89 protein-coding genes, 2 tRNA genes and 1 pseudogene (1 of these 92 only partly in view) are annotated in these 115,343 nt (G+C 33.8%); 73 read left to right on the plus strand and 19 right to left on the minus strand.

What is annotated here, in order from left to right:
* The first annotated feature begins 406 nt into the window (after nucleotides 1-406).
* From BSF42_RS03220 to BSF42_RS03265, 10 genes are all read left to right on the plus strand, one after another.
* Nucleotides 407-3,532 carry a TonB-dependent receptor gene (locus BSF42_RS03220; RefSeq protein ID WP_095951690.1) on the plus strand — a complete coding sequence of 1,042 codons (3,126 nt, stop codon included), beginning with the start codon at nucleotides 407-409 and terminating at the stop codon, nucleotides 3,530-3,532.
* A 15-nt stretch (nucleotides 3,533-3,547) separates the two neighbouring features.
* Complete coding sequence (locus BSF42_RS03225) at nucleotides 3,548-5,020, plus strand: RagB/SusD family nutrient uptake outer membrane protein (protein ID WP_095951691.1); 1,473 nt, start codon at nucleotides 3,548-3,550, stop codon at nucleotides 5,018-5,020.
* 188 nt (nucleotides 5,021-5,208) lie between these two features.
* Nucleotides 5,209-7,122 (plus strand): arylsulfatase, encoded by a 1,914-nt coding sequence (locus BSF42_RS03230; protein ID WP_095951692.1) that lies wholly within the window; start codon nucleotides 5,209-5,211, stop codon nucleotides 7,120-7,122.
* A gap of 319 nt (nucleotides 7,123-7,441) precedes the next feature.
* Entirely contained in the window at nucleotides 7,442-8,500 is a 1,059-nt protein-coding gene (locus BSF42_RS03235; RefSeq protein ID WP_095951693.1) for a sterol desaturase family protein, read from the plus strand.
* Between the two features lie 7 nt (nucleotides 8,501-8,507).
* Nucleotides 8,508-9,224 carry a thioredoxin domain-containing protein gene (locus BSF42_RS03240; protein WP_095951694.1) on the plus strand — a complete coding sequence of 239 codons (717 nt, stop codon included), beginning with the start codon at nucleotides 8,508-8,510 and terminating at the stop codon, nucleotides 9,222-9,224.
* 229 nt (nucleotides 9,225-9,453) lie between these two features.
* Nucleotides 9,454-11,076 (plus strand): sulfatase-like hydrolase/transferase, encoded by a 1,623-nt coding sequence (locus tag BSF42_RS03245; protein WP_095951695.1) that lies wholly within the window; start codon nucleotides 9,454-9,456, stop codon nucleotides 11,074-11,076.
* A gap of 433 nt (nucleotides 11,077-11,509) precedes the next feature.
* Nucleotides 11,510-12,835, plus strand: a complete 1,326-nt coding sequence (locus tag BSF42_RS03250) for a YeiH family protein (protein WP_253250970.1) — start codon at nucleotides 11,510-11,512, stop codon at nucleotides 12,833-12,835.
* 981 nt (nucleotides 12,836-13,816) lie between these two features.
* Nucleotides 13,817-16,864, plus strand: a complete 3,048-nt coding sequence (locus BSF42_RS03255) for a TonB-dependent receptor (protein WP_095951696.1) — start codon at nucleotides 13,817-13,819, stop codon at nucleotides 16,862-16,864.
* Between the two features lie 10 nt (nucleotides 16,865-16,874).
* Nucleotides 16,875-18,320 carry a RagB/SusD family nutrient uptake outer membrane protein gene (locus tag BSF42_RS03260; protein ID WP_095951697.1) on the plus strand — a complete coding sequence of 482 codons (1,446 nt, stop codon included), beginning with the start codon at nucleotides 16,875-16,877 and terminating at the stop codon, nucleotides 18,318-18,320.
* A gap of 210 nt (nucleotides 18,321-18,530) precedes the next feature.
* Nucleotides 18,531-20,183, plus strand: a complete 1,653-nt coding sequence (locus BSF42_RS03265; RefSeq protein WP_095952055.1) for an arylsulfatase — start codon at nucleotides 18,531-18,533, stop codon at nucleotides 20,181-20,183.
* Nucleotides 20,184-20,679: 496 nt separating this feature from the next.
* Here BSF42_RS03265 and rocD read toward each other — a convergent pair whose 3' ends face one another.
* Nucleotides 20,680-21,933, minus strand: coding sequence for an ornithine--oxo-acid transaminase (gene rocD, locus BSF42_RS03270; RefSeq protein ID WP_095951698.1), 1,254 nt, complete (start codon nucleotides 21,931-21,933; stop codon nucleotides 20,680-20,682).
* Nucleotides 21,934-22,155: 222 nt separating this feature from the next.
* Between rocD and BSF42_RS03275 the strand changes: the two genes are divergently transcribed.
* The 4 genes from BSF42_RS03275 (at nucleotide 22,156) to BSF42_RS03290 (ending at nucleotide 25,567) form a co-directional block, all read left to right on the plus strand.
* Nucleotides 22,156-22,608 carry an Lrp/AsnC family transcriptional regulator gene (locus BSF42_RS03275; protein ID WP_095951699.1) on the plus strand — a complete coding sequence of 151 codons (453 nt, stop codon included), beginning with the start codon at nucleotides 22,156-22,158 and terminating at the stop codon, nucleotides 22,606-22,608.
* Between the two features lie 110 nt (nucleotides 22,609-22,718).
* Nucleotides 22,719-23,492, plus strand: a complete 774-nt coding sequence (locus BSF42_RS03280; RefSeq protein ID WP_095951700.1) for a dienelactone hydrolase family protein — start codon at nucleotides 22,719-22,721, stop codon at nucleotides 23,490-23,492.
* A gap of 47 nt (nucleotides 23,493-23,539) precedes the next feature.
* Entirely contained in the window at nucleotides 23,540-24,541 is a 1,002-nt protein-coding gene (locus BSF42_RS03285) for a DUF3667 domain-containing protein (RefSeq protein ID WP_095951701.1), read from the plus strand.
* Between the two features lie 9 nt (nucleotides 24,542-24,550).
* Nucleotides 24,551-25,567, plus strand: coding sequence for a M28 family peptidase (locus BSF42_RS03290; protein WP_095951702.1), 1,017 nt, complete (start codon nucleotides 24,551-24,553; stop codon nucleotides 25,565-25,567).
* Nucleotides 25,568-25,931: 364 nt separating this feature from the next.
* On the opposite strand, the gene rho is transcribed toward BSF42_RS03290, so the two are convergent.
* The gene (gene rho / locus BSF42_RS03295; protein ID WP_095951703.1) at nucleotides 25,932-27,785 is read right to left on the minus strand and encodes a transcription termination factor Rho; all 1,854 of its coding nucleotides are present in this window, start codon (nucleotides 27,783-27,785) and stop codon (nucleotides 25,932-25,934) included.
* Between the two features lie 183 nt (nucleotides 27,786-27,968).
* Between rho and BSF42_RS03300 the strand changes: the two genes are divergently transcribed.
* The 3 genes from BSF42_RS03300 to BSF42_RS03310 all read left to right on the plus strand — a co-directional run bounded on the left by BSF42_RS03300 (nucleotide 27,969) and on the right by BSF42_RS03310 (nucleotide 30,097).
* Complete coding sequence (locus BSF42_RS03300) at nucleotides 27,969-28,379, plus strand: DUF4293 domain-containing protein (RefSeq protein WP_095951704.1); 411 nt, start codon at nucleotides 27,969-27,971, stop codon at nucleotides 28,377-28,379.
* 124 nt (nucleotides 28,380-28,503) lie between these two features.
* A complete protein-coding gene (locus tag BSF42_RS03305) occupies nucleotides 28,504-29,163 on the plus strand; it encodes a response regulator transcription factor (protein ID WP_095951705.1) in 660 nt (219 codons plus the stop codon).
* A 13-nt stretch (nucleotides 29,164-29,176) separates the two neighbouring features.
* Nucleotides 29,177-30,097, plus strand: a complete 921-nt coding sequence (locus BSF42_RS03310) for a sensor histidine kinase (protein WP_095951706.1) — start codon at nucleotides 29,177-29,179, stop codon at nucleotides 30,095-30,097.
* Nucleotides 30,098-30,099: 2 nt separating this feature from the next.
* Here BSF42_RS03310 and BSF42_RS03315 read toward each other — a convergent pair whose 3' ends face one another.
* Complete coding sequence (locus BSF42_RS03315) at nucleotides 30,100-30,594, minus strand: metallophosphoesterase (RefSeq protein ID WP_095951707.1); 495 nt, start codon at nucleotides 30,592-30,594, stop codon at nucleotides 30,100-30,102.
* Nucleotides 30,595-30,960: 366 nt separating this feature from the next.
* Between BSF42_RS03315 and truA the strand changes: the two genes are divergently transcribed.
* The 6 genes from truA (at nucleotide 30,961) to BSF42_RS03345 (ending at nucleotide 37,872) form a co-directional block, all read left to right on the plus strand.
* Nucleotides 30,961-31,695, plus strand: a complete 735-nt coding sequence (truA, locus tag BSF42_RS03320; RefSeq protein ID WP_095951708.1) for a tRNA pseudouridine(38-40) synthase TruA — start codon at nucleotides 30,961-30,963, stop codon at nucleotides 31,693-31,695.
* A gap of 91 nt (nucleotides 31,696-31,786) precedes the next feature.
* Nucleotides 31,787-33,541, plus strand: coding sequence for an ABC transporter ATP-binding protein (locus BSF42_RS03325; protein WP_095951709.1), 1,755 nt, complete (start codon nucleotides 31,787-31,789; stop codon nucleotides 33,539-33,541).
* Between the two features lie 235 nt (nucleotides 33,542-33,776).
* Nucleotides 33,777-34,010, plus strand: a complete 234-nt coding sequence (locus tag BSF42_RS03330; RefSeq protein ID WP_095951710.1) for a ubiquitin-like protein — start codon at nucleotides 33,777-33,779, stop codon at nucleotides 34,008-34,010.
* A gap of 488 nt (nucleotides 34,011-34,498) precedes the next feature.
* On the plus strand, nucleotides 34,499-35,083 hold the full coding sequence (locus tag BSF42_RS03335; RefSeq protein ID WP_095951711.1) for an NUMOD4 domain-containing protein: 585 nt from the start codon (nucleotides 34,499-34,501) through the stop codon (nucleotides 35,081-35,083).
* A gap of 629 nt (nucleotides 35,084-35,712) precedes the next feature.
* Nucleotides 35,713-37,101 (plus strand): dihydrolipoyl dehydrogenase, encoded by a 1,389-nt coding sequence (gene lpdA, locus BSF42_RS03340; RefSeq protein WP_095951712.1) that lies wholly within the window; start codon nucleotides 35,713-35,715, stop codon nucleotides 37,099-37,101.
* 180 nt (nucleotides 37,102-37,281) lie between these two features.
* Nucleotides 37,282-37,872, plus strand: coding sequence for a hypothetical protein (locus tag BSF42_RS03345; RefSeq protein ID WP_095951713.1), 591 nt, complete (start codon nucleotides 37,282-37,284; stop codon nucleotides 37,870-37,872).
* Nucleotides 37,873-38,064: 192 nt separating this feature from the next.
* Here BSF42_RS03345 and BSF42_RS03350 read toward each other — a convergent pair whose 3' ends face one another.
* The gene (locus BSF42_RS03350; RefSeq protein WP_095951714.1) at nucleotides 38,065-38,283 is read right to left on the minus strand and encodes a helix-turn-helix domain-containing protein; all 219 of its coding nucleotides are present in this window, start codon (nucleotides 38,281-38,283) and stop codon (nucleotides 38,065-38,067) included.
* A 94-nt stretch (nucleotides 38,284-38,377) separates the two neighbouring features.
* Between BSF42_RS03350 and BSF42_RS03355 the strand changes: the two genes are divergently transcribed.
* From BSF42_RS03355 to BSF42_RS03505, 30 genes are all read left to right on the plus strand, one after another.
* The gene (locus tag BSF42_RS03355; protein WP_095951715.1) at nucleotides 38,378-38,566 is read left to right on the plus strand and encodes a SymE family type I addiction module toxin; all 189 of its coding nucleotides are present in this window, start codon (nucleotides 38,378-38,380) and stop codon (nucleotides 38,564-38,566) included.
* Between the two features lie 68 nt (nucleotides 38,567-38,634).
* Nucleotides 38,635-39,384: a DUF2314 domain-containing protein gene (locus BSF42_RS03360; RefSeq protein ID WP_095951716.1), complete on the plus strand. Its 750-nt coding sequence runs from the start codon at nucleotides 38,635-38,637 to the stop codon at nucleotides 39,382-39,384.
* A 144-nt stretch (nucleotides 39,385-39,528) separates the two neighbouring features.
* Entirely contained in the window at nucleotides 39,529-40,020 is a 492-nt protein-coding gene (locus tag BSF42_RS03365; RefSeq protein ID WP_095951717.1) for a YgcG family protein, read from the plus strand.
* Nucleotides 40,021-40,126: 106 nt separating this feature from the next.
* Nucleotides 40,127-40,774 carry a suppressor of fused domain protein gene (locus tag BSF42_RS03370; protein WP_095951718.1) on the plus strand — a complete coding sequence of 216 codons (648 nt, stop codon included), beginning with the start codon at nucleotides 40,127-40,129 and terminating at the stop codon, nucleotides 40,772-40,774.
* An 18-nt stretch (nucleotides 40,775-40,792) separates the two neighbouring features.
* Nucleotides 40,793-41,131: a n-acetylglutamate synthase gene (locus tag BSF42_RS03375; RefSeq protein ID WP_095951719.1), complete on the plus strand. Its 339-nt coding sequence runs from the start codon at nucleotides 40,793-40,795 to the stop codon at nucleotides 41,129-41,131.
* A gap of 151 nt (nucleotides 41,132-41,282) precedes the next feature.
* The gene (locus BSF42_RS03380; RefSeq protein ID WP_095951720.1) at nucleotides 41,283-42,182 is read left to right on the plus strand and encodes an arginase family protein; all 900 of its coding nucleotides are present in this window, start codon (nucleotides 41,283-41,285) and stop codon (nucleotides 42,180-42,182) included.
* Nucleotides 42,183-42,230: 48 nt separating this feature from the next.
* Entirely contained in the window at nucleotides 42,231-44,570 is a 2,340-nt protein-coding gene (locus BSF42_RS03385) for a hypothetical protein (protein ID WP_095951721.1), read from the plus strand.
* A gap of 8 nt (nucleotides 44,571-44,578) precedes the next feature.
* Nucleotides 44,579-45,010 carry a GNAT family N-acetyltransferase gene (locus tag BSF42_RS03390; RefSeq protein ID WP_095951722.1) on the plus strand — a complete coding sequence of 144 codons (432 nt, stop codon included), beginning with the start codon at nucleotides 44,579-44,581 and terminating at the stop codon, nucleotides 45,008-45,010.
* Nucleotides 45,011-45,028: 18 nt separating this feature from the next.
* A complete protein-coding gene (locus tag BSF42_RS03395; protein ID WP_095951723.1) occupies nucleotides 45,029-45,430 on the plus strand; it encodes a DUF1801 domain-containing protein in 402 nt (133 codons plus the stop codon).
* A 74-nt stretch (nucleotides 45,431-45,504) separates the two neighbouring features.
* The gene (locus BSF42_RS03400; protein WP_095952056.1) at nucleotides 45,505-46,176 is read left to right on the plus strand and encodes a DUF2625 domain-containing protein; all 672 of its coding nucleotides are present in this window, start codon (nucleotides 45,505-45,507) and stop codon (nucleotides 46,174-46,176) included.
* A gap of 189 nt (nucleotides 46,177-46,365) precedes the next feature.
* The gene (locus BSF42_RS03405) at nucleotides 46,366-47,046 is read left to right on the plus strand and encodes a DUF4919 domain-containing protein (RefSeq protein ID WP_095951724.1); all 681 of its coding nucleotides are present in this window, start codon (nucleotides 46,366-46,368) and stop codon (nucleotides 47,044-47,046) included.
* 297 nt (nucleotides 47,047-47,343) lie between these two features.
* Nucleotides 47,344-47,886 carry a DUF2975 domain-containing protein gene (locus BSF42_RS03410; protein WP_095951725.1) on the plus strand — a complete coding sequence of 181 codons (543 nt, stop codon included), beginning with the start codon at nucleotides 47,344-47,346 and terminating at the stop codon, nucleotides 47,884-47,886.
* A gap of 10 nt (nucleotides 47,887-47,896) precedes the next feature.
* On the plus strand, nucleotides 47,897-48,103 hold the full coding sequence (locus BSF42_RS03415) for a helix-turn-helix transcriptional regulator (protein WP_095951726.1): 207 nt from the start codon (nucleotides 47,897-47,899) through the stop codon (nucleotides 48,101-48,103).
* 86 nt (nucleotides 48,104-48,189) lie between these two features.
* Nucleotides 48,190-48,786 carry an NAD(P)H-dependent oxidoreductase gene (locus BSF42_RS03420; RefSeq protein WP_095951727.1) on the plus strand — a complete coding sequence of 199 codons (597 nt, stop codon included), beginning with the start codon at nucleotides 48,190-48,192 and terminating at the stop codon, nucleotides 48,784-48,786.
* A 213-nt stretch (nucleotides 48,787-48,999) separates the two neighbouring features.
* Entirely contained in the window at nucleotides 49,000-49,389 is a 390-nt protein-coding gene (locus BSF42_RS03425; RefSeq protein ID WP_095951728.1) for a hypothetical protein, read from the plus strand.
* Nucleotides 49,390-49,753: 364 nt separating this feature from the next.
* Nucleotides 49,754-50,218 (plus strand): hypothetical protein, encoded by a 465-nt coding sequence (locus BSF42_RS03430; protein ID WP_095951729.1) that lies wholly within the window; start codon nucleotides 49,754-49,756, stop codon nucleotides 50,216-50,218.
* A 176-nt stretch (nucleotides 50,219-50,394) separates the two neighbouring features.
* A complete protein-coding gene (locus BSF42_RS03435; RefSeq protein ID WP_095951730.1) occupies nucleotides 50,395-50,880 on the plus strand; it encodes an SRPBCC domain-containing protein in 486 nt (161 codons plus the stop codon).
* 127 nt (nucleotides 50,881-51,007) lie between these two features.
* A complete protein-coding gene (locus BSF42_RS03440; protein ID WP_095951731.1) occupies nucleotides 51,008-51,904 on the plus strand; it encodes an SDR family oxidoreductase in 897 nt (298 codons plus the stop codon).
* Nucleotides 51,905-51,916: 12 nt separating this feature from the next.
* Nucleotides 51,917-52,831 carry an AraC family transcriptional regulator gene (locus BSF42_RS03445; protein WP_095951732.1) on the plus strand — a complete coding sequence of 305 codons (915 nt, stop codon included), beginning with the start codon at nucleotides 51,917-51,919 and terminating at the stop codon, nucleotides 52,829-52,831.
* A gap of 160 nt (nucleotides 52,832-52,991) precedes the next feature.
* A complete protein-coding gene (locus BSF42_RS03450; RefSeq protein ID WP_095951733.1) occupies nucleotides 52,992-53,360 on the plus strand; it encodes a nuclear transport factor 2 family protein in 369 nt (122 codons plus the stop codon).
* 50 nt (nucleotides 53,361-53,410) lie between these two features.
* On the plus strand, nucleotides 53,411-53,833 hold the full coding sequence (locus BSF42_RS03455; protein ID WP_095952057.1) for a DUF1801 domain-containing protein: 423 nt from the start codon (nucleotides 53,411-53,413) through the stop codon (nucleotides 53,831-53,833).
* A gap of 1 nt (nucleotide 53,834) precedes the next feature.
* Nucleotides 53,835-54,938 carry an MBL fold metallo-hydrolase gene (locus tag BSF42_RS03460; RefSeq protein ID WP_095951734.1) on the plus strand — a complete coding sequence of 368 codons (1,104 nt, stop codon included), beginning with the start codon at nucleotides 53,835-53,837 and terminating at the stop codon, nucleotides 54,936-54,938.
* Between the two features lie 243 nt (nucleotides 54,939-55,181).
* Nucleotides 55,182-56,306: a lactonase family protein gene (locus tag BSF42_RS03465; RefSeq protein ID WP_095951735.1), complete on the plus strand. Its 1,125-nt coding sequence runs from the start codon at nucleotides 55,182-55,184 to the stop codon at nucleotides 56,304-56,306.
* A gap of 146 nt (nucleotides 56,307-56,452) precedes the next feature.
* Nucleotides 56,453-56,977, plus strand: coding sequence for a GNAT family N-acetyltransferase (locus tag BSF42_RS03470; RefSeq protein WP_095951736.1), 525 nt, complete (start codon nucleotides 56,453-56,455; stop codon nucleotides 56,975-56,977).
* 108 nt (nucleotides 56,978-57,085) lie between these two features.
* A complete protein-coding gene (locus BSF42_RS03475; RefSeq protein ID WP_095951737.1) occupies nucleotides 57,086-57,667 on the plus strand; it encodes a TIGR00730 family Rossman fold protein in 582 nt (193 codons plus the stop codon).
* A gap of 86 nt (nucleotides 57,668-57,753) precedes the next feature.
* The gene (locus tag BSF42_RS03480) at nucleotides 57,754-58,941 is read left to right on the plus strand and encodes a tRNA modification GTPase (RefSeq protein ID WP_095951738.1); all 1,188 of its coding nucleotides are present in this window, start codon (nucleotides 57,754-57,756) and stop codon (nucleotides 58,939-58,941) included.
* A gap of 678 nt (nucleotides 58,942-59,619) precedes the next feature.
* Entirely contained in the window at nucleotides 59,620-60,087 is a 468-nt protein-coding gene (locus BSF42_RS03490) for an SRPBCC family protein (protein ID WP_095951740.1), read from the plus strand.
* An 80-nt stretch (nucleotides 60,088-60,167) separates the two neighbouring features.
* Nucleotides 60,168-60,536, plus strand: a complete 369-nt coding sequence (locus BSF42_RS03495) for an iron chaperone (protein ID WP_095951741.1) — start codon at nucleotides 60,168-60,170, stop codon at nucleotides 60,534-60,536.
* A 31-nt stretch (nucleotides 60,537-60,567) separates the two neighbouring features.
* Nucleotides 60,568-61,467 (plus strand): TlpA disulfide reductase family protein, encoded by a 900-nt coding sequence (locus BSF42_RS03500; RefSeq protein ID WP_095951742.1) that lies wholly within the window; start codon nucleotides 60,568-60,570, stop codon nucleotides 61,465-61,467.
* Between the two features lie 9 nt (nucleotides 61,468-61,476).
* The gene (locus tag BSF42_RS03505; RefSeq protein ID WP_095951743.1) at nucleotides 61,477-62,160 is read left to right on the plus strand and encodes a 2'-5' RNA ligase family protein; all 684 of its coding nucleotides are present in this window, start codon (nucleotides 61,477-61,479) and stop codon (nucleotides 62,158-62,160) included.
* 116 nt (nucleotides 62,161-62,276) lie between these two features.
* Here the strand turns inward: BSF42_RS03505 and BSF42_RS03510 are convergent, their stop codons facing one another.
* From BSF42_RS03510 to BSF42_RS03520, 3 genes are all read right to left on the minus strand, one after another.
* Nucleotides 62,277-62,639, minus strand: a complete 363-nt coding sequence (locus BSF42_RS03510; protein ID WP_095951744.1) for a glyoxalase — start codon at nucleotides 62,637-62,639, stop codon at nucleotides 62,277-62,279.
* 137 nt (nucleotides 62,640-62,776) lie between these two features.
* Complete coding sequence (locus BSF42_RS03515; protein WP_095951745.1) at nucleotides 62,777-63,094, minus strand: DUF4348 domain-containing protein; 318 nt, start codon at nucleotides 63,092-63,094, stop codon at nucleotides 62,777-62,779.
* 14 nt (nucleotides 63,095-63,108) lie between these two features.
* The gene (locus tag BSF42_RS03520) at nucleotides 63,109-65,256 is read right to left on the minus strand and encodes a cation:proton antiporter (protein WP_095951746.1); all 2,148 of its coding nucleotides are present in this window, start codon (nucleotides 65,254-65,256) and stop codon (nucleotides 63,109-63,111) included.
* Nucleotides 65,257-65,555: 299 nt separating this feature from the next.
* Here BSF42_RS03520 and BSF42_RS03525 point away from each other — a divergent pair, with 299 nt between their 5' ends.
* From BSF42_RS03525 to BSF42_RS03560, 8 genes are all read left to right on the plus strand, one after another.
* Nucleotides 65,556-66,983 (plus strand): L-serine ammonia-lyase, encoded by a 1,428-nt coding sequence (locus BSF42_RS03525; protein WP_095951747.1) that lies wholly within the window; start codon nucleotides 65,556-65,558, stop codon nucleotides 66,981-66,983.
* Nucleotides 66,984-67,147: 164 nt separating this feature from the next.
* Nucleotides 67,148-68,341, plus strand: a complete 1,194-nt coding sequence (locus tag BSF42_RS03530) for an SH3 domain-containing protein (protein WP_095951748.1) — start codon at nucleotides 67,148-67,150, stop codon at nucleotides 68,339-68,341.
* Between the two features lie 52 nt (nucleotides 68,342-68,393).
* Complete coding sequence (gene panB, locus BSF42_RS03535) at nucleotides 68,394-69,212, plus strand: 3-methyl-2-oxobutanoate hydroxymethyltransferase (RefSeq protein ID WP_095951749.1); 819 nt, start codon at nucleotides 68,394-68,396, stop codon at nucleotides 69,210-69,212.
* Between the two features lie 174 nt (nucleotides 69,213-69,386).
* A complete protein-coding gene (locus BSF42_RS03540; protein WP_095951750.1) occupies nucleotides 69,387-70,076 on the plus strand; it encodes an RluA family pseudouridine synthase in 690 nt (229 codons plus the stop codon).
* Nucleotides 70,077-70,152: 76 nt separating this feature from the next.
* Nucleotides 70,153-71,481 carry an aldehyde dehydrogenase gene (locus tag BSF42_RS03545; protein WP_095951751.1) on the plus strand — a complete coding sequence of 443 codons (1,329 nt, stop codon included), beginning with the start codon at nucleotides 70,153-70,155 and terminating at the stop codon, nucleotides 71,479-71,481.
* A gap of 120 nt (nucleotides 71,482-71,601) precedes the next feature.
* Complete coding sequence (locus BSF42_RS03550; RefSeq protein WP_095951752.1) at nucleotides 71,602-72,396, plus strand: hypothetical protein; 795 nt, start codon at nucleotides 71,602-71,604, stop codon at nucleotides 72,394-72,396.
* An 88-nt stretch (nucleotides 72,397-72,484) separates the two neighbouring features.
* Nucleotides 72,485-76,537, plus strand: a complete 4,053-nt coding sequence (locus tag BSF42_RS03555) for a PAS domain S-box protein (RefSeq protein ID WP_095951753.1) — start codon at nucleotides 72,485-72,487, stop codon at nucleotides 76,535-76,537.
* Nucleotides 76,538-76,718: 181 nt separating this feature from the next.
* Nucleotides 76,719-77,570, plus strand: a complete 852-nt coding sequence (locus BSF42_RS03560; protein WP_095951754.1) for a neutral zinc metallopeptidase — start codon at nucleotides 76,719-76,721, stop codon at nucleotides 77,568-77,570.
* A gap of 450 nt (nucleotides 77,571-78,020) precedes the next feature.
* Here the strand turns inward: BSF42_RS03560 and BSF42_RS03565 are convergent.
* From BSF42_RS03565 to BSF42_RS03580, 4 genes are all read right to left on the minus strand, one after another.
* Nucleotides 78,021-78,094, minus strand: a tRNA-His gene (locus tag BSF42_RS03565).
* A 66-nt stretch (nucleotides 78,095-78,160) separates the two neighbouring features.
* Nucleotides 78,161-78,877 carry a bacillithiol biosynthesis deacetylase BshB1 gene (gene bshB1, locus BSF42_RS03570; protein ID WP_095951755.1) on the minus strand — a complete coding sequence of 239 codons (717 nt, stop codon included), beginning with the start codon at nucleotides 78,875-78,877 and terminating at the stop codon, nucleotides 78,161-78,163.
* Between the two features lie 84 nt (nucleotides 78,878-78,961).
* On the minus strand, nucleotides 78,962-80,029 hold the full coding sequence (locus BSF42_RS03575) for a chorismate-binding protein (protein WP_095951756.1): 1,068 nt from the start codon (nucleotides 80,027-80,029) through the stop codon (nucleotides 78,962-78,964).
* Between the two features lie 3 nt (nucleotides 80,030-80,032).
* Entirely contained in the window at nucleotides 80,033-80,464 is a 432-nt protein-coding gene (locus BSF42_RS03580; protein ID WP_095951757.1) for a PaaI family thioesterase, read from the minus strand.
* Between the two features lie 305 nt (nucleotides 80,465-80,769).
* Between BSF42_RS03580 and BSF42_RS03585 the strand changes: the two genes are divergently transcribed.
* Both BSF42_RS03585 and purL read left to right on the plus strand, forming a co-directional pair.
* Entirely contained in the window at nucleotides 80,770-82,278 is a 1,509-nt protein-coding gene (locus BSF42_RS03585; protein WP_095951758.1) for a hypothetical protein, read from the plus strand.
* 583 nt (nucleotides 82,279-82,861) lie between these two features.
* On the plus strand, nucleotides 82,862-86,515 hold the full coding sequence (gene purL / locus BSF42_RS03590) for a phosphoribosylformylglycinamidine synthase (protein WP_095951759.1): 3,654 nt from the start codon (nucleotides 82,862-82,864) through the stop codon (nucleotides 86,513-86,515).
* Between the two features lie 213 nt (nucleotides 86,516-86,728).
* Here purL and BSF42_RS03595 read toward each other — a convergent pair whose 3' ends face one another.
* The gene (locus BSF42_RS03595; protein ID WP_141248427.1) at nucleotides 86,729-87,010 is read right to left on the minus strand and encodes a hypothetical protein; all 282 of its coding nucleotides are present in this window, start codon (nucleotides 87,008-87,010) and stop codon (nucleotides 86,729-86,731) included.
* A gap of 240 nt (nucleotides 87,011-87,250) precedes the next feature.
* Here BSF42_RS03595 and BSF42_RS03600 point away from each other — a divergent pair, with 240 nt between their 5' ends.
* Nucleotides 87,251-87,685: a hypothetical protein gene (locus BSF42_RS03600; RefSeq protein WP_095951761.1), complete on the plus strand. Its 435-nt coding sequence runs from the start codon at nucleotides 87,251-87,253 to the stop codon at nucleotides 87,683-87,685.
* Between the two features lie 178 nt (nucleotides 87,686-87,863).
* On the plus strand, nucleotides 87,864-89,642 hold the full coding sequence (locus tag BSF42_RS03605) for a long-chain fatty acid--CoA ligase (RefSeq protein ID WP_095951762.1): 1,779 nt from the start codon (nucleotides 87,864-87,866) through the stop codon (nucleotides 89,640-89,642).
* A 52-nt stretch (nucleotides 89,643-89,694) separates the two neighbouring features.
* On the opposite strand, the gene BSF42_RS03610 is transcribed toward BSF42_RS03605, so the two are convergent.
* Both BSF42_RS03610 and BSF42_RS03615 read right to left on the minus strand, forming a co-directional pair.
* Entirely contained in the window at nucleotides 89,695-90,240 is a 546-nt protein-coding gene (locus tag BSF42_RS03610) for a 3'-5' exonuclease (RefSeq protein WP_095951763.1), read from the minus strand.
* Nucleotides 90,241-91,696: 1,456 nt separating this feature from the next.
* Nucleotides 91,697-92,200 (minus strand): hypothetical protein, encoded by a 504-nt coding sequence (locus tag BSF42_RS03615; RefSeq protein WP_095951764.1) that lies wholly within the window; start codon nucleotides 92,198-92,200, stop codon nucleotides 91,697-91,699.
* 1,305 nt (nucleotides 92,201-93,505) lie between these two features.
* Here BSF42_RS03615 and BSF42_RS03620 point away from each other — a divergent pair.
* Both BSF42_RS03620 and BSF42_RS03625 read left to right on the plus strand, forming a co-directional pair.
* Nucleotides 93,506-96,598, plus strand: a complete 3,093-nt coding sequence (locus tag BSF42_RS03620; RefSeq protein WP_095951765.1) for a DUF6493 family protein — start codon at nucleotides 93,506-93,508, stop codon at nucleotides 96,596-96,598.
* Nucleotides 96,599-96,603: 5 nt separating this feature from the next.
* On the plus strand, nucleotides 96,604-97,932 hold the full coding sequence (locus BSF42_RS03625) for an SWIM zinc finger family protein (protein WP_095951766.1): 1,329 nt from the start codon (nucleotides 96,604-96,606) through the stop codon (nucleotides 97,930-97,932).
* A gap of 80 nt (nucleotides 97,933-98,012) precedes the next feature.
* On the opposite strand, the gene BSF42_RS03630 is transcribed toward BSF42_RS03625, so the two are convergent.
* Complete coding sequence (locus BSF42_RS03630) at nucleotides 98,013-98,285, minus strand: hypothetical protein (protein ID WP_095951767.1); 273 nt, start codon at nucleotides 98,283-98,285, stop codon at nucleotides 98,013-98,015.
* A gap of 413 nt (nucleotides 98,286-98,698) precedes the next feature.
* Here BSF42_RS03630 and BSF42_RS03635 point away from each other — a divergent pair, with 413 nt between their 5' ends.
* Nucleotides 98,699-102,514 (plus strand): hypothetical protein, encoded by a 3,816-nt coding sequence (locus tag BSF42_RS03635; RefSeq protein ID WP_095951768.1) that lies wholly within the window; start codon nucleotides 98,699-98,701, stop codon nucleotides 102,512-102,514.
* 65 nt (nucleotides 102,515-102,579) lie between these two features.
* Here BSF42_RS03635 and BSF42_RS03640 read toward each other — a convergent pair.
* From BSF42_RS03640 to BSF42_RS22375, 4 genes and pseudogenes are all read right to left on the minus strand, one after another.
* A pseudogene (locus tag BSF42_RS03640) lies at nucleotides 102,580-103,378 on the minus strand (TatD family hydrolase).
* 923 nt (nucleotides 103,379-104,301) lie between these two features.
* On the minus strand, nucleotides 104,302-105,723 hold the full coding sequence (locus BSF42_RS03645) for an RtcB family protein (protein ID WP_095951769.1): 1,422 nt from the start codon (nucleotides 105,721-105,723) through the stop codon (nucleotides 104,302-104,304).
* Nucleotides 105,724-106,230: 507 nt separating this feature from the next.
* Nucleotides 106,231-108,471 carry a hypothetical protein gene (locus tag BSF42_RS03655; protein ID WP_095951771.1) on the minus strand — a complete coding sequence of 747 codons (2,241 nt, stop codon included), beginning with the start codon at nucleotides 108,469-108,471 and terminating at the stop codon, nucleotides 106,231-106,233.
* 243 nt (nucleotides 108,472-108,714) lie between these two features.
* Nucleotides 108,715-108,832: transfer RNA gene (locus tag BSF42_RS22375), tRNA-OTHER, on the minus strand.
* Between the two features lie 543 nt (nucleotides 108,833-109,375).
* On the opposite strand from BSF42_RS22375, the gene BSF42_RS03665 reads away from it, so the two are divergent.
* From BSF42_RS03665 to BSF42_RS03685, 5 genes are all read left to right on the plus strand, one after another.
* On the plus strand, nucleotides 109,376-109,999 hold the full coding sequence (locus BSF42_RS03665) for a hypothetical protein (RefSeq protein ID WP_095951773.1): 624 nt from the start codon (nucleotides 109,376-109,378) through the stop codon (nucleotides 109,997-109,999).
* Nucleotides 110,000-110,162: 163 nt separating this feature from the next.
* Nucleotides 110,163-111,200 (plus strand): YafY family protein, encoded by a 1,038-nt coding sequence (locus BSF42_RS03670; RefSeq protein WP_095951774.1) that lies wholly within the window; start codon nucleotides 110,163-110,165, stop codon nucleotides 111,198-111,200.
* Nucleotides 111,201-111,421: 221 nt separating this feature from the next.
* A complete protein-coding gene (locus BSF42_RS03675) occupies nucleotides 111,422-111,907 on the plus strand; it encodes a MarR family winged helix-turn-helix transcriptional regulator (protein WP_095951775.1) in 486 nt (161 codons plus the stop codon).
* Nucleotides 111,908-111,959: 52 nt separating this feature from the next.
* Complete coding sequence (locus tag BSF42_RS03680; RefSeq protein WP_095951776.1) at nucleotides 111,960-114,350, plus strand: 3-hydroxyacyl-CoA dehydrogenase/enoyl-CoA hydratase family protein; 2,391 nt, start codon at nucleotides 111,960-111,962, stop codon at nucleotides 114,348-114,350.
* A gap of 177 nt (nucleotides 114,351-114,527) precedes the next feature.
* Nucleotides 114,528-115,343, plus strand: the 5' portion of a protein-coding gene (locus tag BSF42_RS03685) for an acetyl-CoA C-acyltransferase (protein ID WP_095951777.1). It continues 366 nt past the right edge of the window; 816 of the gene's 1,182 nt are visible here — the first part of the coding sequence; the start codon lies at nucleotides 114,528-114,530; the stop codon falls past the right edge of the window.

The following is a 115,343-nucleotide window of genomic DNA, read 5'->3' on the forward strand; positions in this document are numbered from 1 at the left end:
TCTTCCTAAAAAGTACACTTATAACACTTGCTGTTATATGTGTTTCTGTTGTTAAAATCTACTTTTATTTTATCTGCCGTTTGATCTTTACAAAAGAGCAGGTTTCTTAAAAAATACCTTCAAAACTATTTTACTGAATTTACCCAAAAATCTATCTGATACATTTTTTGTATGGGAAGGATTCTTGAAACCATACCTTTTATTCAATAAATTAAATAACTAACAACTAAAAAAACTAAAATGAAAACGATTCAAAACTATTGCTGTAAATAAAAAAAGCCATTTCTGCGGCAACAGAAATGGCAAGGCTTAAAGAACATTTATCACTAAATCAAGAACACTTTTAGAGTGCTGTAAAAACAGTGCTCAGGGCGTCTTGTTAATTACTTAAAACCAATACAAAGAAATGAAAAAAAAGTTAAATATATACATACCGCTGTTTCTCCTCTTAATAACGGCGGGAATAAAAGCCCAAAATACTATCCCTTTAATCCAGTCTAAACTTGACGGAACTGTTGTGGATGACATTACAAATCAACCAATTATAGGTGCTTCTATCAATATTAAGGGTACCACTCACGGAGTTGTTACGGATGCTGAAGGAAAATTTTATTTTCAGACAGGTCAGAAATTTCCATACACCTTAATAGTAAGTTACATTGGATATAAAAAGCTGGAAATTATAGTTGAAAAAAATCCAGTTATTATTCATTTAAAAGAAGAAAGACAAGAATTAGACGAATTGGTAGTTGTAGGTTACGGAACCCAAAAAAGAAAAGACATAACAGGTTCTGTAGCATCTGTTCCAAAAGCCAATTTATCTCAGGTAACTTCTTCTGCAGACAATCTTTTAAGAGGTGCCGTTGCTGGGGTTGTAGTTACACAAAGTTCTGGCCGTCCGGGTGCTTCTTCAAGCGTTCGTATTCGAGGCGGAAACTCAATCACTGCAGGTAATGAGCCACTTTATGTGGTAGACGGAATTTTAATTTACAATGATAACAGCAACAGTTCTACGGGAGTGGCATATGCTGGTGCAAGTGTAAATGTGCTGTCTACGATTAATCCTGCGGATATTGAATCTATGGAAGTGCTTAAAGATGCTTCTGCAACTGCAATTTACGGATCTCGCGGTGCTAATGGTGTTGTAATTATTACCACTAAAAAAGGAACAAAAGGCCAAGACAATATTTCGTATCAAGGTTATTTCGGATTTCAAAATATCTCCAAAAAACTTAGGCTGATGAATGCCAGCGAATGGGCAGGTTTAAGAAATGATGTTCAGGCAAGTATTGGTCAGAATCCTTCTTTTTCTGATGCCCAAATTGAAGCCTTAAAAACTTCTGGCAATTACGACTGGCAGTCTGCTGCATTTGTAACAGCTGCTCCAATTCAAAATCATCAGCTATCTTTTTCTGGAGGCGATGAAAGATCTCGATACGCAATTTCTGCAGGATATTTTGATCAAGATGGAATTGTATTGGGAAGCGATTTTAAACGTATTTCTCTTCGTGTTAATTATGAACGTAATTATTCTCAGAACTTTAAGTTTGGAGTAAATGCTAATTACACCAATTCAATTACAAACGGTGTTGGCGCAAGCAGCAGCGGCGGAAGAAATCCAAATCCATTAGTGGGTGTTTTATTGACAGCGCCGGTTGTTCCTATAAAAAATCCTGACGGAAGTTACAATGTAACGAATAACCCTTACGCTACTTCTGTAAACGGTTACGTTTCTAACCCGATTAATGATTTGGAAAACACCATTAATGAAACCAAATTAAACAGAATCCTGACTAGTTTATTTGGTGAATACAAAATCACTAAAAAATTAACCGCTAAGGTTGCCGTGAGCGGAGATGTATTAAATACTAAACAAAATTATTATGCGCCTTCAAATACATCAAATGGTGCAGGAACTAAAGGTTTGGCTTCGATTGGCGAAAGAGTTGTAAGTTCTGTTTTAAACGAAAACACATTAAATTATAATACTAATTTCGGCGAAAGCCATAAGTTTTCAGCATTAGGAGGTTACACACTTCAGTACACAAAAGGTGAAGTGGTAAATGCTGGAGCGCAGACTTTTGTAAATGATGCTAATACGTACAATGCACTGCAAGACGGAATAGCCGTAAAACCATACAGCGATGCTTATGAAAGTGTATTAAAATCATGGCTGGCAAGAGTAAATTACTCTTATAAAGGAAAATACAACTTCACTTTATCAGGACGTGCCGATGGTTCTTCACGATTTGGGTCGGAATCACTTTGGGGATATTTTCCATCTGCTGGATTCTCTTGGAATATTACTGACGAAGAATTTGCAAATAACATAAAAGGTGTAACCGAAGCCAAACTTAGAATTACTGCGGGAACAACAGGAAACCAAGAAATTGGAAATTACCTTTCTCTTGCTTCAATGGGTTCTGTAAATTATTCTTTTGGAGGTACCTTATACACAGGATTGGCTCCTACCCGACTGGCAAATCCAGATTTGAAATGGGAGAAAACAAATCAATATAATGTTGGATTGGATTTATCATTATTAGACCGAAAAATCAATTTTGTTTTTGATGTGTATTACAAAAAAACAAACGATTTGTTAATCAACGTTCCTGTTCCGTTGAGTTCAGGTTATGCAACGGTTCTTCAAAATATTGGTGGTGTTGAAAATAAAGGTATTGAAATTGGTCTGACAACGGAAAACATCAAAACAGAAAAATTTGCATGGAATACCAACATTGTATTTTCTGCTAATAAAAATAAAGTTGTCTCAATAGGAAATGGTGTAAACGAGTTTTTCCCTGTAGTTCCAAACGGTTCTTTATTACAGCAGCAACCCGTTATTGTAAAAGTGGGTCTGCCTTTGGGAAGTTTTTGGGGATATAAAACAAATGGAATTTTTCAAACTCAGGAAGAAGTTAATACTCAGCCAAAAATAAACAGTTTAGCCAATACCAGAGTGGGCGACCGAAAATATATAGATGCAAACGGAGATGGTGTAATAAATGCTCTTGACAAAGGAAATCTAGGAACTTCTCAGCCGAAATTTGTTGGAAGTTTCAGTAATACAATTTCATATAATGATTTCGATTTAAATTTCTCTTTCCAAGGATCTTACGGCGGAAAAATTTTCAATGCTTTAAATCAGCAGTTAGAAATTTCTACACTGGGAACAAACGCAGCTGCGACTTTAAATGACCGCTGGAGACCAACAAATCCAAGTAATGAAATTCCGAGAGCATCTAGTTCTCCTTTAGGAATTGTTTCTGAGCGTTATGTAGAAGATGCCTCTTTCTTACGATTGAAATTAATCACACTGGGATATACTTTACCAAAAAGTGTTTCTAAAAAACTGGGAACAAAAAGTGTAAAATTCTACATCTCTGCAGAAAACTTAATTACATGGACCAAATATACTGGATATGATCCAGAAGTAAGTTCATACGAACAAAACAACTTATATCCAGGAATTGACTTTGGTTCTTATCCAAACTCTAAAACATTCATCTCGGGCTTGAACGTAACTTTCTAAGTAAAAAAATATAAAATGAAAAAGATCATTATAACATTTCTATTAAGTGCCGGACTATTTGTATCGTGCACAGAATTGGAGGTAACACCAACCTCTTTTGTAACCGAAGATAATTACTTTATCACACAAGATGATGCCGTGGCAAGCGTAACTGCAGTTTATGCATCGCTAAACCTTGATCCAGGAGAACAGAGTTTATTTGGAAGAAACCTATACTTCTTAACAGATATGGGCTCAGATTATGCGGCTGCTGGAGTTTCTGCAACAAATCCGCAGGTTAGAGCGCTGAGCAGTTTGACACATGATGCAACTAGTGATCGTGTTCAAGTTGCTTGGAGACAAATTTATGCCGGAATAAATAGAGCGAATGTTTCCATTGATAATATTCCGAAAGTGTCTGGAAATGAAGTCATCAAAACAAGATTAATTAACGAAGCCAAATTCATAAGGGGTTTGCTGTACTTTCAGGCAGTTCGTCTTTGGGGCGGCGTTCCAATTGTTTTGCACGAAGCAACTTCTATTAATTTAGGAGATCTTAAAACAAACAGAGCAACTGTAGAAGAAGTTTACACTCAAATTATTACCGATTTGACTGCCGCTGAAGCTTTGCCTCCAACTTACTCTGCTGCAGATGCTGGCCGTGCAACTTCTGGAGCTGCAAAATCAATTTTGGCAAAAGTGTATTTGACTAGAAGAGACTGGCCGAATGCTATTCTAAAAACCAGAGAAGTAATTAACGGCGGATACGGATATGCTTTATTTGAAGAGTTTCAGGACATTTTTACTAAAACGAAAAAGAACGGAAAAGAACATATATTTTCTGTACAGTTTGAACCAAATCAAGCAGGAAATGGTTCTAGCGGAAGTACTTTTCAAGCAACAACTTTTACTGGATTTACGGCAACAGAGCCCGCAGATATTATCTCAGACGTAGCGTTGTTTTATGACATTTACGCCGTTGGAGATAAAAGAAGGGATGTGAGTTATGCCAAACAATTATTGAATCCAACAACGGGAGCACTTTATACATTTCCGAAACCAATTTTCAAAAAATACTTGGATTTAACCAATCTGGCAACACCTGCAAATGTCGCGATCAACTTTCCAGTTATTCGTTATGCCGATATTTTATTGTCTTTAGCGGAAGCGATAAACGAACAAGGCGGACCAACTGCTGAATCCTACGAATTAATCAACCAAATACGAAGAAGAGCTTTTGGGAAACCAATTACAACGCCCGATGCAGCGATAGATTTATCCGGATTAAACCAGACGACTTTTAGAGCTGCGATTCAGGAAGAACGTAAAAAAGAATTTGTTCAGGAAGGACAAAGATGGTTTGACTTGGTTCGTTGGGGAACATTGGTTACTGAAGTGAAAAAAGTAACGGCTAAAAACTCTGTTTCAGAAAGAAATAATCTGTATCCGATTCCTCAAAGCGAGCGAAACATCAATCCAGACGGTTTACCGCAGAACTCTGGATATTAATTTTTAACACATATAAACATAGATATTTTTTTAAATAAAAAGAATTTAAAGAGAAACCTATTTCTCACTCATAGAATTACTATGTGCGTTTAAACAAGTGAAACGCATTTTACAAATTCTAAACGTATGATTCTCTGTGTTTAAAAAATATGATTATGAAAAAAGCTTATAACTAAAAAAACTATAAAATGAGAAATTTAAAAAATAACCTGGTAATCAAAAGCTCGAAAAAAGGGCTTTTGTTTACCGCTTTTCTGGCAGTCCAGATCGGATTTGCGCAAGAAAAAACAGAATTTAAGGGAACTATTGGTAAAATTTTGGCCGATTCTAAAGAATATTGGCCAGAGCCGATAAAAGCTCCGAAAGGCGCGCCAAATATTGTTTGGATTTTATTGGATGATGTAGGATTTGGAGCTGCAAGTACTTTTGGCGGTTTAATCAGTACTCCTACTTTTGATAATTTAGCAAACAATGGTTTACGCTATACCAATTTTCACACTACTGCCATTTGTGCTCCAACACGTGCGGCATTATTAACGGGAAGAAATTCAGGAAGAGTACACGTCAGCGGATTTTCTCATACTATTTTATCAGCTGGTTTTCCGGGTTGGGACGGAAGAATTCCTTCGGATAAAGGAACAATTGCAGAGATTTTACGTGAAAATGGCTACAACACTTTTGCTGTGGGGAAATATGGCGTAACACCAGACGAAGAAGCATCAGATGCTGGGCCATTTGACAGATGGCCGACAGGAAAAGGTTTCGATCATTTTTACGGTTTCTTAGGTTCACAAACCGATCAGTACAATCCTGATTTAGTAGAAGATCAAGTTCATATTAAACCAGACGGACGTCATTTAAATGAATTAATTACTGACAAAGCGATCAGCTATATTCAAAAACAGCAAAAAGCGGCGCCTGGAAAACCGTTCTTTTTATACTACGCACCAGGAGCAGCGCATGCACCTCATCAGGTAGCCACAAAATGGAGTGATCCTTACAAAGGAAAGTTTGACAAAGGATGGGACGCTTATCGTGAAGAAGTTATTGCAAACCAAAAGAAATTGGGTGTTATTCCCGCAAATGCTGTACTGCCAGAACGCAATCCGCTGCTTACAGATTGGAAAAAACTAACTCCAGACCAAAAGAAAGTATATGCCCGCTTTATGGAAGTTTACGCTGGATTTTTAACTTATACCGATTATGAAGTGGGAAGGGTTGTAAATTATTTAAAAGAAAGCGGACAGCTGGACAACACCTTAATTTTTGTTGCCATTGGAGATAACGGAGCAAGTAAAGAAGGAACCACGGAAGGAACAATTAATCAAAACCTGTTTTCTCAAGGTGTTTCTGACGAAGAAAACCTGAAGAAAAACTTAGCCAATATTGACGAAATTGGTACACCAAAAGGCTTGAATACAAATTTCCCATTAGGTTGGGCTCAGGCAACTAATGTTCCTTTTAAAAACTGGAAACAAGATGCACAATCTGAAGGCGGCACGCATAATCCGCTGATTGTATTTTATCCAAACGGAATTAAAGATAAAGGAGGTATTAGAAACCAATACAGCCACGTTACAGATTTACTTCCAACGACTTTGGATATTGTCGGAATCAAAGCGCCGGAATATATCAAAGGAATTAAACAAGATATCATTCAGGGTTCTACATTCAAGGCTTCTATAGACAATCCGAAAGCAGCATCTTTACACACGGTTCAATATTATTATATCTTCGGAAACAGGGCTATTTACAAAGATGGATGGAAAGCTGGAGCAGCGCACCTTCCAGATTCATTTGCAGTAAAAAAAGCTTTTGGTAAAAACGAAAAACCTGCAGAAAGCAATTTTGATGCTGATGTTTGGGAATTATATAATCTAAACGAAGATTTTAACGAACGTAATAATTTAGCTAAAAAATATCCTGAAAAACTAGCCGAACTTCAAAAATTATTTGATGAACAGGCTAAAGAAAATAATGTTTATCCATTGATCGACTGGCAGGACGTTTACAACAGAAGAATCCATAACACTGGAGCTGATAAAGGAAAAACAGTTTCAGATCTAATTAAACAAGCCACTAAACCAGGAAGTACCAATTAACTAGATTATCACAACCTTGTAGGTTTAAAGTCAAATTGCAAAATCTTTAAGTGATTTTAAAGTTTGAAAGTCATACCTCCAAGGTTTTGGAAACTTTGCAGGATAAAAACAAATAACAAAATTCTACTAACTCCATAGAATTAGTAACTATTTTTATTTAATTTTACATTAAAGCATTTAAATTCAGAAAGATATGAAACGAGTAGATTATGAAATAATAGGAAAAAAAATTGTCGTTGGGACAATTCTATTTTTAGTTCCACTGGCAATTCTGGCTGGAGGATTAGCATTAATTAATCAATTTTTAAAATAAGAAATCATGGCAATAGTTCAGAAAGAAAAATTAACGAGAGATTTAATAATAAGCTTTTTTATTTATTCTCTGCCCGTAGTGGCAATTTACCTATATTTTAAATTAACAGGCGGTGCTGTTAGTGAATCACATATTACACTTCCAGCATTTTTAGAATTCGCGCAGCCTGTTTTTGCAAACATCAGATCCTGGGGGTTAATTGTTTTTATGCTTGTTTTGGGAGTTATAGAATTTGCAGCAGGTTTATACGATGACGAATGGACAGGCGAAGAACGTAAGATAGATATCGTAAGTTTCTTAGCCCCAAAAGTACTTTTACCACCAGTAATTGCTTTTTTCAGCTTAACCGCTTTACCTTATTTATTACCAAATGCGGCTAATTCTTTATCATGGGTTCCATTTTGGGGAGGATTTTTCCTGATCGCAATTGCTGACGATTTAACGCAGTATTGGTACCATAGATTACATCATCAAGTTCCGTTTTTATGGCGCTTTCACAGAACACACCACTCTGCTCCATACATGGGAATGGCGATGGCGTCTAGACAGAACTTTATTTATACGGTTTTCTTTTCTCAAATTTATTTGACAGCAACTTTAACGTATTTAGGTTTAGGATTACCAGCTCTATTTGTTTTGGTAATCAAAAGTTTCATCACTTTGGGTGCGCACTCTAGTATTGCTTGGGATAAACCATTTTACAAATACAAAGTTTTACATCCAATTGCATGGGTTTTAGAGCGTTTAATTTCTACTCCGGCTACACATCATGCGCATCACGCAGATACAAGCGGAGATGGTGTTGGACACTTTAAAGGAAACTTTGGAAATATGTTTTTTATCTGGGATGTAATCTTCGGAACAGGATTGATCACTCGTAAATTTCCAGAATCTTACGGAACAAAATCATACAAACAAGAAGAATGGTACGCCCAATTTTTATGGCCAATATTCAAATCTAAAAAAGAAGGAAGTGCTTTGGCAGAAGGTGTTTTGTCACTTCCATTAAAATCAAAACCAGTTACTGCAGAGGAAACTCCTTCACCAGTATTAGAACAAGCTTAGTATTTCTATGAAAAATCAAATCTTAAAAACCAGTATAACAGCAATTGCCTTTTTTTGGGCAGTTGCTGCTTTTTCGCAAAATGAAAATCACAGTTCATTGTCTTTAGATTCTTTTTATTCCAAAATAAAAAGTCAACAAAATCCACAAATTGTTGATGCTCGAACTCCAGACGAATTTGCTTTGAATCATATTGAAGGCGCTGTAAACTTTAATCTTCAATCTGAAAATTATGAGCAATATGCCTCAAAATTGGATAAATCTAAACCCGTTTTTATTTACTCAATCGGAGCCGGAAGAAGTGTGGCTTTAGAAAAAGAATTATTAAAAAATGGCTTTAAAGAAGCGTATAGTCTCGAAGGCGGAATTGCTAATTGGATCGGCGGCGGAAAACCTTTTTATTCCAATCTCAAAAGTAAATTGTCCTTAAAAGAATTCAATAAAATCATTGCCGATAATAAAACCGTTTTGGTAGATATTGGTTCCAAATACTGCGGGCCTTGTAAAAAAGTAAAACCTGTTTTAGAAACCATCAGGACAGAATACGGAGCTGCTTTAAAAGTGGTCGAAATCGAATTGGAAGACAGTCCACAAGTTATTGCCGATTTAAAAACAATCAAAGTTTTTCCGACTTTAATTTTATATCAAGATGGAAAAATTGTCTTTAAAAAACAAGGTATCAACGATTTGAAAAATGAAGTCGATGTTGCATTGGCTTCGAAGTAGCATTTAAATTTTTTGAACGTAAAGCTTTTAGTACTCAAATCGCACAGTTTGTCAGGCTGAGCGGAGTCGAAGCTCCGCAATCAAAATCGCCAATTTTTGCTGAGTTTATTGCGGAGATTTCTCTTCCGTCGAAATGACAAAAATACGTATTAAGCACAAAACCTAAGCTTTGTCAAAGTTTAAAACTTTGACAAAGTTTCCATAATCTAAAAATTAACTAACCAAAAATATGTCAACCAAGAAAAAAATAACGAAAATTATTATACCCATTTTATTAATTCTCCTCATTCTTGCTGCTTTCCTCTTCTGGCCTATTAATACGAATGGAACTTTAATTAAAGAAGATCAAAAACTTGCTGAAGGAAAAAAAGATTTTTTATCCTCAAAAGTTCCCACAGATTCCGTTTCAGGAAAAAAGACCAACATCATTATTCTTCTTGCCGATGATTTAGGAAAATATGACATTTCGCTCTACGGCGGAAAATCAACACCAACACCGCAAATAGATTCTTTGGCTGCTTCTGGAGTTACTTTTACTGATGGATATGCCTCTGCCTCTATTTGTTCGCCTTCTAGAGCTGGACTAATTACAGGAAGATATCAGGAACGTTTTGGACATGAATATCAGCCTGGAGATCGCTATCCAAAAAACAACTTAGAATATTATGCTTTTAAGTATTTGATCAATACCAACAATTGGAGATTAAATGATAAAATAGAATATCCAAATGAGGCTTCAATTGCAACACAGGGTTTACCAAAATCTGAAATCACTTTTGCTGATTTAGCTAAAAGAGAAGGTTACAACACAGGTATTATTGGAAAATGGCACTTAGGACATAATAAAGGATTTTTTCCTTTAGACCGTGGTTTCGATTATCATTACGGCTTTTATCAGGCTTTCTCTCTATTTGCTCCAGAAGACGATAATCCAGATATTATTAATCATCATCATAAAGATTTTACTGATAAGATGATTTGGGGAAAAGGGCGTGTCGGAATTGGACAAATCCGCAGAGACAGCACCATAATTGATGAAAAAGCATATCTAACAGAAAAATTTGCTGAAGAAGCCGAAACATTTATTGATAAAAATAAAAACAAGCCTTTCTTATTGTACATTCCTTTTAATGCGCCACATACGCCATTTCAGGTTCGCAAAAAGTATTACGATCGTTTTCCAAATATAAAAGACGAAAACAAACGCGTTTATTTCGCTATGATCAGTGCTTTAGATGATGCAATTGGGAGAATTCGGGCTAAAGTAAAAAAAGAAGGTCTAGAAGAAAATACTTTAATCATTTTTGCCAGCGACAATGGCGGCGCCGATTATACATTTGCAACCACAAATGCACCATTAAAAGGAGGTAAATTTTCTCATTTTGAAGGCGGTATAAATGTTCCTTTTGCACTTTCGTGGAAGGGAAAAATCAAGCCTAATACAGTTTACAAAAACCCTGTCAGTACTTTAGATATTTTTACCACAATTGCTTCTGCGATTGGTTCTGATCTTCCAAAAGACCGAATTTATGATGGTGTAGATTTGATTGCAACGGTAAACAGAAATAAAGAAGCCCATAAAGATTTATACTGGCGTTCCGGCGATGCAAAAGCAATTAGAAGCGGTGATTGGAAATTAGTAATAAGCGGTAAAACGCATGAAAAATGGCTCTACAATCTTGCCTCTGATAAATCTGAAACAACAGATCTCGCGCAAAAAAATCCAGCAAAAGTAAAAGAATTACAAACTGCTTTACAAAATTGGGAGAAAGGATTAATTAAACCGCTTTGGCCTAATTTAACATACTATGAATTCGATTTTGGCAAACAGAAATACTTTGTTGATTTATAATCGTGAATACAAAACCCGATAGGTTTTGGAAATCTTGCAACAAATCAATCATTATAAATTGCCTCCAGCTTTAGCTGGAGGTTAAAAATTTAACAAGCAAAAGGGCTTTAGCCAAACTTTTTATTCGGCTAAAGCCTTTTTTACAACTAGACCTGTTACCTCCAGCTAAAGCTGAAGGCAATTCAAAAATTATGATTTTATCGCTGCTTTTTTTCTATTATAAGCTCTCCAAAATCTCGTAGGTTTACTTTAAATAACGAATCAAATACCTACAAGGTTTTGGAAACCTTGCAGGAAATCAATAATTCAAAATGATGATTTTACTATTAATTTTTGTTATAAGATATCCAATAACCTTGTCAATCTGATTTTAAATAAATAATTAATAATACCTATAAGGTTTACTAAACCTTGTAGTAAAGAAAAATATAAAATGTCAACCTCAACAAAACAATTTACTTTACACGAAGATTGGACTGTCGTTATTCTAGGCTTTCTTATAATCGGAATTTCTCTTTTTATTTTTCTTCCTCAAATTCCCGTTTTCAAATGGACGAATGCTACTGATTTAACCAACAATGTTTTCGAAATAAAAAATCTTCAAATCATTGGTTTACAATTTATTTATTTCACTTTTATTGGAAGTATTGGAACTTTTTTAGTTGGAAAATCGGTTAAGAATTTCCTTTTCGGATTTCCTGTAATTTACTTTCTCACAATTCTTGCATTGATAATTGCAGGAAATACAGCAATAAAAGCACTAAATCTGGAAGCCGTTATTTTCAGTTTAGTAATCGGATTACTTATCGGGAATTTTTTCAAACTTCCAGAATGGTTTCGCAGCGCTTTATCAACAGAACTCTTTGTTAAAATCGGATTGGTTTTACTGGGAACAAGTGTAATTTTTTCGGATATTTTAAAGGCAGGATCTTTAGGATTAATTCAAGCTTTGGTTGTGGTTTTATCGGTTTGGTATTTTGCTTTCTGGCTCTGTAAAAAACTAAAAGTCGATGATGAATTGACCATGATGATTTCGAGTGCGGTTTCTATTTGCGGTGTTTCTGCTGCCATTGCAACTTCTGGTGCGATAAAAGGAGATTCTAAAAAATTATCTTATGTAATTTCGATGGTTTTGGTAACCGCTATTCCAATGATGATTTTTATGCCAATAATTGCGAGTCATTTTAATTTTCCAGAAGAAGTTACAGGAGCCTGGCTTGGCGGCAGCATCGATACTTCTGGAGCTGTTGTCGCATCTGGAACTTTGGTTGGCGAAACGGCTTTAAAAATAAGTACGATTGTCAAATTTTCTCAAAACGTTTTATTGGGTTTAGCGGCTTTTGCCATTTCCATTTATTGGACTTATACGCACAATGAATCTTCTGAAGTAAAGAATTCAAAACCAACGCTTGGTGTAATTTGGGAACGTTTTCCAAAGTTCGTCATAGGTTTTATTGCCGCTTCAATTGTTTTTTCGTTTTTGATTACTCCTGAAACTCGCGATGAAGTAAAAGAAAGTTTAAAAAATATTCAGGGACTTTGGTTTGCTTTAGCATTTACGAGTATTGGTTTGGAAACTAATTTTAAAGATTTACTGCATCACAATAGCAGGAAACCTTTAATAGCATTTTTAACGGCTCAAGTATTTAATATCATTATCACATTGATTATTGCTTTTTTTCTTTTAAACCTTAAATATTCCGCTAGGAATATCTCATCGGTAGAAAAAAATTGTATTGTTCCGTATTGTGTCCTGTAGGGACACCTGTTGTATAGAAATGGCACATTTTGCAATTAATCAAACGTTCCTACAGAACGTATAACCGCTATTTAAATTTAATTCTGCCGACGAAACATTCCTAAAGGAATGAATTTCAATTTTCAATTGCCTACAGCTTTAGCTGGAGGTTTATAATTTAAAAGAAAAAAGACTTTAGCCAAACTTATTATTCGGCTAAAGTCTAGATTATTTCTAAATCTTTTACCTCCAGCTAAAGCTGTAGGCAATTCATTCTTTTTTATTGCGAAAATAATCTACATCTAAACCCAACAGGTTTTATCCCGAGGCTTCGGGACTGTCGGGTTTGTATCTGTTATTCAACTATTAAACCTAAAAAAAGAAAGTAAAAACTGCCTAAACAATACATTTTTCATTTGCTTCTTCACTCTTAAAACACAATAACAAATAACTGATAATCAATATTTTAAATCTCTTTACTTTTTACTTAAATCATCTTTCTACTCATTCTTTTCAAAAAAATTAAATAAACTTTTGGTTTTAATTATAATAAAATTAACTTTGTCTATAGGATTAGTAGAGTTTTAATCATAAAGAACTAAATTTTGAAAACAACAGCTTACACATCGCATTACATTCTTCCTAAAAAATTCACCTATAACGCTTTTAGTTATATGTGTATCTGTTGTTAAAAATCCTTTTTTCAATTTTCGCTTTTAAGTCGAAAATAAAACCATAAACTATATTTCATATTGACAAATTAACGATTAATGCTTTATTGCATTAAGAGCACAAGTATGTCAAAATCAGAATAAATAAAAAAAAGCAACAACTAAAACAAGACTAAAATGAAAATAATGCACTGCCCTACTCTTTTATAGTAAAAACCATTTCTGCGGCAACGGAAATGGCAAGACTCAAAGAACATTTATCACTAAAAAAAGCCTTCGGAAATTGAAAAATCAATTTTTCGCATCGCTTATTATTTAAATCCAAAAAGTAATGAACAAGCAATTACAAGCCTTATTGTGGATTTTCGTACTCTTAATTTCAATCGGAATTAAAGCGCAAAATACACAACCTTTAATTAATTCTACCTTAAACGGTACCGTTATCGATCAGGTAACGAATCAGCCTCTTCCGGGAGTTTCAGTTCAAATCAAAGGAACTACTCACGGTGCAGTAACAGATTTAGACGGAAAATTCTATTTTCAAACAGGTCAAAAATTCCCTTATACTTTAATCGTAAGTTATTTAGGATATGTTACAACCGAACATATTGCAACAAAAGATTTCGTTCAAATCTCTTTAAAAGAAGATGTTAAGGAATTAAATGAAATCGTAATTATCGGATACGGAAGTACTTCTAAAAAAGACTATACGGGAGCTGCAGAAACTGTAGCTCAAATGTCATTAAAAGCAACTCAGAAAACATTAGAAAGTTCGCTTCAAGGTTCTGTAGCGGGTGTAAACGTAACGCAGACTTCGGGCGCACCAGGCGCAGGAATGAGCATACGTATTCGAGGCGGGAGTTCGATTCAAGGAGGAAATGAACCTTTGTATGTAATCGATGGTTTTCCTTTATACAATTCAGAGGTGACTTCGGGCGTTTTGAGCGGTACGCCGACAAATCCGCTTTCGACTATAAATCCAGCAGATATTGAATCGATTACAGTTTTAAAAGATGCTTCATCTACAGCAATTTATGGTTCAAGAGGAGCAAATGGTGTTGTAATTATTACAACCAAAAAAGGTTCCAACACTGCAGCAACTGTAAATTATGATTTTACAATTGGCCAGCAGGAAGTCCGCAAAAAAATTGATTTATTAGATGCTCAAGGTTTTTCAAGGTTAAGAAATGCGGCATTGTACGATTCGAATCCAACGGGAGGGACAAACCAATATCTGAGTGATGCGCAGATTGCTGCACTTGGCAAAGGAACTGACTGGCAGGATGCTGCGTTTCAAAAAGGATTAACGCAGAATCATCAGTTGAGTATTTCTGGCGGAAACAATCAGACTAAATATGCTGTTTTTGGAAATTATTACAATCAGGAAGGAATTATTAAAAATACTGGTTTTGAGCGTTTCAGCGGACGAGTTAATTTAAATTCAAAAATAAGCAGTAAAGCAAGATTTGGTTTAAACTTAACCATTGCAGAAACGAAAGCAAAAGTAGCTCCAACGGGTTTGGTAACCGCTTTATTGAGCATGCCACCAACAGCAACTATTTATGAACCAGACGGAAGTTATACTTTAAGAAATCCGTTTGAGAATATCTTCGCCAACCCAATTGCAACTTTAAACGAACGTAAAAACCAATCGATTACCGATCGTATTTTGGGAACTATTTACGGCGAATATGATATTTTGAAAAATTTAGTTTTCAAAGTTTCTTTTGGAACTGATATGATTTTCAACAAAGAAAAAAGTTATCTGCCATCCACTATTTACGAAGGTTTGATTACCAATGGAGAAGGAAAAATTGGAAATGCAGAATCAAGAAGCTGGTTAAACGAAAATACTTTAACGTACACTACTGTAATTGGCGAAAAACATCATTTGAATGCTTTGGCAGGTTACACACAGCAAAGTTCTACGAGAGAATACAATAATGGAGGATCACAGCAATATGTAAATGATATTACTTCTTATTACAGTTTACAAAGTGGTAATATTGCTTTAATGCCTTCTTCTGGCGAAAGTACTTGGGCTTTAAATTCGTATTTATCAAGAGTCAATTACAATTACGATTCGAAATATTTCTTAACTGGAAGTATTAGAGCTGATGGTTCTTCCCGATTTGGAAAAGATAATAAATGGGGTTATTTTCCTTCTGTAGCTGCCGCTTGGCAAATTAGCAATGAAGAGTTCTTCTCGCCAGTTAAAAATGTAATTAACAGCTTAAAAATTAGAAGCAGCTGGGGTGCAACCGGAAATCAGGAAATTGGAGAATACCAGTCTTTATCTACTTTAACAAGTGTAAAATATCTTTTTGGAGATCAAATTTATACTGGTTTTACGCCTACGCGAATTGCAAACGACAATTTAGGATGGGAGTTAACCAATCAGTTTGATGCAGGTGTTGACGTTGGATTTTTTGATGATAAATTGAATTTAACTGTCGATGTATACCGCAAAACAACCAAAAATTTATTGTTAGATGTACAGCTTCCTTACACAACAGGATTTACTTCTTCTTTACAAAATTTCGGATCTGTTCAAAATCAAGGTCTTGAACTTGGCTTAAATGCTTCTCTTGGAAATACGGCTTTTTCTTGGACATCAAACTTCAATATTGCCTTTAACCAAAACAAAATTATTGCATTAGGAAATGGTGCCGAATTCTACACTTTTGGAAATTATATTTTAAAAGTTGGCGAATCTCTTGGTACTTTCTACGGAGCAGTTACAGACGGAATTTTACAAACGGCAGATGTTGCCACAAAAGGAGTTTATACTGGAAATGCTGCACCAAAAGCAGGTGATCGTTTATACAAAGATATTAACGGCGACGGCGCATTTACAACCGCAGCGGACAGAACAAGCATTGGCGATGCGCAACCTGATTTCGTTTTCGGATTCTCTAATAATTTTACTTACAGAGGTTTTGAATTGGCCGTTTTAGTAAATGGTTCTGTTGGAAATAAAATCCTTAACGGAAACCTTCAGGCTTTGGAATTATACAACGGACAACAAAATGCTTCAACTTCTGCGTTGGATGCGTGGACACCAGAAAATCCGAGTAATACAACGCCGAGAGCAAAACTAGATCCTGCGCCTGTTTTCTCTAATCGTTTTGTAGAAGATGGTTCATTTTTGAGATTAAAAAATATCACTTTAAGCTACAATCTTCCTAAGAAATTATCCGAAAAACTAAACTTAACGTCAGTAAAATTCCGTGTAATTGGAGAAAACTTATTGACTTGGACAAAATACACAGGTTACGATCCCGAAGTTACTAACGGAACTACTATTTCTCCAGGAACAGATACTGGAATCTATCCCGCTTCTAAAACAATTTCAGGCGGATTAAGCGTAACATTCTAAAAGATTTATCATGAAAAAGACCATTATATTCAGTTTAGCCGCACTTTTTTTAATAAGTGCCTGCAATCCGTTGGACGAAGATCCGAAAGCCTTTATTTCGTCTAATAATTTTTATAAAACTACCGAAGATGCAGATGCTGCGGTTATCGCCATTCATAATGCGATCAACAGTTCTACGCATACATTATACAATCGATTGATTCAGATTGCAACCGAAATGGCAACTGACGACTACGAAGCGGGTCCAAGAGCTAGAAATGCTCATGTTAGAGCATTATCCAATTTAACGCATGACGCTTCAAACGATCGTATGATCGAGTTATGGAGACAAAGTTATGATGGGATCAACAGAGCCAATGTGGCGATTGATAACATCACTAAAAACCCGAATCTTACTACTCAGAAGGACAAAGATTTAATTAATGAAGCAAAATTTTTAAGAGCGCTTTTATACTTTAATTTAGTTCGATGGTTTGGAGATGTTCCGTTGGTTTTACACGAAACGACCGTTTTAAATCCAGATGCCATAAACGTAAGCAATACTCCAGAAGTTGAAGTTTACACTCAAATTGAAAATGATCTAATTGATGCAGAAGCACTTCCTGTTGTACAGCAAAATAAAGGTCGTGTAACGGCGGGCGCAGCAAAAAGTATTTTAGCGAAAGTATATTTAACCGAAAAGAAATGGCAGAAAGCAGCAGAAAAGAGTAAAGAAATCATTGATAGTAAGGTTTATGATTTATTTGAAAATTATGCTGATGTCTTTAATGTTGCCTCCAAAAACGGAAAAGAACATATTTTTTCAGCGCAGTTTAAAGGTTTAACTAACTGGAACGGAAACATGCTAGCTTCTACAGCTGCGCCAACATCGGTTCCTGGAATTGCTGGCGATCAGGCAGATGCATTACACAAAGAAGGCGGCCTTTTTGAAGCTTTCGCGGAAACTGATAAAAGAAAATACATCACTTTTGCAGTAGAATTTGTGAGTCCAACCGATGGAAAAACCTATAAAGTAACACCGCATTTTAATAAATATTTTGATCCTGCAACTCCTACTTCGCCTGGTCAGTCTTCTAAAAATACACCAATTATAAGATTTGCTGAAGTATTACTGATTTATGCTGAAGCTATAAATGAACAAGGCGGACCAACTCCAGAAGCTTATGCAGCAGTTGACCGCGTGAGAACGAGAGCTGGAATTGCATTATTAGCAGATACTGCTCCGGCTTTAAGTCAAGACGCTTTTAGAGAAGCCGTTTTTGAAGAAAGACGAAAAGAATTGGTTTACGAATATCAGCGTTGGTTTGATTTGGCAAGAAGAGGGCCTGATTATTTTGTAGCAAAACTAAAAGCCGCAGGAAAAACAAATGCACAGCCAAAACACGTTCACTTTCCTATTCCGCAGCGAGAATTGGATTTGAATCCGAATTTGAAACAAGTTCCGGCTTGGAGATAAATTTTTATTAAACGCATAGAGACATAGTTTTTAATGCTACATAAAAGGCGTTTCACTTGCTGGAATAAACATAGTTTTTGATTGATAAAAACTACGTGTTGAGAAATGTATTTCTCTTCTATAGTCTCTTCAAAAGAAAAAAATCTATGTTTCTCTGTGTTAGGAAAATTTAAAAAATTTAAAAATATACTAACAGTAAATTATTATAAAATGAATAAAAGAATAAACATTTTATTTTCTGTCTTATTGACGGGAATAATTGGTTCTTATGAAACCGAAGCCCAAACAGACTCTTCTAAACCCAACGTAATTTTGATTATGGTTGATGATATGGGCTATTCGGATTTAGGAAATTATGGATCTGAAATTAAAACGCCAAATCTAGATCGCTTAGCGAAAGAAGGAACACGTCTTCGCGAATTTTACAACAACTCGATTTGCGCGCCTACAAGAGCTTCTTTATTAACGGGTCAATATCAGCACAAAGCGGGAGTGGGTTATTTTGATGTGAATTTGGGTTTACCTGCCTATCAAGGATATTTAAACAAAGAATCTTTGACATTAGGTGAAGTTTTCCGTTCTGGAGGTTACAGCACCTTAATGTCTGGAAAATGGCACGTAGGTTCTGAAGATCAAGCACAATGGCCGAACCAAAGAGGTTTTGACAAGTTTTACGGAATTTTAAAAGGTGCAGCCAATTATTTTGACACAAAACCGCTTCCTTTTGGAAAAACGGCTTATCCTGTAAAAATGATCCGCAATAATGAGGAGCTTCATCCAAAAGATGATTCGTATTATTTTACAGATGAAATCGGAAATAATGCCGTTACTTTCTTAGACGAACAAAATAAAGAAAACAAACCTTTCTTTTTATATCTGGCATTTACTGCGCCACACTGGCCATTGCAGGCAAAACCAGTTGATATTGCAAAATACAGAGGTAAATTTGATGAAGGCTGGGATGCTTTAAGAGAAAAAAGAATTAAAAAATTAAGAGAAAACGGAATTATACTTCCTAACCAAACTATTGCGCCTCGCGATCCAGAAGTTCCAGAATGGGATAAATTAACGTATGATGAAAAGCAATTCTGGAAAGCTAAAATGGAAGTTTACGCTGCAATGGTAGACAACATGGATCAAAATGTGGGTAAAGTTTTAGACAAATTAAAAGCTTTGAAAAAAGACAAAAACACACTAATCATTTTTATTGCAGATAATGGTGCTCAAGGCGGTTTCAATACTTATAATCCGTTAAAAAGAGGTTTAGTTCGCAACGAAGGACCAATTGGAACTTCTGGATCTTTTGATTACCAAGAACAAAACTGGGCTTATTTATCGAATACACCGCTGCAGGATTATAAAAATAATATGCACGAAGGCGGTTTTAGTTCTCCATTTATTGCTTGGTATCCATCAAAAATTAAAGCTGGACGTATTGATAAAGGAACTGGACATATTATTGACCTTGCTCCTACTTTCTACGATTTGGCAGGAATTGAATATCCGAAAAACCTAAACGGTGTAAATTCTAATCCGCTTCCAGGGAAAAGTTTACTTCCAGTATTGTTTGAGAATGCTTCTGAAGTAAACAGAGGTGCGCCATTATTCTGGGAAAGAGCTGGAAACAGAGCCGTTAGAGAAGGAAAATGGAAATTGGTTTCAATCTATCCATCGTATCAATGGGAACTTTACAATCTGGAAGCAGACCGTGGTGAAACGACAAACGTTGCAGCGCAGAATCCAGGAATTGTAAATGATCTTTCTGCAAAATATTTTGACTGGGCAGATAAAACTGGAGTTGTAGAATACAGCAAATTCAAACAAAAAAATGAATTGATTCCCGGTGCTGCCGCAAAGAAATAATTACTTTTTTTGATATTTTTAGTAATTATAACAAAAAGCGATTGTTGTTATAGCATTCGCTTTTTAAATAAAAAAAAGGTGTACAAAAAAATAGGCTGTCTCAAATTAGGACAGCCTATTTTATTTGATTGCAATTAATATCTAAACTCCAGCGGAGCAAAATATTTATAGCTCAAAAATAATAACAATGTTTAAAGCTCCAGCGGAGCAAAATATTTATAGCTCAAAAATATTAACAATGTTTAAAGCTCCAGCGGAGCCAAATATTTATAGCTCAAAATATTCACAATGTTTAAAGCTCTATCGGAGCAAAATATCTATAGCTCAAAAAACATCTACAATTTGTAAAGCTCCAGCGGAGCGATATTCTTTTTATATTTCGCCTCTCTGAGGCTCCTTGATCGCAAATAAATTAGCTCTATAAATATGACGTTCCTATGGGACTGACATACTCGAAACGTATAACTCGAATTATTTTTTTATCCTAAAATAAAAATTAGTTTCTAAACTCGTTTAATGATTTCTCAATAATCTGAAGGCATTCATTAATTTGATCTTCTGTCATTACCAAAGGCGGTGCTAATCTAATTTTATTTCCGTGCGTTGGTTTTGCTAATAATCCGTTGTCTCTAAATTTTAGGCAGATTTCCCAAGCCAGATCAGAATCTTCATCGGTATTGATTACAATTGCATTCAAAAGTCCTTTTCCACGAACCAGTGTAACTAAATTATTTCTTTCAGCGATTTTATTCAATCCATCTCTTAAGATAATTCCAAGACGTTCTGCATTTTCAGCTAGTTTTTCATCTTTAACTACGTCCAGCGCTGCAATTGCAACTGCGGCCGCAACAGGATTTCCTCCAAAAGTAGATCCGTGTTGTCCTGGTTTAATGACATTCATAATTTCATCATTACACAAAACAGCCGAAACTGGATAAACTCCGCCCGAAATTGCTTTTCCTAAAATTAAAATATCAGGCTGTACATTTTCGTGATGAACCGCCAATAACTTTCCTGTACGCGCAATTCCAGTTTGAACCTCATCTGCAATAAAAAGTACATTGTGTTGTTCGCAAAGTGCTTTTGCTTTCGCTAAATATCCTTCAGAAGGAACATAAACTCCTGCTTCACCCTGAATAGGTTCTACCAAAAATCCAGCAATATTTTTAGATGAATTTAAAGCTTTTTCAAGGGCTTCAAGATTATTGTATTCAATTTTTATAAAACCATCTGTAAAAGGTCCGAAGTTTTTACGAGCTGTTTCGTCATTAGAGAAAGAGATAATAGTAGTTGTTCTTCCATGAAAATTATTCTCGCACACAATAACCTGCGCTTGATTTTCAGGAATTCCTTTTACTTCATACGCCCATTTTCTACACACTTTAAGAGCCGTTTCAACTGCTTCAGCACCTGTATTCATTGGAAGAACTTTATCAAAACCAAAATATTTGGTTACATATTCTTCGTAATTTCCTAATTTATCATTGTAAAAAGCACGAGAAGTCAAAGTCAGTTTTTGTGCTTGTTCTACCATTGCATTTACAATTTTAGGATGGCAATGACCTTGATTTACTGCAGAGTAAGCCGACAAAAAGTCATAATATTTTTTTCCATCAACATCCCAAACATATACTCCTTCTCCACGTTCTAAAACTACTGGAAGCGGATGGTAATTGTGAGCTCCATATTTATTCTCTTTTTCAATCAAAATTTCTGATTTTGACGAAAGCGCTTTTTCTGTACTTATCATAATCTGCTTTTTATTTCAACAAAAATATTAAAAATTAATTAATTATCATGTTTAAAATCATATTTTGACTTAAAAATAACAAAAAATAAGTCAAAAATTATACTTTAAGCCTCATAAAAAGCTATATTTATTTTAAACAGAATTATATTTTTAACCTTTTTATTAAAAAAAAGAGTTACTTTTATGAATACCAAAAAACAAATATTTAAACGATTTTATTGAATGGAAATATTAGACGAATTTGATATTAGTATTATTAAGGAATTAGAAAAAGATGGCCGAATGGCTTTTTCTGCAATCGCGGCTAATTTGAAAATATCAAATACTATGGTGCATCAGCGTATCAACCGCATGATCGAACAAGGCGTAATTGGCGGCATCAAACCCATTATTCAAGAAAAGAAAATTGGTTACGACTGGGCTTCATTTACCGGAATTACCCTAAACAAGGATTCTGATTCTGATAGAATTATCGAAGCGCTTAAAGAAATTCCAGAAATTACAGAATGCTATTATGTTACGGGTTCTTTTACCTTATATATAAAAATAATTGCAAAAAATCACGAACATATGCGCCGTATTCTTTACGAGAAAATAGACGGAATTCCAGGCATTGCCAAAACCGATTCGATTGTTGAATTGGGCTGTGCATTCAAAAGAAATATATCATTGTAAGAAGAACTTTTATTCTTTTTCAAAATAATAGTTATAAACCTCACAGGAATTTACTTGTGAGGTTTTTTTGTAACATAATATTTCTGATATTTGTTAAAAATTGTAGAATTATGAAAAATACAGTGCTAATTTTATTCAGTGCAATCTTATTTTCAAACGTTATGAACGCACAATTACAGCCCGTAAAATATACCGAAGGTACACAACAGCTGAATTGCTTATTTATAAAAGCAGCTAAAAAAAGCAGCCAAAATCCAGGAATACTACTCTTGCCTGCCTGGCTCGGAATTGACAATGCCTCTAAAGGAATTGCTGCGGAGTTATCTAAACTTGGTTATCATGTTTTTATCGCCGACATCTATGGCGAAGGAAATTATCCGAAAAACACAGGTGAAGCTGGGAAACAAGCTGGTTTTTACAAAATAAATTTTGAAGCGTATCAAAAACGTATCGATGCTGCTTTGAAAGAACTTGTAAAATCAGGAGCAAATGCCGATAATATCGTTGCTATTGGTTACTGCTTTGGAGGAACAGGCGTTTTGGAAGCTGCGAGAGGTCATTTAAATGTAAAAGGAGTTGCCTCTTTTCATGGTGGTTTAGGTAAAGATGCCAGCAGAAAAACAGAAAGTATATCCACAAAAGTTTTAATCTGTCATGGTGCAGATGATCCGTTTGTTCCAAAAGATGAAATTACAGCATTCCAACAAGAAATGCGTGATGCAAAAGCAGACTGGCAGATGATTTATTATGCAGATTCTGTTCACTCGTTTACAAATCCAGAAGCTGGAAGTGATAATTCTAAAGGTGCTGCATATAACCCTGTTGCAGCAAAAAGATCTTTTGACCATTTACAGCTGTTCTTAAATGAAGTTCTAAAAAAATAATACCTATTATAATACCCTAGCCAAAAACAAATCAATTAAATAAACCAATGTCACATAGCAAAATTAGAGAAGACAAAACCTGTTTAAACTGCAGGCACGTTGTTGAGCAAAAATTCTGTCCAAACTGCGGACAGGAAAACAGCGACAGCCGAAAAACTTTTCATCATTTATTTATTCATTTCTTTGAAGATTTAACGCATTACGAAAATGCATTCTGGAAAACGATTCGCAACCTGCTTTTTAAACCTTCAACTCTAACCAAAGAATATCTTTCGGGAAAACGATTGTCTTATCTGGCTCCAGTTCGTCTTTATATCTTTATTAGTTTTATTACTTTTCTTTTAATTGCATTATTTCCAAGTAACTTAACTGAGGACCTAACAAAAAATGACAAGGAAATCACGTCCAATTTTGAAAAAGCAGAAAAAAAAGAAAAGAAAAGCTGGAAGGAAAAATCATACTTAAAAGAACACACAATAGATAAATCATATTTTCATTTGAAAACAATGAAAGAAATTGATTCCATTCAGAAATATGGAAAAGAAAGCGAGAAATTAAATACAACATCGTACTGGTTCTATGAAAAAGCTGTTCATGTGACTGAAAAAAATACTAAAAGAGAGATAATTGAAAAATTTATCGAATCTTTCTTTCACAATCTTCCTAAAATTCTATTTATCATAATGCCGTTTTTTGCTTTTTTCTTGTGGCTATTACACAGTAAAAAAAGATGGTATTATTTTGACCACGGGATTTTTACGCTCCATTATTTTTCTTTCCTGTTATTGATATTCCTCATCATGTTTATAATTAACCGATTAATCGGTTTGTTTGGCGAAGACAGTCCATTATCATTTATATCAGGAATAACTAATTTTGTGGGAACAATATGGATGTGTTATTATTTTTATCCGGCACATCATCGTTTTTATGGAGAATCTAGAGGAGTGTCATTTATTAAAAGTTTTTTCCTTTTCATTGTAAATTCACTATTTATTATATTTTTGCTGACCTTTTACGTTCTTTACACATTTATTAATTTACACTAACTATAAAAAATGAAAAAGTTACTCATTTTATTATTGGTTGCATCTGCGTATTCTTGTAAAACTGCGCAGTCAACCGCTTCCAATGACAATTCCGATCCTACCAAATATGTAAAGGTTATTAAGGAAAAAGATCTAAAAAAAATGCTTTACGTTATAGCTTCTGATGAAATGGAAGGCCGTGACACGGGTTCGAAAGGACAAAAAAAAGCGGGTCAATATATGATTGAGCAATACAAAAAAAATGGAGTATCTTTTCCAAAAGGGGCTACTGACTATTACCAGCATATTCCAGCTTCTTATTTAAATTCAAAGCGTAACAAAAATTTACCTGATTCTGAAAACATCTGGGCATTTATTGAAGGTACTGAAAAACCAGATGAAGTCTTGGTTATTTCTGCTCATTACGATCACATCGGAATTAAAAATGGTGAGATTTACAATGGTGCCGACGATGACGGTTCTGGTACTGTTGCTGTTATAGAAATGGCAAAAGCATTTACTAAAGCTAAAAAACAAGGACATGGACCAAAGCGTTCTATTCTTTTTCTTCACGTAACTGGAGAAGAGCATGGTTTACATGGATCTCGTTTTTACTCTGAAAATCCTTTATTTCCAATTGCAAATACTATTACTGACATCAATATTGATATGATCGGACGTCGTGATGTAGAACATGCAAAATCAAACAACTACGTTTATGTAATTGGTGCTGACAGATTATCTTCGGATTTACATAATGCTGTTGTGGCTCAAAATGAAAAATACATCAAAATGGACTTGGATTATAAGTTTAATGATCCTAAAGATCCAAATCATTTTTATGAGCGTTCTGACCATTATAACTTTGCAAAACACGGAATTCCATCTGTTTTCTTATTTAACGGAGTTCACGAAGATTACCACGGAAAAGACGACACTGCAGAAAAAATCGAATATGATGCTTTAACTCAAAGAACAAAATTAGCTTTTGTAATCGCTTGGGATTTGGCTAATAGAGAAAATAGACCGGTAGTTGATAAGAAATAATTTTTTAAGATGCTAAGATTCTGAGGTTCTAAGATACTAAGTTTTTTAGATGCTGAAAATTATTTTAAAAAATCGAATATTAGATTCTTTTTACAAACATAGCCCGCGGTTTCAACCGCGGGAGACGAATCTGAGATAATGCACCGTAATAATTATTGCGTCCCCACGGTTAAAGACCGCGGACTATATTTGGAATTTGGAATACGAAGGTTGCGAGATCATAGGACATTTTAAAGCTTTTTGGTTTCGTAAGATAAAAAACAAAAAAAGGGATGAGTTTTAGAAACTCATCCCTTTTTTATATATTCTAGATTCCTAAAAGAAAACCTCCGAACCTTTGTAACTTTGACCCTTTGTCCCTTAACTAGTCATTCATCGAAATCAAAAACTCTTCGTTATTTCTCGTTTTCTTGAAACGGTCATTTACAAAATCCATAGATTCTACTGGGTTCATATCTGATAGATATTTACGCATGATCCACATTCTTTGCAGTGTTTTTTCGTCTAACAATAAATCATCACGACGTGTACTTGACGATGTAAGATCGATTGCTGGGAAAATACGTTTATTAGCTATCTTACGATCTAATTGTAATTCCATGTTACCCGTTCCTTTAAATTCTTCGAAGATCACTTCGTCCATTTTCGAACCTGTTTCTGTTAACGCAGTTGCGATGATACTTAATGAACCACCATTTTCTACATTTCTAGCAGCTCCAAAGAAACGTTTTGGTTTTTGCAATGCATTTGCATCAACACCACCGCTCAATACTTTTCCAGATGCTGGCTGTACAGTATTGTAAGCTCTTGCTAAACGAGTAATAGAATCTAATAAAATCACCACATCGTGACCGCATTCTACCAAACGTTTTGCTTTTTCAAGCACTATATTTGCGATTTTCACGTGTTCTTGTGGTTCTCTGTCAAAAGTAGAAGCAATAACTTCACCACGAACACTTCTCTGCATATCGGTAACCTCCTCAGGACGCTCGTCGATAAGAAGAACAATCAAATAAACTTCAGGATGGTTTGCAGCAATTGCATTTGCAATATCTTTAAGAAGCATTGTTTTACCCGTTTTAGGCTGTGCAACGATCATACCACGCTGTCCTTTACCAATTGGTGAAAACAAATCAATAATTCGGGTCGAAACAGAACTGCCTTTTTCAGCCAGTTTGAATTTTTCTGAAGGGAAAACTGGCGTTAAGTGTTCGAAAGAAACTCTATCGCGAACCACTTGCGGATCATGTCCATTAATTTTTAATACACGAACTAAAGGAAAAAACTTCTCTCCTTCTTTTGGAGGGCGAACCACCCCTTTTACTGTATCTCCGGTTTTAAGACCGAACAATCTAATTTGCGAAGTTGATAAATAAATATCATCTGGAGAAGCTAAATAATTATAATCAGAAGAACGTAAAAATCCGTAACCATCAGGCATCATTTCAAGAACACCTTCACTTTCAATAATTCCGTCAAACTCAAAGTCTGAATCTCTGAAATTATTGCTTTTTTTATTTTTATGATTAGGATTTTGGTTGCTGTGATTCCCATTTCCGTTTCCATTGCCATTCCCGTTTTGATTTGGATTCTGATTCGGGTTAGGATTTTGATTTGGGTTTTGGTTCGGATTCTGGTTTTTATTTTGATTCGGATTGATCTTTTTAACTGGAGCCGCTTGTGGAGCTTTCTCTGCCGCTTCCGTTTCAGCTGTCACTTCAGAAGTAACTGGTTCAGAAGGTTCTTCAGTTGAAGTTTCCGTTTCTGATACCACTTCTTTATCTTTCTTAAGAGCAACTTTTTTCTCGTATGCCGATTTACTGAATTTTACAATTTTAGGCTCTTTTTTTCCTGCTGGTGCTTTATCTTCTTGTACCGCCGGCGCAGCTTCTTCAATTGGCTGAGCTGTTGCAGCAGTATCGTTTTTTTGAACAGTTTCCTCTACTTTATCAAATTCTAAAACGGGAGTATTTTTGGTATTTGCTGCTTTAGTTTTCACTGGAGCAATTCTCGCTCGCTTTGGTTTTTCGTCTTTTGAATCAGAAACTGCTTCTGTTTGAGGAGTTACCGCAGGCGCAACAGTGCTTTCTTGATGTGCTAAAATCTGACTAATTAAAGTCTCTTTTTTGACACCATTAATCTTTATTGTTTTAGCTGACTTAGCTATTTCTTGAAGCTCGGCAAGCTTCATTTCTTTTAATGCAGAAATATCAAACATGAATGTTCTATGAATTTAATTATTTTAAAGGAAATACTGTAAAAAGAATAGGTAGATAATTAATTTGAATTGACCGCAGTATGAAGTGCTTACGGTATTATGATGCAATAATACGAATAAAATTTTATCATACAATAGTATTTTAAAAAAAGAAAATATATTTTTGTAAAACATTTTTAGATCATGATACAAAGAATTCAAACTGTATATTTATTTCTGGCTTTTGCTGCAACTGGCATTTTAATGCTTTTTGTTCCGCTATGGACAACAAGTGCAGGAAAACCGTTCTTTTTTATGCAGGATCAGGTTTACGCCGTTTTGTTAGGCTTAACAACAATGTTGAGTATTATTAGCATTATTTCATTCAAAAAAAGACAAAATCAGTTTGTGCTAAACCGACTGAACATAATATTAAATTTAATTTTATTAGGATTATTTGTATATCGATCACTAAATTTATCTGGAGAGACTGAAGTCTCTGAGAAAGGTATTGGGATGTTTCTACCAATTGTTGCTATCGTGTTATTAGTTTTAGCTAATAAGGCCATCAAGAAGGATGAGGATCTTGTAAAATCTGTTGACCGTTTGAGGTAAACCTATAAACTTAATTTATGTGCGAAGAAGAACCCGAATTTGATTCGGGTTTTTTTTCGCCTTAAAACGAGATAATTGTAAGATAATTTTCATAATTTTGCAATTAAATTAGTTTCTAAAAATAATGACTCCAAAAATAAAAATCCATCTTGCAGATGATCATCAGGTTTTAATTGATGGGCTGTCCAACTTGTTACAGACAGTTCCAAATTTTGAAGTCGCTGGAAGTTCGCTTGACGGCACTACCGTTTTTAATGATGTTGTTTTGCATGAAGCTGACATTTTAATTCTAGACATCAGCATGCCGAAAAAAGACGGCATTGAAACTTTAAAAGAATTTAACGAAAAACAATCAGCCTGCAAAGTCATTATTTTATCTAGTTATGACGATTTAAAAATCATTAAAGAAGTAATGAAATTGGGCGCAAAAGGTTATCTCACCAAAAATTGCGCAGGCGAAAACATTATTGAAGCTGTAAATGCCGTCTATCAGGGACAAGAATATTTTAGTGACGCCGTTAGAGAAAAAATCTTCAACACTTTTAAGGATAATCCAAAAATGAATCACAATGCGGTTATCGAAAATCCCATTTTAAGTCCGCGTGAACTCGAAATAATTATATTAATCGCTTTGGAATACAGCGGTAAAGAAATTAGCGAAAAACTTTTTATAAGTTCACATACTGTAGAAACGCATCGCAAGAATATCATGAAAAAGCTAAACATTAAAAGTTCAATTGGTTTGGTAAAATATGCTCTCAAAAACAATTTGATTAATCCATAAAAAACATCTTTTTATGTTTGGTCTTAACTTTTTTATATCGCTTCTTTTCTCTTTGGCTGCCAAAGGGACTTTCGTTTCACATCAATACCGTTTTGCAAACGCTCAAAATATAACTTCGACAGTTCAAACTGAAAGAAAATCAATTGCAAATCAAATTAATACAACTGATCAGTTAAGAAATAAAAAGATAGTAAGCTTAGCAATATTACTAGTCGTTATTATTTTCTTTCTATTTTATTTTCTGTATCAGAACAATAAACTAAAACAAAAAATAAAACGAAAAGACACCAAACAAAAAATCCTTCTTGACATCATTAATTCTAGTATTGACACACAGGAAATAGAAAGAAAAAAAATTGCTTCTTTTCTACACGATAATATTAATTCGCTTCTTTCATCTGCTGGACTGCATTTAAATACTTTTACAGCGCAGCATGAACTAAAATCTGATGAAATACAAAAAGCCAAAACCATATTATCAGAAGTACACGAACTTTTAAGAGATATGTCTCACGATCTTGTTCCTTCTCTTTTAGTTCGTTTTGGATTGATTTACGCGTTGGAAGATTTATGCGAAAAAAACTCTAATTCTGCCATTCAATTTGAATTTTCAAGTTCTATTTCGACCAGCAGAAGATATGTAGAAAAGTTTGAAATGAAAATCTATTTCATTGTCAGCGAACTCTTCAATAACATTATAAAACACAGTGAAGCTAAAAAAGCACGACTTTCTTTGGTTGAAAAAAACAATCAACTCCTCTTAACGATTCACGATGACGGAATTGGTTTTCGAACTCAAAAACTAAAAGAAGCAGAAGGTTTTGGCTTAAACCGAATTAGAGCTCGAATTAAGAAATACAAAGGAACTTTAACCATCGTATCACGAGAAAATGAAGGCACTAAAATTAAAATCCAGATTCCATTGCCGCATTAAAGTTATTTTGCTCCAATTTCAATAATTTCTAAATCTTTGATTTTATCATCATCAATTACAAATCGAAGCATTGTTCGCACTTTATGAAAACCGCTTTTCCCTGCCGCACCCGGATTCATATGTAGTAAATTGTTTTTCTTATCAAACATTACTTTTAAAATATGCGAATGTCCGCAGATAAAAAGTTTGGGCGGATTCGCAGCCATTTCTTCTTTAATATTCGGATTGTATTTTCCAGGATAACCGCCAATATGCGTAATCCAAACCGAAACATTTTCGCATGAAAAACGATTGTTCAACGGAAATTCCATTCTCGCTTTTGCATCATCAATATTACCATAAACTGCTCTAAGCGGTTTTAGTTTTTTTATGGTATCCGTAACATTCAAATCCCCAATATCTCCAGCATGCCAAACCTCATCGGCCTGATTAACATATTTTAAAATAGTATCATCAATATGACTGTGCGTATCAGAAAGAAGAAGGATTTTTGTCATTTTTTTGAAAAGTTCAAAGTTTGAGAGAGACAAAGGTACAAAGGTTTTTTCTTTAGAAACGCACGACAGCACGTCTTTAGTGCTGTTTTATATTAACTTTTTCCAATCTAGGGTTAGACGCACTGCAGTGCGTCTCTACAGATACACATCACGGAAAACCTTTGAGCCTTTGCCACTTTGAACCTTTGTAACTAAAAAGAAAAACTTAGAACCTTGAAATTTCCAATCTGGCGTTAGACGCACTGCTGTGCGTCTCTACAGATACACGTCACGGAAAATCTTTGAATGTCTCTCTGAACCTTTGAACCTTTGCCTCTCTGAACCTTTTTTCGTACCTTTGCGCCTCTGAACCTTTGAACCTCTACAGTGAGATATTTTATTCAATTTGCTTATAACGGAACACCTTATCATGGCTGGCAGATACAGCCCAATGCCTCTTCTGTTCAGGAAACTTTAAATAAAGCTTTTTCGGTTTTACTAAATGATACCATCAGCATTATGGGCGCTGGAAGAACAGATACTGGTGTTCATGCAACTGAAATGTTTGGTCATTTTGATACAGAAAAGAGTTTTGATGTTCCTGCTTTAGTTCATAAACTGAATTCTTATTTACCAAAAGATATTGTCATTTTTGATATTATTCCTGTCCATGATGATGCACATTGCCGATTCGATGCAAAAAAAAGAACGTACGAATATCACATTAATACCGTTAAAAATCCGTTTTTACAGGAATTGAGCTGGTATGTAAATCAGAAATTGGATGTCGATTTAATGAATGAAGCAGCGCAGTTATTATTGAAACATACCGATTTTCAATGTTTTTCAAAAGTAAATACAGATGTGAATACTTTTGACTGTACGATTTTTGAGGCATTTTGGAAACAAGAAAATTCAAAACTAATTTTTACCATTTCCGCAAATCGGTTTTTGAGAAATATGGTTCGGGCAATTGTGGGAACTTTAATTAATATTGGTTTACACAAAATTACGCTAGCAGATTTTGAAAATATTATTGCCAGCAAAAGCAGGGAAAAAGCTGGGTTTTCAGTTCCGGCGCATGGTTTATATTTAACCAATATTTATTACGATTATTTATAAGCTGTAGGCTTTAGGCTTTAAGCAGTAAGCTTTTAGCACTTTATTAAAAAGCCTACTGCCTAAAGCTTATAGCTTAAAGCACCAAAAAAAAATGAAAGCAAAAGCATTTGATACTGGATTATTCAAACGAATTTTAAAATATACTAAGCCTTATAAATGGCGTTATTACGGCGTAATCATATTTGCCGTTTCGCTGTCTATTTTTGCAGCACTGCGACCTTATTTACTTAAAGAAACGGTCGACGGATACATCAAAACTCACGATAAAATGGGATTACTATCTTATATCATCTTGATGGGCGTGGTTTTATTAATGGAAGTTTTCTCGCAGTTTTACTTTGTATATTGGGCAAACTGGCTCGGGCAGGATATTGTAAAAGATATCAGAACGAAACTTTTTAAGCACATTTTGAGTTTCAGAATGAAGTATTTTGATTTGGTTCCGGTTGGGCAATTAGTAACTCGAGCGGTTTCAGACATTGAATCAATTGCGCGTATTTTCAGCCAAGGTTTATTTATGATTATAAGTGACTTGATGAAAATGTTTGTCGTGCTTATTTTTATGTTTTACATGAACTGGAAACTGACTTGGATTGTGGTTCTTGCTATGCCTATTTTGGTTTTCATTACTAGAATTTTCCAACGCAAAATGCAGGTCGCTTTTGAAGAAGTAAGAACACAGATTGCCAATATGAACTCTTTTGTACAGGAGCGTGTAACGGGAATGAAAATCGTACAGCTTTTTAACCGTGAAAAAATCGAAGCTGATAATTTCAAGGAAATTAATAACAAACATCGAGTGGCGTGGATTAAAACCATTTTATACAACTCGATCTTCTTCCCTATTGCCGATATTATTTCGTCTATTACTTTAGGATTGGTTGTGGTTTACGGCGGTTTTAGAATTTTGAACGGAGATCATTTTACCACTTTTGGAGATTTGTTTTCGTATACAATGTTTATTGGAATGCTTTTTAATCCGTTAAGACAAATTGCAGATAAATTTAATGAGATGCAGCTGGGAATGATTGCTGCCAATCGTGTTTTTGATATTATTGATACGCAGGATCATATTCAGGATACTGGAAAAATAGAAGCACCTGTTTTTAACGGAAGTATCGAATTTGAAGCAGTTCGTTTTAGTTATATTCCAGAAGAGGAAGTGATAAAAGGTATTGATTTATCTGTTTCCGCGGGACAAACTGTTGCTATTGTAGGTTCTACAGGCGCAGGAAAATCAACTATTATTAATCTGCTGAATCGCTTTTACGAAATTAACAGCGGAACGATTTGTATTGACGGCGAAAATATCGAAAATTACACTTTGGCTTCACTTCGAAAACAAATTGCGGTGGTTTTACAAGATGTGTTTTTATTTGCCGATACGATTTACAATAACATTACGCTGCATAATCCAGAAATTACCCGCGATAGGGTAATTGATGCCGCAAAGAAAATTGGAGTACACGATTTTATTATGAATCTTCCAGATAATTATGACTTTGATGTAAAAGAGCGTGGTGTAATGTTATCCTCGGGACAAAGACAATTGATAGCATTTTTACGTTCCTACGTAAGTAATCCGAGTATTTTGATTTTGGATGAAGCAACTTCTTCTATTGATACATACTCTGAAGAATTGATTCAGCGCGCAACAGAAACGATTACAAAAGGAAGAACTTCTATTATAATCGCACATCGTTTGGCGACAATTGTAAATGCAGATAAGATCGTAGTAATGGACAAAGGACTAATTGTTGAACAAGGTACACATCAGGAATTATTACATAAAACTGACGGCTACTACAAAAACCTGTACGATTCGCAATTTTCAGTAGCTAATTAACTTGCAAAATCACCTACTTAATTAATCCTTAAAACCTTACAAATACTTAAATGGTAAAAATACAATCATTGATTGTTTTAGGGCAAAATGAATTTAACATAATTCATAAATATTAGCTGTATTCTTACAAACAAATAAGTATGTTTGAAAAATAAATAATCATTTTTAAAAATACCATGAAAAAAAATTACTAATTACCGTTTTATTTTTAGCCTTTTCGCTTAATGCGTTCTCTATGCAAATTTTTATAAAAACTTTGACTGGGAAAACAATAACGCTTGAAGTTGAATGTTCAGATACTATCGATAATATTAAATCTAAAATACAAGATAAAGAAGGAATTAATCCTAGTTGTATAAGGTTAATATTTGCAGGAAAACAACTTGAAGATGGAAGAACATTATGTGATTATAACATTCAAAAAGAAATTACAATGCATATGGTTCTTAGCAATCCTTGTATGAATTAATTGTTTCTTAAAAGAAGATGATAATATGTTTGAATACATTTTAAGACCGTATTTGGATACATGTATTACTTCGTTTCAAACATAATATAAGTTTAAAATAATGGGGTTTGGCTTTCAATTAAGCCAAACCCTTTTTTCAAATATAGTTAAGAACTAATCAGAAATTAATTCTAATTTTTACTCTTTTATTTTAAATTCGGCACGAAATCTATTAAGTAGAAAGGAAATCAAACAATTTAAAAACTGGTTCAACCTGCAATTAACAATTCGTTATCTTAAAATTTACACTTACTGTAAAATAAAAAACTGCACAATTCCTAATTTGTGATTCAAAATCCGATTAAAAACTATTATAATCGTTTTAAAACGTTAAATAAGCGTTATAGAAATCATAAAATTGACATTTCACAATCAATTGTATAGCAGTAATTTTTGGTTTATTATTTATCTTTGAGAATACAGAATACAGAAATCAAATGTAAAAGAATATGCCACAAAATAGATTTTATCCAGACGAACAGTTTAAAGAAATAGAAATAAACGCCTCATTACAATTAAGATACGCCATTTCAAACAGAGGCCGTTTAATTAGTTTTACCGACGAAATTGAAAACGGTCGAATCTTAAAAGGCGGATTAAGCGACGGATATCCAACTTTCCGTTTTAAGGTTAAAAAAGACGATAAAATTGTCAACAAATATTTGTTCTTATACAAGTTAGTTGCCCAATATTTTATCCCAAAAGATTCCGAAGAACAAACTTATGTACTTCATTTGGACTACAACAGAAGTAATGACGATATCCGCAATTTACGCTGGGCGACAAAACAAGAAATGATGGCGCACAGCCGTAAAAGCCCAAGAGTGATTCAGGCGAAAAAAAATCTAATCGAACACAATCTTAAAGCCGACGGAAGAAAATTAACAACAACGAAAGTAATGTTAATCAAAAAAATACTTGCCCGTCCAGAACAAAAAACACGTCTTAAAATGATCGCCAAACAATTCGGCGTAAGCGAAATGCAGATCAGAAGAATTGCCAGCGGTGAAAACTGGGGCCATGTGAAGATTTAATTATCAATTGATAATTAACAATTTGTCATGCTGAGCGAAGTCGAAGCCAACGTAAGGAATTCCGGTAAAATTTAAAATTATATTAGCCACAGATTAAAATGATTAACACTGATTTTTAAAATCTTTTTAATCCTTATTAATCTGTGGCATATTTTTTTATTTTCAAAACAACTTCACATTATGTACTAAAGACTAAGAACTAATTACTAAGAACTAAGAACTAAAGACTAAGAACTAAAGACTAAGAACTAAAGACTAAGAACTAAAGACTAAGAACTAAAAACTAAAAACTAAAAACTAAAAACTAAAAACTAATCACTAAGAACTAAGAACTAATCACTAAGAACTAATTACTAAGAACTAATCACTAAGGACTAAAGACAAATCACTAAGGACTAAAGACAAATCACTAAATCACAAAAATCAATTCAGAATTCACAATTTGCAATTCACAATTCCTTCAGTTTCTGTGAAAAGACCAAAATCTGCAGCGCTAAAAACAAATTTTCAGGTGTTGATTTAAAATAAATCCTTAAATTCGCAAGCACAAATAACAAAAGAAAAAATCGAGAAATGAGTTTCGGAAATATAAACTTCATTTTCGGTAGTTAATATTAAAAACCAAAAAAATGAAATACGACGTTATTGTTTTAGGAAGTGGTCCTGGCGGATATGTTACAGCAATTAGAGCTTCACAATTAGGCTTCAAAGTAGCTGTAGTTGAAAAAGAAAACCTTGGTGGTGTATGTTTAAACTGGGGATGTATCCCAACAAAAGCATTATTAAAATCGGCTCAGGTTTTTGACTATTTAAAACACGCTTCTGACTACGGATTAAAAGTTTCTGAATTCGATAAAGATTTCCCAGCAGTAATTCAACGCAGCCGCGGTGTTGCTGAAGGAATGAGCAAAGGAGTTCAATTCTTAATGAAAAAAAACAAAATTGACGTTATCGAAGGTTTTGGAAAACTAAAACCAGGAAAAAAACTTGACGTTACTGATAAAGACAATAAAGTTACAGAATACAGCGCTGACCACATTATCATCGCTACTGGTGCTCGTTCTCGTGAGTTACCAAATTTACCTCAAGATGGTGTAAAAGTAATTGGATACCGTCAAGCAATGACACTGCCTACACAACCAAAATCTATGATTATCGTTGGTTCTGGAGCAATTGGAGTTGAGTTCGCTCACTTTTACAATTCAATGGGAACAGATGTTACTATTGTAGAGTTTATGCCAAACGTAGTTCCTGTAGAAGACGAAGACATCTCAAAACAATTTGAGCGTTCTTTGAAAAAAGCTGGAATTAAAGTAATGACAAATTCATCTGTTGAGCGTATCGATACAACTGGTGCAGGTGTAAAAGCATTCGTTAAAACTGCAAAAGGAGAAGAAGTTCTTGAAGCTGACATCGTACTTTCGGCAGTTGGAATCAAAACAAATATCGAAAATATTGGTTTAGAAGAAGTTGGAATTGCTGTAGACAGAGATAAAATCTTAGTAAACGCTTACAACGCAACTAACATTCCAGGATACTACGCAATTGGAGACGTTACTCCAGGGCAGGCTTTAGCTCACGTAGCTTCTGCAGAAGGAATCAACTGTGTTGAAAAAATCAAAGGTTTACACGTTGACCCAATCGATTACGGAAACGTTCCTGGTTGTACTTATGCAACTCCAGAAATCGCTTCTGTAGGTTTAACAGAAAAACAAGCTAAAGAAAAAGGATACGAATTAAAAATTGGTAAATTCCCATTCTCAGCTTCTGGAAAAGCAAAAGCGGCTGGAACTCCAGACGGATTTGTAAAAGTAATTTTCGACGCTAAATACGGAGAATGGTTAGGATGCCACATGATTGGTGCTGGTGTTACAGATATGATTGCTGAGGCAGTTGTAGCTCGTAAACTTGAAACTACAGGTCACGAAATCCTTAAATCTATCCACCCTCACCCAACAATGAGCGAGGCTGTTATGGAAGCTGTAGCTGATGCTTACGGCGAAGTAATTCACTTGTAAAAATAAACCGTTTTACGGTTATATATAAACTTCAATTTAATCAATCCGATTTGCTTTCGCAAATCGGATTTTTTTATACCCATTTTTAATAAAAATTTAATTGTTTTATAAATTAGGAATTTTATATTTTAATACTATTTTCGTGCTAAAAATTAATCTAACCAATTACAAAAAACAAGTATGAAAAAATTAATCCTATTTATAATCTTAGGAGTAACTATTAATGCAACAGCTCAAGAAGCTAGTGTAGAAAAATCAATCTTTTCAGTGCAAACAGGATTTGCAGGACTTTGGCTAAACAACGAATTAAAACTTGCTAATGCAATTGCTTTACGAAGCGAAATTGGTATCGAACACGACTTTGCAGTTGGAGACCATTATGACGACGCTGGTTTTATTTTACAGCCTGTATTAACTGCAGAACCTAAATTTTATTTCAATTTGAAAAAAAGAAATGCCAGGGGAAGAAATATTTCAAATAACAGCGGTAATTACATTTCGCTAAAAACAAGTTATCATCCAGATTGGTTTGTAATTAATTTAGATGATAATATCACTAAAAATGCAGATTTATCCATAACGCCAACATGGGGAATGAAAAGAGCGATAGGAGATCATTTTACTTACGAAGCTGGTGCAGGAATTGGATATAGAATGGTATTTATTAAAGCAAATTCTAATTTTGGAAACGCACAAAGTGTCGATAATTTTGATTACACAAAAGAACAATTCTTACTTTATTTTCATTTAAGAATAGGTTATACCTTTTAAGAAATTAACTTGTAAATTTTATACAATCCGATTTGTTAATGCAAGTCGGATTTTTTTATGGCGTGTCCCTCCGGGTCAGGCTGTCCGCTATATCTTTTATGGCGTCCCGAAGCTTCGGGACCGCCATAAAAGGATGCCGCTCCCATCCTTCACGCAAATCGTTTTCAAAAGATCTTATACATTTATTTGAAGCTATGATATATCAACCAGTTTTGATAAAGAAATCTCCAAAGCATTTGCAACTTCCAGCAAAGTATAAAGTGTCGGATTAACTTTTCCGTTTTCAATTTTTTCAATAGATTGACGATCTTTATTACATGCTCGCGCCAAGTCAGACTGGCTCCATCCTTTCACTTCTCGCAATTCAATAATTCTTTGGCCTATTTTCTTTTTTAGAATATCCCGTCCCATAAATCAAATGTCATATAATTTGCTGACAATTTTGTCATACAAAAAGCTTACATATTGATTTTTATAATATCTTTGTCGTATAATTATATGACAAATGAAAGATTATAGAAAATTAAAAATTCATAGCAAATATCAAGAAAGAAATTATAAATACATTACAATTCCATCAATAAAACTGGAAGGAAAATGGCTTGAAAAACTTGGCTTTATGAAAGGCCAGACAATAATTGTCAAACAAAATAAAAACAGACTGACAATTACTCTGGAAAAAAATCAAAAATGATTGAATATCATTTTACTGAAAGTACTAAAAAGATTACTTTTATAATTCATTTATAAATATGCATTCTTATGGAAGAAACAAAAATATTCTACGCCGACGGAGAAAATCCAAAAATGATTGAAGCTTACAAAAAAGCACAAGATACCTTTAAATATTTCTGGAGAGAATTGTCCTGGGAATACCGCCGAATAGTCCCGGGACTTGATGTTGCGTGTGTAAAACTGGCTTTCACACAAGAAATTGATGATGAAACCGTAGTAGAACACATGTGGATCAACGATGTAAATTTTGACGGCGAAAACATATACGGCGTTCTCCTAAATGATCCCGATGAATTGACGAATGTAAATAACGGAGACGAAGTTCAAATTCCTGTTAATCAAATAAGCGATTGGTTATTCGCCATTGGCGGTAAAACATACGGAGCCTTTACCATTCAGGCAATGCGTTCTGAAATGAGTGAAGAAGAAAGAAATTCACACGATGAAGCTTGGGGATTAGACTTTGGCGATTTTAATGATATTTTAGTTGTTAACGAACAAAAAGAAAAACCAGAAAATATCATAGAACATCCGATGAGTATAAATATGAAAGAAAGTCTTATCGAATTCGTGAAAAATAATCCAGAAGAAATTACTGCGCAAGACGAATTAGGTTATACTTTTTTACATCGTGAAGCAATCGCTGGAAATCAAACTTCTGTAGAAGTTTTATTAGAATCGGGAGCAGATAAAAATAGTAAAACGCAGAGCGGAAAAACAGCACTCGATTTTGCGAAAGAACTAAATTGGGAGCATTTACTTCCTCTTCTTCAATAAGAATCTTTAAAATCCGATTTAGTACTAAATCGGATTTTTTTTTGTCTTACTATCAACAATAAATATTAATTTTTCATAACATTTTCAGCAGTAAATTTTAATAATAAAGAACTAGTTTTGCAGCGCCTCAACCTTATATCTGCCATGAAAAAATTAGTATTTATTTTTACCCTTGTTCTTTTGTTACCCAATTCTTTTTTTGCACAAACAAAAACAGAAACGTCGGCCATTTTTGCCAAATCTTATGATTACGTAAATGACTTTGAAAAAATTCTTACCCAAAATCAGATCAAGGATTTAAGTAGTTTTTTAAAATCAAGCGAACCCAAAACGAACAGTAAAATACTTATCGTAACAACCCCTTCCATAATTCCATATACAGATCTAACCACTTATTCTTTAGATCTAGACAAATATTTGCTTTCGCAGTTAAAAATCGACTCTTCAATTTTAATTGTAATCAGCAAACAATTGCGACAGATTCAAATTCATGGCGTTGATAAAATTCGTACCAAAATGAGCGATCAGGAAATGAAAGATATTGTTTCTGTCTATGTAATTCCTGAACTAAAAAAAGGCGATTATTATAAAGGATTGCAGCAAGGCGCACTCCAGCTGGCGAAAAAAATAGAATAAAAACAAAGTCCGATCTGCAAAAGAAGTCGGAGTTTTTTATGTCATAAATTCATTTTTTGCAATAAAAATAATACCTTGTATACTCTTTAACTACAAAACGATAGAGATGAATTTAGAGGAATACAAAAAACAATTTTCAGAAGATGATGCAGTAGGATGGTTAGAAATCGACAAAGAATTTGACAGTCTTTATCCCGGTCAGGAACCCAAACATTTTGCGCCTGCACTTAGTTACATGCTTGGCGGTGATAGTCCACTGGACGGCGTGAGTTATTACGAAAGTAAAAATCAGGAAGATCATTATCATTTTGTCACTTACGGTTTTTCTGAATTGTATTACGATGAAGAAAAAGTCGACGGAGAATTTAGTAAATGGGGTTTTGAACTTACTTTTAGATTAAAACCATTTGAAGCAGATAACGAAAATCCAAGCTGGGTTGTGGCCTTACTTCAAAATATTGCCAAGTATGTTTTCGACAGCGGGAATTGGTTTGAAGAATATCATTACATGCCTGCAAACGGTCCAATTCGTCTCAATACAGATACAGACATTACGGCATTGATTATTGTAAACGATCCTGAAGTTCCAAAAAAACAGACGCCGCACGGTGAAGTTTCATTTTTACAAATCGTAGGAATTACTTCTGCAGAATTTGAACACATAAAAGCAAATCCGGGAACAGTCGAAGAATTGGCAAATAAATTAAAAGAAAACAATCCTTTATTAATTACCGATTTAAATCGAAAAAATTAAGGTCGAACAGTATTAAAAATGATCAATTACAATAACAAAATTTTTAAGCCTGTCAGCAATAGTGAAAATGGAGAAACTTCTGGCGAAACCGTATTTCATTACAAACAGCAGGGAAACATCTTAACCTCTCAGTATTCAGGAGGAAAAATCGTTACAGGACATTTAATTGGCTTGGTTGATGATGAAGGCATTATCGAAATGCGCTATCATCAAGTAAATGAAAAAGGCGAATTAATGACTGGAACCTGCACTTCTAAACCTGAAATTTTAGAGAACGGAAAAATACGACTTCATGAAATCTGGCAGTGGACATCTGGCGATCATTCAAAAGGAAATTCCATAATTGAAGAACAATAAAAACCAGAATATTTTCTAAAAAAGTAATCTATAAATAGTTTTCAGAAAAAAATCCGATTTGCGAAAACAAGTCGGATTTTTTGTTTTGGTCTGTTAAAAAACATTCAAAAGGCAATTATTTTAATAACTTTATGACTAAATAGTAAAGGCTATGAAAGAAATCTGCATTGTTGAGTTTCCATCAAATTTAGGTTTAAAAGAACCAAAACCAGGCAAAGAACCAGGCGTAAATCGTTTACCAGACTGGTTGTGGAAAAACAATCTGCATAAGGCTTTAAAAACGAACAATAGTATACGACTTGATCCTCCGAAATATTCGAATGTAAAAGATCCCGAAACTAAAATTTTAAATGCAGATTCATTAGTTACATACGCGAGAGAACAGGCTTATTTGATAAACAATTTAATTAGTGCCAATAAATTTCCATTTATACTTGGCGGCGACTGCAGTATTCTTTTAGGATCGGCGATCGCTTTAAAACAAAAAGGAAATTATGGTTTATTTTATCTCGACGGCCATACTGATTTTATGGATATTTCCTTGTCTGAAACGGGCGGTGCCGGCGGTATGGCAGCCTCAATTGTTACTGGAAACGGTCATCAAAAACTAACCAATATTCTAAACCTTTCTCCATACGTAAAAGAAGAAAACCTTTGGTGCGTGGGCAATCGGGAATATGACGATGAATACGAAAATGAAATTCGAAATTCATCTGCTGTTTACATAAGCCTTGAGGAACTCCGAAAACAAGGCGTAAAAAACTGCATTCAATCATTTCTTTCAGATGTTGAAAATAAAAAACTCGATGGCTTCTGGCTTCATATCGATGTCGATGTTTTAAAAGACTCGATAATGCCATGTGTAGACAGCAGAACTCCAGACGGTTTAACTTATGATGAATTTAATGAACTCACCTCCTATTTATTTCAAAGTGAAAAATTAAGCGGACTCGAAATAACTATTTTAGATCCAGATTTAGATGAAAGCGGACAATATACAAGAGATTTTGTACATCATTTAAGCACCACTTTTAATTTGTTTAAGAAATAAATTGTAAGCCTTAAAACATTAATCGAATATACCAAAAGACATTTCCAAATGAAGTTGAAGTTGATCTCTTTTATTATTACAATCTGTGTCTACGGCGTTTCTTTTTCGCAGGAAAATGCAGTAAAAAATTTCCAGATAAATTCTTCACCAAAAGAATCATTTCTGGACAGTGTAATTGAACCGCTTAAAAAAAATCAGCTGTACTTTGAAAAAGTATTTCTGCATACCAATAAAACCTCTTATTTTATTGATGATATTCTTTGGTTTAAAGCGTATGTTGGTGATATTTCCAATAAGCCTTCGCTAAAAACAACACGTGTCAATGTGAATCTTTTGGATATCAAAGGCAAACTAATTCAGAGCCAAAACGTTTTTATTTACAAAGGAACCGGAAAAGGACAATTTGTACTAAACGATTCCTTAAAAACGGGAGTTTATTATCTTGAGGCAGCGACAAATTATATGCGAAACTTTGGAGACGATAATACCTTCATTCAAGAAATAAATATTCTCAATAACATTTCTGAAAAACAAACCGCATTAAAGAATAAATATGACGTCCAGCTTTTTCCTGAAGGAGGTTATTTATTAGAAAATGCATCCAATACAATTGGTCTTAAATCCTTATTAAATGGAAAAGGAATTGATTATTCAGGAAAAATTACAAATACAAAAAATCAGGAAGTTGCCAGTTTTAAAAGTGAGTTTTTAGGAATGACAAAGTGCAGTTTTGTCTATGAGCCAAATCAGATTTATACAGCATCTGTCAATATTAATGATACTCTAATAAAAATTCAACTGCCTCTGGCTCAAAAGACAGGCATTCTTTTAAATGTGGACAATAATCAGTCGGAAAATCTAAAATTAAGTATTCAAACAAATCCTGCTTCAGAAATAAAAACCAACCGGTATAAACTCTTATTTCATCAAAAAAACAATATTCTGGATTATGTCGAAATTCAAAACTTAGCATCTTTAAATCTGGAACTCGACAAAAAAAACTTTTACAACGGCATTAATACAGTTACGCTTTTTAAAGATAATCAGCCAATTGCAGAAAGAAAATTTTACATCGAAAAAGAAACAGAGCCAACAATTGCGTTAGAAAAAACAAGCGTTGAAAATGATTCCATCAATTATAAACTAAAAATTTCTCAGCTTGGCCAAAACATAAATGCAAATTTGAGTACGTCAATACTGCCTCTAAACACATCCAATTATACGGAAACTAATAGTATCAAAAGTGCTTTTCTCCTGTCTCCTTATGTAAAAGGATATATTGAAAATCCAGCTTATTATTTCAATACAAAAAATGAGCAGCGAAATCAGCATTTAGATTTACTGCTGCTGACGCAAGGCTGGACTCAATTTACCTTACACGAAATGATTGCCGATTTAAATCCCGTTTATAAATATGATTTTGAAGCAGGATTTAAACTAAAAGGAAATGTATCATCTCTTCCTGCCAATCATTTGGCACTGCTTACAACAGACAATGTAATTATTGATAAAATATTTTTAAATGGAAAAAAAGATTTCAACTTCAATAACCTGCTTATTTATAAAGGAGATGCCGTTAAAATTTCTTTTGTAAACAATAACAGCGAAGCCTTAAAACCAGAAAAAATTCAGTTTGATATACCTCAAAAAGTATTGCTGCGTAATTTAAACATTGAAAGCAGAACAAAACAAACGGCTGTTTTAAACGAAGATTTATGGAATGATATGTATACAGCCGGCTCTATAAAACTGGATGAAATAACCGTTAATGCCAAAAACAAAAGGTATACAGACCGAAAAAAACTCATAAAAAAATACAAACCTTTGGTATTTGATATTGGGAAATATTTTGATTTAGAAATTGCACCACATTTTAAAAATAAGGATTTAATGTATTTTTTAAGTTTTGATCAGGATGTCAAATTGGTAAACTGGAAAGGTCAGGAAACCTATCTGGAAACTGGAATTGATAAAGAAGCCGCTTTGTATATTGATGGAGAACGCATTACAGCTGGTCAATTGTCTGGCGTTTCCTTACAAATAAAAGACATCGAAAATATTATGCTGCAGCCTATTAGAGGAAACAAAATTTTTCAGGTTTTTACAACTCAAAACTATAAAAATAATATTGTTGAACTTTTTAATGAATACGTAATCACGGACGGATTTGATAAAGAAAAAAAATATTATTCGCCCATTTATGCTTTCGATGCAGACAAATACAGCAATTGGACAGAAATCGACTGGAAACCAGACTTACAAACCAATAACAATGGTGAGCTGTTTTTTAAAGTTAAAGCAAATCCTCAAGGTTACTTATTTTTAATTCAAGGCTTTTCAAAAGATGGTTCTTTGATTTCAGAAAGTATCAAAATAAATAAAACTTAAAATCGTTAATGAAAATAGCAGCAGTCCAAAATAAAGATTATCCTGTTTTAAAAGAATTATTCTTGAAAGAAAGAAAAAAAACTTTTTCCTGGCTTGACACGTCCGAATACCAATTAGACGATTTCGAAAAATATACACAGGGAGAATATATGCTGGCAGCATTCATAAATGATATTCCTGTTGCTTTTATTTCGATCTGGATGCCTACAAACTTTGTACATCATTTGTATGTGGACGAAAAATACCAAGGCAAAAAAATTGGAACAGAATTATTAAAAGCTGCTATTGCCGTAACGAAATCTGCCGTAACTTTAAAATGTCTGGAAAACAATACAAAAGCCATTGAATTTTATAAAAGAAAAGGATTTACAGAAAAAGAAAAAGGACAATCTGAACATGGCAGTTATATTTTGTTTCAGTCGTCTGAAAAAATAGTTTAACACATTAAACTTAAAAATATGAATACAGAAATTCAGGCATATAACGATTCTCAAAGCGATGAAGATCAAAAAATATGCACTATTTTAAGTGCCGAAATTAACCATTTCCTGCCCGAAGCCGAAAGTAAAATCTGGCATGCGCATCCGGTTTGGTTTTTAGATGGAAATCCGATTGTGGGCTACAGCAAATTAAAAGGCTCTGTTCGATTGCTTTTTTGGAGCGGACAATCTTTTGAGGAAGAAAAACTGCAAAACGAAGGTTCTTTTAAAGCTGCTGAAATGCGCTATACCAACTCAGACGAAATAAACAAAGACGATTTGAAACGCTGGCTGCAAAAAGGAAAAGAAATTCAGTGGGATTATAAAAATATTGTAAAACGCAAAGGAGTTCTTATTCGATTACTTACCAAACCCTATTAACAAAAAACCAAATGAAATTTTTTCAATTATCAGCCTTAATTTTTTTTACCACAATAACCTTTTCACAAACAAAAATGCGACCAGTAAACGAACTTATAGATCCAAAAGATTCTGGATGGAAATTAGTAAAAGAATGGATTAATACTGCCAAAAACAAAGTAGAAATCCTTCCTGCAGATTCGCAAAAAGCCAAAGATGCCTTATACAATACGCAAGTTACAACTAGTTCGCCAATGGGCGCGATTGTATATAAAACCGGCGGTATATTAATTGATAACGGCTGGATTAGAATTTTAGGCTCGGGAAGCACCAAACTCAACCGAAGCCTGCCAGATTGGAATAAAGGAAAATCTTTTAAAGAATTTGGCGAGGCACCTGCTTATCTGCTTATTGCAGACGATGCTTTGGGCGGTTTTTATTTATTAAATGGAGGCGCTTTAGGAACAGATCTTGGAAACGTTTATTATTTTGCACCAGACAGCTTAGATTATGAACCTCTGGAAATTACGTATTCTCAATTTTTAGAATTCTGTTTTAATAATGATTTGGACAAATTTTACGCGGGAAGCAGATGGGAAAGTTGGAAAAAAGAAGTTGCTGTATTATCAGGCGACCAGGTTTTTAACTTTTACCCGTTCTTATGGTCAGAGGAAGGAAGCGATATCAACAAAGTGCAAAGAAAACCTATTCCTATTGAAGAGCAATACAGCTTAAATTTAGATTTAAGAAAACAGCTTGGACATTAATTGATATATTAAGGCGTGCCCCAAGGGTCAGGCTGTCCGCTGTATCTTTTATGGCGGTCCCGAAGCCTCGGGACGCCATAAAAGGATGCCGCTCCCATCCTTCACGCATTCATTTTCACAAGAACGTTTTGCGTTAAAATAATTTGTATTTTAGTAAGATCAGAACTACAACCTAAAACCTTCTAAATCATGCTAAAACAAATTTTTCTTCTCCTGATGTTTTGTTTCGGAACTCAGATACATTCTCAGGAACTGGGTTTTACAACTCCAGATTATAAAGCAATTGAAAAAGAAATAAACGATAAGAATTCAAAATTCTTCTATCCAAAATTAATGGAAAGGCTGACGAAAAATGATACTTTATTATCGCATGACGAATACCGCCATCTGTATCTCGGTTATGTTTTTCAGCCTAAATACAATGCTTTTTGGAAATCACCAGATGAAGAAAAATTAAACGAATTATTCGGGAAAGAAAAACTCGAAAACTCGGATTATGACGAAATCATTAAATTAATAAATCACTCTTTAAGCGAATTTCCATTTGATTTAAAACAGCTTAATTATCTCGCTTATATTTATCATTTAAAAGGAGACGAAGCTTTATCTAAAATTACTTCTTTCCGATTTCACAGTATTATGAATGTAATCCTGTCTTCTGGCGACGGAAAAAAATGCGAAACTGGTTTTCATGTTTTACTGGTGGATCACGAATATGTTCTCTTAAATGTTTTCGAAATAGAATCGAAAGGACAATCATTGGTTGACAATTGTGATTATCTCAGTTTTGAAAAAGGCGCTTACCAAGTGGACGGCATTTATTTTAATATCGAGAAAATGCTGGAAAACGAAAGAAAAGCTGTCCGATAAATTTGTTTTAAGATTCCAATCTCATGAAAAACTAAATTTCTCTCTAGCCCTCCCGAAATGATCGGGAAAAACGGCATTCTTTTTTGGCTCTTCACTCCTATTATCTGTCAAAAAAGATATAGTACACAGCGGGACAAGTGTTCTTTTGAAAACCTAAACTTCTGCTTCTAAAAAAATAAATTGCAAAACTCCAATAGTTCTCACTTGTTGGAGTTTTTTTTTGATACAAATTATATTTTTATTGTTTATCAATAAATATTTATTATTTTAGCAGCATAACTTTTAATCTTAATTACAATGGAAATTAAAATTGGAACCCCGCAAATCTTAACAATCCTGAATGTTTTGTCTTGGATTATTTTTATTGGCTTATGTGTCGAAGCCGGTATTTATTTGTTTAACGGCACTTATACCATGACGATTAATTCGTACAATGCGCGTTTTCTTAATTTACTCGATCTGTATAATTTCAGTCCTGCTTATTATATTCAGGAAATGATTTTTATGAGTATTGTAGCGATTTTAAAAGCCATAATGTTTTACTTAATTGTAAAAATGCTGCACGAGAAAAAACTAAATATAGCGCAGCCTTTTACTTTAGAAATGGGACGTTTTATATTTTATATGGCTTATTTGTCTTTTGGAATTGGTTTGTTTTCGCTTTGGGCAGCAAAATTCAATAACTGGCTGTTTACAAATGGAGTGAAAATTCCAAATCTAGAAGCTTTAAATCTGGAAGGCGGCAGTGTCTGGATATTTATGTCGATAATACTTTTTGTTATTGGACAGATTTTTAAAAGAGGAATCGAAATTCAGTCTGAAATTGACTTAACTATTTAAACGAGAAATTATGCCTATAGTAGTAAATTTAGACGTGATGATGGCAAAAAGAAAAATGTCACTGAACGAACTTTCAGAAAAAGTAGATTTGACTTTATCTAATCTTTCGATTTTAAAAACCGGCAAAGCGAAAGCGATCCGATTCAGCACGCTCGAAGCAATTTGTAAAGTTTTAGATTGTCAGCCGGGAGATATTTTAGAATTCTCTGAAGAATAAAGCACTGTTCTTTTTTTAGATTTAATTTGTATTTTCGTACAAACAAGATCACATTTCAAAAAGTTTAAATATAAAGAATCTAAAAAATGAACATTTTAATTGTTTACGCGCATCCTAGCAAAAAATCGTATACGTTTCAGGTTTTAGAAAGATTAAAATCGGTTTTGGATCTTGAAAAATGGAATGTAGAAATCTCGGATTTGTATGCTTCTAATTTCTGCAGCGACATGTCTGAAGAAGAATACGAACGGGAAGGTTTTGCCAAAACCCAGCTTCCTATTTCGTCAGATGTTTTGGCTGAACAGGAAAAAATAGAAAAAGCCGACTGTATTATTTTTCTATATCCCGTTTGGTGGAGCGACTGCCCCGCAAAATTAAAAGGCTGGTTTGACCGCGTTTATTCTGTTGGATATGCGTACGGACAAAACGAAACTTCTAGAAAAATGAAAACTATTCCGTTGGGACTTGTAATCTGCACCGCAGGGCATCCGAACGCTTTTTTACACGAAATTGAAATTGCCCAAAGCATGGAGAAAATAATGCTGCAAGACCGACTTGGAAAACGCTTTGAAAATAAAGAAATGATTATTCTGGGCGGAACCTTAGATTTAGAAAATGTGATGACAAAACATTTTGAAGAGATTGGCCAAATTCCGAAAAAAATTAAATCAATAAAAAAGTGATTTCATTATTCTTTATGAAAGATCGCACTTCTTTTCTTTGATTAATAAATGGAATCAACGACGAATCTGGAGATCTTCAAAATTGTAATGCATATTAAATTGATTTTAGCAAAATGCATTTTAAAATACATTTTAAGTATTAGATAGTTGAAAACTACTCATAGTAAAATATAAATAAAATCCTATATTTACACAATTTAATACTTTTAGATTATGTTGAATTCACATCATCTCTTAACGCTGTTGCTTCTTTTTATATCTTGTAAAGAAATTAAAACCGAAGAATTACTTCACAACCAAAATTTGATTTATTTTTCCTCAACAAGAATCGCCGAACTAGGTGATGAAAAATGGCTCGCAGTTCAGTCTAAAATAGACGATAAAATAAAAATTGAATATATAGATGATATTATTTTTGCATCGCGATTTATAGATGTAAATGCCTGTGGAAATTATGCAGGAGACATCCAATTTCAAAAAGATTCAATTTACTTAATGTACAAATTATTACCAGGCGATTTATGCACTTCTAGAGCTATTGATAAGGTTACTTATATTATTAAAAACCCTGAAATGAAAGAATATAAACTAGCTGTTAAGTAAGAATAATTTAGTCTTGTTGTTCGCTGCTCTAAGCAGTGATAAAAAAAGCGAGTTAAAAGAACCCAGATTTTTATATTATAAACCCATAAGTAAAAAAACAGAAGTTGTAGAAATAAAATATATAAGATAGGCAGCTACTAACGCAACAAATTTTGTAACGGTGAAAAATTATAATGCTAAACACAATGATACAACTTTTGTTAACTCTTGATTTTATCTGGACGCTAAAAATTTTAAAATATGGAAATTTTCAGCTGAAAATAATAAAAAACTAAAGGATGGAAAAACAATTAAGCTTACTAAAAGATATTATAAAATTTCTTATTAGAACTTTAACCTTAATGCATAATCATCAATACCAATCATGAATTTTCAAAAAATAAAAGTTTACCATTTGTTCTGGATTGTTTCTATACTAATTATAATAATTGGAATTGTACAAAGCAATGATCCAAACGCTATTCTAGACATAAACATACATGATACCTATTATGTTATAGCAAATTTTGACAGCACGGTTTTTCTTTCTTTGTGTTATTTTTTAATGGGATTTGGCTATTGGCTTCTTCAAAAAGTATTCAAAAAACAACTCGTGCGATTCTTAACATTAATTCATTCTATTATTTTGATAGGAAGTTTTATTTTGTATTGGATTGTTTTCTTTTATAAACCACTATATTATAGAAATGATAATTTTCCGTTGATAGAAGATTTACAAAGTTTAAATGTAGTTTTAGTAACAGAGTTATTCTTGATTGTTTTGTTTGCCACGCCAATTTACATTATCAATTTACTTATTGGGATTTTTAGGAAAAGTAAAACTATATAAGCTTTAAAAATTCCAAAATCCAAATTCCAAAATCCAAAATCCAAAATCTAAAATCTAAAATCTAAAGTCTAAAAAAAAACCTGTCCGAAATACACCGTAAAATTGTCTTTTAAACACCTCAACTATTTGATTTATAGATTGTAAATTTACTTTTACTAATTTCTAAATCAACACAAATGAGCGCGCACGATTTTACCACAAAAATAATAGTACAGCATTCTCCTGAAGAAGTTTTTAAAGCCGTACAAAATGTCCGCGGCTGGTGGTCGGAAGATATTGAAGGAAAGACGGCCGAACTAAATGATGAATTTGAGTATCATTATGAAGATGTTCACCGATGTAAAATAAAATTGATTGAAGTAATTCCGAATCAAAAAATTGTCTGGTTTGTCGAGCAGAACTACTTCAAATTTACAGAAGACAAAACCGAATGGACCGGAACAAAACCGACATTTGAAATCACCGAAAAAAATGGAACAACGCAACTTATCTTTACCCACTTTGGTTTAGTTCCAGAATACGAATGTTTCGAAATCTGCCACGATGCCTGGACTACTTACATTCAAAAAAGTCTCAAAAGTTTAATAGAAACCGGCAAAGGAACTCCAAACGGAATTGGAAAACCTCAAACAGAAAACGAAAAAAAACTATCTAAAAGCTAACTTTAGAATCTCAGTCCCGAAGCTTCGGGATAGCACCTTTAAAAAAAAAGCCTACAACAACAGTAGATTTGGCTAAATCTTTTGTTCTGATACTGCGCAACTTTGCAATATCAAAAATTTAGAACAAATGAAAATTATACTTACAGGTTCTTTAGGGAACATCAGCAAGCCGTTAGCCACAGCGTTAGTGCAAAAAGGACATGCGGTTACCGTAATAACAAGCAGTGCGGCCAGACGAGCAGAAATTGAAAACTTAGGCGCAAAAGCAGCCATAGGTTCTGTCGAAGATTTAAGTTTTTTAACGGAAACTTTTACAGGAGCAGACGCCGTTTACTGCATGATTCCGCGAGCTAATTATTTTGATCCGAATCTTGATTTGGATGCGTTTACACGAAAAATTGGAAACAATTATGCCGAAGCTATTCAACAGTCTGGTGTAAAACGTGTTGTTTATTTGAGTAGTATTGGCGCACATTTGAAGCAAAATTCTGGAATTATCCAGCGATATAACGAAATCGAGTCTGTTTTAAATAAACTTTCGGACGTTTCTATTACGTTTATGCGCCCCACTTCATTTTATTACAATTTGCTGGCTTATATCCCAATGATCAAAAATCAAGGAGTTATTGCTGCAAATTACGGTGCCGATCAGTTGATTCCGTGGGTTTCTCCAAATGACATTGCAGCAGCTATTGCAGAAGAAATAACTACACCGCTCGAAGGGCAAAAAATCCGTTACGTTTGCAGCGAAGAATTAACTGGAGATGAAACGGCTAAAATTCTTGGCGATGCAATTGGAAAACCAAATTTAAAATGGCAGTTAATCAGCGATGAAGAAGTCCTAAGCGGATTAACTGCTATTGGTATGCAGCCAAAAATTGCGGCAGGTTTGGTCGAAATGTACGCTGGACTTTATAATGGTACATTAGGCGAAGATTATTATAAAAACCGCCCAGCTGTTTTAGGAAAAACAAAACTGGCAGATTATGCCAAAGAATTTGCCACAATTTATAATCAGAATTAAGTACCTTAGAGCATGGCAAATCAGCAACCACACCGAATAAAAAGTATCAGCGAATTTCATCAGTTTCGAGATTTGCCTAAGCCGGAACACCCATTGGTGAGCGTTTACAATTTTGAAGATTTAAAATATTTGAACGAAGAAGAACCCAAAAGTCTGATTCTGGATTTTTATTCTATCGCACTCAAACGAAATGCCAATGCCAAAATGCGCTACGGACAGCAGGAATACGATTTTAAAGAAGGTGTAATGCTGTTTATTTCGCCAGGTCAGGTTTTTTCTATCGAAGGAAATGCCGAATTGCAACATACAGGATGGTCATTATTGATCCATCCTGATTTTTTGTGGAATACACCGCTTGCACAAAAAATAAAGCAGTATGAGTATTTTGGATACGCAGTTCACGAAGCCCTGCATCTTTCTGATAAAGAGCAAAATATGATTATTGATATCATAAAAAACATTCAGCAGGAATATCAATCTAATATTGACAAATTCAGCCAAGAGGTTATAATTGCTCAAATCGAATTATTACTGACTTATTCCGAGCGTTTTTACAATCGTCAGTTTATTACCAGAAAAATAAGCAATCACGAGATTCTTGTGCGTTTGGAAAAACTGCTTGAAGATTATTTTACTAATGAATCTTTAACTCAAAAAGCACTTCTAACAGTTCATTATATTGCCGAAAAATTAAACGTTTCACCAAATTATTTAAGCGGTTTATTAAAACATCTTACTGGTCAGAGCACGCAGCAGCACATTCATAATAAATTGATTGAAAAAGCAAAAGAAAAACTTTCAACCACCAGCTTATCTATCAGCGAAATTGCTTTTGAATTAGGTTTTGAGCATCAACAGTCTTTCAGCAAATTATTTAAAACCAAGACAAATGTTTCTCCGTTAGAATTCAGACAATCTTTTAACTGAAAACATTAGTAAAAACAAGCTGTCATTTCCAAAAAATTCAATTTAAATACAATAGAAATCAAATAGTAAGAATTTTAATTTCCTGAATTTTTACATCACTTTCTGCAATAATTGTAAAGCTTAATTTCATACCTTAGTTTGCTTTTTAATCCATTAAATTATGACTAAGAAAGAAATTGCACAAAACTTCTTAAAACTTGCTGCCAGCGGACATTCGCATGAAGCTTTTAGGCTTTATGTGGGAGAAAACTTCAAACATCATAATGTCCATTTCAAAGGTGATGCCGCAACTTTAATGCTGGCAATGGAAGAATCGGCAAGAAAGAATCCCAATAAAATTTTCGAAATTCATCATATCCTTTCAGACCATGATTTGGTGGCTGTACATTCGCATCTCAAACAAAATTCTGATGATTTAGGTTTTGCAGTGGTTCATCTTTTTAAAATTGAGTCAGACAAAATCATCGAGCTTTGGGATTTAGGACAGCCTATTCCGAAAGAAACAATCAATGAAAATGGAATGTTCTGAATTAATCTTAATTGTTAATTGAGCCCGATATTGACTTCAAAAGCTTAAAAATGGCAAAAAATAAAACTACCGAAACCCAGCAAAATGTAACTGATTTTATTACTACAGTTGAAGACAGCGCAAAAAGAAATGATGCTTTTGAACTCGTAAAAATTATGCAGGAAACCACAGGTTTTGAACCGAAAATGTGGGGACCAAGTATTGTTGGTTTTGGGAGTTATCATTATAAATATGACAGCGGACACGAAGGCGATGCACCTTTAGCAGCTTTCTCCCCTAGAAAAGCGGCTACAACAGTTTATTTTTATTTACCAGAAGAAAATAGGGACGAACTTTTATCGCAATTAGGAAAACACAAATCTTCTAAAGCATGCATTTACATCAAAAAATTAACTGATATTGATCTTGAAATCTTAAAAAAAATAATTTCACGTTCAACTGAATACACTCTAAATTTATATCCTCCAAAATAAAATGATTCCATTCTTAATTCTAGTATTTCTAATTGCACTTCTTGTTTACAAATTTCTACAGCATCCAAAATTTGGAAAAGCACCTTCCGGCGAAAGATTGACTGCCATACAGCATTCACCTCAATACAAAAATAGAAAATTCGAAAACCAGAATTTTACGCCAGATCTTGCCGAAGGCGCTTCTTTTGTGGGAGTTCTATTTGAATTCTTTTTCAAAAAAGTGGCTCGAAAAATCCCAACTGATTTGATTCCATCTATCAAAACCAATTTAAAGGAACTTTCTACTAATGAAGATATTTTAGTTTGGTTTGGGCATTCGTCTTATTTTATTCAGCTTGAAGGAAAGCGTTTACTTATTGATCCTGTTTTCAGCGGTAACGCCTCTCCTATTCCCGGCACGACAAAATCGTTTAAAGGATCTGATATTTATACGGTTGATGATCTTCCAGAAATTGATTATTTATTGATTACACACGATCATTATGATCATTTGGATTATGAAACGATTCTAAAATTAAAACCTAAAACTAAAAAGATAATTACGGCACTTGGCGTTGGTTCGCATTTTGAATTCTGGGGTTTTCCTGCTGCAAGTATTATCGAAAAAGATTGGTACAGCAAAATCGAATTAGATGAAAATCTAACACTTCACACCGCGCCTTCTCGACATTTTTCGGGTAGAAGTTTTAAACGATGCAATACGCTTTGGACTTCTTTTATTCTAGAAACTAAAGATTTTAAAATGTATTTGGGCGGAGACAGCGGCTACGATTCCCATTTTGCTGAAATCGGTGCCAAATACGGGCCTTTTGATATTGCATTAATCGATAACGGTCAATACAACGAGAAATGGAAATACATTCATAACATGCCCGAAGATGTCATAAAAGCAATGAAAGATTTGAAAGCTAAAAGAGTATTCCCTGTACATTCTTCTAAATTTGCATTATCGCTTCATGCTTGGGATGAACCACTTATCAGAGTAACAGAATTAAATTCAAAATCTGAAACTCCGATCCCATTAATTACACCAATGATTGGTGAAACTGTGGAACTTAAAAATGAGAATCAAGAATTTAAACAATGGTGGAAAGGGGTTAGTTGATAATTGTTAATTGTTAATTGTTCGTCGTTGGTCGTTCATGGTTGATCGTTGATGGTTTGAATATCCACAATGTCACCCCTGACAACGTGAGCAAAACCTGAAACTTGAAACCTGAAACTTGAAACAAAAACTAACTTATAAATGCAGCTTTGCGAACTTTGCGTTTTATAAGCGAACTAATTTATAAAATCATAGCGCCCTTTGCGGTTAAATTCTTCCCTGAACATAAACCTGAAACAAAAAATGAAACAAAAAACATACTATTTCGTCATTACATTCCTTTTAACATGTAATTTGTTTTCGCAAAATACTTATGTGTTTCTAGGATCGTATAATCGAGATAAGGCAGCAGAATCTATTCAGGTTTATCAGCTGGATACTTTAAATGGAAAATTGACCAAATTCACTTCGGTTAAAAACATTATTAATCCTTCGTATTTAACGGTTTCTCCAAACGGGAAATATGTTTATGCTTGTACAGATACTAAAACTCCAAATGCGGGAAGCATCAGCAGTTTTGAGTTTAATCCAGAAAACAAAAGTCTGACTTTTTTAAACAGTCAGAGGAGCGGCGGCGAAAATCCGGTTTATGTTACGGTTCATCAAAGCGGCAAATGGATTGCAAATGCTAATTATACAGAAGGAAGTGTTTCTGTTTTTCCAATTTTAGAAAATGGAAAAATCGATTCTATTGCACAGAATTTTCAGTATCGGGACGGAAGTGTAAATAAAGAAAGACAAACTAGGTCTCATGTGCATTCGGCGGTTTTTTCTCCTCAATTTGATTATTTGTTTCTGCCCGATTTAGGAGCTGATAAAATACGGACTTATGCCTTTGATGAAAATCAGAAAAAACCTTTAATTGAGACTAAAAATCCTTTCTTAAAAACTGATCTTGAAGCTGGACCAAGGCATTTTACTTTTCATCCAAATCAAAAATTTGGATATTGTATTGAAGAAATGGCGGGACAAATAAGTGTTTACAAGTATGAAAACGGCGTTTTAAATAAAATCCAGCGTATTGCCACACATCCTGATAAAATAAAAGAGGGTTTTGAAAGTTCGGACATTCACATTTCTCCAGACGGAAAATTCCTTTATGCCACAAACAGAGGCAGAGAAAATAATATCGCTATTTTTTCCATTGACGAAAATGGTCTTTTGAAAAATATTGGTTATCAATCGACTTTAGGAAAACATCCAAGAATTTTTGCCATAGACGAAAGCGGGAAATTTTTGGTTGCCTCGAATGTACTCACTGGCAATGTAATTGTTTTTAAAAGAGATGCTAAAACAGGATTGCTAAAAAAAACAGGAAAAGAAATTAAAATGGAAAATGTTTCCTGCGTGCAGATTAAGAGGATTTAATATTTTTTCACGCAGATTAAGCAGATTGGTGCAGATTTTTATATTTTAAATCGAAATTAAATCTGCTCGAATCTTTCTGAATCTACGTAACAAACACTCAATTCTTTAATCTGAGTTATAAAAACTAACTATAAAACTTTTACAAAATGACAACGCCATATTTCAATTTACAACCCGACCTTCTTGAAGATGAAATCGTAAAGTTGATTCCGTTAGAAGAGAATCATTTTGAGGAATTGTTTAAAGTTGCTTCAGATCCTTTAATTTGGGAACAGCATCCTGCAAAAGACAGAAGTAATCGAGATGGTTTTAAAACCTTTTTTGATGCTGGAATAAGTTCTAAAGGTGCTTTTTTAATTTTAGACAAACAGACCAATGAAATTATAGGAACTACACGTTATTACGATTACAAACCAGAAAACTCGAGTATTGCAATTGGATATACTTTTTTGGCGAGAAAATTTTGGGGCGGACCTTATAATAAATCCTGTAAAAAGCTTTTGATTGATTATGCTTTTCAGTATGTAGATTCGGTAATGTTTCATGTTGGAGCAGAAAATTTCCGTTCGCAGAAAGCTGTTTTAAAACTGGGAGCTGAAAAAATAAATACCATGGTAGTTACGAATAATGGTGTAAATTTGCCGCACTTTGAATATGAGCTAAAAAAGTAAAGCTAAATTTGAGTTTGCAGTGGTCAGTTATAAGTGGTCAGTAAATAGCCATTGAGTGACAGTGCACAGGTAAACATTATTTTTTAATTTTAATTTCCCAACAAACAAATGAATAGAATTACAGTTTTCTGTGCCTCAAGTTTTGGTACTGAAAAAATTTACGAAGAACAAGCAATTGCATTAGGCAGAACTTTAGCCGAACAAAATATAGAATTAGTTTACGGAGGCGCAAATGTTGGATTAATGGGTGCTGTTGCAGATGGAACTTTAAACGCTGGTGGAAAAGTAATTGGCGTTCTTCCCAACTTTTTAAGATCAAAAGAAATTGCACATCAAGGTTTAACCGAATTAATTTTGGTTGAAAGTATGCACGAGCGCAAAACGAAAATGAATGATTTATGTGATGGCGTAATTGCTCTTCCTGGCGGTTTTGGAACTCTTGAAGAGCTTTTCGAAATGCTGACTTGGGCGCAATTGGGACTTCATAAAAAACCAATCGCCGTTTTAAACATCAATGGGTTTTACGATTCGCTTTTAGAATTGCTGCAAACCATGACAGAGAAAGGTGTTTTGAAAGAAGTAAATCAAAAAATGCTTTTGGTAAGTGATAACATCGAAGATTTATTAGACCAAATGAAAAATTATACGGCACCAACCGTTGGTAAATGGATTGATAAAAAAGAGGTTTAAAGGCATTTACAAATTAGTTCATTGTAGTAAAAATATTTCATATATATTTGCGAACAAACCAAAAACTAATTAACCTAAAATCCCGAATGAAGAAAAAATTACTCATTTATTTATTATTTATTTTAAGTTTCCAAGCCTATTCCCAAATTGTATTTCAAAAAGGGTACATTTTCGATAACAATGGCAATAAAATCAATTGTTTGATTAAAAATATTGACTGGAGTAACAATCCAACTGAAATTCAATATAAATTAAATGAATCAGATGAAATAAATACTACTAACATTAAAGAAATCAAGGGATTTGGAATTGAAAATGAATCGAAATATGAAAGGTTTAATGTAGATATTGACCGGTCATCAGATGAATTGAGAGAAATGAAATTTGAAAAGTATCCTATATTTAAAAAAGAAATGCTTTTTTTAAGAGTTATTGTAGAAGGAAAAGCAACTTTATACGAATATATTGAAGGTAATTTGACTCGCTATTTCTTTAAGATTGATGAAGCACCTTTAAATCAATTGGTTCACAAGATATACAAAATTGAAAACGACCAAACTGCAGCTAATAATGAATTTAGACAACAATTATGGGCAAATTTACAATGTTCTGAAATAAGTATTAATGAAGCTGAACAAGTGAAATACAAACTAGATGATCTCACAAAGTTTTTTATTAGATATAATAAGTGTAATGATTCCAATTTCATTAATTACAATAACAATCAGAAAAAAGATTTGTTTAATCTTACCATCAGACCTGGTATAACCAATTCAAATTTGACAATTTCAAATCAATCACCCTATAATTTTAGCAATAAGATTGGTTATCGATTAGGTCTTGAAGGTGAGTTTATTTTGCCTTTTAATAAAAATAAATGGGCTATAGTAATTGAACCAATCTACCATAGTTTCTCAACGTCAACTACTTTGAATAATATAGAAAGTAAAATCGAATATAAAACAGTTGAGATTCCTGTGGGGCTGCGATATTACATGTTTGTAAACGATAAATCTAAGTTTTTTACAAATGCACAGTATGTTCTTGTTCAGTCCGTTAATTCAACTCTTTATTATGATGGCAGCAAATACCAAACAAAAGAGAGACAGATATTACCCAGCAGTAGTTTATTTTTGGGCTTAGGCTACAATTTTAGAGGTAAATATAGTATGGAATTTAGAATGAATTTTAAAAAGAATATTCTTGACAACTATTTTTCTGAATCTTCCAAATATAAATCTTTTTCTTTGGTTTTTGGGTACACATTAATATAATAATGATTTAGATTTGGTTTAGAAGCCAAGCTTATTTTACCCTTCAAAAAAACAAATGGTCTTTAATGTTTGAACCCACTTATGTAGGAGTTTACAAAGCTGAGAAATCTAGATTAGATTCAAGAACAAATGAAATACTTAAAGGAAGCATCGAATATAACGCAATTGAACTGCCAATTGGATTGAGATATTATATGTTTTTAAATAATGAATCTAGCGTTTTTTTGTTAATGTACAAGCTGTTATGGATCAATCTTAAATTCAAAAGCTTATCTAGAATACTCTTCACAAAGAAATGAAACGCTTGAACCAAAGGCCAAAGGAAGTTTTACGTTAGGTGCGGGTTATAAATACAAACAAAAGTACAGTGTAGAATTTAGAGCCAATTTTGGAAAGAACATTCTTATAAGTTATAAAGATTGGAATTATGACTATAAATCGTTTGCTATAACTTTTGGTTATTCAATACTTTAGAAATCACATTTTAATGCTAAAAGAGCTTTACAGAGAGCGTAAAGCTCTTTTAGCATTAAAATATTTAGCGAGTTACACTTTTAATTAATTTTTGACAGTTTTCCTACAGCAATTTCATAATTTAGAGGTCAGAATAAAAAATTTGCAATTTCAGGTGTATAATAACGTTTTACACCTGAATCATACTATCTAACCTTCAAACAAATGAAAACAGAAAACAACAAATTTGCAAAAGCCGAAATGCTGATTCGAAAACCGGTTTCAGAAGTTTTTGAGGCTTTTATAAATCCGCAGATCACAAGTAAATTTTGGTTTAGTAAAGGTTCTGGAAATCTCGAAGAAAACCAATCGACAGAATGGACTTGGGAAATGTATGGTTTTTCGCTTATGGTTAAAACCTTGGTTTTACAAGAAAATAAAAAGATCGTAATTGAATGGGGAAATCCAGATGAAATCACTTTAGTAGAGTGGGTTTTTAGTCCGTTAAACGAACATGAAACTTTTGTAAGTATTACTAATTCAGGTTTTCACGGCGATACAGACAAAATAATCGATCAGGTTCGCAATTCTACAGAAGGTTTTACATTGGTTTTGGCTGGTGCAAAAGCGTATTTAGAACATAAACTACAGCTGAATTTAGTTTTGGATCGATTTCCAAAAGGTCTCGCATAATTTTTAGTTTCATTTTATTTTTGTTTCAAGTTTCAAGTTACTGCAGAGAACTTGAAACTTGAAACCTTAAACAAAACCGCATGGAAACAAAGAAACCCGAAAACATAGACGAATACATTGGCGGATTTCCGAATGACGTTCAGGAAATTTTGGAGAAAGTCAGAATGACGATTCAGAAAGCGGCGCCCGATGCTCAGGAAAAAATCAGCTATTCGATGCCGGCTTTTGAGCAAAACGGAATAGTTGTTTATTTTGCTGCTTTTAAAAATCATATCGGACTTTATGCGCTGCCTAGCGGGCATGAGGCTTTTACAGAGGCACTTTCTAAATATAAATCTGGCAAAGGTTCTGTTCAATTTCCATTGAAAGAGAAAATGCCTTATGATTTGATTACGAAAATTGTAAAATTTAGAGTCAAAGAAAATCTCGAAAAAGCGAAAAAGAAATAAATTCATTAATTGTATATTTTAGCCACTGCCTATGAAAATCCTAAACTTCTTTTTTATTGCACTTTTAGCCTTAACAAACACTTTCGCCTTTGCACAAAGTGATGAAGAAATCGAAAAAATGATTGTTGAACTGCACAAACCAACAAAAAAAATTCAGGATTCGATTGTAGAATTAATTACAGAAAACTCTTCAAAAATTAAAATTGAAAAAGATACCGCTGTCATACAAAGGTTAAAACTTCGTTATGACACATTAGTTAATGCTTACGACGAAAATGGAATTAATGAATTGCAGCTTGACTTTGTTTTTGCTAAAAAACATCCAAATTCATTAGTCGCCCTACAGTTGATTAAAAGACATATGGGGCGTTTTTTCGGCATGAATTTTTACGATACTTATGTTGCAGTTTTCCAAAATTTTTCTCCTGAAATTAGAAATTCTGAAAAAGGAAAAGAAATGGAAGAGAAATTAAAATACTTTAAACAAAGTAAAGTAGGAAGTATTGCACCCAACTTTAGTTTAAAAGATATCGATAACAAAACCATTTCGCTTGCCGATTTTAAAAATAAAAATTACATTTTAATAGACTTTTGGGCAAGCTGGTGCGGTCCTTGCAGAGAAGAACTTCCGTACATCAAAGAATTATATAAAAAATACCATGATCAGGGATTTGAAATTATAAGCGTTGCAAAAGATGACAAAACAGATCTTTGGAAAGAAGCCATTTCAAAAGAAAAAATACAAAGCTGGAAACATATTTTCGTACCAAAAGATAATGCAAATATTATTAATGATTATTTCGTTAACGGCATCCCACATAAAGTTTTGATTGACAAAAATGGTGTTATAATTGGAAAATGGAAAGGAAGCGGAGAAAACAATAAACATGATTTACAACAGCTTTTAAAATCTATTTTTGAAGCCGAATAAAACAACGAAATGAATCTAACCGAACAATATAATCAACTTTATAAATCATCAGCTGAAGCAATTTCGGAAGGAAAATATGCAATCGATTCGGAGCTTAAAAACGAATCTGATTCTCGTTTTGGGATCACGCTGCTTGTTCGTCCAAATGATGAAATAAAAGCCAATATAAAGCATATCATTGACGAATTAAAGAAAGCAGAACCTGAGCAGTATTATTATCCAGATTCTGATATTCATATTACGGTGATGGGGATTATTTCTTGTTCGGAGGAATTTAATTTAAATCAGATTTCACCAAACGAATATATTGAAGTGATCTGCCGAAGTTTGGTTGAAGTAAATAAAATCAAAATTCATTACAAAGGCGTAACTGCTTCTCCAGCTGCAATTATGATTCAGGGATTTCCAAGTGATGAGACTTTGAATAATTTGCGAAACAGACTTCGCGAAAATTTTAAAAAATCTGGATTACAGCAATCTATAGACAGTCGATATACTATTTCTACTGCACATTCTACCATAATGCGTTTTCAGGAAAAACTCCAAGATCCGAAGAAATTAATCCAAATCGCTGAAAAATTCCGCGATTATGATTTTGGAGAATTTGAAGTAAAAAGTATAGAATTAGTATATAATGATTGGTATCAGCGTAAAAGTACAACGCGGGTTTTGGGTGATTTTGGATTGAGGTAATTTTTTTTTCGCCACGAATTCCACAAATTGGCACTAATTATTTAATTCAACTAACAAGTAATACAAATTTGTGAAAATTTGTGGAATTTGTGTCAAAAAATCAAATCTTTATATTTTTATTTGAACTTCCCGAAATGCCATAAAACACCAGACGGATCATGCAGAAAACATTCACTTCCCCAATCTAAATAGTGAATTGGAGTTAATTTTACGCTTTCGTATTTTTCAGGAAGATTTAAAGCCTGAAGTTCCTTATAATAAAGCTCGACATCATCAACTTCTATAAAAATCATCGTGTTATCAATCCAGTCTTTAACGTAAGCATCTTGCAGGTAAAATGCAATTTCATTGGTTTTAAAAACAGACATTTTCGCATCTAAAACTGTTTCTTCAAATCCTAAATCGCGATAAAAACTTCTCGAAATTTCGAAATCTTTAGAACCTATAAATGGTCGGATTGATTTTATTTTGTGATTCATTTTTATAAATTTATATCATTATAAGAAATTAAAAACCATTTGTTGCCAATCAATTTAAATTGTCTTTCTACTTCAAAACCGCTGTCTGGTATCCAAAATCTTTCTGTAACCAAAGTATCTGTTTTTACTAAAGAATGCTAGTATTCTCCAATTTCTGATTTTTCAGCAACAGGAATCGCCTGAAACTGCCAATTCTTTCTGTTCCAATTGTATTGTTCAAAACCCGAAACATGTTTTCCTTCAATAGGAAAATCAACTCTTGAAACCTGAAAAATAGAATCTGAATGAAATTTTTTATTGAAATCCTCAAAGCTTTCAGCTGTTTCTATAACTTCTTTTTTTTCTGATTTCTTAACAGGCAAATTTGGAACAGATTCTTTTTCTATTTCATGCTTTTTACAACTTAAAAAAACGAGAGAAAGAAATAAAAAGGCAAAGGGTTTACTATATTTCATTAGAAACAAAATAATTAATTCTTCTTCAAAATACTTCCTAAACCACGACCAATCTGCTCAATTGCCTCGATACCTTTTGCTAAGGGCGATGCTGTAAAATCTTCGTAGGCATCCATCGCACTTTCTTTACGATCGTCCTGCGGATAAACCAATATTACATTGTTATCATTAAAATATTTTTCAAATTTATGAGGCAGTTTATCAAAAATTGACTGGTACGAAACAGAACCTTTTCTGGACAAATTGAAAACTACCAAATCTGTTGGTTTTATCTCGTCTGAAATAGCTTCAAAATCTTCCCAGTCCATTACGCTTTTAAAAGCAAGTTTTGCATTCAATTTTAAAACATTAGCAATCTGCTGAATAGCTTGATGCGTTTTATATTCGGCATAAACCACAATCGGAATACTTAATTCCTGAGACAAACGACAGATTTTCTGAAGCAGTACTTGAAAACCAATTCCCCTTTCTGAAAACGGAGGGCATACAAAAACCAATCTTTTTTCTTCAATAAAGTTCTTTTGGAAACGGCAGATGAATAAACTTTTATCCACATTATTAATAATAGAATCGACGTTTTCTCCAAAGATTTTATCGATAAACCCTGTTTTTCTCGGCCATCCGACAATCACAATATCCGACATAATTTCTTTCGAAGTTCTTGCAATTCCACTCGCAGGATTATGATCAATTCTGGCAATAGTATTAATTTTTACTTCTGAAGCAGAAGCTTGAACTACAAATTTGTCAACTGCTTTTCTGTATTTTAATATATTCTTTTCCGCTTGTCCGTTATTCGGAACAATTGTTAACAAAGTAACTGGATTAGACGATTTTTTATCTTTTATCAATAAGGCAAAATCCAATAAAGTGGCTGCTGCCGAAGTTTTTGCCAGCGGAATCAAAATATGTTCGTCTAAAATTAAATCTCGTCCTGTATCTTTAGGTGAAATTTCTTCTTCGCAGATGGCAATTTTTTTCGCCGCTTTTTCAGTAGCAAATGAAGCGACGATACATGTAATCAGAATTAAAATAATAGTTCCGTTTAAGATATTTTCGTCTAATATTTTTGCTTTAAATCCAACCAAAATTACGGCCAGAGTTGCTGCCGCGTGCGCACTGCTCAACCCAAAAATAAGTTGTCTTTCGGTTTTGGTATATTTAAAAACAACCTGAGTAAAAAATGCTGCAATCCATTTTCCGAAAATTGCCACAACACTTAAAGTTCCTGCCACAATTAAAGCTGTTGGTCCGCTTAAAATAACGCTCACATCAACCAGCATTCCTACTGAAATCAAGAAAAACGGAATAAATAGTGAATTCCCGATAAACTCAATTCGGTTCATCAAAGCAGACGAATGCGGAATTAAAGGATTCAATGCCAAACCAGCAACGAATGCGCCAATAATAGGCTCTACTCCTGCTACTTCGGCCAAAAAGGCAGCGAAGAAAACAACAGAAAGCACAAAAATATAATGGGCATGTTTTTCACTTTCTAATTTTTTGAAAAACCATTTGGCAATTCTTGGAATAACCAGAAACATAATCGCAGAAAAAATCGCCAATGAAACACCTAGTTTAATCCAAAAAGCTTGATTTAAATTCCCTTGACTGCTTCCCATAATCACGGCAAGAATAATCAAAACCGCAGTATCTGTCAAGATAGTCCCTCCGACTGTAATGGCAACAGCTTGATTTTTTGCAATTCCGAGTTTACTCACAATTGGATAGGCTACCAATGTATGTGTAGCAAACATACTAGCGGTTAGAAAACTGGCGTTAAAGTCGTATTGTAACAAATAAAAACAAACTGGAAATCCTATTGAAAGAGGTAGAATGAAGGTAAAAAAACCAAATAATAAACTCTTGTTTCGATTGGCTTTAAACTCATTCATATCCAATTCTAGACCTGCAATAAACATTATATACAGAAGCCCGATTGTCGAAAATAAGTCGACTGCTGAATTTTTTGCCAGAATATTTAGTCCATGCGGACCGATGATAACACCCGAAATAATCAGTCCGATAATTCCTGGGATATTGATTTTTTTTAGTAAAATCGGCGAAAGCAGGATTATAAAAAGGATCAAAGAAAAAATTAACACGGGATTGCTAAGCGGTAATTCGAATTCTTGTAATAGATGTTTGAAAAATTCTATCATATTGTAACTTTATCTTCTTGTGGTATTCCTATTTCTAAAAGACATTTTCAGAATTAAAACAAAATCCCTGAAGCATTAATAATTGGAAAGGATCGTGCTGTTTTTTACAGCTTGATTTACTACAAAAATACCTAAAAAACACGAACTTTCTACGAAAACTGCATATTAAGGATTTAAATTTATTTCGTTGCCGAATTATTAATATTTAATATTTATTTTAACAAATACGCAAGATTAACATTCAAAAATAAATCATCATTGCATTATTCAATTATCTTTGTCTTAACAAAAATTGAACAATGGAAGAATGTATCTCTGTTTTTGATATGCTTAAAATTGGCGTTGGCCCTTCAAGCTCACACACTTTGGGACCTTGGCGTGCTGCGGAACGCTTTCTGGAAGAGTTGAAAGACGAAGCGATTTTAGAAGATATTACAAGAGTAAAAGTCGATTTATACGGTTCTCTTTCTTTGACAGGAAAAGGGCACGCAACAGATTTAGCAGTGATGCTCGGATTGAGCGGTCAGGATCCCGAATATATTCCGGTTGAAGACATTGCTGGAATTATCAAAAAAATCGAAACGACAAATGAAATCAATTTGGGAAACCAAAAAAAGATTCCGTTTTATTTTCTTCAAGACATTGTTTTCAATAAAGATTTTCTTCCTTTCCATGCAAATGGATTAAAATTTACTGCTTATAAAGGAGATAATTCAGAATATGAATCTACTTTTTATTCTATCGGAGGCGGTTTTGTCGTAAAAGAAGAACGCACAAATGCCAAACTGAAAGAAGTTATAAAATGTGCTTTTCCTTATCCTGTTCAAAATGCAGCTGAGTTGTTGAATTATACTATTTCTGAAAATAAATTGATTTCTGAAATTGTATATGAAAATGAAATTTCGATGCGCCCTGAAGCCGAAGTGCATTCAGAATTAATGCGTATTTGGAATACGATGCTGGAATGCATGTATATTGGCTGTCATTCTGAAGGAATACTTCCCGGCGGACTTAACGTTCGCAGAAGAGCTTTTGATATGCACCAAAACCTTATCGGATTATCTAATTATACTGATCCGCAAAGCTGGCTGGAAGAAATTAGAAAAACCGAAGTTAAATTTCGCCAGATTCTAAAATGGGTAAGCTGTTTTGCACTTGCCGTGAATGAAGTAAATGCGTCTTTAGGCCGAGTTGTTACGGCACCTACAAACGGAAGTTCGGGTGTAATTCCAGCGGTTTTAATGTATTATCTGGTAATTGAAAATCATAATGCGGGCGAAAAAGAAATCAAGCAATTCTTGATGGTTGCGGGCGAAATTGGCAGTATTTTCAAAAAAGGATCTACGATTTCGGCAGCAATGGGCGGTTGTCAGGCAGAAATTGGTGTTTCGTCTTCAATGGCGGCAGCAGCGCTCTGCGAATTAATGGGCGGAAGTCCTGCGCAGGTTTTAATGGCAGCTGAAATTGCAATGGAACATCATCTTGGTTTAACCTGTGATCCTATTGGCGGCTTGGTTCAGATTCCTTGTATTGAAAGAAATACGATGGGAGCGATAAAAGCGATAAATGCTGCAGAACTTGCCTTGGAAACTGATTCGAAAAACGCTAAAGTTCCTTTGGATAAAGTAATTAATACGATGTGGGAAACGGCAAAAGATATGAATTCAAAATATAAAGAAACCTCAGAAGGTGGACTTGCAATTGCTGTAAATATGGCTGATTGTTAAAATGTTTTTTTTTTGCTAAAGATTAAAAGTATCAAAATTATTTTTCACTCAGATTTAGCAGATTAGGCAGATTTTATTTAAAATTTAGAATAAATAAATCTGCGTAAAAAAAAAAAATCTGTAAAAATCTTTTTAATCTGTTGCAAAATACCAAAATTCACTTCATGAAAAAACTTTACTTTTTACTCTTTTTCTGTTCAGTTTTACTGCATTCTCAAGAACGTTATTTTCTGATTTCTGATACAAGATTACATACCGCACCAAATTCTTCTGCCGATTTTTTAGGTTATTTTAAATATGGAGCTGAAGTTCGTTTACTGGGTGAAAATCAAAATGGCTGGCGAAAAGTACAAGCCGATAATTTTAATGAAGGATTTATTGAGGATAAATATATTACCACAAGGCTTAATGCCAAGGATGTAAAAACTAAGGATCCTCAAAACCCAATATTAGCAGGCGGCGATGCTTATTACGGCGGAAACCATCTTTTTATTATAGCTGCAGGTCTTAAAGCCAGAGCGCTGCCCGATAAAAATGCAAAAATTAGAGAAATCCTTTTTATGGGTGATGCCGTTCCTGTAAATTATTTACCAGTAAATCCAGAGGAATGGGTAAATATTAACGGCAATTTTAACGAGGAATATGTAAAATATACTTTGCGGAAATTTCTTGGTGTGAGACCCAATTTTGATACGCTTTTAAAAGATTTCGACAAACTTGACATTAATGCTATTTCTGAGCGCAAAACACTAAGCGAAAGAATTGTCGAAATGGCCTGGAACAGCGATTATTCTACATTAGTTCCTGCTTATCAAAGATATTCTGAAGTTGTAAAACAAATAAACGACCCAAAATTAATTGCTGAGACCGAATTGAATATGGCTTTAGCCAAAGGTTTATCCAATCATAAACTAATTGAACAGATTATTGCTTTTACACAAAAATCGTATTATTCCCTTAAAGGTTTTAAAACAAAATCAGTATACATATCACAAACCGATTTGGTAAAAACTTTTGGAAATCCGCCTAAAAAAAACCGCATTTCAGACGAATGCAGCCTTTACATAAGTGACTTATTTTATTACTATCCAGATTTGGAAGTTTCTGTAGATGAAAAGCAAAACAAAGCAGAAATTATTAAAGTTTTCATCAACGAAAACAACAAATTCATAATCAATCAAAATGCAGTTTTAGATTATCACCTTACTGAAAAAGCTTTCATTGAAAAATATGGAACTTACATTGAGGCTTCTCTAAAATCACCGCATAAATATTCCCTCATAATGGAAGACAGTCAGTTTAGATTAGAATTTAAAGACGGGAAACTATTTTCTGTCGAAATATTCTATTATTGCTGATTCCCAATTTACAATTATTCAATACTTTTACAATATCAAAAAAAACAACAAAATGTCAGTAGCAAAGAAAGATTATAAAAGAATCACAACAAAGTCATTAATTGAAATGAAAAGCAATGGAGAAAAGATCTCTATGCTTACCGCGTATGATTATACAATGGCGAAAATTGTTGACACTGCAGGTGTCGATGTAATTTTAGTTGGTGATTCGGCATCAAATGTTATGGCGGGTCACGAAACGACACTTCCAATTACGCTAGATCAAATGATCTATCACGCTTCGTCTGTAGTTCGTGCTGTCGAAAGAGCTTTGGTTGTAGTAGATTTACCTTTCGGAAGCTACCAATCGGATCCTAAAGAAGCGTTGCGCTCTTCTATCAGAATAATGAAAGAAAGCGGCGGACACGCAGTTAAATTAGAAGGCGGAAAAGAAATTAAAGAATCAATCAAAAAAATATTACACGCAGGAATTCCAGTAATGGGACATTTGGGTTTAACACCTCAATCGATCTATAAATTTGGAACTTACAGCGTGCGTGCAAAGGAAGAAGAGGAAGCTGAAAAGTTAATTGAAGATGCTCAAATGTTGGAAAAAATTGGATGTTTTGGAGTTGTACTTGAAAAAATTCCAGCAGATCTAGCTAAAAAAGTAGCCGACAGTATTTCGATCCCGGTAATTGGAATTGGAGCCGGCGGCGGTGTTGACGGGCAGGTTTTGGTTATTCATGACATGTTAGGAATGAATAATGAATTTAGTCCGCGTTTCTTGCGTCGTTACTTAAATCTTTACGAGCAAATGACACAAGCAATTGGTCAATATGCAACGGACGTGAAGTCTAGTGATTTTCCGAATTCTAGCGAACAATATTAATTTTTTTAAAGGTGCTAAGGTACTAAGGGTCTGAGGTGCTAAGTTTTTTTTTAGTAGCAAAGGTTCAAAGGTTTATGAATTGCCTCCAGCTAAAGCTGGAGGTATATTTTTAATCCACTACAAGGGCTTTAGCAAATTTCTCAAAATCAGTAATTCTATAATCTAAAATCTATTTTGAAAGTAGTTTCTAATAAAGATAATCTCCAAGTTTTACACGAAGATAACCACATCATAGTGGTTAACAAACGCGTAGGTGATATTGTGCAGGGAGATAAAACGGGAGACAAACCTTTGTCTGATGTTGTAAAAGAATACATCAAAAATAAATACAATAAACCTGGTGATGTTTTTCTGGGTGTAATTCATCGTTTGGATCGTCCTACAACTGGAATAGTTGTTTTTGCCAGAACAAGCAAGGCTCTAACACGAATGAATGAACTTTTCAGTAATCGTGAAACGAAAAAAACCTATTGGGCTGTTGTAAAAAATAAACCAAAAGAAGCTGCTGCTAAATTGGTTCATTATTTAAAAAGAAACGAAAAAAATAATACTTCAAAAGCACATTTAAAAGAAGTTCCAGACAGTAAACTAGCCAGTTTAGATTATACAATCATCAAAGAACTTCAAAATTATACAGCGCTGGAAATCAATTTACATACTGGGCGTCATCATCAAATTAGAGCGCAATTGTCTGCTATTGGTTCACCAATAAAAGGCGATTTAAAATACGGAGCAGACAGAAGCAATCCAGATGGGGGAATTCATCTTCATGCCAGAAAGCTGACTTTTGTACATCCAGTTTCTAAAGAAAACATTACAATCATTGCTCCAACGCCAGACGATGCGATTTGGAATGCTGTATGATTTTTATGATTTAATTCTTATTTTTTAAATTTATATCGATTAACTTGCATAGACTAAAAACAAGCTGATCGAAAAAATGGATTATAAAAGTGACATCGGGTATCGAAAAGAAACGCTGAAAAAGTTATTGTATAACATTCAGAAAAGCGAAGATTTAATCATCAAAGCGTTATACGATGACTTTAAAAAACCAGAGTTTGAGGCTGTTGTTACAGAAACCAATTATGTTATTTCGGATCTTAAAGCCGTGATTAAAAACATTAGCAAATGGGCAAAACCCAAACGTGTTTTTCCTTCGCTGCTCAACTTCCCTTCTACTGATCATATTTACAAAGAACCTTACGGTAATGTATTGATCATTGCTCCGTGGAACTATCCTTTTCAATTAGCCTTATGTCCATTAATCGCCGCTGTAGCTGCAGGAAACAGAGTTACTTTAAAACCTTCCGAACTTACGCCGCACACTTCTGCCGTAATTGCAAAAATTATAGAAAAAACATTTCACATCAATCACGTCGAAGTTTTTGAAGGCGGTGTTGAAGTTTGTAATAAATTATTAGCACAGCGCTGGGATTATATCTTTTTTACCGGAAGCGTTTCTGTTGGTAAAATCGTTGCAAAAGCTGCTGCCGAAAATCTAACTCCTGTAACACTAGAATTAGGCGGAAAAAATCCCTGTATTGTTGATGAAACTGCAGATTTAAAACTAGCCGCAAAAAGAATCGTCTGGGGGAAATTTATAAATGCAGGACAAACCTGTATTGCTCCAGATTATATCATGATTCAAAAAAACATGAAGGTCAATTTTATTACCTATTTAATTGAAGAAATCATTAAAGCGTACGGAAAAAAAATAGACAAATCTCCAGATTTTGCGCGTATTATCAATACCAAAAACTGGTATCGTTTGACCAATATGATCCAGAACGAAAATGTTTTGTTTGGCGGTGAAAGTGATGCTAATAAACTGTACATTGCTCCAACTTTATTAGAAGAACCAGATTTGGACAGTCCGGTTATGAAAGAAGAAATCTTTGGCCCAATACTGCCAATTCTTGTTTATGAAAACGAAAACGACATTGAAAAAGTAGTCAGCCGTTATGAGAAACCTCTTTCATTTTATATTTTTAGTGAAAATAATTCGTTTGTTAAAAAATTGATTAAAAAATACTCTTTTGGAGGAGGCTGCATTAACGATACAGTCGTTCACTTTTCTAATAAAAGACTTCCTTTTGGAGGTGTTGGCCACAGCGGAATCGGCGCTTACCACGGCCAGCTCAGCTTTGATACCTTTTCTCATCATAAAGCAATTGTCAAAAAAGGCAACTGGCTTGATTTACCTATGCGTTATGCGCCTTATAAAGACAAATTAGCCTCCCTAAAAAGAATTTTAGACTGGCTTTAAATTCGTTAAAAACTGTCCTGAATGTTTTGTAGATTTTTATACGGAATTGATTAAAAATATTATATTTACGTCAAGATATTATCAATACTTGAAGTCTATAAAACAATTTTACAATCAAAAATGAAATCTACACTTGCCCAAATTGAGGACATTAAAAAAAATGGCTATTCCCTTGATTTTTCTAACGTTTTCAATCACGCGTTTGAAAACTATAAAAAAATAGCGCTTTATTCTGGACTTATCATATTAGTCTTCTCTATAATCGCGCTTATGGTTTACATGGGTGTTCTGATTGCTTATTTTGGAGTAGAAAGTCTTACTAGAGATTTCATAACAGAATTTAGCAACCAGAAGTTTACAGGCTTAGAACTTGTAATACAAACTGTTTCTGTTTCTGCAATAGCAGGAATAATAGCGCCTTTTAGCGCAGGTTTTCTAAAAATGGCCGATTGTGCAGATAGAGATGTTGAATTTAATGTCTCGACAATTTTCACCTATTACAAAGGAAGATATCTTGCCCAGCTTTTCGTAGTGGCTTTTATTCCCTCACTTATAGGAACTGCGCTTTCTAATCTTGTAGATAGTTACGATATATTGTATGTTGGAAATGTAATTTCGTTCATGGTATCGTATTTTATGTATTTATCGATTCCGTTAATTATTTTCGGAAATTTGAATGCAGTAGACGCTATAAAATCAAGTATAATTATTGTTACTAAAAATCCGCTTAACATATTTGCATTTTTCATCATTGGTTTTATTGGCTCGCTGGTTGGTCTTGTTGGCTGCTGCGTGGGAATAATATTTACTGTAGTTTTTAACAGCTCGATGATTTATGCAACTTATTTTGCAATTTTTGGCATAGACGAAGACGAGGATTCAATTGATTCAATTGGACAATCGAATGTAGATTAAAATAGATAATTCTTAAAAATATAGAACCTAACCACTTCTTTTAAGAATTATCAAAAGGCTGTTTACTAAACCAACATACCCAAATTCTATGGTCGTATACTATAGTATTTTTAAATCGGTTATTGCAGGAATTTCCAGCATTGGGAATATCATGGAATCAATTATGACCGGATGGTATGTCTCTAATACGGATATTATTTTCTACAACAATCCTAAACTTATTGTATTAGGATTATCGCTCTTTGCCTTTCTTTCGCTGTTAGTTTACCAGTTTTTTAAAATTAAAGCTAAAATTGGTTATTTCATCGAAAAGAAAAAAGAACAAGAGACCATTAGTAAAGAATATCAGCTTTATATTTTATTTTTTGGTATCGCCGTTATTGTAATAGAAATCATTAATGAAATATTCAAAATCAGGCCTAAAAGCCTTTTATTGGTAAATGTTTCAATTGGTATTTCTGTACTTCTTATTTACGCAATAACCAATAAAATAAAATGGCTTCGAGATAAGATTCAGCAGATTTTTATTTGCTGCTTTTTCATTTATATGGCTTATGTGGCATTCAATATCGTTTCACTTTCTAATGATGTTGTTCCGATAATTGTTTTCTTAATCTCCTTTTTCTTTTCGTACGGCATTCTTAAACCAATAAAAATCTACTGGCTTTTTGTAGCGCTGACTTTTTTGTTTTTAATTACAACTGTAACTTTTCAGCTGATTCCTATAAAATCTTCCATTTTACTGATTAATTTCTGTATACTGATTTTCATTATCAATCAAGTAAAATATGCTGTTTTATTAAATAATCGTGATAATTTTAGGTTTGCAAGTGAAATTGTTCATAAAGGAAATTCACTTACAATTGCTTCCAATCAAAAAGGCGAAATTTTATTCTGCAGCGAAACTGTAACTTCTATTTTGGGTTATCAGCCAGAAGAAGTAATGGGATTAAAATTCTGGGAATTAACACAGGATTCTGAATTTCTGGAAAAACTGGATCCGCTCAAAAACCAAGAAAATAAACTTTACATTAGAAAATTAAAAAGCAGTAATGGAGAGTTTAAATACATTCAATGGAAAGACAAAAAATTCTCCGATGATTTAATTATCAGTATTGGTCAGGATGTTACAGAGCAGATTATTGTTCAGGATCAATATAAAAATCTTATCCAGACTGCAACCGATATTATATTTGAAATTGATGCCGAAGGATATTTTACTTTCATAAATGAATTTGGGTTTTCCATTTTGGGTTATTCAAAAAAAGAAATTATTCAGAAACATTATTCCAATTTCATTCACGAAAATTATATCAAAAGCGCTGTTGATTTTTATGAAAATTTAGTTCTTAACGAAAACAACTACCCCATAATTGAAATTCCGATTTTGAAGAAAAACGGAGAAGAAATATGGATTTCTCAAAAAATTATTGTCCGCAGAAATGACTTAGGATTAACAACTGGATTCTCTGGAATTGCAAGAGATATTACAGAGAAAAAGAGTATCGAAAATGAGAAAAAAAGGCGTCTTAAAAAAATTGAATCCTATAATAATTCGACCAAAAAATTATCAACCACAGATTTTAGTAAATACGATAAACTAAATACAGTTATTGATTTAATTATTAAAGAAGCAGCAGAAGTCAGCAATGCCAATCGCGTAAGTTTTTGGAAATACCACAAAGATCTTATCACCTGCAAAAATCTTTACAGTCTGGACAACCAAAACTTAAACGACAAAAACATTTTAAATAAAGAATCGTATCCTATTTATTTTGAAACTTTAAGCAATAAAGCAATTATCAACGCGCCGGATGTGTTCAATAAATTAGAAACATCTGAATTTGAAAAATTATATTTTACCAAGAATAATATCAAGTCAATGCTTGATGTTCCTATTTTTTTTACAGGACAATTGGCCGGCGTTGTGTGCTTTGAAAGTACCGAAAGAAAACGCGAATGGGACAATGAGGACATCAATTACGCCAGAACAATTTCTGATGTAATTTCGCTTGCTATTTCGTCACAAATGCGTTTGGAAGCCGAAAGGAAATTAGAATTTAAAAGTCAGCTTTTATCTGCGCTCTCGCTTTGTACAGAAAAATTCTTGTTGAGTAAAACAACGCATCAGATGTTTCAGGAAACGTATGATATTATTGGAAAAGCCGCCAAAGTAGATCATATGTATTACTACGAAAAAGATGCGATTTACAATACTGTCAGCCAAAAATACAAATGGTCTCGGGAAGGAATTGAACATCAAATTACGCCGCTGCGCCACATGACCGAAGAAAATTTAAAAGAGATTTACGAGGCTGCGCAGCAAAGAAAAATCCTAAATACATTTACCAGAAAACTTGAAGAGGGATTTTTCAAAACGCTTTTGATAAATAACGAAATCAAATCGATTCTAATCCTGCCGCTTTATATCAATGATCTGTTTACTGGTTTTATTGGTTTTGACGATTGTATGAAAGAAAAAAAATGGTCTGAAGATGAAATTAATATCTTTCAAGTATTGGCCAATAACATTTCTTCTGCATTAGAAAGAAACCGAAATGAAACTAAAATCTTGGAAAGTGAGGAAAAATTCAAACTAATTGCCAACAACATTCCCGGAACCGTTTATTTATCCAAATTTGATGCTTTTTCTACTAAAATATTCCTGAATGACGAAGTTTTAAATTTAACGGGATATTCAAAATCTGAATTTATAGAAAATAATTTATCATTCCTGTCTCTTATTCATCAGGATGATAAAGAAGAAGTTATAAACAACCAAATCGACAATCTACAAAAAGGAATGCCTTTGCATAACGTTTATAGAATTAAGCGAAAATCTGGCGAATATATTTGGGTTGAAGAGTTTGGAGATGTAATTAAAAGAGATGATGAAATCGAGTTTGTCGGCGGTATTTATTTTGACATTACAAACAAAAAAGAAATTGAAGATGCTATAAAAGCCAAACAATTAGCGGAAGCAGCAAATAAATCTAAGTCTGATTTCTTAGCCAATATGTCCCACGAAATTAGAACACCTCTTAACGGAATCATTGGTTTTACCCATTTATTGATGAAAACTGATCTTGAAGAAATTCAGGAAAAATACATGACAACGATTAATCAATCGGCGCATTCACTGCTTGAAATTATAAATGACATTCTGGATTTCTCCAAAATCGAAGCCGGAAAACTAGAGCTGTTTATAGATCTTTATGATATCAAAAAAGTATTAGGACAGGTTTTCGATTTAATTGTTTACGAATCCAATCAAAAAAATCTCGAACTTGAACTGAATATAGATCCTGATGTCCCTAAATACATTTGGACAGATATTGTGAGAATTAAACAAATCTTGATTAATCTTCTTTCAAATGCGGTGAAGTTTACTACTGAAGGTTCTATAAAATTAAACGTCTCTGTCTTAGAAAAAAAGAAAAATAATAATTGTCTGATTCGTTTTGCTGTAGTCGATACCGGAATTGGTATTCTTGAAAAGAACCAAAAGAAAATTTTTAAAGCTTTTTCACAAGAAGATAGCTCTACAACGAGAAAGTTTGGAGGAACAGGATTAGGTCTAACCATTTCAAACCAACTCCTTGCTTTAATGGAAAGCCGTTTACAGCTTGAAAGTAATATTAATGAAGGAAGCACTTTCTTCTTTGATTTAAACCTAAAAACGAGCAACCAAAGCATTAGCGATAAATATAACGCTGAACTTAAAAGTTTAAATATCGAATTGGATACCGATGACAACAAACCAAACGATAATGAAATTACGTTTTTGATTGTTGAAGACAACAAAGTAAACATGCTGCTTCTAAAAACAATTATTAAAAACCTTTATAACAATGCTTATATCTGTGAATGTGAAAATGGATATGAAGCGATTCAGCAATTTGAAAAAATAAATCCAACTATTGTTTTTATGGATATTCAAATGCCCATTATGAACGGTTATGAAACTACAAAAGCCATTCGGAACACCAAAAACGGAAGAGATATTCCGATAATTGCAGTCACGGCCGGAGCAGAAAAAGACGAAAGAAACAAATGTATTTCTGCCGGAATGGATGATTATATCTCTAAACCAATCATGAAAGGAACGGTTGAAGAAACATTAATTAAATGGCTTGGGTGATTTTTAGTTTTCACTTTCAGTCTCAGTCACCAGTCACAGTTTTCACTTCTAAACTTTTAAACTGGGACTAAAAACTAACTAAATATTTTTTAAAACATTCCTGATTCAATTGTGAAATTTATCATAAAAAATATATAAATTCGTACAACTAAATTTATAATAAGTTTAAAAAGAATTCAATATGAAATGGCTCGGTAGAAGACAAAGTGATAATGTAGAAGACAGAAGAGGTTTATCCGGCGGAAAAGTAATCGCCGGCGGCGGTGTTATTGGTATAATTATTTTATTACTTAACGTATTTGGCGGAGAAACTGGACAGCAAATAGCACCAATTCTAGAACAAATGCAAGGCGGACAATCTCAACAAACCGAAGCAGCGGCTCCTTTAAGCAAGGAAGATGAAGAAATGGGGAATTTTGTAAAAGTTATTTTAGCCGATAACGAAGACATTTGGAGCAAAATTTTCGCTGAACATGGCATGACATACGAAAAACCAAAATTGGTTCTTTTTAAAGGCTCTGTACAAACGGCATGTGGCGGCGCATCATCAGCATCTGGTCCGTTTTATTGTCCAGGAGATCGTAAAGTCTATATGGATCTCGCTTTTTTTGAAGAATTAAAAACAAAATTTGGTGCTAAAGGCGGTGATTTTGCCATTGCTTATGTTATTGCGCACGAAATAGGCCACCATATTCAAACCTTAATGGGAACGTCTGCAAAAATGCGTCAGGAACAAGAAGGAAAAAGTGAAGCGCAAGCCAATAAATTATCAGTAGCCTTAGAATTACAGGCTGATTTCTATGCAGGGGTTTGGGCACATTATAATCAGGAAAATTTAGATACTGGAGATATTGATGAAGCTTTAAGTGCTGCAAATGCAGTTGGAGACGATGCCATACAAAGTAAAATGCAAGGTCACGTAGTTCCCGATTCTTTTACACACGGAACTTCAGAACAAAGAATGTACTGGTTTAAAAAAGGCTTTAAAAGCGGCGATATTAAACAAGGAACTACATTTGAGGAAATTCGATAATACATAAACCAAATATATTAACCACCAGAAAAGCACAACCTAACGGTTGTGCTTTTTTTATAAATTCCAAATTAGAAAAATTCAAATTCCAAATACACGCTAACTTTGTCAAAGTTTGAAACTTTGACAAAGTTACCCGCAAAGTCTTCGCAATATTTTTCATCCTGGCGCAAGGAAGGATCACACTAGAAACTCCACAATCAAAATCATTATAAAATTATCAATTGCCGAATCAATAATTAAAGCCTATTATACCTCCCAAGGCTGAAACCACAGCCTACAATAAAATTGGAATTTGGAATTTGGGTTCGGATTTTGGAATTTGGAATTTGGGTTTTGGAATTTGGGTTTTGGAATTTGGGTTTTGGAATTTGGAATTTAAAAATTTGGAATTTCCCCAAAGGTATAAAAACAAAAAAAGCCTTGAATTTCTTCAAGGCTTTGAATCTGGGTGGCTGACCGGGTTCGAACCGGCGACCCGCGGCACCACAAACCGCTACTCTAACCAGCTGAGCTACAACCACCATTTTTGCTTAGCGAGTGCAAATATAGAACAAAGGTTGAGTTCTACAAAGAAAAAAACGAAAAATTTACAACAAATTTTCTAAGCTATTGACTGCCAAACACCTTTCAACTGTAAATCCTTCGGCAAAATCCTTCCCAACTAACCTTCCTAAGTCCTGCGCACGGTAATTTAAACTCTCAAAGAAGTTCTTACTTGTAATTGGTGTAGCAGGTTCTTTAGAATTCGGATCGTAAAATTGTGTCTTATATGCCGAAATCGCTTCTACCTTTTTATTCTCAAATCCTGTAATATCCACAACAAAGTCTGGAGTGATGTTTTTCCACTGAATATAATGATATACCACTTTCGGTCTCCAAGCTTCTTGGTTCTCTCCATCAATTGATGTTTCGATTTTCATTAAACCCGATAAAAAACAAGCATCAGAAACTAATTTACTGCCTTTTCCGTGATCGATATGACGATCATCAATGGCATTACACAAAACAATTTCAGGTTTATATTTTCGAATCATTTTAATGACCTCTAATTGATGTTTTTCATCATTCGTAAAAAAGCCATCACGCATAGCTAAATTTTCGCGCACCACAACTCCTAAAATCTTTGCCGCATCTTTTGCTTCCTGATCTCTAATTTCGGCAGTTCCCCGCGTTCCCAATTCGCCGCGCGTTAAATCAACAATACCCACTTTTTTACCAAGTGATACTTCTTTTAAAATAGTTCCCGCACAACCCAATTCTACATCGTCTGGATGCGCACCAAAGGCTAATATGTCTAGTTTCATTATCTATATTTAAGTCACAGTTTACAGTATCAGTATTCAGTATCAGTAAAACTGAAAACTGAGACTGCGACTGTAAACATATTTTTAAGTTATTTTCAATACTCTTTTCATCGTCATTGATTTATTGACGCTTTCCTCCCATTCTTTTTCTGGAATACTTTCTTTTGTAACACCGCATCCCATATATAGAATCGCTTTATTTTCCTGAATCTGCATGCTTCGTAAATTTACGAATAAATCAGAACTTGCATTAGTTCCAGAAAAACTCATGTTTAGCTCGCCCAGAAATCCAGTGTAAAAAGTTCTATCGTAATTTTCTTTTTCAATGATAAATGCTTTTGCTTTTTTCTTCGGCAGACCACACACTGCTGGTGTCGGATGCAAGGTATCAACAACTTCTTCTAAAGTAGAATTGTCATTTAGAACTCCCGAAATATCTGTTTTAATATGCCAGATCGATCCCGCTTTTAAACTATAGGGTTCAGAAACAACAACCGAAGCGGCAAATTCGCGAAGACGTTTTACAATAAAGTCAGTTACATACTGTTGTTCATCTTTTTCTTTTTGCTGCCAGACAATTTCAGTTTGCAAATTATCTTTCTGCGTTCCCGCCAAAGCCATGGTTTCAAAAACATTTCCATTTGCTTTCAGCAGTTTTTCTGGCGTTGCTCCCATCCAAAGTCCGATTTTTGGATGAAAAAAACAATAACAAAAAGTCGCAGGATATAACTGCACCAAATGCTGAAAAGTTTCAAGGAAATCAAATTCAGACAAAGGCACTTCTTCACTTCTTGATAAAACTACTTTTTTGAATTCTTCGTTTTTAATTGCCTGAATTCCCTGTGCAACTAAATATTCATACTGAAATTTAGCTTCAGGATCAAAACTTAAATCGTCAATTTCTATAGCTTCAAATGAAGTTGTTTCTTTTTCGGCAGTAATAAATTCCGATTCGTTTTCAGGAATTAAAATCAGTTGTTTTTCATCAAAAGAAGCAAAAATAAATCCTTTCTCGCTGTAATCAGAAACGTTGTATAAATTGTTATTTTGCTGTAAAATCCCAACAAGATCTGTAGTATTGGGTTTTGAATAAAGTACAAAAGGTAAATTTTGTTCTTTATGATTTTTAATTTTTAAGAAAAATGGATTCATAATTTATTCCCTTTTCTTTCTATCCAAAACCATATTCGTCAATTTACAAAGCGAAATCAAATTTCCAGCTTCATCTGTAATTTTAATTTCCCACAAATGAACCGTTCTGCCTTTGTGAATAATTCTGGCTGTACCAAAAACATAACCTTCTCGAATACTTTTAAGGTGATTTGCAGAAATTTCAATACCTCTTACCTCCTGCTCTTTCGGATCAATAAAAAAGAAAGAAGCAGCACTGCCAACACTTTCCGCCAACGCGACAGAAGCGCCGCCGTGTAAAAGTCCCATTGGCTGGTGAACACTTGGATTTACAGGCATTTTTGCAGTTAAAAAATCTTCTCCGGCATCTATATATTCTATTTTAAGCGTTTCCATCAACGTGTTTTTGGTAAACTCATTGCATCGCGCTAAAATCTGCTCTTTTGTATAATTCATTAAAATAAACTTTAAAATCGTAAAATTAAAGAAAGATAAGACATAAATCTAAAAATCGGTCCCGAAATTTCGGGACTAAAATTAAAAATCAATCTTAAACATGTAAGTTTTTTGTTATTTTTACAAAAAAACAATATGATGTAAATCTTTGGCCGAAGATTATTTTTTTTGCCACAGATTTCACAGATTTAAAGGGTTTTAAAACATAGCCACCAATTACATTAATTTCCGCGAATTTAATTTGAGAAAATTCGAGAAATTCGTGGCGAAAAAAAACCTTTAATCTGCAGCAAAAAAACATAGAAATGCGTCAATACTTTATACTTTTTATCTTCGGAATAATTCTAGCTTTTAGTTCGTGTAGAACTGACTTTGATACCGTTGCCAGTTCTGGAGATTTAAAGTTTTCAAGAGACACCGTATATTTGGATACTGTTTTTAAAAACATTGGTTCAAGCACTTATCAGTTAAAAGTTTACAACCAAAGTAAAAACGACATTTCAATTCCAACTGTACAGTTTAAAAAAGGTTTAAACTCAAAATACCGAATGACGGTTGACGGAATGTCTGGAACTAACGGAAAGATATTCAAAGATGTTACGCTTTTAGCAAAAGACAGTTTGTATATTTTTATAGAAACAACCGCAGATATTACAGACGCTGATCCGACAGATTTTTTATATACCGATGAAATCCAGTTCGACAGCGGCGCCAATCTTCAGGAAGTTGCTTTGGTAACACTGATTCAAGATGCTGTTTTTTTATATCCAAACCAAAATGCAGACGGAACAAAAGAAAAAATCAAAATTGACGGTAAAGATGTGGACGGATTTTATTTAAGTGAAAATGATGCCGTAAACGGAAACGAACTAATTTTCAATAATCAAAAACCGTACGTAATTTATGGATACGCCGGAGTTACCGAAGACAAAACTGTAACTTTTGAAGCGGGAGCGAGAGTTCACTTTCATGCCAATTCTGGTTTATATGTTGGCAGAAATGCTTCGCTTCAAATTAATGGAACAGCTTCAAAAACTGACAAACTAGAAAATGAAGTTGTTTTTGAAGGAGATCGCTTAGAATCCTTATATTCAAATATTCCTGGACAATGGAAATCGGTTATTTTTTCTAACGGAAGCTCCAATCATTCCATCAATCATCTAACTTTAAAAAATGCAGTTATTGGTTTAGATTTTCAGAATCCGACGAATACCGTTGAAATTAAAAATACGCAGCTTTACAATTGTGTCGAATATGCAATTTTAGCCGAAAACACTCATATTATTGCCGAGAACATCGTAATCAATTATGCAGGCATTGCAAGTTTATCCTGCGTTTACGGCGGTAATTATACTTTTACGCATTGTACTTTTAACAATAATTGGTCAAATCCTTCGCATTTTGCTGTTACTTTAAGCAATAGTTTAAGCGGTAAAACTCCAGAAACAAATGCGCTTACCAATGCCACTTTCAATAATTGCATTATTTACGGTTCTAATTTTAATGAATTCAATTTGAATAAAAGCACAAATGCCGCGTTCGTCTATCAGCTAAACAATTGCTTATTAAAATTTGGAAGTACCACAAATCCTGATTATCAATTTAAAACTGATACACAACATTATAATCAGATTATCTTAAACGAAAATCCGAATTTCTATAATACAGCTCAGAATAAATTCAATATCGATAAAACCTCTGCCGCTTTCGCGAAAGGGAATCAGGCATATATCGTTCCGTTGGATATTTTAGGAGTTACGAGAACTTCTCCTCCCGATTTGGGTGCTTATCAGAGTCAAGATTTTCCGAAGTAATTTGATTTGGCGCTAAGGCGCTTAGTTTTAAAAAAAATAATTCTTTGTTTATTTTGCTCGCAAAGTCGCGAAGTCGCAAAGTTTTTTTTCAAAGTATTCCCGTAGTTTGTCATTTCGACGGAGGAGAAATCTTCGCAAGAAACTCTACAAAGATTGGCGACTTTCTGTGCGGAGCTACTTGTGGAGATTTCTCCTTGGTCGAAATGACATAAATTGAGGCAAAAATTTCCTTTTTATAATAGAAAAAATGTGCTTTGCTTCCGATAATTATCGGGATTGCCAGATTAAATTTTATTCATTCTGCAAATTTATCGGATTAACTTTAGAAAAATTTGTAATTAAATTTTAAGAACTTTCTGTTTCTAATAAAACCTTTTTCGATTCAAATTTGCAAAACAACAACTGTTTACAGGCAAATACAGAAGATCAAAAAATGTTATTTTTTTGATGTCATAACCAGCAAAAAAATTGCATTTTTAGGGTAAAAAAAGCAAAAAATAAATAACTAAAAAGAGGCAGATTGTCTCTTTTTTTTTTGGTTTGAATTGACTAAATTTGCACCTCAATACAACAAACACACAAAATGATCCATTTCTTTGAAAACCAAAGCAAAACTGTTTTTGCCGTACAAACGGAAAACGAAATTTCAGCTCAAGACATTTCAAAATTAAATTGGCTTTTTGCCGACTCGCATAAGATCGAAAAATCCGCATTGACGGGTTTTTTTGTTGGTCCACGCGCAACTATGATTACACCTTGGAGTACAAACGCTGTAGAAATCACTCAAAACATGGGTGTTTCAGGTATTATCAGAATTGAAGAATTTCATCCAGCAACGGCTGAATTCAATGATTTTGATCCTATGCTTTTCCAAAAATTCAATGAATTAGATCAAGAAATCTTCACTATCAACATTCAGCCAGAGCCAATTCTGGAAATTGATGATATTGCAGCTTACAACAAAGTTGAAGGTTTAGCTTTAAGCGAAGAAGAAGTAGAATACTTAAATAATCTTGCTTCAAAACTAGGAAGAAAATTAACGGATTCTGAAATATTTGCTTTCTCACAAGCAAATTCAGAACACTGCCGTCACAAAATTTTCAACGGAACTTTTGTTATTGACGGTGAAGAAAAGGAAACTTCTCTTTTCAAATTAATCAAAAAAACATCTCAGGAAAATCCTAACGATATTGTGTCTGCTTACAAAGACAATGTTGCTTTTGTAAAAGGACCAAAAGTGCAGCAATTTGCACCAAAAACAGCTGACAAACCTGATTATTACGAAATAAAAGAATTTGATTCTGTTATTTCATTAAAAGCAGAAACACACAATTTCCCAACAACAGTGGAACCTTTCAACGGAGCTGCAACTGGTTCTGGAGGAGAAATTCGTGACCGTCTTGCAGGTGGTCAAGGTTCATTGCCATTGGCTGGAACTGCTGTTTATATGACATCTTATTCTCGTTTGAACAACGACAGAAAATGGGAAAATGCTGTTGAGGAAAGAAAATGGCTGTACCAAACACCAATGGATATTTTGATCAAAGCTTCAAACGGAGCTTCTGATTTTGGAAATAAATTTGGTCAGCCTTTAATTACAGGTTCTGTTTTAACTTTCGAACATCAAGAAAACGACCGTAAAATTGGTTACGATAAAGTGATCATGCAGGCGGGTGGAATTGGTTACGGAAAACTAGATCAATCTATCAAACAAAAACCACAAGAAGGCGACAAAATCGTAATTCTTGGAGGAGAAAATTATAGAATTGGAATGGGCGGTGCTGCGGTTTCGTCTGCAGATACTGGAGCTTTTGGTTCAGGAATTGAGTTAAATGCTATTCAGCGTTCAAATCCTGAAATGCAAAAACGTGCTGCTAATGCCATTCGTGGTTTGGTAGAAAGCGATCATAACCCAATTGTTTCAATTCACGATCACGGAGCTGGAGGACATTTAAACTGTCTTTCTGAATTGGTTGAAGAAACTGGAGGCTTAATCGATTTAGATAAATTACCTGTTGGAGACCCAACACTTTCTGCAAAAGAAATTATTGGTAACGAATCTCAGGAAAGAATGGGATTGGTTATTGGTCAAAAAGATATCGATACATTACAAAGAATTGCCGACAGAGAGCGTTCGCCAATGTATCAGGTTGGAGATGTAACGGGAGATCACCGTTTTACTTTCCAATCAAAATCAAATGGTTCAAAACCGATGGATTATGCTTTAGAAGATTTCTTCGGAAGTTCTCCAAAAACGGTTATGAATGACAAAACTATCGACAGAAAATATGCTGCCGTTTCTTATTCAGCTAATGATTTTGAAAGTTATTTAAAAGATGTTTTACGTCTAGAAGCTGTTGCCTCAAAAGACTGGTTGACAAACAAAGTAGACCGTTGTGTGGGTGGGAAAGTAGCAAAACAGCAAAACGCAGGTCCGTTACAATTGCCTTTGAATAATGTCGGCGTTATGGCTTTGGATTATTTAGGTAAAGAAGGAATTGCGACTTCTATTGGCCACGCTCCTATTGCTGCTTTGATTGATCCGGTTGCAGGAAGCAGAAATGCTATTGCCGAATCGTTATCAAACATCGTCTGGGCGCCAATTAAAGATGGTTTAGGCGGCATTTCATTGTCTGCAAACTGGATGTGGGCTTGTAAAAATGAAGGTGAAGATGCTCGTTTATATGCTGCAGTTGAAGGTTGTTCTGAATTTGCAATCGAATTGGGAATCAATATTCCGACAGGAAAAGATTCACTTTCGATGAAACAAAAATATCCAAACGATGAAGTAATCGCACCGGGAACGGTTATTATTTCGGCTGGAGGAAATTGTACAGATATTAGAAAAGTAGTTGAGCCTGTTTTACAGAAAAACGGAGAATCTATTTATTATATCAATTTGTCACAGGATGATTTCAAATTAGGAGGTTCTTCTTTTGCACAAATTAGAAATACTATCGGAAACGAAACTTCTACAATTAAAGATGCGAAGTTCTTTAAAAATGCTTTTAATACGATTCAGAAATTAATCGGCGAAAGCCAAATTTTAGCGGGTCACGATATCGGAAGCGGTGGATTAATCACTACTTTATTAGAATTGTGTTTTGCTGATGTGAATCTTGGAGCAAAAATTGATTTCAGCGCTTTCGCGGAAAAAGACTTATTGAAAATCCTTTTCGCAGAAAACATCGGAATCGTTTTCCAGGCTAAATCTGATGCAGCTGTTGAAGCTAAATTGAAACAAAATAATATCGAATTCTTCAAAATTGGTTCAGTTCAAAGCAAATCAAGTTTGGAATTTGGAATTTATAATTTGGATATTGCAGAATACAGAGACGTTTGGTTTGAAACTTCTTATTTATTAGATCAAAAACAATCTAAAAACGGAACTGCAAAAGCACGTTTCGAAAATTATAAAAATCAGGCTTTAAATTATACTTTCCCAGCTCATTTTACTGGTAAAGCTCCTGTAATCGATGCTTCAAAACCAAGACCAAAAGCAGCTATTATTCGTGAAAAAGGAAGTAATTCTGAGCGTGAAATGGCAAATGCAATGTATTTGGCAGGATTTGACGTTAAAGACGTACACATGACAGATTTAATTTCTGGACGTGAAACATTGGAAGACATTCAGTTTATTGGTGCTGTCGGCGGATTCTCTAACTCAGACGTTTTAGGTTCTGCTAAAGGTTGGGCTGGAGCATTTTTATACAATGAAAAAGCAAAAACAGCCTTGGATAATTTCTTCAAAAGAGAAGATACTTTATCTGTTGGAATTTGTAACGGATGCCAGTTGTTTATGGAATTGGAGGTAATTAATCCAGAGCATGAAGTGCACGGAAAAATGCTTCATAATGATAGTAACAAACACGAAAGTATTTTTACCTCTGTGAAGATTCAGGAAAACAATTCGGTTATGTTATCGACTTTGGCTGGAACTACTTTAGGAGTTTGGGTTTCTCACGGAGAAGGTAAATTCAATTTACCAATGGGAGAAGAAAACTATAACATTGTTTCTAAATATGCTTACGAAGGATATCCTGCAAATCCAAATGGTTCTCATTATGATGTAGCAATGCTTTGTGATAAAACAGGAAGACATTTGGTTACAATGCCTCATATTGAGCGTTCGACTTTCCAATGGAACTGGGCACATTATCCAAAAGATAGAGATGACGAGTTTACACCTTGGCACGAAGCTTTTATCAATGCCAGAAAATGGATTGAGAAAAACTAAAAATATATTTTTAACTAAAGCGCCCGAATTATCGGGCGCTTTTTTTTTGCCACGAATTACACGAATTTTCACTAATTAACTATTAATACAAAAACAATACTTGCTTAAAGGGTTTCATTTGTAATAATTTTTAAAAAAATTCGTAAAAATTCGTGTAATTCGTGGCAGGAAAAACATCCTGACGCTATCCCCAATAGTCAGGACATTATTATCTTAATCTTTAAAAGCTGATGCAACTCCGGTAACAATATTGGCGGTGCCAAAAGCAAATAATCCAGAAGCAATTGCCGTTTGTCCAGAGAAGAATTGACTCTCTCGAATTACTAGGCTAAAAATTGTTCCTCCAGCCAATCCGGCAATCAGGCCTAAGCCAATTGTCGAAATAATCCACCACGGTTCTGGTTCAGGAATTGGCGGTTTTTTCAAGAATTTTCGCCACCAGCCTGGGTACTTTGTACCGCACCAGCCCATGGCTAAGAAAAAAGCAGTTTCCATAATAATTTGTTTTATATGTTGCCTACTCATTTGCTTTTCGGCTTCCGCATTAAATTGAAGTAAAAATACAGAAGGCTGATTGGGAATTAACAAGGTAAATTACCGTTTTTAAAAGGGGAAAAACACGGTATTTATTAGTTTACTTAAATCTTTATTTTTCTGTTAAAATTAAACTATATTCGCTTTAAGAAAATCAGCCGCTAGATTTTTTTGAGCCCAAAAACATTAAACCTACATAGAATGAAAATTTTAAAATTACTTTTAATCTGCAGTATCTTTTTTGCTGCAGCACAATCACACGCCCAAGTTCACGTAGATCAAATTACACACAATTCTAAAGAGCGTTATATTACTACTACAATGAACTATCCAGTTGCAGGAACTTTTGCGCCAATTGGTCAAAAACAACCTATTACGGTATTAAATCCTGACGGAACAGGTTTTATTCAGGCAGAAGATTTAAGCAAACAAAAAATCAATTGGGGAATCGAATGTACAGAAGAAGGTGTTCCTGTTTTTAAGGAAGGCTTCAATAGTGCTTCGTACACATTTTGGTACCGTCCAAATGATGGAGAGGAATGGTATTACTCTCAATTTTCTATTCATTTTGCTAAGAAAAAAATGTTCTTAATGGGAGAAAGGGTTAAAGAATATGAAGATTACAACGTTCAATAATCTGCCAAAAAACGGCTTACTATTAAACATTTCTCTATTTTTCTTAAAATTTACTATAAAAAAGAAAACGTTTTCGTTGATTTTTAATAGTCTATATAAATTTTCCCATAAAATTCCATAAAATAAAAAATTATACCTAAATTTTATTTAATTTGCAGTAAAATTCAATATATTAAACATGGTTTCAATCACACGCCTTTTTGATTTTCCCTATTATCAACAAGAAACTTACAATCTCCAAGTTGCTTTGGCAACGAAAAAAAATGGAGTTTGGGAAAAAACATCCACCCAAGAATATATTGCAAAAGCAAATGCTGTTTCGAGAGCATTATTGCGCATGGGCGTTCAGAAAGATGATAAAATTGCTTTAATTACTTCAAATAATAGAAGCGAATGGAATATAATGGATATTGGTATTTTGCAGACAGGTGCGCAGAATGTTCCTATTTATCCAACCATTGCTGAGGAAGATTATGAATATATTTTAAATCACAGCGGCAGTATGTACTGTTTTGTTTCTGATGATGAAGTATATCAAAAAGTGCAGGCGATTAGAGCTAATGTACCAACTTTAAAAGAGGTTTATTCTTTTAATGAAATTCCAGGCTGTAAACACTGGTCGGATTTATTATTATCAGGAGAAGACGAAAGCAACCAAAATGAAGTTGAAGCCAGAAAAGAAAGCATCAAAACTGATGATTTGGCTACAATTATTTATACTTCTGGAACAACAGGAAAACCAAAAGGTGTAATGCTTTCTCATAAAAATATCGTTTCAAATGTTTTGGACAGTGCGCCAAGAATTCCGTTTGATCCAGGAAAAAGTACCGCTTTGAGCTTCTTGCCAATCTGCCATATTTTTGAGAGAATGATTTTGTACATCTATCAATATTATGGTGTTTCGGTTTATTTTGGAGAATCGATTGAAAAAATTAGCGATAACTTAAAAGAAGTTCGACCAACAGTTATTACTGCTGTTCCGAGACTTTTAGAAAAAGTATACGATAAAATTTATGCTAAAGGAGCTGAACTAACAGGCATCAAGAAAAAACTATTTTTCTGGGCTATTGATTTAGGTCTAAAATACGAACCGTACGGAGCAAATGGTTTCTGGTATGAATTTCAATTAAAAATCGCCCGCAAACTTATTTTTAGTAAATGGAAAGAAGGTTTGGGCGGCAATTTAGATTTAATGGTTTCTGGAAGTGCTGCTTTACAACCTCGTTTAACGAGAGTTTTTGCTGCTGCAGAAATTCCGGTAATGGAAGGTTACGGTTTATCTGAAACTTCTCCAGTAATTGCCGTAAACGATCAAAGAAACAAAGGATTTAAAATTGGAACCGTTGGAAAACCAATCCGTAACCTTGAAGTTAAAATTGCCGAAGACGGTGAAATTTTATTAAAAGGTCCGAACGTTATGCTTGGTTACTACAAAGATCCAGAAAAAACAGCCGAAGCTATTATAGACGGTTATTTCCATACTGGAGATATTGGAGAAATTGACAGCGAAGGTTTTCTAAAAATTACGGATCGTAAAAAAGAAATGTTCAAAACTTCTGGAGGTAAATATATTGCACCGCAAATGATCGAAAATGCCATGAAACAATCTCGTTTTATTGAGCAGATTATGGTTGTTGGTGAAGGTGAAAAAATGCCTGCTGCTTTTATTCAGCCAAACTTTGAGTTTGTAAAAGAATGGGCTAAAATCCATAAAATTACTTTAGGAAATTCAACAGCCGAAATAGCTTCTAATCCAGATGTTATTAAACGTATTGATACCGAAATTGAGGAAATCAACAAAAAATTTGGACACTGGGAACAAATCAAACGTTTTGAGCTTACGCCAGATGTTTGGTCTATCGACGGCGGACAATTGACTCCAACGCTGAAATTAAAACGTAAAATTATTAAAGAGATTTACAAGGATCTTTATGCTAAAATATATGGTCAGAATTAAATCAAAATAATATAACCAAAGAAAACGGCTGTCTCAATTAAGACAGCCGTTTTTAATTTTGGAGACACCAATGCAAAATTTTAGCGATGTTTTTCGCATCGTCAATTCCTCTATGATGTGTTCCTTCCAGCGGAATATTCAAAACATGTAAGGCACCGTTCATTCCGGTTGGTTTTTGCAAACCAAATTTTTCGGCGAAATGAGTTTTTACATTGATATGCTCATCTGCCATTGGATATGGTATCCCAAACGATTTACATTGCTTTTGAAGCATATTCAAGTCATACTGACCGTAACTTGCCCAAGTGTACAAATCGGGATTGTACTCGTCTATTAACACATTAATGGCTTCTTCAAAAGAAACGCCATTTTTATCCAGTAATTCCTGGGTAATAGTGGTTAACTCTGTACAAAACGGACTTACACTTGAACGCTGCGGTTTTATCAAGATGCCTTTATTCTTGGAAATTTCTCCCGTTCTGGCATCTAAAACCGCTAATCCGATTTCTATAATTTCATTTTCCTGACCCTTTGGGACCGCACTTTGCCAGCATGTGGCTTCTAAATCGATAATAATAATTTTATCTGTTGTTTTCATTTTTTTAATTTTTAATAATTGTGTTTAATTTTTAACCGCAAGGGACGCTAAGATTTACGCTAAGGAACGCTAAGATTAATTTTCTCGCAGATTTAGCAGATTGAGCAGATTGAGCAGATTTTAAAAATCCTTTTAATCTTTTATCCGATAACTTTCGGGAGTGGCTAAAAACTTTGCGCTTTTGCGTCTTGGCGTGATTTTCTTAGCAAAAAACTTTAATTTTTTTCTCTCGCAGATTTAGCAGATTGAGCAGATTTTTTAATAATCCATTAATCTTTTATCCCGATAACTATCGGGAGTGGCTAAAAACTTTGCGCTTTTGCGTCTTGGCGAGATTTTCTTAGCACTAAACTTTAATTTTTTTTCTCTCGCAGATTTAGCAGATTTAGCAGATTTTTTTACTAATCCATTAATCTTTTATCCCGATAACTATCGGGAGTGGCTAAAAACTTTGCGCTTTTGCATCTTGGCGAGATTTTCTTAGCACAAAACTTTAATTTTTTTTCTCTCGCAGATTTAGCAGATTTAGCAGATTTTTTTAATAATCCATTAATCTTTTATCCCGATAACTTTCGGGAGTGGCTAAAAACTTTGCGCTTTTGCGTCTTGGCGAGATTTTCTTAGCACTAAACTTTAATTTTTTTTCTCTCGCAGATTGAGCAGATTGAGCAGATTTTAAAAATCCTTTTAATCTTTTATCCGATAACTATCGGGAGTGACTAAAAACTTTACGCTTTTGCGTCTTGACGTGATTTTCTTAGCACTAAACTTTAATTTTTTTTCTCTCGCAGATTTAGCAGATTGAGCAGATTTTTTAATAATCCATTAATCTTTTATCCGATAACTTTCGGGAGTGGCTAAAAACTTTGCGCTTTTGCGTCTTGGCGAGATTTTCTTAGCACTAAACTTTAATTTTTTTTCTCTCGCAGATTTAGCAGATTGAGCAGATTTTAAAAATCCATTTAATCTTTTATCCGATAACTTTCGGGAGTGGCTAAAAACTTTGCGCTTTTGCGTCTTGACGAGATTTTCTTAACACAAAACTTTAATTTTTTTTTCTCTCGCAGATTTAGCAGATTGAGCAGATTTTAAAAATCCATTTAATCTTTTATCCGATAACTATCGGGAGTGGCTAAAAACTTTGCGCTTTTGCGTCTTGGCGTGATTTTCTTAGCAAAAAACTTTAATTTTTTTTCTCTCGCAGATTTAGCAGATTTTTTTACTAATCCATTAATCTTTTATCCCGATAACTATCGGGAGTGGCTAAAAACTTTGCGCTTTTGCGTCTTGGCGAGATTTTCTTAGCACTAAACTTTAATTTTTTTTCTCTCGCAGATTTAGCAGATTGAGCAGATTTTTTAATAATCCATTAATCTTTTATCCGATAACTTTCGGGAGTGGCTAAAAAACTTTGTGGCTTAGTCCCGATAGCTATCGGGATCGAGGCAAAAAAGACTTAAAAGAACATACTTTTAAAATCTAGAAAGAAACTTCTTTTCTTAGACTCTTTTCCAGACTTTTCCTTTTTTGAAGCACTTTTCTTTTCAAAGACTGCTTTAGCTTTCTCGATCCGTTTAGCTGGTTTTGTTTCTTCAGTTTTAGAATTTTCGTAAAACTTTTTGAAAGGACGAGGATGAAAATCAACCAAAATTGCCGCCATATTAATAGCATCAATGTTTGACGGATCTGTTTCTCCTTTAAAGAAAGTTTCGATAGGTCTAAACTTATCTTTTTTCTCCTTAAACTTATTCTTTTTGTTATGATCGAAATCTAAACCCAAAAGATTACTGAAGACATTCAAATCATCTTTCGTTGGGTTATTTTCGAAAATTAACCAGCACAAATCACGAAGTTTTCCTCGAGAAGGTTTGTACAAATAATCAAAGTATTTCCCTTCTTTTTCGGTCTCGTATTTTTTTCTAATTGCTTTTTTATATTTTTCTAATGTATTGTTTTGCATGGTATTTTATTTTTTTGCAATTCTTGGGAATCTCAGGAAATCGAAGGCTTTTCTGGGAAATCCAATATCACAAAAGTTTAAAAGCACCCTTGCTTTACCAGAGAAATATCTCTATATGATATATATAATTTTCCGAAAATCTACCTTTTCTTTCCATAGGTTAATAAGCTCCAAATCCATTTTTTTAATCGAGGCAAATGGCGGTTCACTAAACTCCACTTTATCTGTTTGACCACTGCGGTCTGACCTAAGTCCTATTTCTTGATTCATCCTTAAATTTTTATTATTAAACTTTTTTTTCTGCCGCTAAGGCGCTAAGACACTAAGTTTTCTTTTTATCTTTTGTTAAAAATCTTTGCGACTTTGTGCCTTTGCGGCTAAACAATTGGCACAAAAAAAGCACCCAATTAAAGGTGCTTCATAACAAATACGATATAACTATCCTATTGCCTATATTGATGCACCGACATGTAAAAGCATTCACGATCCGAAGTCGAGGCTGCTAATCCTAGGTTGTGTATGTATAATTTAAAACTCATTTTTATATTTTTTATATTGTTATTGCAATTGTTATTGTTATTGCAACTGTTGTTGTTGTTTACTGAAACATTTTGTTTCGATTTTGTTTGGCAAAGATATGATGGAAAAAATCATTTTTCCAAATATTTTTTAAGATTATTTTTCTGACTATCAAGTAGTTATAACCAAAATTAAAACAAAGAAATTCCTGTCCGCATACTGGTGCAGATCGCTGTTTGTATCAAATGACTGTTACTCATCAAATTACTTTTCAAGGCTGTATTTCGCTATTTTGTTTAATCATTAAACATTTGGTCAATTATTTTTTTAATTATTTTTAGTTATTGGTTTCTTTTCAATCATTTTCTTGTCCTGTTGAACGTTTTCTTTTGTCCTGTTGAGCGAAGTCGAAACACTCGCAAACTATTTCATCAAAAAAAAAGCGTCCCAAAATCAGGACGCTTTTATATTTTATGTTGAGTTAAACTCTAAAATTTACATTTCAATTTCATAAAAATACAGACAGCGTCCTGAAACCTCAGCTGGAAAATCTCCGGCTAAATATTCAAGGCTTAGTTTTGCTGAAAGTATCATTTGTATTTTTTCTATTTTTAATTACAGAGACAAATGTAGTATATTTTATATAAATTTAGAATACATGGCTAATTTATTACTAAAAAAAATTAATAATTTTTTTAACCAAAATATTCATCGGAATTTATATTATTAATTTTATTTTTGAAAATACATATATACAATCTTATAAAATAAGTTCATCAAAATAGCATGAAAAAATACCTTAAATACATAGATGGAAATTCAGATAAATTCTGGGAAATTGAAACAGCAGGATTAAATTATACTGTCACTTATGGAAAAAATGGAACTGCTGGAACATCTCAAACAAAAACCTTCGCTACTGAAGAAGAATGTTTAAAAATGGCTGAAAAAATACTAGCCGAAAAAATAAAAAAAGGATATTCTGAAAATGGAGAAGTCGATGTAACTGCTAAACCAAAATCGGAAAAAAGCAAAAATTCTGATGAAGTTATAGAAGAGTATGATGCTATTCTTAAATCAAAAAAGATTTCGCTGCTGCTTCCTTTTCTGAAAGAAAAATCAAAAGGGAATATCGAAGTTTTAAAAAAGCATATTAAAAAATGTAAACGTTACTGGATGACGTATACAGATTTATCTAAAGATCCTGGTTATAAAAAATCAGGAAAACACGATTATGGCTGGGGAACCCGCGGTGATAAATCGCAAAATGAAATTATTACTTTAAGCGCAATTGCCTTATTTGACAAAACCGATATTAATTCGTGGGACGAAGCCTTAGGTTTATTAAATGAATTAGAAGCTAAACACGAGGTTTTAGAAATATTATTGTGGGCAAAACCTAATTGGATAGAAACTTTTATTCTGGATAAAATTAAAAGACAAGACTGGGTAAATGTTAGTTATGCTGTATTGCGTCAACTTGAAAAACACGATTTATTACAATTTAATCCCGAATTATATGCTTTAAGTATTGCTTCAAATAATGAATGGCAGTCAAAGATTAAAACTCCAGACTTCATAAATTCGATACTAAATGATGAAATAAGTTATAAAAGAGATATTCCAGAATTGTTTAATTATGAAACCAATCTTCATAATAACTTTTTTAGATATAAAGACACCGATAAATACAATGATCACAATCTTTGGGAAGTTGTCTACAAATCATTATTGGATGATAAAAAAATGGAGCGCAGTTTTTTTATCGAAAATGCCATTTTAATTCAAACCAAAGAATGGAACAATAACCTTAAATCATTTTTCAGAAAAAGGTTAGAAGAATTTACTGTTACCGCTGATGAACTTGTCATTTATCAGGAAAATATATTTAGTTTTTTTCACAACGCTTATCCGCCAATTACAAGTTATGGTGTAGAGCTTGTTAAAAAAATATACGATCATCCAAAGTTTAAAACCAAATCATTTTTAGAATGGCTTGAACCAATGATGATGCGCAGCGACTGCAAGGCAGCGATAAAAAACGTTTTGCCTGTTTTAGAGAAATTAAGCAAATCAAATCCAAAATTAAATACAGCAGTTTCGTCAATTATTGCAGATGTATATGTGATATCTGATTTGGCTTTGCAGGAAAGAGTCACTAAAATAATTTCAAAAATTGGATCTGCAAAAGATAAAACTTTCAAGGAAAAACTGAATTCATACGTTACTTTAATGCAGGGAAACATCAAATCGCAATTGAGTCAATTTCTCGATGAAGATGCATTAGTGATTGATGATGCTGCTTTTGAAGAATATCTTTATAATCCTAAAAAAGAGTTAGTATTAACAGAAGAAGTCCAGCTGCCAAAAGACTGGAATGATATTGTTTTTCAGTTTGGAAATTTCATTGGTTCTGAAGAAGTTTTAGATACCGAAATATTGATGAATGTCTACATTTCGCAAAGAGATTTATTCCCTTCAGGTTCTGCAGCACAATTACAGCCTTATGAAAAACAGCTTCAAAAGCATTATTTTGAAAGCGTTCATAAAAATTTCATGAAGTCCTTTTTATTGCAGAAAATTCATAATATAAATGGTAAATATGATAGTAATTTCAAACATTATTCCAGAATTAATACGCTGACTTTAATTAAGTCTTTATTAGAAAAAGTACAGCAAAAAATAGAGCAAAATTCTACTTTGCCCCTTCTCTCTTTCCCGAGTCATAAACCGTATTGGGTTGCACCAAAAGTTTTATTGGAAAGAGTTATCGAATATCAAAAAACAAAGGAAGAAATCGATTCTGTAGATTTAGCTATTGCGATCGCACGTATGCCTAGGGAAAACATTGAAGAAGCTATTCCGTTATTGGATCAGATTGAAGGCGAAATCAAACCGCTTTTATCATTTTGTCTGGGCGTAAGTGAAAAGCTGGAATTAGACTCTGTTTCCTTGTTTTCAAAACTTCTGGCGACTATGGGCAAAACTACAAAAGAAACGGGTAATCTTTCTCTTTGGGCTGTTGCTGCCAGAACTTTTTATCCAAATGAAACTTTCCCTCAATTTGAAAATACGTATTTAAAAGATGTTCCGTTTGTAGCTGCTCCTTTTGTACCTCAAATAAAATTTAAAGAAAAATGGAATGAATGGACTAATTATCAAACTAAAGAAAAAGAGAGAACTCCTTCTTGGTATGAATTAAAATTAGATTTTCCGAACTATTCAAAAATTCCAAATTATTTACTTTATAGTCAGGATATTTACAGTCGTTCAAACAGTTGGGATTATGGTCTGAATCACTCTGGAAATACTTTTTACTGGCATAGTTTAACACCACAAAATTCCGATGCATTAGGGCTGATTTTGCTCCATAATTCTACAATTGCTGATGGTTCCAAACCAGAATTAAAAGGATTTTTGGATGTCATGAACAGACCCGAATTTAGATTCTCAGAAACAACAACCTTACTATTTGCTGCTTGTTTCTTTCAGGAAAAGAAAGATTTACGATTAATGGCTTCTGAAGTATTAATTAATATAGTCGAAAAACAAGCCTTAGATATAGACTTATTTTCTCAAAAAATTGCATTGCTTGCTTCTGAAAAATATGGTGTATTTTTACGATTAGTTGATGGCTTAACTGCCATGAAAGATGTTTCTCCAGTACACAATGCAGCTTTGCTTCGACTATTAAATGCATTTTTTGAGAATCTTCAACTAAAAGAAAAACTGCCAACAAATTTTAAAAAAATCGTAGAAAATTATATTGACGTTTTAACAAAAACAAACCAAAAAGCTTCTCCAAAAGCAATTGCTTTTTTTGAACAATGGAAAGATAATACAGCGCTTAAATCGTTGATTAAGCAAATTTTAAAATAAAGAAAATGACCGACTTAGAATATAATTATAAAGGAATTTCGACGTACAGTAAAACAAAAGGAATCAACAATCTGGTTTTGGCACATCAAACCGAAATTGAAGAAGTAAACAATATTACCTGCTTTTTCTGGGGAAGTTTGACAGATCCTTATGTTACGGCTAAATGCTGGAGTACAATTGCGAAAGTCGTGCGATCTAGTTTTGGACCAATTCCGCCAAGTCTTCGCGACCCAATTGTTTCGGCAGGATCTGAGCGTTTGCGTTTTGAAGGATTTTCGTCTTGCAATGGTGTTTACGTGCGCCTTGATATGAAACCAGAAGCTATTGATGGTGAATTTATTGCCAGCGGAACTACCAATGTCGATTTTAACGACCCAATGCTGAATGCTTTGAATGCCATTCAGAAAAACGAAAAAGTAACACTTGCCGTTGGTCAGCAGGATGTTCAGGTTATTACAAGCAAAGCAAAAGTTACAGAGAAAAAAGTTACACTGCCAATGCGCTGGATAAAAGGTTTGACCAGCGTACAGCTTTATCTGGCGGACATGGATATTAAATTTGAATTGAATAAAATTCAGACGATTCAGTTATTTCAAAGTTTGCCAAAAGGAAGCGTAAAAGGCGATTTCTTCATAACCAAAAGAGCCGGAAAATTTATGTTTTCGACTTTGGCTACAGCAGACAGCGTGAGAATTGGCGGCGTACAAAGGTTACGATTGTTAGAAGGAATTCTCGCCATTGTAGATAAAATTTTCATCTACGAATCGGCAGACAAACAAACTTGTGCCATAGTTGCTGAGTTTGGAAAAATGCAGCTTTTAATGGCTTTTTCTCCAGATTCGTATCGCGGCTTTTCGGGCGAAGGAAATGTATTGGAAACCATGACTGAAAATTTACCAATAGAATGGGTTTACGGCTTAGACAGTTTACTAAAATCAAATGAAACTTTTGACCCAACGATGCTTTCTATCGAAAATGACATTGATTTTGGAACAATGGATAACCTGACATCTAATTTATCTTCGATGGGGTTATTGGGTTACGATTTAAGCGAAAAATCACATTTTTACAGACGTCTTCCTTTTAAAACAGAACGTATTTTATCTTTAAATCCGAGGCTTAAAAATGCTAAAAAACTTATTGATAATGAAGATATTGAAATCATCGAAAAAAGAGCCAATTATATCGAAGCCAAAGTAAAAGGTTCTGGCGTTTTACACAAAGTTATTATCGACGATTCCTCGCAAAGATGTACCTGCGACTGGTTTACGGCATATCAAGGCAAAAGAGGAATCTGTAAGCATATTTTGGCCGTGAAGATGACGGTTTCTTAAAGAATTTACTTTTTATTTATAAATAAAATCGCCCTCAGAAAGGGCGATTTTTTAATTTAAAAACTACAGTTTTTTTGTTGTTATAATTTGATACCGAGACAAGCTTTCTGAATCTGCTTTTCTGAAAATGGCGATAAGGCTTCTGCCAGATTTCGGCTGGTTCTTAAACAGCTCAGTATTTTTTGCCTTAAATTGATATCGTCGCCAAACTCTGTATGCATTAAAAGCTCGAAGATTTCCTGCAAATAAATGGGCTGTTCTTTGTAATCTCCCTCAAACAATTCGTCTGAAAGGAAATTAATTACGGATGGCACTACATCACGATGTGTTGGTTTTTGATTTTCTTTTGACATACGGAAAATATTAAACGCACGAAACCCTCATCTTCGGTTGTGTCAAAACATTTCTAGGAATGCGATAAGGGCTATCACTAGCTCCTTCAACGTGAATGAGGGCTTCGCTTATTATTAACTTATATTAAGTTTTCAGGATATAATCCTAGATTTATTTTGACAACACAAATATAAGTTTTTATTTCAAAAAGAAAGAAATAACTTACATTAATTCTTTTTTAAATTACAATGCTTAATCAAGATTGGAAAACAAAGATAGAAATTATTACTGGTGATATAATTATTCTCTAACTTCAATCAAATTTTAAAATTTCTACTCTCAAATTATTGCACAAAATAAATTCCTTATAAGAATTTACTCATTCGCATGAAATTTTAATTTACATTTATAAAACCTAAAATAAACCTGACATATGAATGAAATTACTCTTGAAAATATTCAAAATTTAAAAGCAATTCAACTAACTCAGCTTTTATTAAAACTACTTCATTTAGAATATAAAAAATACGATTTTCCACATTGTTACATCAATGTCCCACAAAATATAACAACAGCAGATGGTGGTGAAGATGGTAGAATAAATACTACAGACTTTAGAGAATCTAGGTGGATTAAAAATAATTATTGCCTTTTTCAAAGTAAAGCTACAAAAATGGGAATTCCAGATTGTAAAAAAGAAATCTTAAAAGAAACAAAAGGCAAGAAAACTGAATATGAATTAAAATCTCAGCTGAATGAAGTTTTTGAGAATAATGGAACATATATTCTGTTTACAACTGATGCTTATGTTGAAAATAATCTAAATCAACGGGTAGCTGCTTTAAGAGAAGCAATAGAATTAGCAAAAGGAAAAGAATTTGCAGAGAAATGTAAAATAGAAATCTATGACGCAAATTTAATAAGGGACTGGACAAACGAATATATTTCCGCGATTTCATATGTACAACATTGTTTTGGAATTACAAAGCCAAATGGTTTATTAATTTGGGAAGAGTTAAAAAGCTATATAAATAATAGTAATAGCTTTAAATCTAACTCTGAGATTGATTCTATAATAGATCAAGTTAGAAATGACATTTTAGCAGAGAAAAAAAATATAAGAATAGAAGGAGTTTCAGGCATAGGCAAAACTAGGTTGATTTGTGAAGCTCTTTCTCCAGGTGAAAAAGACAGTTTAGGTAATTTTGACATTAATAGAAAGTCTATTTCTGACAGTGTTATATATTTTGATATAGGAATTGGAAATCATCAAAATGTAATTGATTTTGTTAGAAGTTCCGTCTCAAATTATCCTGCCATACTTGTGCTTGACAATTGCGAACCTATTTATCATGATTCATTCTTAAATGAAGTTCAACGTGGAAACAGTCTGATTAAATTAATAACCATTGACTATGAAAAATGTAATTCAAGATCTCATGAAAATTGCAAAATTATTGAATTAAAGAGTTCATATTTTAATTCTGTTGTAGAAGAAATTTTAAAAGAAAAATATGCTAATCAACTAAATGATGTAGAGATTAAATATCTTATAGAATTTTCTGACGGCAATCCTAAAATGGCTATTCAATTTGTGAAAGCAGCTTTGCAAAATCTTAATTTAAGTGATAGTTTTGACGATAAACTTCTAGAGAAATTAATTTTTGGAAGAAGTGCTGTAAATCATATTGAATTTCAAAATTTAAAACTGTTCTCTGTCTTTAAGTATTTTGAATTTCCTGATGATTCATATTTTAGCATTAATGAATCTCATTACAAACAACTCCTAGAACATTCAACTTTTTTTACTCAATTTCTAAAATCTGCACCTAATGATGTAAGACTAGTACTCAAAAAATATTTAGAAAAAGGAATTCTAGAACGAAGAGGAAATAAAATAGTAATTAGACCAAATCCCTTATCTCTTAAACTATCTCTAATCTTTTGGGATGAGCTTCCTCCGTATGAATATCAAAATTTCATTGAGAGTATACCACAAACATTGATATCACCTCTAACAGAACAATTACAATTGTTAGGAAATGTTGGAAATGCAAAACATTTAGTCGAAATAACATGGGGTGTTAATGGAAATTTTTCAACAGCGGAAATTTTAAATTCTAGAATAGGTTCACAACTTTTTCGCTCGGTTGCTACAGTGAATCCAAAAGAGATTATAAAAGTTTTTGTAAAGCATTATTTAGATAAACCTAAAAGTTATCTGGAAAGCATCAAAGAAGGCAGACAAAATTTAGTTTGGGCTCTTGAGAGATTATGTTATAGAGAAGAAACATTTACACAAGCTTCTCAGGTTTTAATGTGTTTTGCCGCTGCTGAAATTGAAACATATTACAGTAATAATTCCACTCATTATTTTACGCAACTCTTTCGAATACTTCTTGCAGGTACTGAAGTTAATTTTGAGCCGAGAATTAATGTATTAAAATGGGCTTTGAATAAAAATGATGATGATTTCAATTTATTAATTTTAAAAGCAAGTGAAAGAGCTTTTACCCCAAGTCATAATCTACATAAAATGTTAGGTGCAGAAAACCAAGGAGGATTAGTACCTTTAATTGACTATAGACCAAAATCACCAGATGAAATTAATAATTACAGAAAAGAGATTATAGAAATTTTAATGAAATTTGTTGAAACAGAAAATCCTCATCAATTAGCTGCACAACGGATAATTTATAATAATGTTCATGATTTGTTTGAGTTTAATTTTAATCTTTACTATTTAAAAAGAACACTAAATATAATAATAACAAAGATTGTGGATCGCAATGACATGATAAAAAGTTTATACAACCAAATTAGCATGTTACGCTTAAATGGAACTCAAAGAGATTTTATTTCAGAATTTATAGACTCATTAAAAACTAATTCTATAGAAGAAAGAATTTTATATAATGTATCAGAACCAAAATTTATAATTAAAACTTCAAGAGATGAAAATGAGTTCGATAATAAAGGTAAAATCATTGCAGAAAAGTTTGCACAGGATATAATAAATGAAGGAATCGACCTAAAACCATATTTTGTTAATTTATTAACTGGAAATCAATATCATGCATTTGATTTTGGGAAAAAATTATGTGATTTAAAAGGATATGATGAAAATTTTATTAATCAATTATTGGAAGAGGCACTACTTTTAGAAGGAAAATCCTTCAATATATCTTTCCTATATGGTTTTGTCTCAGCACTCAGCAATAAACAAATTTTAAAAATATTTAATGATCTAATTGACAAAAGATCAAGTTTTTCATTTTTTATATTTCGTTTACTAGAAATTGACTTTTCAAATGTCTTGAAATTAATAAATCTTTTAAAAGAAAGTGATATTAGCCCCGAAAACTTAAATATTATTAAGCACGAGATAATTCAATTAAATTATAAAGATTTAATAAATTATTTTAAGGTTATAAATCAGTTTGATAACGGACCTTTAATAATATTTGAAACTTTTCATCATTATCTATGGAACATTAAAAATGATGAAGAAATAATTCCTGCTGATTTACTTTCATATTTGAAAACCGTAATTGAAAAATCAAACCTGCTTTTAGTCATAAATAATAGTAATATTTTAAATCTTTATTCATGGGAAAAAATAGTAGATATACTGTTAGAAAAATTTAAAAATGAGTTAACGATAACTATTTCACATCAAATTGTTGAATATATTGCTTCTTCAATATTTAGTAGAGGAGATTATGAAATTGCAAAAATTGCAAATAAAACACTTTATTTAGATTTTGATAATTGTTGGTCAATATATTATGAATTAGTAAAAAATAAAAACTTAACTGGGTTTTGGGATGTTTTCAATATGAGTTTTATCAGTGGCACAGGTGCTCACCATCCTTTTTTCTCTGACGAAAAAAGAAATAAAAAACTTTTTGAATGGTTAAAGACTAATTCAGAAGCAGCTCCGTGGATTATAAGAGTAGCACCACTTTTTGCACATGATTCAACAAGTTGGTTTCCTTTTACAAAAACGTTAATTGATTTTTTTGGAGATGATGAGGACTTTATAAGTGAATTATCTTGTAATTTACATTCAATGTTTACATCTGGTTCACGTGTACCATATTTAGTGTCAAGAAAAAATTTAGTTGAAGAATTAAAAGTACATTTGATTCTGCGTGTTCGGAATTGGGCACAAGCAGAAATAGAAAATTATGAAAAAGAGATAAAGATTGAACAAATTAGTGACGAAGAAGGCTTTTTAGGATGGTAGTTAATATTCTAGATGTTAACAAAATAACACCTAACAGGTTTTAGAAACCTGTTAGGAAAACAAACCTAAATCCCAAAAAAGTTTTTAGAATTTCTCGTCGTTTCCTCCGTTACTTTAGCCAAAGTAATTCCTTTAAACTGTGCAATTGTTCCGGCAACATACGGCAGAAAAGCAGGTTCGCAACGGCGTTCGTGGTATTTCTTTAAGAGGCTGTTTGGGACATTTTTAGGAAGCATAAACGGCGCATCGGTTTCAATCATCATTCGGTCGAGCGGTACGTACTGAATGACTTCTTTTAAATGAGCGAAACGTTTGGCATCTGAAATCGCTCCCGTAAAACCCAGATAAAATCCGTTATCGAGATAGGTTTTGGCTTCTTGTAAACTTCCTGTAAAACAATGCACAACGGCTTTTGGCAATTGCGGTAAATAGTCATTGGTAATATTCATAAACGAATTAAAAGCGCTTCTTTCGTGCAAAAACAAAGGTTTCTGAACTTCAATAGCCAATTCTAATTGGGCTTTATAACATTCTTCCTGTTTGTTTCTGGGCGAAAAGTCACGATCAAAATCGAGTCCGCACTCGCCTACAGAAACGACTTGTTTTCTGTTTTAATAAATTCCGCAGTCGTGAAATGCTCTGCGCGTCAAAACTTTTCGCATCATGCGGGTGAATTCCTGCTGTAGCATATAATATTCCAGGATATTCTTTTGCTATTCGTGCAGATTCTTCACTGTTTCGTACGCTTGTTCCGGTTATTATCATTTGCGATACGTCGGCGTCGAGCGCGTTTTGTACGACATCGTCTATGTCGTTTTGGAATTGTTTATTGGTTAGGTTTATTCCTATATCTATATAATTCATTTTTTTTTGTTTTTTGCTTTTTGCCACGAAGGCACTAAGACACAAAGTTTTTTTTTATTCTTTGCGTTGGTTATTATTTTTTTTTTGCCACTAAGGCGCTAAGACGCTAAGTTTTTTGTTTTTAATCTCACAAAGTCGCAGTCCCGAGGCTTCGGGAGCAAAGTTTTTTTTTAGCCACAGATTAATATGATTAAAAAAAAATCAGCTGAATCTGCAATCCCGATAGCTATCGGGAGCGTGAAAAATTCTTTTTTGTTTTTTGCCACGAAGGCACTAAGACACAAAGTTTTTTTATTCTTTGCGTTGGTTATTATTTTTTGCCACTAAGGCGCTAGGACACTAAGTTTTTTTGTTTTTAATCTCGCAAAGTCGCGGTCCCGAGGCTTCAGGAGCTAAGTTTTTATTTCACGCTCCCGATAGCTATCGGGATTGCAGATTCTAGCAGATTTAAAATGATTTTTATAAATAATCTGCGAGCATCTGCTTAAATCTTTTTGAATCTGCGTGAAAAAATCTTTAACCGCAAAGTTTGTCATCCTGAGGAACGAAGGATCACATCCAATATTCCTCAAAGAGAATTGCCAATCTTTGTAGAGTTTCTAGTGTGATCCTTCGTTCCTCAGGATGACAAACTGGGTGTTACACGCACTGCAGTGCGCCTCTACACTGAAAACTGCCACTGCGACTAATCACTAAAAACAAGTCTCTACACTGAAAACTGCGACTGCGACTGATCACTAAAAATAAGTCTCTACATTGAAAACTGCGACTGCGACTGATCACTAAAAACAAGTCTCTACACTGAAAACTGCGACTGCCACTGATCACTAAAAGTAACTCTCTACACTGAAAACTGCCACTGCCACTGATCACTAAAAATAACTCTCTACACTGAAAACTGCGACTGCGACTGAACACTAAAATCAATCCTCTCGGCTCCCATCATCTGCCATTCTCACTAATTTCGGAGTGAATTTCGCTACAACATCAACCAAATCCTGTTGTGCTTCCATCACCTGATTGATATCTTTGTACGCCATTGGCGCTTCGTCCAATCCTGCTCCGATAAGTGTCACACCGTGATGCTGTAAAATCGATTTCATCTCGTTTTTAGTGATGCTTTTTATAGCTTTAGTTCTGCTCATTTGTCGTCCTGCTCCGTGTGAAGCCGAATTAATGGCGTTCTCCTCGCCTTTTCCTCTCACTAAAAATCCCGGTGCTGTCATACTTCCCGGAATGATTCCCATAACGCCTTTTCCGGCTGGAGTTGCGCCTTTTCTATGCACGATTACTTCTTCGCCGTTCCAGATTTCTTTCCACGCAAAATTATGGTGGTTTTCGACTTTGGCTAAAATTGTGGCACCCAGAGCGCGTTCCATTTTGTTATGGATAATTTCATGACAAGCCGAAGCGTAATCTCCCGCCAAATTCATTGCCATCCAGTATTCCTGACCCAATTGAGAATTCATATCTAAATACGCTAAGTTTTTTGCCGCTTCTGGAAGTTTACAAACGTCTTTTGCGATTTTGGTATAATGTCCCGCAATTGTAGCGCCCATTCCGCGTGAACCAGAATGTGTTAACAAAGCGAAATATTTCCCTTTTGGGATATTCAAAACGGCATCGTCTTTGGCAAATTCCATGATTCCGAATTCCACAAAGTGATTCCCGCCACCTGAAGATCCTAATTGCGACCAGGCTTTATCTTTCAAATTTTTCACAAACGGATTCATATTGAAAGTATCATTCTCCAAAACCGCATGATCTGATTTGTACTGACCGTGAAATCCGTGACCCGCTCCAAAAATAGAATTGGCGATTAATTCTTTTTTAAATTTAGCTTCATTTTCAAAGTAAAAATCTTCTGGAATATCGTAAACCGACAACGCCATTCTACACCCAATATCAACTCCAACGCCATACGGAATAATGGCATTTTTAGTGGCTAAAACTCCGCCAATCGGTAATCCGTAACCTTGGTGCGCGTCTGGCATCAATGCTCCGGCAACCGTAACGGGCAATTTCATGGCTACTTCCATTTGTTTTCTGGCTCCGTCTTCGATATGATCTAATCCGTAAGCCGAATACGCATTTGGATTTTCGTTTAACGCAATGAAATCTTCTGGTTTTTCATTTGATTTTTCGATTAAAGCCACAGCCAGTTTGCTGAAGATTTTATCATCTATATAATTCTCCGGAGTTTCTAAGACGTTTTTGAAATTTGCGATCATTTCGTCTCTAGTGAATCCGTTTCTTTTGCTGTTTATTTTTAAGGCAATCCCGATTATTTTTCCTTCTGGGAATCCTAATTCTAATATATCTGTACCGTTTATTTGTGTTTTCATTGTTTCTTTTTTAAAGGACAAAGGTTAAATGCTACTGCGCAGTTATTTTGCGTAGACACATTTAATTCTAAGTTTTTTTGCTCTACGAAGAGATAGTTCTCGCAAAGTCGCAGAGTCGCAAAGGTTTTTTTGCCACAGATTAAAGGATTAAAATGATTTTTTTTCTCATTTTTTGTCATCCTGAGGAACGAAGGATCACATCCAATATTCCTCAAAGAGAATCGCCAATCTTTGTCGAGTTTCTTGTGTGATCCTTCGTTCCTCAGGATGACAAACAGTACGTTTAATAATGCTTAAAAAAACTTTGCGACTTCGCGAGATTAAATTTACACACTTTGCGAAGACGCACTGCAGTGCGCCTCTACAAAAAACCTTTGTCCCTCTGAACCTCTGCCTCTTTGTACCTAATTAAACCTAATTTACCAAACTTTGCGGAGACGCACTGCAGTGCGCCTCTACAAAAACCTTTATACCTCTGAACCTCTGCCTCATTGTACCTAATTAAACCTAATCTACTAATAATTGTGTCACAACCGCAGGATTCATTGCCCATTGTGCTGTATAAACCTCATCGGCAATTTCGTTTTCGGTTATTGTTAAACCTTGGGCTTCCGCTTTAAGCTGTAACAAACTACCAATATTCAATTTGCTGTTTAGTTTTGATAACAACGCCTGAACGCCTTTAAAATCCAAACCACCTACAACCTGACCTCCGAAAGTCATTTCTAACCAAACGATTTCTCTTTTGGCTACATCCAACACTCCAAAAACCAAACCTTTGGCAACATTCTGCGTTACACGAACCTGATGATCTACACACGACGGATCGTACGCTACACCAGTTTTTTCCGAAATTTTCATCGGGTGTTTACTGTTCATCCAACCTACAATTAAATTTGGCGTAATACTTCCGTTGCTGTATGCATTACAGGTAAAAGTTACAAATTTTGCGTTGGCTTTCGCCAATTCGTCGATGTTGATGTTAATATATTCGGCAGTTCCAATTTTATTCGGAATACTTCTTATATCACCACTATGCTGACAACCAGTTGTAGTCAATCGGCTGAAAGAACAAATATCTGAACTGTTTTCATAGGCAATATGACAGCTCAAATCCATATCTAAATGCTGCGCTGGCAAAGCTGCACCCCATTGCATATACAATCGCACTTCGTTTCCTTCAATTGGGAAACGGGTTCCCATTAAAGCAACTGGCAAATCCTGAACTGTATCGCTTCGATCTCCTATAGAAACCGGAATGTTAAACAATTGCGGATCAATGTACATGGTTTTGTTTGTATTAGAAACCGCTGCAAATCGTTTTATCATGGCCAAAAGACACAATTTTTCTATCTGATTTTTCATTTCTTCTAACTGAAAATCTTCGTACAATTTCAATAAACCGTTAGGTTGAATTCGCTTGTTTGTTCCGCCAAGAGGCTTCACACTTCTCTGCATATTTTTATCAAAATAATTTTGAGCATACATATTTAAAGTAAACACCAATCGAGCCGGAACTTTATCGATGATTTCTTCAAAATGTGCAATCGTTTCTTCTGCTCCAAACCATAGCATGTTCGAAAATAACGAACGTGCAAATAATCCTGGACGTTGTTTTAACAATGCAAAAGTTTTATCGGCATCAAACTTTAATCTTGATGTGTTTACTTTGCTTTGCCAAACATCATACACTTGGTTGTAAAATACATCCATTAAAAAATTCAATTTCTCGAATCCTTTTCTTTTACTGTATTCTGCCAAACGCAATGCGCGGATAAAACGAACCCACATTCCTCTTTTAGGATGCATCGTTTCGCACATCGCTTCAACATCCATATCCATAGTATTCAACCAATTTGCCACCATTAAACATTCTTTTCGGGAATATTTCAATTTCAAATCTTTTTTTGATGCAACTCTCGCCTGAACGCTCGTATCTAAAACATTGTAGAAATGCTGTCCATTTTTTGACGCACGTTTCACAATCGTTTTTGGCTCCATAATCTGAAGCATTCCTGTGTTTTTATACCATAAATATCTTAAGATATCAGTTGGTGTTTTTAAAAATTGAGATGCTTCGGCTTCTTTACCGTTTTCAATCAAAAGATCAATTACAAGCATTAAAGTTTCCTTCATTGCAACTTCTGTTTTTGGCAAAGGCAAATTTTGCATCACCATTTTTAAACTATCTACCTGTGTAGCGTCTAAAGCTGTTTTTGACTGCAATAATGATATATAGAAATCATTTAAATCTTTTTCTGTCCACAATTCAAGCATTTTTAATTTGCTTCCTTGTCCGATATTTTCCAGTTTTCCGAATTCAAACGGAGTTCCGCAGAACGGACAGCCATTGTATCTTTCTAATGGAAAAGTATTATCCGGAATAATATGACCGCATTGTAAAGTTATTCCGTTTTTGGTTTTAAAAACATTTCCGAAATAAGTTGTAATATGATCTACAACAGATTCTCCCGTTGGGATATTCCATTCTTTCACCAAAGGCGTCCAGTTTTTATCTGTCCCTAAAACTTCTCTCAGCACATCTAAAACTTCAACTTTATAATTTGGGTTTACATTGTTTAAAGCATGTAATAATGATTCGGAAACTGTAAATCCAAGTCTTGAAATATTGGCTAACAAAACTGAAGTTGTTCCTGATAAATTTTTGTTCTCATTCGCAATCATTTCTGACGGAATGAAAATGGCATTTTGACGTAAACTGATTTTTAATAATGCTGTTGTTTTCATTTTTTTAATTTTTAAAATTTAGATAATTGCGTTTCTGAGTTCTACCTAAAAGATTTTGAAGTAAGAAACACTTGACCTGAAATTGGAGTGTAATGGATTAGCTGATTCAAATTGGTTTGTGGGTTTCCCCGAGAAGTAAGCTAATCTTGACCCTCGTTTTTTATTAATGATAATTTTAAAACTTGCCGGACTCGAACCGGAAATACCAATGTCTAGAAGTAAGTTTTAATTGACCATTAATAGTGAAGCAGATGGGATTCGAACCCACGACCCGGACATTATAAGTGTACGAAGTAAGTTTAGATTGACCTTTTAAGGATAATTTCAAAACTACCTGCTCTAACCGCTGAGCTACTGCTTCATTTAAATGAGATAAAAAGGTAATGGTGTAAGTGTGTACATTGGAAAGTGTTTTCGAAGTAACTCAAACTTGACCTGTTTTATTCTTTTTCTTATTTGTATGAACGTTTGTTTTTATTTCTGAACAAAGATTTTAAAACTAGTGCGCAGTTATTTTGCGTAGTGTTTTTTCTTCTTCTTATTTTAGAAATAGTATTTGTTTTATTTCTTGAGCAAAGATTTCAAAACTACTACGCAATTATTTTGCGCAGTAAAAAAAGAATTTTAAATTTGAGAGAAAATTATTTTTAAATAATATATAAGTCCCAGAGGGACGGCATATTTATAGCTGTTTTCGTGATGTTATTTCAACAACCCCAGCGGGGTGACATATTTTATGAGTGAACATTAAAACTGGAAATGACGCTCCGTTAGAGCTTTTGAGCTTATCGTGATAAATTGTTATAGATATTTCGCTCCGCTGGAGCTATTTGATCTTACGCTAATAATTAGCTATAAATATTACGCTCGGCAGGAGCTTTCATCAGATTTAAAAAAAGACAAAATGAATTTAGAAAAAACGTATTCTGAATTACTTTTGAATATTGGCTTTTCAGTGAATGAAATTCAGAAAAACTGGATGGAATTAGAAAATGCATATTCCAAAAAATCAAGGTATTATCATAATCTTACACATATAAAAGATATGATTGCGAGTTTTGAAACGTATCGCGATCAACTTCAAAACCCTAATGAAATCTTATTTTCTATTTTTTATCATGATTTTGTGTATTCGGCTTCCAAAAAAGATAACGAACTTAAAAGTGCCGAATATGCTTTGGCAATTTTACCTAAAAATGTCAATCTAAATAGGCAATTGGTTTTTGATGCCATCTGCGCTACACAACTGCATCAGCATAATAGAATTGAAGATATCAATTGGGTAATCGATTTTGATTTGAAAATCCTAGCTAAAGGTTGGGACGATTATAAAATCTATTTTGAACAGATTAGAAAAGAATACCGCATTTATCCTGATTTTCTATACAAACCCGGGCGCGCGAAGGCATTGAAACATTTTCTGGAGAATGAATTTATTTTTCAGACAGATGAGTTTAGAAAATTGTATGAGGAAAAAGCGAGATTTAATATTGAAAAAGAATTAAGCCTTTTAGAAAGCAAAAAATAATCTCGCAAAGTCGCAGTCCCGAGGCTTCGGGAGCAAAGTTTTTATACCACAGATTAAAGGATTAAAATGATTAAAAAAAATCTGCAAAATCTGCTTAAATCTGCAAAATCTGCGTGAAACAAATCCTTTGAGCCTTTGCGCCTTTGCGGCAAAACGTCAAACTATGTCACAAAACAAAAACGCCTTAATTCGGTACAAAACGATCGATAAATGTCTGCAAAATAAATACAGACAATGGACTCTAGAAGATTTAATCGAAGAATGTTCTGAAGCTTTATTTGAATATGAAGGTCGTGAAAATCCGATCAGTAAAAGAACGATTCAAATGGATATTCAGCTGATGCGCAGTGAAAAACTGGGGTATAATGCACCGATTGTGGTTTACGATAAAAAGTATTATAAATATGAAGATGAGGATTTTTCGATAACCGATATTCCGCTGACGGAAACCGATATGAATGTTTTGACCGAAACCGTTTCGATGCTCAAGCAGTTTAAGGATTTCTCTTTGTTTAGTGATGTATCGGATATTTTACAGCGTTTGGAGGATAAAATCTACTCTGAAAAATCGCATACCAAACCCGTTATTTATTTGGATAAAAATGAGAAATTAAAAGGGCTTCATTATCTAGACGAAATTTATCAAGCGATTGTCAAAAAAGTGGTTTTGGTAATTACTTATAAATCATTCAAATCGAGAGAAGAAACGAAATTTCATTTTCATCCTTTTATATTAAAGGAATTTAATAACCGCTGGTTTTTAGTTGGAAAGAAAAAAACGTCACAGCCTATTACAAATTTGGCTTTGGACAGAATCATTTCAATTGATTATGATTTTAACCTTTCCTATTTAGAAGAAGATTTTGATGCCGATACTTATTATAAGGATGTAATTGGAGTAACGGTTAATTCTGGATTAAAAGCAAGACAAATTGAACTTTGGGTCGATGCTTCGAATGCGCCTTATGTGCTCACCAAACCATTGCACACTTCTCAGCGATTAATTAAAGAAAATGAAGACGGAAGTATTATCGTGCATTTGTTTGTGATACCAAATTATGAAATGGAAAGACTTTTATTAGGCTTTGGAAGCTGTCTCGAAATTTTAAAACCCGAAGGTCTACGAAATCGTATGAAAAAGATGCTGCAAGATGCCATTTCGCGCTACAATACTGAAGATAAAAATGAATTAAATGCATGATTTTTTACATATAACGAGATAAAACACAATTATAAAATCAGATCTTAACTTTTCATATCGCTTTTTTGTTAAAATATCAGAAAAGAATAGTATATTTCAAATAAAATAAAACCATAAAACCCTGTAAACCAAAGATTTTTTTTAACTAACCAAAAAATTAATAAAAAATTATATGCGTGCATAGTATTTTTTAATTATATTTGAAATCGATATAGTTACCTATGAAAGATAAAACAATAGATTATATTTTGAGAGCAACCTGGCAGGCTGTTTCAAGAATGTATAATGAAGAGGCTGCAAAATACGATGCTACAATGGCAACGGGATTTGCTCTTTTAAGTATGGATAAGGAAGAAGGGACTCCATCGACCGCTTTGGGCCCGAGAATGGGCATGGAAGCAACCAGCTTAACGAGAACATTAAAATCGATGGAAGAAAAAGGTTTAATTGTTCGCAAAAAAAACCCAACTGACGGCCGAGGTGTCTTAATTTACCTAACCGATTTTGGAAAAGAAAAAAGAGATTTATCTAAAAATACAGTTCTGAAGTTTAATGAGAGCGTTAGAAAACATGTTTCAGACGAAAAACTAAAACATTTTATCGAAGTTTCTGAAATCATAAACGAATTAATTCAGGATAAAAATATATTCAATCACACTAGCGCCAGCGAACTGGCGAATCAAACAGAAAACAGAGAAAATGAATAATCTTTTTTAAAAGAGAAATTCAAATTCTACCCAAAAAACAAATTTTACAAATATGAAACGCACAATTAAAAAAGTTGCTGTAATTGGATCCGGAATTATGGGTTCAGGTATAGCTTGTCATTTTGCTAATATTGGTGTTGAAGTTTTACTTCTTGACATCGTACCTCGTGAACTGACAGAAGCTGAAGCTAAAAAAGGATTAACACTTGAAAGTAAAGCCGTTCGCAACCGTGTGGTAAACGAACATTTGGCGAATTCATTAAAATCGAAACCCTCTCCTATTTACAGTCAAAAATTCGCAAGCCGAATTACAACTGGAAATACGACTGATGATATGGCAAAAATTGCCAATGTAGATTGGATTATCGAAGTTGTTGTAGAACGTTTAGATATCAAAAAACTGGTTTTTGAACAAATCGAGAAATTCCGTAAACCGGGAACTTTGGTTACTTCTAACACTTCTGGTATTCCAATTCATTTTATGAGCGAAGGAAGAAGCGAAGATTTTCAACAGCACTTCTGCGGAACACACTTTTTTAACCCTGCGCGTTACTTAAAATTATTTGAAATTATTCCTGGTCCAAAAACTTCAACTGAAGTATTGGATTTCTTAAACGAATACGGATCTAAATTTTTAGGAAAAACTTCGGTTGTTGCTAAAGATACTCCAGCGTTTATTGGAAATAGAATTGGTATTTACGGCATTCAAAGTTTGTTCCATTTGGTAAAAGAAATGGGATTAACGATTGAAGAAGTTGATAAATTGACCGGACCAGTAATTGGTCGTCCAAAATCGGCTACTTTCCGTACGGTTGACGTTGTTGGTCTGGATACTTTGGTACACGTTGCCAACGGTATTTATGAAAACTGCCCAACTGATGAGCAACATGAATTGTTTAAACTTCCTGATTTCGTCAACAAAATGATGGAAAATAAATGGTTAGGAAGCAAGACCGGACAAGGTTTTTATAAAAAAGTAGATAAAGATATTCTTTCTTTAGACTTAGATACATTAGAATACCGCGCTGCTAAAAAAGCAAATTTTGCTACTCTTGAACTAACAAAAACTATTGATAAACCAATCAATCGTTTTAAAGTTTTGGTAAAAGGAACAGACAAAGCGGGAGAATTCTACCGTAAGAGTTTCGCTGGAATGTTTGCTTATGTTTCAAACAGAATCCCTGAAATCTCAGATGAATTATACAAAATTGATGATGCCATGAAAGCTGGTTTTGGATGGGAAAATGGTCCATTCGAAATTTGGGATGCAATTGGCGTTGCCAAAGGAATTGAAATTATGAAAGCAGAAGGTCTTGAACCAGCTGCATGGGTTAACGACATGTTAGCTTCTGGAAGCGAAAGTTTCTACTCTATAAAAGAAGGAGCGACCTATTTCTATGACATTCCAACAAAATCTCAAGTAAAAGTTCCTGGACAAGATGCATTTATTATTCTGAACAACATTCGCGAAAGCAAAAAAGTTTGGAGCAATAGTGGTGCAATTATCCAAGATTTAGGAGATGGAATTTTGAATTTAGAATTCCAATCTAAAATGAATACTATTGGCGGCGATGTACTTCAAGCCATCAATAAAGCAATCGACTTATCTGAAAAAGAATATCAAGGTTTAGTTATTGGTAATCAGGCAGCGAATTTCTCTGTTGGAGCTAATATCGGAATGATTTTCATGATGGCGGTTGAGCAGGAATATGATGAATTAAACATGGCAATCAAAATGTTTCAAGACACAATGATGCGCGTTCGTTACTCTTCTATTCCAGTTGTTGTAGCACCTCACGGAATGACTTTTGGTGGTGGATGCGAAATGAGCTTACATGCTGATAAAGTAGTTGCTGCTGCAGAAACGTATATGGGATTAGTTGAATTTGGAGTTGGTGTACTTCCTGGTGGTGGTGGATCTAAAGAAATGGCTTTGAGAGCGTCTGATCTTTTCCGCAAAAACGACGTGGAATTAAACGTTCTTCAAGAGTATTTCTTAACAATCGCTATGGCAAAAGTATCGACTTCTGGTTATGAAGCTTTTGACACTGGACTTTTACAGCATGGGAAAGATGTTATTGTAGTTAACAAAGATCGTCAGATTGCCGAAGCTAAAAAACATGCTTTGCTAATGGCTGAAGCTGGATATACGCAGCCTATTAGAAGAACTGATGTTAAGGTTTTAGGAAAACAAGCGCTTGGAATGTTCTTAGTTGGAACAGATCAAATGGAAGCTGGAAAATACATTTCTGAGCACGATAAAAAAATCGCTAACAAACTGGCTTACGTAATGGCCGGTGGTGATTTATCTGAAGCGACTTTAGTATCTGAACAATATTTATTAGATATCGAACGTGAAGCTTTCTTGAGTTTATGTACAGAAAGAAAGACTTTAGAGAGGATTCAGTATATGTTAACTAAAGGAAAACCATTAAGAAACTAGAAAATAGAACAAAGAGAATAGAATATAGATTTCAGACTTAGTAAAAGTCTATTTTCTATACTCTATTTTCTATACTCTTAAAAAATAGAATAAAGAGAAAAGAATATAGATTTTGAGACAAAGTAATAGTCTATTTTCTATGATCTATTTTCTATAATCTTAAAAAAACAAAAACAAATGAAAACAGCATATATAGTAAAAGCATATAGAACCGCAGTTGGAAAAGCACCAAAAGGGGTTTTTAGATTTAAAAGACCTGACGAATTAGCAGCAGAAACCATTCAGTTTATGATGGATGAACTGCCTGATTTCGACAAAAAACGTATTGATGACGTTATGGTAGGAAATGCCATGCCGGAAGCAGAACAAGGACTTAACGTTGGACGTTTGATCTCATTAATGGGATTAAAAGTAGAAGATGTTCCTGGTGTTACTGTAAACCGTTATTGCGCTTCTGGATTAGAAACTATCGGAATGGCAACTGCTAAAATCCAATCAGGAATGGCAGATTGTATCATTGCTGGTGGAGCTGAAAGTATGAGTTTTATTCCGATGGGAGGTTACAAACCAACTCCGGATTATAAAGTTGCTGCTGCAGGTCATGAAGATTATTACTGGGGAATGGGTCTAACTGCAGAAGCGGTTGCCAACCAATACAAAATCTCAAGAGAAGATCAGGATGAGTTTGCTTACAACTCTCATATGAAAGCCTTGAAAGCCCAAGCTGAAGGAAAGTTCGACAAACAAATAGTTCCGATTACTGTGGATCAGACTTTCATTAATGAAAATGGAAAAAAAGAAACTAAATCATACGTTGTAAAACAAGACGAAGGTCCAAGAGCTGGAACTTCTATCGCTGCCTTATCTGGATTAAAACCAGTTTTTGCTGCTGACGGAAGCGTAACTGCTGGTAACTCATCACAAATGAGTGACGGTGCTGCTTTCGTTTTAATTATGAGCGAAGAAATGGTGAAAGAATTAAATCTTGAGCCA

Origin of the sequence: Flavobacterium sp. ACN6 (genome assembly GCF_002304005.1) — a bacterium.
In the GTDB taxonomy this organism is placed as follows: domain Bacteria; phylum Bacteroidota; class Bacteroidia; order Flavobacteriales; family Flavobacteriaceae; genus Flavobacterium.

Bases quoted from the DNA above. Each gene is read 5' to 3' on its own strand.
- BSF42_RS03350 (WP_095951714.1), bottom strand. From the start codon at position 38,283: ATGGGACGGGATATTCTAAAAAAGAAAATAGGCCAAAGAATTATTGAA.
- BSF42_RS03435 (WP_095951730.1), top strand. From the start codon at position 50,395: ATGAGCGCGCACGATTTTACCACAAAAATAATAGTACAGCATTCTCCT.
- BSF42_RS03670 (WP_095951774.1), top strand. From the start codon at position 110,163: ATGTCACAAAACAAAAACGCCTTAATTCGGTACAAAACGATCGATAAA.
- panB (WP_095951749.1), top strand. From the start codon at position 68,394: ATGTCAGTAGCAAAGAAAGATTATAAAAGAATCACAACAAAGTCATTA.
- BSF42_RS03230 (WP_095951692.1), top strand. From the start codon at position 5,209: ATGAGAAATTTAAAAAATAACCTGGTAATCAAAAGCTCGAAAAAAGGG.
- BSF42_RS03555 (WP_095951753.1), top strand. From the start codon at position 72,485: ATGGTCGTATACTATAGTATTTTTAAATCGGTTATTGCAGGAATTTCC.
- BSF42_RS03665 (WP_095951773.1), top strand. From the start codon at position 109,376: ATGAATTTAGAAAAAACGTATTCTGAATTACTTTTGAATATTGGCTTT.
- BSF42_RS03450 (WP_095951733.1), top strand. From the start codon at position 52,992: ATGACTAAGAAAGAAATTGCACAAAACTTCTTAAAACTTGCTGCCAGC.
- BSF42_RS03580 (WP_095951757.1), bottom strand. From the start codon at position 80,464: ATGAATTATACAAAAGAGCAGATTTTAGCGCGATGCAATGAGTTTACC.
- BSF42_RS03475 (WP_095951737.1), top strand. From the start codon at position 57,086: ATGAATAGAATTACAGTTTTCTGTGCCTCAAGTTTTGGTACTGAAAAA.
- BSF42_RS03440 (WP_095951731.1), top strand. From the start codon at position 51,008: ATGAAAATTATACTTACAGGTTCTTTAGGGAACATCAGCAAGCCGTTA.
- BSF42_RS03465 (WP_095951735.1), top strand. From the start codon at position 55,182: ATGAAACAAAAAACATACTATTTCGTCATTACATTCCTTTTAACATGT.
- BSF42_RS03365 (WP_095951717.1), top strand. From the start codon at position 39,529: ATGAAAAAATTAGTATTTATTTTTACCCTTGTTCTTTTGTTACCCAAT.
- BSF42_RS03480 (WP_095951738.1), top strand. From the start codon at position 57,754: ATGAAGAAAAAATTACTCATTTATTTATTATTTATTTTAAGTTTCCAA.
- BSF42_RS03315 (WP_095951707.1), bottom strand. From the start codon at position 30,594: ATGACAAAAATCCTTCTTCTTTCTGATACGCACAGTCATATTGATGAT.
- BSF42_RS03680 (WP_095951776.1), top strand. From the start codon at position 111,960: ATGAAACGCACAATTAAAAAAGTTGCTGTAATTGGATCCGGAATTATG.
- BSF42_RS03305 (WP_095951705.1), top strand. From the start codon at position 28,504: ATGACTCCAAAAATAAAAATCCATCTTGCAGATGATCATCAGGTTTTA.
- rocD (WP_095951698.1), bottom strand. From the start codon at position 21,933: ATGATAAGTACAGAAAAAGCGCTTTCGTCAAAATCAGAAATTTTGATT.
- BSF42_RS03595 (WP_141248427.1), bottom strand. From the start codon at position 87,010: ATGGAAACTGCTTTTTTCTTAGCCATGGGCTGGTGCGGTACAAAGTAC.
- BSF42_RS03310 (WP_095951706.1), top strand. From the start codon at position 29,177: ATGTTTGGTCTTAACTTTTTTATATCGCTTCTTTTCTCTTTGGCTGCC.
- BSF42_RS03385 (WP_095951721.1), top strand. From the start codon at position 42,231: ATGAAGTTGAAGTTGATCTCTTTTATTATTACAATCTGTGTCTACGGC.
- BSF42_RS03390 (WP_095951722.1), top strand. From the start codon at position 44,579: ATGAAAATAGCAGCAGTCCAAAATAAAGATTATCCTGTTTTAAAAGAA.
- BSF42_RS03425 (WP_095951728.1), top strand. From the start codon at position 49,000: ATGTTGAATTCACATCATCTCTTAACGCTGTTGCTTCTTTTTATATCT.
- BSF42_RS03520 (WP_095951746.1), bottom strand. From the start codon at position 65,256: ATGATAGAATTTTTCAAACATCTATTACAAGAATTCGAATTACCGCTT.
- BSF42_RS03335 (WP_095951711.1), top strand. From the start codon at position 34,499: ATGCCACAAAATAGATTTTATCCAGACGAACAGTTTAAAGAAATAGAA.
- rho (WP_095951703.1), bottom strand. From the start codon at position 27,785: ATGTTTGATATTTCTGCATTAAAAGAAATGAAGCTTGCCGAGCTTCAA.
- BSF42_RS03275 (WP_095951699.1), top strand. From the start codon at position 22,156: ATGGAAATATTAGACGAATTTGATATTAGTATTATTAAGGAATTAGAA.
- BSF42_RS03600 (WP_095951761.1), top strand. From the start codon at position 87,251: ATGAAAATTTTAAAATTACTTTTAATCTGCAGTATCTTTTTTGCTGCA.
- BSF42_RS03290 (WP_095951702.1), top strand. From the start codon at position 24,551: ATGAAAAAGTTACTCATTTTATTATTGGTTGCATCTGCGTATTCTTGT.
- BSF42_RS03545 (WP_095951751.1), top strand. From the start codon at position 70,153: ATGGATTATAAAAGTGACATCGGGTATCGAAAAGAAACGCTGAAAAAG.
- BSF42_RS03240 (WP_095951694.1), top strand. From the start codon at position 8,508: ATGAAAAATCAAATCTTAAAAACCAGTATAACAGCAATTGCCTTTTTT.
- BSF42_RS03575 (WP_095951756.1), bottom strand. From the start codon at position 80,029: ATGAATCCATTTTTCTTAAAAATTAAAAATCATAAAGAACAAAATTTA.
- BSF42_RS03245 (WP_095951695.1), top strand. From the start codon at position 9,454: ATGTCAACCAAGAAAAAAATAACGAAAATTATTATACCCATTTTATTA.
- BSF42_RS03510 (WP_095951744.1), bottom strand. From the start codon at position 62,639: ATGAATCACAAAATAAAATCAATCCGACCATTTATAGGTTCTAAAGAT.
- BSF42_RS03370 (WP_095951718.1), top strand. From the start codon at position 40,127: ATGAATTTAGAGGAATACAAAAAACAATTTTCAGAAGATGATGCAGTA.
- BSF42_RS03615 (WP_095951764.1), bottom strand. From the start codon at position 92,200: ATGCAAAACAATACATTAGAAAAATATAAAAAAGCAATTAGAAAAAAA.
- BSF42_RS03585 (WP_095951758.1), top strand. From the start codon at position 80,770: ATGCGTCAATACTTTATACTTTTTATCTTCGGAATAATTCTAGCTTTT.
- BSF42_RS03280 (WP_095951700.1), top strand. From the start codon at position 22,719: ATGAAAAATACAGTGCTAATTTTATTCAGTGCAATCTTATTTTCAAAC.
- BSF42_RS03455 (WP_095952057.1), top strand. From the start codon at position 53,411: ATGGCAAAAAATAAAACTACCGAAACCCAGCAAAATGTAACTGATTTT.
- BSF42_RS03220 (WP_095951690.1), top strand. From the start codon at position 407: ATGAAAAAAAAGTTAAATATATACATACCGCTGTTTCTCCTCTTAATA.
- BSF42_RS03630 (WP_095951767.1), bottom strand. From the start codon at position 98,285: ATGTCAAAAGAAAATCAAAAACCAACACATCGTGATGTAGTGCCATCC.
- BSF42_RS03285 (WP_095951701.1), top strand. From the start codon at position 23,540: ATGTCACATAGCAAAATTAGAGAAGACAAAACCTGTTTAAACTGCAGG.
- BSF42_RS03415 (WP_095951726.1), top strand. From the start codon at position 47,897: ATGCCTATAGTAGTAAATTTAGACGTGATGATGGCAAAAAGAAAAATG.
- BSF42_RS03605 (WP_095951762.1), top strand. From the start codon at position 87,864: ATGGTTTCAATCACACGCCTTTTTGATTTTCCCTATTATCAACAAGAA.
- BSF42_RS03355 (WP_095951715.1), top strand. From the start codon at position 38,378: ATGAAAGATTATAGAAAATTAAAAATTCATAGCAAATATCAAGAAAGA.
- BSF42_RS03255 (WP_095951696.1), top strand. From the start codon at position 13,817: ATGAACAAGCAATTACAAGCCTTATTGTGGATTTTCGTACTCTTAATT.
- BSF42_RS03265 (WP_095952055.1), top strand. From the start codon at position 18,531: ATGAATAAAAGAATAAACATTTTATTTTCTGTCTTATTGACGGGAATA.
- BSF42_RS03260 (WP_095951697.1), top strand. From the start codon at position 16,875: ATGAAAAAGACCATTATATTCAGTTTAGCCGCACTTTTTTTAATAAGT.
- BSF42_RS03515 (WP_095951745.1), bottom strand. From the start codon at position 63,094: ATGAAATATAGTAAACCCTTTGCCTTTTTATTTCTTTCTCTCGTTTTT.
- BSF42_RS03490 (WP_095951740.1), top strand. From the start codon at position 59,620: ATGAAAACAGAAAACAACAAATTTGCAAAAGCCGAAATGCTGATTCGA.
- lpdA (WP_095951712.1), top strand. From the start codon at position 35,713: ATGAAATACGACGTTATTGTTTTAGGAAGTGGTCCTGGCGGATATGTT.
- BSF42_RS03225 (WP_095951691.1), top strand. From the start codon at position 3,548: ATGAAAAAGATCATTATAACATTTCTATTAAGTGCCGGACTATTTGTA.
- BSF42_RS03645 (WP_095951769.1), bottom strand. From the start codon at position 105,723: ATGAAAACACAAATAAACGGTACAGATATATTAGAATTAGGATTCCCA.
- bshB1 (WP_095951755.1), bottom strand. From the start codon at position 78,877: ATGAAACTAGACATATTAGCCTTTGGTGCGCATCCAGACGATGTAGAA.
- BSF42_RS03325 (WP_095951709.1), top strand. From the start codon at position 31,787: ATGAAAGCAAAAGCATTTGATACTGGATTATTCAAACGAATTTTAAAA.
- BSF42_RS03525 (WP_095951747.1), top strand. From the start codon at position 65,556: ATGGAAGAATGTATCTCTGTTTTTGATATGCTTAAAATTGGCGTTGGC.
- BSF42_RS03445 (WP_095951732.1), top strand. From the start codon at position 51,917: ATGGCAAATCAGCAACCACACCGAATAAAAAGTATCAGCGAATTTCAT.
- BSF42_RS03380 (WP_095951720.1), top strand. From the start codon at position 41,283: ATGAAAGAAATCTGCATTGTTGAGTTTCCATCAAATTTAGGTTTAAAA.
- BSF42_RS03300 (WP_095951704.1), top strand. From the start codon at position 27,969: ATGATACAAAGAATTCAAACTGTATATTTATTTCTGGCTTTTGCTGCA.
- BSF42_RS03375 (WP_095951719.1), top strand. From the start codon at position 40,793: ATGATCAATTACAATAACAAAATTTTTAAGCCTGTCAGCAATAGTGAA.
- BSF42_RS03400 (WP_095952056.1), top strand. From the start codon at position 45,505: ATGCGACCAGTAAACGAACTTATAGATCCAAAAGATTCTGGATGGAAA.
- BSF42_RS03500 (WP_095951742.1), top strand. From the start codon at position 60,568: ATGAAAATCCTAAACTTCTTTTTTATTGCACTTTTAGCCTTAACAAAC.
- BSF42_RS03675 (WP_095951775.1), top strand. From the start codon at position 111,422: ATGAAAGATAAAACAATAGATTATATTTTGAGAGCAACCTGGCAGGCT.
- BSF42_RS03420 (WP_095951727.1), top strand. From the start codon at position 48,190: ATGAACATTTTAATTGTTTACGCGCATCCTAGCAAAAAATCGTATACG.
- BSF42_RS03460 (WP_095951734.1), top strand. From the start codon at position 53,835: ATGATTCCATTCTTAATTCTAGTATTTCTAATTGCACTTCTTGTTTAC.
- BSF42_RS03625 (WP_095951766.1), top strand. From the start codon at position 96,604: ATGACCGACTTAGAATATAATTATAAAGGAATTTCGACGTACAGTAAA.
- BSF42_RS03360 (WP_095951716.1), top strand. From the start codon at position 38,635: ATGGAAGAAACAAAAATATTCTACGCCGACGGAGAAAATCCAAAAATG.
- BSF42_RS03345 (WP_095951713.1), top strand. From the start codon at position 37,282: ATGAAAAAATTAATCCTATTTATAATCTTAGGAGTAACTATTAATGCA.
- BSF42_RS03330 (WP_095951710.1), top strand. From the start codon at position 33,777: ATGCAAATTTTTATAAAAACTTTGACTGGGAAAACAATAACGCTTGAA.
- BSF42_RS03405 (WP_095951724.1), top strand. From the start codon at position 46,366: ATGCTAAAACAAATTTTTCTTCTCCTGATGTTTTGTTTCGGAACTCAG.
- BSF42_RS03655 (WP_095951771.1), bottom strand. From the start codon at position 108,471: ATGAAAACAACAGCATTATTAAAAATCAGTTTACGTCAAAATGCCATT.
- BSF42_RS03470 (WP_095951736.1), top strand. From the start codon at position 56,453: ATGACAACGCCATATTTCAATTTACAACCCGACCTTCTTGAAGATGAA.
- BSF42_RS03495 (WP_095951741.1), top strand. From the start codon at position 60,168: ATGGAAACAAAGAAACCCGAAAACATAGACGAATACATTGGCGGATTT.
- BSF42_RS03505 (WP_095951743.1), top strand. From the start codon at position 61,477: ATGAATCTAACCGAACAATATAATCAACTTTATAAATCATCAGCTGAA.
- BSF42_RS03250 (WP_253250970.1), top strand. From the start codon at position 11,510: ATGTCAACCTCAACAAAACAATTTACTTTACACGAAGATTGGACTGTC.
- BSF42_RS03235 (WP_095951693.1), top strand. From the start codon at position 7,442: ATGGCAATAGTTCAGAAAGAAAAATTAACGAGAGATTTAATAATAAGC.
- BSF42_RS03430 (WP_095951729.1), top strand. From the start codon at position 49,754: ATGAATTTTCAAAAAATAAAAGTTTACCATTTGTTCTGGATTGTTTCT.
- BSF42_RS03635 (WP_095951768.1), top strand. From the start codon at position 98,699: ATGAATGAAATTACTCTTGAAAATATTCAAAATTTAAAAGCAATTCAA.
- BSF42_RS03395 (WP_095951723.1), top strand. From the start codon at position 45,029: ATGAATACAGAAATTCAGGCATATAACGATTCTCAAAGCGATGAAGAT.
- BSF42_RS03560 (WP_095951754.1), top strand. From the start codon at position 76,719: ATGAAATGGCTCGGTAGAAGACAAAGTGATAATGTAGAAGACAGAAGA.
- purL (WP_095951759.1), top strand. From the start codon at position 82,862: ATGATCCATTTCTTTGAAAACCAAAGCAAAACTGTTTTTGCCGTACAA.
- BSF42_RS03550 (WP_095951752.1), top strand. From the start codon at position 71,602: ATGAAATCTACACTTGCCCAAATTGAGGACATTAAAAAAAATGGCTAT.
- BSF42_RS03610 (WP_095951763.1), bottom strand. From the start codon at position 90,240: ATGAAAACAACAGATAAAATTATTATTATCGATTTAGAAGCCACATGC.
- BSF42_RS03410 (WP_095951725.1), top strand. From the start codon at position 47,344: ATGGAAATTAAAATTGGAACCCCGCAAATCTTAACAATCCTGAATGTT.
- BSF42_RS03620 (WP_095951765.1), top strand. From the start codon at position 93,506: ATGAAAAAATACCTTAAATACATAGATGGAAATTCAGATAAATTCTGG.
- BSF42_RS03530 (WP_095951748.1), top strand. From the start codon at position 67,148: ATGAAAAAACTTTACTTTTTACTCTTTTTCTGTTCAGTTTTACTGCAT.